Annotated in this window: 85 protein-coding genes and 1 pseudogene (1 of these 86 only partly in view); 45 read left to right on the forward strand and 41 right to left on the reverse strand. The window is 42.1% G+C overall.

Annotation, left to right across the window (positions count from 1 at the left end; translation table 11 throughout):
- Positions 1 to 1023: the 3' portion of an iron-containing alcohol dehydrogenase gene (locus tag BCY91_RS01775; protein WP_120180286.1), read on the forward strand. Its footprint begins 138 nt before the window's first position; the window shows 1023 of its 1161 coding nt (coding positions 139-1161); its start codon lies off the left edge, out of view; its stop codon occupies positions 1021 to 1023.
- A 141-nt stretch (positions 1024 to 1164) separates the two neighbouring features.
- Here the strand turns inward: BCY91_RS01775 and BCY91_RS01780 are convergent, their stop codons facing one another.
- Positions 1165 to 2157: a fasciclin domain-containing protein gene (locus BCY91_RS01780; protein ID WP_120180287.1), complete on the reverse strand. Its 993-nt coding sequence runs from the start codon at positions 2155 to 2157 to the stop codon at positions 1165 to 1167.
- 221 nt (positions 2158 to 2378) lie between these two features.
- Between BCY91_RS01780 and BCY91_RS01785 the strand changes: the two genes are divergently transcribed.
- The gene (locus BCY91_RS01785; protein WP_120180288.1) at positions 2379 to 3275 is read left to right on the forward strand and encodes a hypothetical protein; all 897 of its coding nucleotides are present in this window, start codon (positions 2379 to 2381) and stop codon (positions 3273 to 3275) included.
- Positions 3276 to 3443: 168 nt separating this feature from the next.
- On the opposite strand, the gene BCY91_RS01790 is transcribed toward BCY91_RS01785, so the two are convergent.
- Genes BCY91_RS01790 through BCY91_RS01800 form a run of 3 tightly spaced genes read right to left on the reverse strand, consistent with a single transcriptional unit; the run spans position 3444 to position 7428 of the window.
- On the reverse strand, positions 3444 to 3830 hold the full coding sequence (locus tag BCY91_RS01790) for a hypothetical protein (protein ID WP_147387885.1): 387 nt from the start codon (positions 3828 to 3830) through the stop codon (positions 3444 to 3446).
- Between the two features lie 13 nt (positions 3831 to 3843).
- The gene (locus BCY91_RS01795) at positions 3844 to 4506 is read right to left on the reverse strand and encodes an energy transducer TonB (protein ID WP_182995278.1); all 663 of its coding nucleotides are present in this window, start codon (positions 4504 to 4506) and stop codon (positions 3844 to 3846) included.
- A 51-nt stretch (positions 4507 to 4557) separates the two neighbouring features.
- A complete protein-coding gene (locus BCY91_RS01800) occupies positions 4558 to 7428 on the reverse strand; it encodes a triple tyrosine motif-containing protein (protein ID WP_245988974.1) in 2871 nt (956 codons plus the stop codon).
- Positions 7429 to 7790: 362 nt separating this feature from the next.
- Here BCY91_RS01800 and BCY91_RS01805 point away from each other — a divergent pair, with 362 nt between their 5' ends.
- The 6 genes from BCY91_RS01805 (at position 7791) to BCY91_RS01830 (ending at position 18808) form a co-directional block, all read left to right on the forward strand.
- Positions 7791 to 10886 carry a SusC/RagA family TonB-linked outer membrane protein gene (locus tag BCY91_RS01805; RefSeq protein ID WP_120180292.1) on the forward strand — a complete coding sequence of 1032 codons (3096 nt, stop codon included), beginning with the start codon at positions 7791 to 7793 and terminating at the stop codon, positions 10884 to 10886.
- A 10-nt stretch (positions 10887 to 10896) separates the two neighbouring features.
- The gene (locus BCY91_RS01810) at positions 10897 to 12375 is read left to right on the forward strand and encodes a RagB/SusD family nutrient uptake outer membrane protein (RefSeq protein WP_120180293.1); all 1479 of its coding nucleotides are present in this window, start codon (positions 10897 to 10899) and stop codon (positions 12373 to 12375) included.
- Between the two features lie 10 nt (positions 12376 to 12385).
- A complete protein-coding gene (locus BCY91_RS01815; protein ID WP_147387886.1) occupies positions 12386 to 14461 on the forward strand; it encodes a hypothetical protein in 2076 nt (691 codons plus the stop codon).
- A gap of 8 nt (positions 14462 to 14469) precedes the next feature.
- Complete coding sequence (locus BCY91_RS01820) at positions 14470 to 15360, forward strand: PKD domain-containing protein (protein ID WP_120180295.1); 891 nt, start codon at positions 14470 to 14472, stop codon at positions 15358 to 15360.
- A 2-nt stretch (positions 15361 to 15362) separates the two neighbouring features.
- On the forward strand, positions 15363 to 16412 hold the full coding sequence (locus BCY91_RS01825; protein WP_245988975.1) for a family 16 glycosylhydrolase: 1050 nt from the start codon (positions 15363 to 15365) through the stop codon (positions 16410 to 16412).
- A gap of 80 nt (positions 16413 to 16492) precedes the next feature.
- Positions 16493 to 18808: a glycoside hydrolase family 3 N-terminal domain-containing protein gene (locus BCY91_RS01830; RefSeq protein WP_120180296.1), complete on the forward strand. Its 2316-nt coding sequence runs from the start codon at positions 16493 to 16495 to the stop codon at positions 18806 to 18808.
- A gap of 585 nt (positions 18809 to 19393) precedes the next feature.
- On the opposite strand, the gene sov is transcribed toward BCY91_RS01830, so the two are convergent.
- The 5 genes from sov to BCY91_RS01855 form a co-directional block, all read right to left on the reverse strand.
- Positions 19394 to 26431 carry a T9SS outer membrane translocon Sov/SprA gene (sov, locus tag BCY91_RS01835; protein ID WP_245988976.1) on the reverse strand — a complete coding sequence of 2346 codons (7038 nt, stop codon included), beginning with the start codon at positions 26429 to 26431 and terminating at the stop codon, positions 19394 to 19396.
- Between the two features lie 25 nt (positions 26432 to 26456).
- Positions 26457 to 27041: a Holliday junction branch migration protein RuvA gene (gene ruvA, locus BCY91_RS01840; protein ID WP_120180297.1), complete on the reverse strand. Its 585-nt coding sequence runs from the start codon at positions 27039 to 27041 to the stop codon at positions 26457 to 26459.
- Positions 27042 to 27061: 20 nt separating this feature from the next.
- The gene (locus BCY91_RS01845; RefSeq protein WP_120180298.1) at positions 27062 to 29332 is read right to left on the reverse strand and encodes an NADP-dependent malic enzyme; all 2271 of its coding nucleotides are present in this window, start codon (positions 29330 to 29332) and stop codon (positions 27062 to 27064) included.
- Positions 29333 to 29683: 351 nt separating this feature from the next.
- Entirely contained in the window at positions 29684 to 30799 is a 1116-nt protein-coding gene (locus tag BCY91_RS01850) for a TlpA disulfide reductase family protein (protein ID WP_120180299.1), read from the reverse strand.
- 38 nt (positions 30800 to 30837) lie between these two features.
- Entirely contained in the window at positions 30838 to 32019 is a 1182-nt protein-coding gene (locus BCY91_RS01855; protein WP_120180300.1) for a formimidoylglutamase, read from the reverse strand.
- A gap of 151 nt (positions 32020 to 32170) precedes the next feature.
- Between BCY91_RS01855 and BCY91_RS01860 the strand changes: the two genes are divergently transcribed.
- The 13 genes from BCY91_RS01860 (at position 32171) to BCY91_RS01925 (ending at position 55281) form a co-directional block, all read left to right on the forward strand.
- Entirely contained in the window at positions 32171 to 33145 is a 975-nt protein-coding gene (locus BCY91_RS01860) for an SDR family NAD(P)-dependent oxidoreductase (RefSeq protein WP_120180301.1), read from the forward strand.
- Between the two features lie 62 nt (positions 33146 to 33207).
- Positions 33208 to 34497, forward strand: a complete 1290-nt coding sequence (locus BCY91_RS01865; protein ID WP_120180302.1) for an HAD-IB family phosphatase — start codon at positions 33208 to 33210, stop codon at positions 34495 to 34497.
- A gap of 199 nt (positions 34498 to 34696) precedes the next feature.
- A complete protein-coding gene (gene miaE / locus BCY91_RS01870; protein ID WP_182995279.1) occupies positions 34697 to 35305 on the forward strand; it encodes a tRNA-(ms[2]io[6]A)-hydroxylase in 609 nt (202 codons plus the stop codon).
- Positions 35306 to 35703: 398 nt separating this feature from the next.
- Positions 35704 to 36921: a T9SS type A sorting domain-containing protein gene (locus BCY91_RS01880; protein WP_120180304.1), complete on the forward strand. Its 1218-nt coding sequence runs from the start codon at positions 35704 to 35706 to the stop codon at positions 36919 to 36921.
- 72 nt (positions 36922 to 36993) lie between these two features.
- The gene (locus tag BCY91_RS01885) at positions 36994 to 39726 is read left to right on the forward strand and encodes a pectate lyase family protein (RefSeq protein WP_120180305.1); all 2733 of its coding nucleotides are present in this window, start codon (positions 36994 to 36996) and stop codon (positions 39724 to 39726) included.
- Positions 39727 to 39766: 40 nt separating this feature from the next.
- A complete protein-coding gene (locus tag BCY91_RS01890) occupies positions 39767 to 41494 on the forward strand; it encodes a right-handed parallel beta-helix repeat-containing protein (RefSeq protein WP_182995280.1) in 1728 nt (575 codons plus the stop codon).
- A gap of 28 nt (positions 41495 to 41522) precedes the next feature.
- Positions 41523 to 45950, forward strand: a complete 4428-nt coding sequence (locus BCY91_RS01895) for a pectinesterase family protein (RefSeq protein WP_120180307.1) — start codon at positions 41523 to 41525, stop codon at positions 45948 to 45950.
- Positions 45951 to 46155: 205 nt separating this feature from the next.
- Entirely contained in the window at positions 46156 to 47307 is a 1152-nt protein-coding gene (locus BCY91_RS01900) for a right-handed parallel beta-helix repeat-containing protein (protein ID WP_120180308.1), read from the forward strand.
- An 8-nt stretch (positions 47308 to 47315) separates the two neighbouring features.
- Positions 47316 to 48305 carry a pectinesterase family protein gene (locus tag BCY91_RS01905; protein WP_120180309.1) on the forward strand — a complete coding sequence of 330 codons (990 nt, stop codon included), beginning with the start codon at positions 47316 to 47318 and terminating at the stop codon, positions 48303 to 48305.
- Between the two features lie 173 nt (positions 48306 to 48478).
- Positions 48479 to 50170, forward strand: a complete 1692-nt coding sequence (locus tag BCY91_RS01910; RefSeq protein WP_245988977.1) for a glycoside hydrolase family 28 protein — start codon at positions 48479 to 48481, stop codon at positions 50168 to 50170.
- 1 nt (position 50171) lies between these two features.
- The gene (locus tag BCY91_RS01915) at positions 50172 to 52109 is read left to right on the forward strand and encodes a glycoside hydrolase family 88/105 protein (RefSeq protein WP_120180311.1); all 1938 of its coding nucleotides are present in this window, start codon (positions 50172 to 50174) and stop codon (positions 52107 to 52109) included.
- Positions 52110 to 52113: 4 nt separating this feature from the next.
- Complete coding sequence (locus BCY91_RS01920; protein ID WP_120180312.1) at positions 52114 to 53628, forward strand: tagaturonate reductase; 1515 nt, start codon at positions 52114 to 52116, stop codon at positions 53626 to 53628.
- Positions 53629 to 53631: 3 nt separating this feature from the next.
- Positions 53632 to 55281, forward strand: coding sequence for a UxaA family hydrolase (locus BCY91_RS01925; protein WP_120180313.1), 1650 nt, complete (start codon positions 53632 to 53634; stop codon positions 55279 to 55281).
- Between the two features lie 655 nt (positions 55282 to 55936).
- On the opposite strand, the gene BCY91_RS01930 is transcribed toward BCY91_RS01925, so the two are convergent.
- Positions 55937 to 56941, reverse strand: coding sequence for a DUF3078 domain-containing protein (locus BCY91_RS01930; RefSeq protein ID WP_120180314.1), 1005 nt, complete (start codon positions 56939 to 56941; stop codon positions 55937 to 55939).
- Positions 56942 to 57138: 197 nt separating this feature from the next.
- On the opposite strand from BCY91_RS01930, the gene dcp reads away from it, so the two are divergent.
- A complete protein-coding gene (gene dcp / locus BCY91_RS01935) occupies positions 57139 to 59268 on the forward strand; it encodes a peptidyl-dipeptidase Dcp (protein ID WP_120180315.1) in 2130 nt (709 codons plus the stop codon).
- 126 nt (positions 59269 to 59394) lie between these two features.
- Here the strand turns inward: dcp and BCY91_RS01940 are convergent, their stop codons facing one another.
- From BCY91_RS01940 to polA, 4 genes are all read right to left on the reverse strand, one after another.
- On the reverse strand, positions 59395 to 61041 hold the full coding sequence (locus BCY91_RS01940) for a PspC domain-containing protein (RefSeq protein ID WP_120180316.1): 1647 nt from the start codon (positions 61039 to 61041) through the stop codon (positions 59395 to 59397).
- A gap of 6 nt (positions 61042 to 61047) precedes the next feature.
- Positions 61048 to 61389: a PadR family transcriptional regulator gene (locus BCY91_RS01945; protein WP_120180317.1), complete on the reverse strand. Its 342-nt coding sequence runs from the start codon at positions 61387 to 61389 to the stop codon at positions 61048 to 61050.
- A gap of 300 nt (positions 61390 to 61689) precedes the next feature.
- Entirely contained in the window at positions 61690 to 61884 is a 195-nt protein-coding gene (locus BCY91_RS01950; protein WP_220699412.1) for a hypothetical protein, read from the reverse strand.
- 73 nt (positions 61885 to 61957) lie between these two features.
- On the reverse strand, positions 61958 to 64768 hold the full coding sequence (gene polA / locus BCY91_RS01955; RefSeq protein WP_120180318.1) for a DNA polymerase I: 2811 nt from the start codon (positions 64766 to 64768) through the stop codon (positions 61958 to 61960).
- 178 nt (positions 64769 to 64946) lie between these two features.
- On the opposite strand from polA, the gene BCY91_RS01960 reads away from it, so the two are divergent.
- The 23 genes from BCY91_RS01960 to dxs all read left to right on the forward strand — a co-directional run bounded on the left by BCY91_RS01960 (position 64947) and on the right by dxs (position 86207).
- Entirely contained in the window at positions 64947 to 65321 is a 375-nt protein-coding gene (locus BCY91_RS01960) for an NADH-quinone oxidoreductase subunit A (RefSeq protein ID WP_120180319.1), read from the forward strand.
- A 109-nt stretch (positions 65322 to 65430) separates the two neighbouring features.
- Complete coding sequence (locus BCY91_RS01965; RefSeq protein ID WP_120180320.1) at positions 65431 to 65973, forward strand: NADH-quinone oxidoreductase subunit B; 543 nt, start codon at positions 65431 to 65433, stop codon at positions 65971 to 65973.
- Positions 65973 to 66476, forward strand: a complete 504-nt coding sequence (locus BCY91_RS01970) for an NADH-quinone oxidoreductase subunit C (protein WP_120180321.1) — start codon at positions 65973 to 65975, stop codon at positions 66474 to 66476. The genes BCY91_RS01965 and BCY91_RS01970 overlap by 1 nt, the downstream gene beginning before the upstream one ends.
- A 9-nt stretch (positions 66477 to 66485) precedes the next feature.
- Positions 66486 to 67721 carry an NADH-quinone oxidoreductase subunit D gene (locus BCY91_RS01975; protein ID WP_182995281.1) on the forward strand — a complete coding sequence of 412 codons (1236 nt, stop codon included), beginning with the start codon at positions 66486 to 66488 and terminating at the stop codon, positions 67719 to 67721.
- Positions 67714 to 68229, forward strand: coding sequence for an NADH-quinone oxidoreductase subunit NuoE family protein (locus BCY91_RS01980; RefSeq protein ID WP_120180322.1), 516 nt, complete (start codon positions 67714 to 67716; stop codon positions 68227 to 68229). The genes BCY91_RS01975 and BCY91_RS01980 overlap by 8 nt, the downstream gene beginning before the upstream one ends.
- 148 nt (positions 68230 to 68377) lie before the next feature.
- Positions 68378 to 69742 carry an NADH-quinone oxidoreductase subunit NuoF gene (gene nuoF, locus BCY91_RS01985; RefSeq protein WP_120180323.1) on the forward strand — a complete coding sequence of 455 codons (1365 nt, stop codon included), beginning with the start codon at positions 68378 to 68380 and terminating at the stop codon, positions 69740 to 69742.
- Between the two features lie 401 nt (positions 69743 to 70143).
- Entirely contained in the window at positions 70144 to 71148 is a 1005-nt protein-coding gene (locus BCY91_RS01990; RefSeq protein ID WP_120180324.1) for a 2Fe-2S iron-sulfur cluster-binding protein, read from the forward strand.
- Positions 71149 to 72186, forward strand: coding sequence for an NADH-quinone oxidoreductase subunit NuoH (gene nuoH, locus BCY91_RS01995; RefSeq protein WP_120180325.1), 1038 nt, complete (start codon positions 71149 to 71151; stop codon positions 72184 to 72186).
- A gap of 40 nt (positions 72187 to 72226) precedes the next feature.
- Positions 72227 to 72751, forward strand: a complete 525-nt coding sequence (locus tag BCY91_RS02000) for a NuoI/complex I 23 kDa subunit family protein (RefSeq protein ID WP_120180326.1) — start codon at positions 72227 to 72229, stop codon at positions 72749 to 72751.
- An 82-nt stretch (positions 72752 to 72833) separates the two neighbouring features.
- Positions 72834 to 73337, forward strand: a complete 504-nt coding sequence (locus BCY91_RS02005; protein WP_120180327.1) for an NADH-quinone oxidoreductase subunit J family protein — start codon at positions 72834 to 72836, stop codon at positions 73335 to 73337.
- The gene (nuoK, locus tag BCY91_RS02010; RefSeq protein ID WP_120180328.1) at positions 73330 to 73659 is read left to right on the forward strand and encodes an NADH-quinone oxidoreductase subunit NuoK; all 330 of its coding nucleotides are present in this window, start codon (positions 73330 to 73332) and stop codon (positions 73657 to 73659) included. The genes BCY91_RS02005 and nuoK overlap by 8 nt, the downstream gene beginning before the upstream one ends.
- Positions 73660 to 73675: 16 nt before the next feature.
- Complete coding sequence (nuoL, locus tag BCY91_RS02015) at positions 73676 to 75577, forward strand: NADH-quinone oxidoreductase subunit L (protein ID WP_120180329.1); 1902 nt, start codon at positions 73676 to 73678, stop codon at positions 75575 to 75577.
- 20 nt (positions 75578 to 75597) lie between these two features.
- Positions 75598 to 77052 (forward strand): complex I subunit 4 family protein, encoded by a 1455-nt coding sequence (locus tag BCY91_RS02020; RefSeq protein ID WP_120180330.1) that lies wholly within the window; start codon positions 75598 to 75600, stop codon positions 77050 to 77052.
- Between the two features lie 8 nt (positions 77053 to 77060).
- A complete protein-coding gene (locus BCY91_RS02025) occupies positions 77061 to 78440 on the forward strand; it encodes an NADH-quinone oxidoreductase subunit N (protein WP_120180331.1) in 1380 nt (459 codons plus the stop codon).
- Between the two features lie 52 nt (positions 78441 to 78492).
- Positions 78493 to 79158 carry a DedA family protein gene (locus BCY91_RS02030; protein WP_120180332.1) on the forward strand — a complete coding sequence of 222 codons (666 nt, stop codon included), beginning with the start codon at positions 78493 to 78495 and terminating at the stop codon, positions 79156 to 79158.
- Positions 79148 to 79693 carry an inorganic diphosphatase gene (locus BCY91_RS02035; protein ID WP_120180333.1) on the forward strand — a complete coding sequence of 182 codons (546 nt, stop codon included), beginning with the start codon at positions 79148 to 79150 and terminating at the stop codon, positions 79691 to 79693. Before BCY91_RS02030 ends, BCY91_RS02035 begins: the two co-directional genes overlap by 11 nt.
- 3 nt (positions 79694 to 79696) lie before the next feature.
- On the forward strand, positions 79697 to 81037 hold the full coding sequence (locus BCY91_RS02040) for a hemolysin family protein (protein ID WP_120180334.1): 1341 nt from the start codon (positions 79697 to 79699) through the stop codon (positions 81035 to 81037).
- Between the two features lie 2 nt (positions 81038 to 81039).
- Positions 81040 to 81741: a 16S rRNA (uracil(1498)-N(3))-methyltransferase gene (locus tag BCY91_RS02045; RefSeq protein ID WP_120180335.1), complete on the forward strand. Its 702-nt coding sequence runs from the start codon at positions 81040 to 81042 to the stop codon at positions 81739 to 81741.
- 7 nt (positions 81742 to 81748) lie between these two features.
- Positions 81749 to 82453 carry a DUF4159 domain-containing protein gene (locus BCY91_RS02050; RefSeq protein WP_120180336.1) on the forward strand — a complete coding sequence of 235 codons (705 nt, stop codon included), beginning with the start codon at positions 81749 to 81751 and terminating at the stop codon, positions 82451 to 82453.
- A gap of 177 nt (positions 82454 to 82630) precedes the next feature.
- On the forward strand, positions 82631 to 83335 hold the full coding sequence (gene pyrH, locus BCY91_RS02055) for a UMP kinase (RefSeq protein ID WP_120180337.1): 705 nt from the start codon (positions 82631 to 82633) through the stop codon (positions 83333 to 83335).
- Between the two features lie 15 nt (positions 83336 to 83350).
- Positions 83351 to 83914 (forward strand): ribosome recycling factor, encoded by a 564-nt coding sequence (gene frr / locus BCY91_RS02060; protein WP_120180338.1) that lies wholly within the window; start codon positions 83351 to 83353, stop codon positions 83912 to 83914.
- A gap of 80 nt (positions 83915 to 83994) precedes the next feature.
- A complete protein-coding gene (locus BCY91_RS02065; protein ID WP_120180339.1) occupies positions 83995 to 84183 on the forward strand; it encodes a PLDc N-terminal domain-containing protein in 189 nt (62 codons plus the stop codon).
- Positions 84184 to 84275: 92 nt separating this feature from the next.
- The gene (gene dxs, locus BCY91_RS02070) at positions 84276 to 86207 is read left to right on the forward strand and encodes a 1-deoxy-D-xylulose-5-phosphate synthase (RefSeq protein WP_120180340.1); all 1932 of its coding nucleotides are present in this window, start codon (positions 84276 to 84278) and stop codon (positions 86205 to 86207) included.
- Here the strand turns inward: dxs and BCY91_RS02075 are convergent.
- From BCY91_RS02075 to BCY91_RS02200, 27 genes and pseudogenes are all read right to left on the reverse strand, one after another.
- Positions 86204 to 87484: a glycosyltransferase family protein gene (locus BCY91_RS02075; protein ID WP_147387887.1), complete on the reverse strand. Its 1281-nt coding sequence runs from the start codon at positions 87482 to 87484 to the stop codon at positions 86204 to 86206. The genes dxs and BCY91_RS02075 overlap by 4 nt on opposite strands.
- A complete protein-coding gene (locus BCY91_RS02080; RefSeq protein WP_120180342.1) occupies positions 87441 to 89042 on the reverse strand; it encodes a gliding motility protein RemB in 1602 nt (533 codons plus the stop codon). Before BCY91_RS02080 ends, BCY91_RS02075 begins: the two co-directional genes overlap by 44 nt.
- A 73-nt stretch (positions 89043 to 89115) precedes the next feature.
- A complete protein-coding gene (locus BCY91_RS02085; RefSeq protein ID WP_120180343.1) occupies positions 89116 to 91038 on the reverse strand; it encodes a polysaccharide biosynthesis protein in 1923 nt (640 codons plus the stop codon).
- A gap of 519 nt (positions 91039 to 91557) precedes the next feature.
- Positions 91558 to 91863, reverse strand: a complete 306-nt coding sequence (locus tag BCY91_RS02090; RefSeq protein WP_120180344.1) for a nucleotidyltransferase family protein — start codon at positions 91861 to 91863, stop codon at positions 91558 to 91560.
- Entirely contained in the window at positions 91860 to 92258 is a 399-nt protein-coding gene (locus tag BCY91_RS02095) for a nucleotidyltransferase substrate binding protein (protein ID WP_317124672.1), read from the reverse strand. The genes BCY91_RS02090 and BCY91_RS02095 overlap by 4 nt, the downstream gene beginning before the upstream one ends.
- 241 nt (positions 92259 to 92499) lie before the next feature.
- Positions 92500 to 93480 (reverse strand): MraY family glycosyltransferase, encoded by a 981-nt coding sequence (locus BCY91_RS02100; protein WP_120180346.1) that lies wholly within the window; start codon positions 93478 to 93480, stop codon positions 92500 to 92502.
- Between the two features lie 135 nt (positions 93481 to 93615).
- Positions 93616 to 94188 (reverse strand): Fic family protein, encoded by a 573-nt coding sequence (locus tag BCY91_RS02105; protein WP_245988978.1) that lies wholly within the window; start codon positions 94186 to 94188, stop codon positions 93616 to 93618.
- A 705-nt stretch (positions 94189 to 94893) separates the two neighbouring features.
- Entirely contained in the window at positions 94894 to 95787 is an 894-nt protein-coding gene (locus tag BCY91_RS02110; RefSeq protein ID WP_182995282.1) for an NAD-dependent epimerase/dehydratase family protein, read from the reverse strand.
- Positions 95787 to 97046: a glycosyltransferase family 4 protein gene (locus BCY91_RS02115; protein WP_120180347.1), complete on the reverse strand. Its 1260-nt coding sequence runs from the start codon at positions 97044 to 97046 to the stop codon at positions 95787 to 95789. The genes BCY91_RS02110 and BCY91_RS02115 overlap by 1 nt, the downstream gene beginning before the upstream one ends.
- The gene (gene wecB / locus BCY91_RS02120; protein WP_120180348.1) at positions 97047 to 98189 is read right to left on the reverse strand and encodes a non-hydrolyzing UDP-N-acetylglucosamine 2-epimerase; all 1143 of its coding nucleotides are present in this window, start codon (positions 98187 to 98189) and stop codon (positions 97047 to 97049) included.
- Between the two features lie 81 nt (positions 98190 to 98270).
- Positions 98271 to 99392, reverse strand: coding sequence for a polysaccharide biosynthesis C-terminal domain-containing protein (locus BCY91_RS02125; protein WP_120180349.1), 1122 nt, complete (start codon positions 99390 to 99392; stop codon positions 98271 to 98273).
- Positions 99389 to 99820: a WxcM-like domain-containing protein gene (locus tag BCY91_RS02130; protein WP_120180350.1), complete on the reverse strand. Its 432-nt coding sequence runs from the start codon at positions 99818 to 99820 to the stop codon at positions 99389 to 99391. Before BCY91_RS02130 ends, BCY91_RS02125 begins: the two co-directional genes overlap by 4 nt.
- Entirely contained in the window at positions 99820 to 100857 is a 1038-nt protein-coding gene (locus BCY91_RS02135) for a polysaccharide biosynthesis protein (RefSeq protein WP_120180351.1), read from the reverse strand. Before BCY91_RS02135 ends, BCY91_RS02130 begins: the two co-directional genes overlap by 1 nt.
- Before the next feature lie 23 nt (positions 100858 to 100880).
- Positions 100881 to 101651, reverse strand: coding sequence for an AglZ/HisF2 family acetamidino modification protein (locus BCY91_RS02140; RefSeq protein WP_120180352.1), 771 nt, complete (start codon positions 101649 to 101651; stop codon positions 100881 to 100883).
- The gene (hisH, locus tag BCY91_RS02145; protein ID WP_120180353.1) at positions 101651 to 102265 is read right to left on the reverse strand and encodes an imidazole glycerol phosphate synthase subunit HisH; all 615 of its coding nucleotides are present in this window, start codon (positions 102263 to 102265) and stop codon (positions 101651 to 101653) included. The genes BCY91_RS02140 and hisH overlap by 1 nt, the downstream gene beginning before the upstream one ends.
- The gene (locus BCY91_RS02150) at positions 102262 to 103392 is read right to left on the reverse strand and encodes an N-acetyl sugar amidotransferase (RefSeq protein ID WP_120180354.1); all 1131 of its coding nucleotides are present in this window, start codon (positions 103390 to 103392) and stop codon (positions 102262 to 102264) included. Before BCY91_RS02150 ends, hisH begins: the two co-directional genes overlap by 4 nt.
- A 3-nt stretch (positions 103393 to 103395) precedes the next feature.
- A complete protein-coding gene (locus tag BCY91_RS02155; RefSeq protein ID WP_120180355.1) occupies positions 103396 to 104511 on the reverse strand; it encodes a glycosyltransferase family 4 protein in 1116 nt (371 codons plus the stop codon).
- A 38-nt stretch (positions 104512 to 104549) separates the two neighbouring features.
- Positions 104550 to 105698: a glycosyltransferase gene (locus BCY91_RS02160; RefSeq protein ID WP_120180356.1), complete on the reverse strand. Its 1149-nt coding sequence runs from the start codon at positions 105696 to 105698 to the stop codon at positions 104550 to 104552.
- A complete protein-coding gene (locus BCY91_RS02165; protein ID WP_182995283.1) occupies positions 105691 to 106401 on the reverse strand; it encodes a hypothetical protein in 711 nt (236 codons plus the stop codon). Before BCY91_RS02165 ends, BCY91_RS02160 begins: the two co-directional genes overlap by 8 nt.
- A gap of 524 nt (positions 106402 to 106925) precedes the next feature.
- Positions 106926 to 107357 carry a hypothetical protein gene (locus BCY91_RS17815; RefSeq protein WP_245988979.1) on the reverse strand — a complete coding sequence of 144 codons (432 nt, stop codon included), beginning with the start codon at positions 107355 to 107357 and terminating at the stop codon, positions 106926 to 106928.
- A 30-nt stretch (positions 107358 to 107387) separates the two neighbouring features.
- A pseudogene (locus tag BCY91_RS18025) lies at positions 107388 to 108164 on the reverse strand (oligosaccharide flippase family protein); the annotation flags it as partial.
- Positions 108133 to 108834, reverse strand: coding sequence for a CatB-related O-acetyltransferase (locus BCY91_RS02175; protein WP_120180359.1), 702 nt, complete (start codon positions 108832 to 108834; stop codon positions 108133 to 108135). The pseudogene BCY91_RS18025 and the gene BCY91_RS02175, both read right to left, overlap by 32 nt.
- Before the next feature lie 3 nt (positions 108835 to 108837).
- Positions 108838 to 110112, reverse strand: a complete 1275-nt coding sequence (locus BCY91_RS02180; protein ID WP_120180360.1) for a nucleotide sugar dehydrogenase — start codon at positions 110110 to 110112, stop codon at positions 108838 to 108840.
- A complete protein-coding gene (locus BCY91_RS02185) occupies positions 110102 to 111217 on the reverse strand; it encodes a Wzz/FepE/Etk N-terminal domain-containing protein (RefSeq protein WP_245988980.1) in 1116 nt (371 codons plus the stop codon). Before BCY91_RS02185 ends, BCY91_RS02180 begins: the two co-directional genes overlap by 11 nt.
- 604 nt (positions 111218 to 111821) lie before the next feature.
- On the reverse strand, positions 111822 to 114323 hold the full coding sequence (locus tag BCY91_RS02190) for an SLBB domain-containing protein (protein WP_120180361.1): 2502 nt from the start codon (positions 114321 to 114323) through the stop codon (positions 111822 to 111824).
- Positions 114324 to 114352: 29 nt separating this feature from the next.
- Positions 114353 to 114769: an HI0074 family nucleotidyltransferase substrate-binding subunit gene (locus BCY91_RS02195; protein ID WP_120180362.1), complete on the reverse strand. Its 417-nt coding sequence runs from the start codon at positions 114767 to 114769 to the stop codon at positions 114353 to 114355.
- On the reverse strand, positions 114715 to 115047 hold the full coding sequence (locus BCY91_RS02200; protein ID WP_120180363.1) for a nucleotidyltransferase family protein: 333 nt from the start codon (positions 115045 to 115047) through the stop codon (positions 114715 to 114717). The genes BCY91_RS02195 and BCY91_RS02200 overlap by 55 nt, the downstream gene beginning before the upstream one ends.
- Positions 115048 to 115343 lie beyond the last annotated feature (296 nt).

The raw sequence follows: 115343 nt of genomic DNA on the forward strand, positions 1-115343 counted from the left end.
TACGAGCAGGTGCAAAACGCACTGAAAAATTTTGAGGTGTTGGAATTTGGTGGTATCCCAGCAAATCCGGAGTATGAGGTGCTGATGGAGGCTTTAAAGGTAATTAAAGCCGAAAACATTACCTTTTTACTGGCCGTTGGCGGAGGTTCTGTGATAGATGGCACTAAATTTTTAGCTGCAGCAGCGCGTTACAAAGGAGAGGATCCTTGGGATATTTTGAAAAACGCGGTGCGCACCACAGATGCGATGCCCTTTGGCACCGTTTTAACTTTGCCTGCTACGGGATCGGAAATGAACTCGAGTTCGGTAATTACCCGTAAATCAACCCAAGAGAAATTGGGTATGGGCGGTACAGGCTTGTTCCCTGTGTTTTCTATTTTGGACCCGCAGGTGGTGCAATCGGTACCGCAGCGGCAGTTGGCAAATGGCATAACAGATGCTTTTATGCATGTTTTGGAGCAGTACATGACGTATCCCATCGGCGCCGCTTTGCAGGATCGTTTTGCCGAAAGCATTTTACAAACTTTGGTAGAAGTGGCACCTAAGATAATGGCCAACCCGGCCGATTATGAAGCGGCGGCCAACTTTATGTGGTGCTGCACCATGGCGCTAAACGGGCTTATCCAAAAAGGTGTGCCTGGCGATTGGGCAGTGCACCAAATGGGCCACGAGCTTACCGCGCAGTATGGTATTGACCATGCCCGCACCTTGGCTATCATCGCGCCAAGCCACTACCGCTATAATTTTGAAAGCAAAAGAGAGAAATTAGCGCAGTACGGAAAACGTGTTTGGGGAATAAATGAAGGAGATACGGATGCTATCGCGAAAGCGGCCATTTATAAAACAGAAGAATTTTTCCATTCTTTGGGTATCGATACCAAACTATCCGACTATACCCCAGATTACAATGGCACGGCACAAAAAATATCTGAACGTTTTGCGGAAAGAGGATGGCGAGGCTTAGGCGAACATAAAAGGCTTTCGCCGGATGACGTAGAGAAAATTGTAGCAATGAGCTATTAGGAAGGAGCAAAGATTAAAGAGCAAAGAACAAGGAGCAAAGATGGAGATTTGAGACAGGAGAGCTGGAGTGGCTTTCCTGTTTTATTTTATCGTGCTGGCATTGTCCATTCTTTAGCTCATTCACTCCTTCTTGCATCAAAATTACCTTAAAACAGCATCTGTGATATGGATAATTCCGTTAAGCGTTTGAATATCAGAGATAAGCATATTTGCGGTAGCTTGGTTTGATTTTATGGTGAAATAGCCGTTTCCTAAATCTGTTAAGCTTAGTGGCGTACTGCTATTTGCCGTAACACCGCCGGTCTTTAGTACAGAAGTGAGAGCAGGTTGGCCTAAAAAGTTGCTGCGCAAAATCTGTGTTAAGGTGTTTTTGTCAATTTTATGGATGTCTGCCGGTTTGCCAACGCTGATGCCAAGTTGCCGGCCAAGGTTTTCGAAAGCTAAGTCTGTTGGTGCAAAAATGGTAAAGTTGTTTTTAGCGTCGGCTAATTCTGCATCCAAACCGGTGTAAGCTAAAGCCTCGGTAAAAATCTGCAGCTCGGGTTTTACAAATACTTTAGCGCTGGCAAATTCCTTTATCGCACCATACAAATTCGCGTTTATGGCCATCATCACCCGGTTTACCACGTGCACCGTTCCGTTATCTGCTTTTATGTTGGCCGAAATTATTTTAGATCCGTTGATATACAGAGAGTCGTTTTTAACGATGATACGTTTCTTTAAATTTTGGCTAAGTAAGGAAGAAACCTCTGCGCCGCCTATTAATAGGTCTTTGCTTACATTTCCGTTGTTGATATGGTACAGAAATAGCTGCTGTATAAAAGCCGGTTGCAAAAGATTTACATCACCGGCTTGTTTAATTCCTATTTTTGCAAAAGCTTCATTAGTAGGCACAAACACGGTAAAATCACCATTAGAACCGCTTGCGGTGTTTCTGTTTGATAAAGTTACCACATAGTTGTTTTTGATGGTTAACAGTTCAAACTGGCTTAAAGCCTGATAGCCCATAATGGTTTGCGCTACGGTAGGCGTTGTGCCATGATCTTTGTTGTTGCAGGCTACAACAGATAAAGATGCTATTAAGCCTAACAGCCCCAGTTTAAAATTAGAAAGCTTTCTGTAAAAAATATTCATCCGTGAGTTTTTGTATAGCGTAATTTAATATTTATGAAGGGTAACATTTACGTTTATAAATGCGGTTAAAGCTAGTTTTTATCCCTTGTTGTTTTGTTTTTTGTTGTTAATTTGCGCTTACGTTTCGGCAAAAATATTATCGCAAAGCGCTATATTATTACAAACATACGTCTAAACAAAAAATCTTAGCTAAAAATTTTAAACTTAACCTAACGCCACAAATGAAAATTTTCTACTCGAAGGTTCTTCTTACCCTTGTTATTTCGCTGGCAAGCATCAGCGCAAGCTTTGCCCAAACTTTACTTACGGGATTTATGCAAGGAAAAAAAGGAGGATATGTTACCTTTTCTGGAAACCATGAACATTATAGCAGTGCTTTTTACTATCCAGAAAAAATTGACGAGATACCGGTTTTTAAAGAGATATCGGTAAACACGTTCAATATTTTAGGCACTTACGGTTTTACCGATCGTTTTGAGATGCTGGTTAACATCCCTTTTGTGCAAACGGTGGGTTCGCCAGATGCGGGCGTGTTAGAAGGTTTGGGTTATACTAACCAGCAAGATGGCGCGCAAGACATTAGTGTTTACGGTAAATATCAGTTTGCCAAAGTAGGGAAAGTGGCTTTCCAAGGCGCGGCAGGTTTTTCTACACCTTTAAGTAAATACTATATCGAACCTAATTTCCAGTCTTTACTTTCTATAGGTGACCGCGCCACAACCTATAATGGAATATTGCTAGGGCATTTTAAAGATGAGCGTGGTTTTTTTATTACCGGCCAGCTCGGTTACAGCTTTAGAACTACGGCTGTACCAGATGCGGTATTGAGCGAATTGAAAATCGGGATCAGTCGCCCGCGCTTTTACTTAAGCGGACAGGTGGGCAACCAAACCTCTACCAGCGGAACCGATATTTTGAGACCGGGTTTTACAGGTTCTTTTGTGGAAACACGTGTAAACTACACCAAGGTAGGCGGAACAATTTATACGCCTTTAGACGGTAACTTAGGCCTAAGCATTGGTGGCGGAGGCATAGTTGGCGGAAGAAACGTGGGCCAATCTTACTACGGCATGGCAGGCTTAACCTATAACTTTTTATACCATCCATTGGTTAAATAGTCAGGAACGGACTGAAGTCCGTTTTTTTTAAGTCAATAAAGGCTTTAGCAAACCTAAGCTCCGCAATTTCGGCTAAAAGCCGTATTAAATAGCTCTTGTACATCGGGCTTTAACCCGATGCAATTGGAGCAATATTAAAAAGATTGGGGTAGAAAAAGCAAACGCTAATTATAGCCTTCTTTGCAGTTTGTAGCTCCAAAAAATCCTGAGCATCTCCGCAAAAATAATGAGCGGTAGCAATAATGACTCGGGGTTGTTGATAGGAATAACGTAGCTGATAAAAGACAAAAATCCGAAGCTGAAGGCTAAAAAGATGAAGCGTGGCACAAGCTGGCAATAATAAATAATGATGCCGGCTTTTTTGGGGATGCTGAGCAAAATAGCGCTAGCCAATAAGCTAAACCACAGCAGGATAAATAGCGCCCGCGAAAAAACCTCGTTCAGCGTAAAAGATTCTGCTGTAAACAAAGATTGCAATTGCAACAAGCCCTGCTCCAGCATAAAAAAGAAGGATAGTAAATCTAAAAAAGCAAAAGCGCGGAGCCACCATTTCATGGTGCTAAGATAATTATTTACAGTTTGCGGCAATTAAAGCATCTGCATCTGCAAAGCCAATATTTTTGATGAAGTGCAAAATTTTGCAAGCTTCTTCTGTTTTACCGTTTTTGAGCAGGCCATTAGCCTGCGCCAATTGCGCGTTTACAAATTCTTGATCGAAGCCTAGCTCGGCCTTTAAGTTTAAAATTTCTGCTTCCTTTGTCGGGTCGGCTTTACCCAAATTTTTATCGGCATAATAGGCCAACACCAAATTTTCCAAACCTTGGCGTGCCTGGTACTGCATTATAGCCTGCTGTTTTGTGGCTTGTGGCACTAACTGGCAACCGTAGTTTTGCAATTCAAATTTTATGGGCACAATTAATTCTTGCGTGGAGTCGTAGTTTTTGTCAAGCTCCCATTTACCCTTGGTAAGTTGAATTAGACGGATGGCTTCATCATCTAAATCAATTCCTAAACCTTTTTTTACTTTCACATCGCGCAAAGTACCTTCGGCATCTAGCTTAAAAGATATAGACACCGTGCCTTCTATACAATGCTGTTTAGCGTATGCTGGATAGCGCATTTCGGAGCTTAGAAACGATTGCAGGTCGCCTTTGGTAAAATGGGGCTGGGCAAAGGCGGTACTTCCTATTAAGAAACTGATAAATAAAATAAAAATGAGGGTTTTGCTCATGACCATAAAACGTTTTTATCCGCTTTTTATTGGCAGGCTGTTCCTCTACAGCTAGCTGGTGATCTCTATCAGATAATCAAATAAATTAGTATCCGAAGAAACGTTTAGTTTTTTGCGCAAGCGGTAACGGCTTACTTCCACGGCTTTATTGCTAACGCTCATCAGTTGGGCAATTTCCTTGGAGCTCAGGTTCATTTTTAGGTAAGCGCAAAGTTTTAAATCGTTGCCACTTAAGGCGGGGACGCGTTCCTTTAGCTTAGTTAGAAAATTAGAATGCACATGGTCAAAATGGATAGCAAAGCTGTCCCAGTCGGCATCTGCGCGCTCCGAATCATTAATCAGGCTTAAAATCTTTTTAAACTCTTCGGGGCTTTCATCCAAATTTTCGGTTTTTACTATGGGCACCAGCTCTTCCTTAATGCGCGATATCAGTTTGCCACGCTGCATTAAATGCATGGTTGCCGTGGCCAGCTCCTTATTCTTAAAGTTTACTTCATTCTCCAGCTTTTCGTTTTGCAGCTTCACAATCTCTTTCTCATTGTGCTCAATCTCTAGCTGATAGGTTTTTTTGAGGTAGTCTTGCTGTTTTAGATGTTTGCGTTTTTGGCGTTGGATTAAAAGATAGATTAATACCAGAAAAAGGATAAAACATGCCGAGTAAAACCACCAGGTTTGGTACCAAGGCGGTAAAATGGTAAACGCGTACACTACCGGAGCCGACTCGTTACCTAAATTGTTGCGGGCTTTTACTTTAAAGGTATAGTTGCCGGCAGGAAGATTAGTGTAGTCTTTCTCGCTTTTGCTGCCCCAGTCGGACCAAGTTTCATCAAATCCTGTTAGTTGATAGCTAAATTCGATGTTGTTCAGTTGCTCGTACAGAGTGGAGGAAAACTCGAAATGCAATGAGTTAAAAGCGTAGGCCAGTTTAGGTTTTTGGTTTTTATGTTGCTGATCCGCAATCCTGTTTTCTTTAAGAAAATAACCACCGAAAATAGTGCTGTCTTTTAGTCCAATGGTTTTTATTTGGGTGAGGATGACGTTTAGCGGTTTAATATTTTTTAGGTAACGCTGGTAGTTAATGTGGATGAGTCCGTTGGTAGAGCCAATAAAGATATTTTGTTGGTTTAAAGGGTAAATGTTTTCGAAGCCCGGCACCACTTTTCCGTTCAGCTCTGGAAAATAAACCAGGGTGTAATTTTTGCCGGCAGTTTTGCGGGTAAAATCAACCACACCCACTTTTTTGTTGGTTACAAACCAGATGTTGCCTTTAGGATCTTCGTTTAGATATTGGTAAACTTCCTCTCCTAAAATGGCTATCAGCTCTTTTGACGGCGAAAAGCGCTGATTTTTTTCATCAAACTCAAATATCCCTTTTTCGGTAGCTACTACTACACGGTTTTTTATGCGCGTAACATAATTGTAAAGCAGAGAAGGCAAGCCGTCCTTATTGGTGAACAAACGGCTTTCTTTGATTTCTTTTTTATCCGCCGTAAGCGTAAAACGATAAATGCCGCGGTAAGGGTGAGAGGCCCAAATGGTGTTGCTAGTGGTATCGTACACTAAAAAGCGCATAGATTCATCAAAGCCTTTTATGCTGCCCGCATCTATAAAACTGTGTTGGTTAAACACAATCCGGCGCAAGCCGTTATAAGTGCCGGCAATAATTTCTGTTGCGGGTTGTTTGCGTGTTAAGGGTTCAAAAACCCAGGTGCCGGGGTAGTGGAAAAGCTGTTGGACGGCGTTGTTGTTTAAAACGTAAGCGCCTTCCTCGTGACCTATTAATAGCTTGTTGTTAATAACGTTTAAGTTCCAAACCTGCCCTTGAGTATTGTTAATTTCAGAAAACGTTTGATGGCTATAGCTTAAATCTGCGTAACCGCTTTCGAGTTTTGACTGGTACAGGCCATTAGATGTACCAACGTAAAGTGTTCCGTTTAACACGCGCGTGGCGTAACTGCTGGTTTGCTTTGCCGCATCCGGATAAATGTATTTGATGGCGTTATTGAAAGCGATAAAGCCAATGCCGTCATCAAAGCCTAGCCATAAATTTTGGTTTCTGTCAGAGAAGATGCTGCGGACGTTGTTTTTTTGCAAGCCTTCTTTATCTGCAAAGCTTTGGATGGTTTTGCCTGATGCATCAACTATATAACAACCTGCGGCATTGCTGGCAAATGCGAATAAACTGCTGCCTATTTTTTTAGCGTCAGAAATTCTGTTTTTAACAAACAAGTCAGCGTCTGCGGTTTTCCAAGGTGTGATTTCGTTATTGTGCAATAAAAAGAGTCCATTTTTTTGCGTAGTTAACAGTATGGTGTTTTGATTGTAAGATAGTGCGGCGGTAATAAAGATGTTCTTGAAATCCAACTGGTTGTTTAGTGGAATCCATTCGCCTTGTTTAAAAAGCATTAAGCCTCTTTCGGTATCTTGTGCAATTAAGTGCTGGTTTGCCAAGCCCAAAAATTCCCAAGCACTTTTAGGTTTAAACACTTTAAAAATGTTGTTTTTAAGCCATAAAATTTTTGAGGTAGTGCGGAAAAAAATTTGTTCTCCATCAATCACAATGTCCCAAACATCTGCTAAAGATTGCTCATTTGCAGGTAATAAGGCTTTTAAAGAATGGTAACGTAACACTCCTTGCGCATCCGGAAAAAAGTAACCCAGTTCATCTTGTCCGCCAACGTATATTTTCCCGTCGGTATCTATAGCTAAAGATCGCAATACCGTTTTATGCGGCAGGGGCGCAATTTTCCAAAACTTACCGTTGTAAGAAAGCAAGCCCTCATTATTGGCAAAGTACATAATGCCGTTTTTGTCTTGCGCAATTTCCCAGTTCTGGGTGCCCCCTTTATACAGGTTGCTGCTGTAATTGTTAATTTGTGGGATACCAATTTGAGCCTTTACAATGGTTATTGCTAGGATCAAAATTAAAGTTAAGGCCCACTTTTTATCTGAGCGACGGTTAAACATATAAAGCTAAGGCAGGTTTGCTTGGTTTTAATTATAAATTTAAGGTACATAATAATTTAAAATACTTCCTAAATTTTTGCGTGGCTATTTTTTTAAAACAATGGCGGTGCTTATTTAAACAAATAATTTTCGCTTTGTAGTAGTGTTGTTGTAGGGTTAAAAAAATGCGCTAAAACTTCATAAAAGCAGATATGTATGGTTTATGTAGGGGCAAAATTTTCTTTGTAAGTTTAATTTCCGTTTATGTTTGTGTTGATGCTTGTTGCTAAATCCGAATAAACAGCAAGCTTTTAAACCAATTAAAAAAAACCAATTTTATGAACAGAAGAATTACTTTCTTTTTTCTGGTTTTTTACTTTTTGTGCAGCCAGTTTTTGCTTGCACAAGATTTAAAAGTTACTGGAAAAGTTTTAGACGAACAGGGAAGTCCGCTTCCCGGTGTTAGTGTTACCCTTAAAGGCAGTAATACCGGCACACAAACCAATGCTGGCGGAGACTTCATTTTAAATGTGCCCTCTAACAAAGCCGTTTTAGTATTTTCTTTTATCGGCTTTGCACAGCAAGAAGTGCCGGTTAACGGAAAAAAACACTTAGACGTTACGCTACAGCCCGATTCAAAAGCTTTAAGCGAAGTGGTGGTGCTGGGTTACGGCACGCAAAAAATTACTAAAGTTTCCGGAGCCATCTCAACGGTAAAAGCCGCGGACATTGCAAAGCTTAATCCCGTTAGGGCCGAGGACGCTATCCAAGGTCGGGCTTCCGGTGTTACGGTAATATCGCCGGGCTCGCCGGGTGCTAAACCAACGGTGTTGATACGCGGTATCCCTTCTTATACCGGTACCGACCCGATTGTAGTGGTGGATGGCGCCATCCAAACTTTAGACGATTTAAACTCCATCAATCCAATGGATATTGAATCGGTAAACATTTTGAAAGATGCCGCTACCACAGCCATTTATGGTGTTAAAGGCGGTAACGGTGTTATCGTGATTACCACAAAATCTGGCAAAGCCAACCAAAAAACCGAATATGCTTACAGCGGTAATTACGGCGTGCAACAAGTAGCCAATACCATTGGCGTATTAAACGCTAGCGAGTACGCAGCGATAATTAATGAAGGAAGCGTTGCATCGGGCGGGCCTATCATTTTTCCAAATCTTTCTACCTTGGGCGTAGGAACTAACTGGCAAGATCAGATTTTCAACAATGCCAACATCCAATCGCACAATATATCTGCGCGTGGCGGTTCAGATAAAGTAGGATATTTTGTTTCTGGCGGATATCTAGGGCAGGAAGGGATTGTTGCCGGAGGAAAGAAATCATTTTTTGACCGCACTAACGGAACAGTAAATCTTGATTTTCACTTTACGCCAAAGTTAAGGTTTACCGCCAACACCAGCTTTGTTAACATTAAAGGCAGCGGTGTAAAAGAAAATGCCATTAACGGCGTAATTTCCAATGCCCTAAATTTCGACCCTACCGTGCCTGTTTACAACAATATCCCAAATACCTACGGGAGGTTTTCGGTAAGTCCCAATATTTTATCGGAGATTTTTAATCCGCTTACGCAGATTGAAGACACTTACAACAAATCAAACACCAATAAATTGTACGGGAAGCTAGAGCTGAGCTACAATATTTTGGATAACTTAAGCTTAACCGCGCGTTACGGCTATACTAATGTTGATATTACCGGCAAAGGTTTTACACCACTGTCTTACTATGGTGCAGGCCACATCAACTCTACCTTAAATGCAGATGGAACGGCTAAGGCAGGTTCGCACAACAGCGTAGAAGAAAATAAAACCACCTATTACAATTTCACGTTTGAGCAGTTTGGAAACTACAATTTCAAGATTCAAGAAGACCATAGTTTTGATGTGGTATTAGGTTTTTCTTTGGCCAAAGTTACCGGCAACGGCGTTAATGGGTCGCGCCAAGATGTTCCTTTCAACTCTTGGGATTTTGCAGATATTTCTTCCGCTACCGGAACCGCTCCTTTGTCTGGTATCAGCTTAGGCTCGTTCCAATACGAAAGAAGAAACCTGTCTTACTTCAGTCGTATCAATTACGATTACAAATCCAGATATTTAGCCTCTTTCTCTGCCCGCAGAGACGGTTCTTACGCTTTTGGAGCTAATAACAAGTTCGCTAATTTTTATGCAGGATCTTTGGGTTGGGTGGTATCTAGCGAAAGCTTTTTCAACTCAGATTTTTTCAATTTCTTAAAAATAAGAGGAAGCTACGGCATCACCGGAAACGAAAACGTATCGCCGCAGTTCCAAAAAATATCCACGGATATATACGTTTATAATCTAGGCCAAAACGCAGGTTATTCTTTTGGCGATGATCCAACATCTATTGGCGCAACCATCGCTTCTTTCAGAAACGATGCGCTGGCTTGGGAGAAACAAAAGCAATGGAACGCGGGTTTTGATTTGGAGTTTTACAAGAGCAAGTTCTCTTTATCGGCAGATTATTTCCAGAAAAACATTAGCGGGTTATTGTTTACGCCATCCCTATCTCTTTACCTAGGAACAGCGGCAGCACCAACTTCTAACATCGGTACAACCGAAACCAAAGGGGTAGATTTAAGCTTTGGCTTTAACGATAACATCACCAAAGATTTGCGTTTGGGCACAAGCTTAACCTTTACTACGGCCAAAAACTTGGTAACCGAAACCAACAATGGTTTAATTACCGGCGGTAATTATGGTATCCCCAACCAAACTGTAACCCGGTTCGAGAAAGGTTTTACCCCCGGCTACTTCTACGGTTTTAAAACGGATGGGCTGTTCCAAAATGTGGCAGAAATTGCGGCCAGCCCTACGCAAGCTAACGCGCAACCGGGCGATATCAAATTTGTGGATGTAAGTGGCGACGGGAAAATAAATGACGAAGACAAAACCAAAATAGGCGACCCTTTCCCAGATTTTACTATGGGTTATAACCTCAATTTAAGCTATAAAGGTTTTGATTTTAACACATTCCTTTACGCTTCTGTTGGTAACGATATTTACCGCGCCTACGAGCGTAACCTGGCCATGACCAATAAGTTTAGAGGTGTACTGGCACGTTGGACCGGCGAAGGCAGCACAAACGATGCACGCAATCCGAGATATTCTTTTGTGGATGCCAATACCAACACCCGCGCATCTGACCGCTATGTGGAAGATGGAACTTTTGTGAAAATAAAAGATTTGCAATTGGGTTATACTTTGCCAAAATCTTTAATCAACAGCAAAACCATTAACCGCATTAGGATTTACGCACAGGTGAAAAACTTGTACACCTTTACCAAATACTCGGGCTACGATCCAGAGATCGCTGGTGGCATTTTTGAGTCGGGGATTGACCGTGGCGCGTACCCACAAGCCAGAACTTACTCAGTTGGTCTAGATATCAAACTTTAATTAAACAGCAATGAAAACTAAACATATACTTGCAATTGGGTTGGTTTCTATATTGGCCAGCGCTTGCGAAAAATTTGTGGATTACAGTCCCAAAGAGGATTACCAGATAACGGCAGATGACTACTTAAAGACGCCCGAAGATTACCAAAAAATGGTGGTTGGTTGCTATACGCCGCTGCAATGGTTGTGGGCCAGTCCGGTAATTGGCGATATCGCATCAGACAACTCTGTTACCGGTGGCGAAAATGCTACGGACCAACTTGCTTTACAGGATATTGACGATTACACTACAAAACCCAACAATTCTAATTTATTAGAAACTTGGAAAGCCTGTTATGAGGGCATTAACCGCGTAAACTATCTGGAAGAAAATAAAAATAAGCTGGAGTTTACGGGTAAAGACGCGCTATATGGCGAAATCTATTTTTTAAGAGCTTACTATTATTTTGAGCTGGTGAAGTTCTTTGGCGATGTGCCCTTGTTTACAGAAAAACGTTTGGGCGTTACCGATTCAAAAACCCAAAAACGTGCGCCAAAAGCGGAGGTGTACAAACAAATTGAGCTCGATTTGAATAACGCCATAGCCGTTTTACCGCCAAGCAACTCGCAAAAAGGCCGTATTACCAAATATGCTGCTTATGCTTTGTTGGGCAAAGCGCAGCTGTACCAAAACAAATTTGACGAAGCTGCAAAAAGTTTAGAGAACGTAATTGCAGGCCCGTTTGATTTGGTGCAAGATTTCGGAAGCATCTTTTTACATTCCGGCGAAAACGGGATAGAATCAGTTTTTGAAATACAGTACTCTAACGTTAGTCCGTATTATGATTGGAGCAACCCCGGACGCGGACAAGGAAATTTAGCTGTGCAGATAGCCGGCATCCGCAACCTAACCGGCAGCAGCCCTTACGCACAAGGTTGGAGCACCAATTTGCCAACAGCAAATTTAGCCAACGCTTACAGTGCGGGAGATAAACGCAAAGATGTTACCGTTTTAGATATCGAGGCTTATAAAGCGGCCAATCCGCAGTTTAACATTACTTATTTGGTGGCGCCTTATAAAAACACGGGTTTATACAATCAAAAATACCTGCCTAGGGTAGGCGAAACATCTGGCCAGGTAGAGCTTAACTACCTCAACAACTTTAGAGCAATTAGGTTTGCCGATGTATTGTTAATGGCCGCAGAAGCCAACAATCGGGCTACTACACCAAATGACACCAAAGCCCAAACCTACCTTAACCGCGTTAGGGAAAGAGCCTTTGGCGACCAAGCGCATAACATTAGCGCTACCGGCACCGCATTAAAAGAGGCCATTTGGAAAGAGCGTCGTTTAGAGCTGGCTATGGAAGGCGATCGTTTCTTCGACTTGGTGCGCACCGGACAGGCCGCAAGCAAAATTACAGGCTTCGAAACCGGAAAAAACGAAGTATTTCCCATCCCGGCAGAGGAAGTGGAGATTTCAAAGTTAGATCAAAATCCAAATTATTAAACCTAACAGCATGAAAGCAATAAAATATTTGTACGGAGCGGCCTGCGTGGCCATCCTTTTATCAAGCTGTAGTAAAGACAGTTTTGATGATATATCTTTTGTAAACACAGCCCAAGCGCCCGATAAAATATCGGCCATGTTTGATATTACCCAAGACAATACGGGCTTGGTTACCATCATTCCCAATGGCGAGGGCGTAGTAGCTTATGATGTTTATTTTGGCGATACCAATACGGCGCCTGCAAGAGTTGCAGCCGGCGCAAGCATCCAGCATACTTATGCAGAGGGGCTTTATGATGTAAAGTTGGTAGGTTATAATGCTACCGGCAAAACTACCGAAGCCACACAAAAGCTAACGGTATCTTTTAAGGCGCCAGAAGATGTAGAAGTAACGGCTGCGATAGATGCCGGTAACAATTTTAAAGTCAACGTATCGGCGAAAGCCAATTATGAAACTTTGTTTAAAGTTTATTTTGGCGATGTTGCTGACGAAGTGCCACAGTCTTTTTTAGAGGGTGAAACCGTTAGCCATGTTTATGCCTCGGTAGGTACTTATACGGTTAAGGTAGTGGCTTTAAGCGGCGGAGTGGCAACTACGGAAAGCACCACCACGGTAACAATAGTTGACCCGGTATTGTTGCCCTTGACTTTTGAATCCACCACGTTGGTTTACAATATTTCCAATTTTGACGGTGGCGCAACCACTATTGTTGCCAATCCAAAATCGGGAGGCATAAATACCAGCACCAAAGTAGGCAAAATGGTAAAAGGTGCTGGCCAACCTTGGGGAGGCAGTGTGCTTAAGCTTTCAGAAAACATCGATTTTTCGGTGAATAAAATTTTTAGGATGAAAGTTTACTCGCCGCGCGTAGGAGCTAAAGTGTTGCTAAAGGTAGAAAATGCGGCGGACGGTAGCATTAGTCACGAAAAAGAGGTGGCAACCACTAAAGCAAACGAATGGGAAGATTTAGCGTTTGATTATAGTGGGGTTGCTACAGATAAGGTTTACAACAATGTGGTACTCATTTTTGACAATGGCACCATGGGCGATGGTTCTGCTAACTTCACTTGGTTATTTGATGATATCCGATTAACCAACAATTTGCCGTCCACCGCTTTAACTTTGCCTGTAACGTTTGACGACCCTGCGTTTAGCTACCAAACCATAGATTTTGGCAACAACGCTACGGAAGATGCTGACGACCCAACAAATGCAGGCAATAAAGTTAAAAAAACAACTAAAGCTAACGGGGCAGAAACCTGGGCAGGCACAACAATAGGCACCGCGAACGGCTTTGCCAGTGCCATTCCGTTTACGGCATCGGCCACCAAAATGTCGATACGTGTGTATTCGCCGGCGGCAGGTATTCCCATCCGTCTTAAAGTGGAAAGCCATAGCGATGGTACCAAATCGGTAGAAACTGAAACTAATACTACCCTTGCAAACGCGTGGGAAACCTTAGTGTTTGATTTTAGCAATAACGTTAGTGGAACGCCCGCTTTAAACTTATCCACCGCTTACGATAAGGCATCCATTTTCTTTGATTTTGGCCAAAGTGGCAACGGTAAAGTTTTTTATTGGGACGATGTGAAATTTGTGAGCGGCGCTGCTAGCAGTGTTAACCCGCCTTTAGATTTTGAAAGCGGAACCTTAAACTATGCCTTTACAGATTTTGACGGAGGCGCGGTAAGTATTATCGCCAATCCGCAAGCTAACGGTATAAATACCAGCGGTAAGGTTGGCAAAATGGTGAAAGGTACTGGCCAGCCTTGGGGCGGCAGCTACCTTACTTTAGATAATGTGTTGGATTTTAGCACCAAGAAAACGTTTAAGATGAAAGTTTTTTCGCCACGCGTTGGCGCTAAGGTTTTGTTGAAGGTAGAGAATAAAACAGATGGCAGCATCAGTTTTGAGAAAGAGGTAAGCACCACCAAAGCCAATGAGTGGGAAATCCTGACTTTTGACTACAGCGCTATCGACGCCTCTAAATCTTACCAAAAAATCATCTTAATTTTTGATTTGGGTACTGTTGGCGATGGTTCCGCCAACTATACCTGGTTGTTTGATGATATCACCCCTAACTAAACATAATCATGAAAAATCATTTTAAAATATGGAGTGTAGCAGTAGCGCTAATAGCGATGCTGGCCAGCTCGTGCCAAAAAACAGAATACAGTTTTGGCGAATTAAAAACCCCCTCGGATTTTACCTTAACAACGGCCGTTACGGGCGCAAGCACGGCATTGCCAGATGGTAACGGAAGCGGCGAAGTGGAGATTAACCTGTCTTCGGCAAACGCCATCACCTATAAAGTAGATTTTGGAGATGGCAATACGCAGCTAGTCCCATCCGGCAATATTAAATATAAATACAGCTCTCCGGGCACCTTTGAGTACACAATTACCGCAAGCGCGGTGGGCACGGGCGGTATAACCTCTGTATTAAGCAAAAAAATAAAGGTATTTGTAGCCTTTGAAATCCCCGATTTTATTGTGGATGCATTAACAGGCGGCACCAGCAAAATTTGGGTAACCGATAAAGAAAGCGGAGGTCACGTGGGCGTAGGCCCGGCGGATGGCTTCACAGATTCTTATTACTCTGCGCCGCCAAATGTGCGTGATGCCTGTTTGTACGATGATGAAGTCACTTTTTCTAAAGAAGGTAATGATATTTTTATCAGCGTAGATAACAAAGGCGAGTCTTCTTTAATAGCGGCGGCCACGGCATTTTACGGCTTCAGTGGTCCAGATGGGTGCTACCCGGTAACAACCGCTAAGCAAAAGCTGTCTTTTATGGACGCGAATACGGGTTCTAGCGCATCTAACTCTACGCAAATCCAGTTTAAAGTGCCGGGCAACGGTATCGTTAACTTTGGTACCGGCGGCAGCACTTATGAAATTTTAAAAATCACAGAAAATACCATCCACTTACGTAATATAGGTGCAGACGGCTTGGCCTGGTATCAAAAACTAAAAGTTAAATAATTATGATGCTTTATCTAAAAAATTCACTCCTTATTTTTTTGCTGATCCTGAATACCAGTTGCAAAAAATCTGACAGTGGCGAACAAAATAATGTAGCGCCCAGCAATTTGGTAATTGCCGCCAATGTAAGCGATGACGGTAGCGGAAAAGTTGTTTTTAATGCATCGGCAGAAAATGCCGTGACATACGATTTTGAGTTTGGCGACGGCAATGTTAAAAGTAACACCAACGGTGTGCTCAGCCATCAATACAGCCAAAACGGTACGATGACCTACACCGTAAAAGTTACCGCCAAAAACGCAAAAGGCCTAGCTACAAATAAATCCGTAAATATTGTAGTGTATGTAAAGGGCAGTAATAATGGTTTAGTATGGAGTGATGAGTTTGATAAAGACGGTGCGCCCGACCCTAAAAAGTGGGGCTACAATATCGGTACAGGCGATAATGGCTGGGGTAATCAAGAGCTGGAATATTATACAGACCGGCCAGAGAACGTAGTTATAGAGAATGGTATTTTAAAAATAAAAGCCATCAAAGAAAACTACAAAGGCAGCGCTTACACATCGGCCAGATTGCTTACTAAGGGCAAGTTTGATTTTACCTACGGCACAGTAGAAGTGCGTGCTAAAGTACCTACTGGCGTTGGCACATGGCCGGCAATTTGGATGTTAGGCAGTAATATCGACAGCACTCCGTGGCCGGCTTGTGGCGAAATAGATATTATGGAGCATTTGGGTCGCGATTTGAACAATATTTACGGCACATTCCATTATCCTGGCCATTTTGGCGGCTCGGCAAACGGGGCAACCAAAAAAATTGCCGATGCAACCACAGCTTTCCATGTGTATAAGTTGGTTTGGTCCGCTACATCTCTACAGGTTTTTGTGGACGATCAGCTGGTGCATAGTATGGCAAACTCCAGCTCGGTGCCTTTTAACCATAACTTTTTCATTATACTAAATTTGGCAATGGGCGGTAATTTTGCCGGTCCGGTGGACCCTGCAGTTACCGGCGCCACTTTAGAAGTGGACTATGTGAGGGTTTATAAATAATTGCGCATTGTAATTTTAAATAACAGAAGAGGGCAAAGCAGCCCCTGTTGTAAGCCCTCTTCATTTCTAAATTTCTAATTATGACTTACTTCGCTAAACAAAAACTTAGCGCTATTGCCCTAGGTTTTGTTTTTTTCCTTTCGGGAGATGTAGCTTTTGCTCAGCAAAACAAAAATAAAATTGACCAAAACGTCCAATCTCTACTCTCCAAAATGACCCTCGAAGAAAAAGTGGGTCAAATGGCGCAGGTAACTTTAGATGTGATTACCAAAGGCAAGGACCGCTTTAGCAGTTATGAGCCCGTGGTTTTGGACGATAAAATGATGGCGGATGTTTTTGGCAAATATAAAGTGGGCTCCATTTTAAATACAGCCAATAACCGCGCCCGCACACCACAAGAGTGGTACGGCATTATTTCGGGCATCCAAAAGGTGGGTAAAGGGCGTTTAAAAATCCCGGTTATTTATGGCGTAGATGCCATTCACGGTGTTACTTACACCGCAGGAGCCACATTTTTCCCACAACAGATTGGTCAGGCGGCCACACGCAACTTAGAGCTGTTAAAAAAAGGCGCTCAAATTACCGCTTATGAAACGCGCGCCAGCAGCATCCCTTGGAACTTTTCGCCGGTGTTGGACTTAGGGCCCGACCCTCGCTTTCCGCGTATTTGGGAAACTTATGGCGAAGACCCGTTTTTAACGGCGGAGATTGGCAAAGTAGTGGTAAAAGGCTACGAGGGCGATGATAATAACGTTTCATCGCCTTTTCATGTGGCATCCTGCTTAAAGCACTTTTTGGGATATCAGGTTTCGGTATCCGGCAAAGACCGTACGCCGGTTTACCTATCAGAGCAAGCTTTACGCGAGTACCATCTACCAGCCTTTAAAGCGGCTATAGATGCCGGTGCACACAGCATCATGATCAATTCGGGTTTAATTAACGGAGTGCCCGTGCATGCGGATTATTCCATTTTGACCAAGCTTTTGCGTGACGAGCTGGGCTTTAAAGGTGTGGTGGTAACAGATTGGGGCGATATTGAAAATTTGTACCAGCGCGACCGTGTGGCTAAAGACAATAAAGAAGCGGTGATGATGGCAATTAATGCCGGTATTGATATGTCGATGATTGCTTACAAATACGAACCTTTTTGCGATGACTTGGTAGCGCTAGTAAAAGAAGGTAAAGTAAAAATGAGCCGCATTGACGAAGCGGTAAGCCGCATATTAACTTTAAAATACCAATTGGGTTTGTTTGATAAGCCGCTTACCAATTATAAAGATTATCCGAAATTTGGCAGCAAAGAGTTTGAACAGGCGGCTTATCAAACTGCGGCAGAATCTATCACGCTGTTAAAAAATCACAACAGCGTTTTACCTTTGAGCAAAGGTGCGAAAGTGTTAGTAACAGGGCCAAACGCAAACTCTATGCGTACGCTAAACGGTGGCTGGTCTTACTCTTGGCAAGGCGAAAAAGTGGAGGATTTTGCTGCTAAATACAACACCATTTTAGAGGCGGTACAAAACAAAATTGGTAAAATGCAGGTAAACTTTGTGCCGGGTGTAAGCTATAAAATGGACGGCAAATATTTTGAAGAATATGCCGACCGTATGGAAGAGGCTTTGCAGGCCGCCAAAAATGCCGACGCCGTTATTTTATGTCTAGGCGAAAACACCTATACCGAAACCCCGGGTAATTTAAGTGATTTATACTTGTCTGAATTGCAGACCAGCTACGCGCAGCAACTGGCTCAAACTGGTAAGCCTATAATTTTGGTTTTAAATGAAGGCCGGCCACGGGTGATAAGTAAGTTTGAGCCTGCCATGCAAGGGATTTTGATGGCTTACCTACCCGGCAATTTTGGTGGCGATGCTTTGGCAGATGTTATCTTTGGCGATGTAAATCCATCCGGGAAATTGCCTTTTAACTACCCAAAATTTCCAAACTCGTTGGCCAATTATTACCACAAGCCATCCGAAAGCAGAAGCGTGGTAGAAGGTGTTTACAATTACGATGCAGATTATAACCCACAATGGGAATTTGGCTTCGGTTTAAGCTACACCACTTTCGCTTACAGCAATTTGAAATTAAGCAGCAACAGCCTTTCGGCGGATGATGAACTAAGTGTAAGCGTAGAAATAAAAAATGCCGGTAACCGCACAGGCAAAGAAGCGGTAGAGCTTTATGTTTCCGATTTGTATGCCAGCATCACACCTGATGTAAAAAGACTGCGGGCTTTTGAAAAAATAGAATTAAAGCCGGGCGAAAGCCGAACGCTCACCTTCAAACTGGATAAAAGTGCTTTTGCATTTGTAAACCGCGAAAACCAAACCGTGGTAGAACCGGGCGAGTTTGAAGTAAGTATTGGAGGCTTAAAAGAAAAGTTTAATATAAAGTAGTGTTTAGGTTGGGTTAACGGGGAGCTTCTTTTTTGGGGCTTCCCGTTTTTTTTGTTTAACCCATATTCTTAATATCCCTCCAGATTTATTGCCCTTTCTGTTAAAACGCAGGATAAGCTGTTTTCCAATACTTAAAGTGCTTATTGTGGGATTTCTCCCCGCAACTCGTTTGAGTGTTCCTTTTAAAGGATCACTTAAATGCCTTTAAAAAACCGAGGACTTCCGTCCGGCGCTAGCACTCGCCCGGTCGTTAAGTTAAGAAAATACCGCGTCACGTTGAGGAACGAAACGTCTCTCAACTAGGAACCGACCCAAAGCGTGTTTTGCTTATTTGTGTGATTTTTCACTACGTTCAAAATGACGCCCGTTTAACTTCTAAACTCAATAGATTGAAACATTGAGCCTGTTCTGAGTTAGAAACTCTTCTCCATTCTTAGACACTAAGTGAACTTTCGAAAACTTTAAGACAAGCAGCTTTAAATGACCCCTTATACTCCAAAAGTTCCAACCTCTCACTATTCCGCCCTTCCTCAATCTCCAGCACTCCAACCTTCCTCCATTCCATTATTCCACCTTCTTTCTCTACTACTGAATCGTAAACCTTAAGTTGATACCAAAATTGGTAAAAGCGGTGGTAAACGATTGCGAGGTGTAAGGTTTAGTCACGTTCGAGTCGTAAAACAACCTTAAATTGAAGCGCTGGTTTAGCACATAATCTATACTTGGCCTAAAGGTGATGTTTTTTGCACCTCCGGATATTTCTGGCTCGTCAACATCAGCGCGGTAAATAACGGTCTTGTTATCGCGCAAAGCGATATCCAATTTAAAATTCAAATCGTTTTTAAGGTTTACGCTTTTAAACAAACCAAACGGGAACCTAAAATCAGAAGTGCGATAACCAAAGCCAATGACAAAAGCCTGATCTTTTTGCGAGGCTAGCTGACTGTTGGCCAAACTTAAACTCATAGAGCGCGATTTGCGGTATTCTACATTCGCCGTCATGTTGTTTTTCATGCGCATATCTATACCTAACAAAGGCACAAACTGCTCAAAAAGCGTCACTTGCGAGAATTGGTAAAACGGCAAAAAGTTGCCTTGCGCATCGCGCACGCTTACTGCGCCATTGGTTTCGCCGTACCTGATTAAAGAGGTAAAACCGTTAACGTTATAGGTTGAGCTGTAGCCGTGCGATAAATCAAATGCCGAAAAAAGATTGTTAATCGCTTCTATTTTTACCAAGCCGTTGTAGGTTAATCGCCAGTTTGGTAAAGGGATTTTTGGCGTTTTGCTCAGGCTTACTCCCGAGGCATCTTTACCGCGATAGGCGGCCAAAAATGCTGGGATTACTACATCTTCCGATGCGCGTCCGTAACCATCGGCAAAACCGTCAGCACCAGTTCCGCTGCTGTTAGGGTTTCCGGCACCCAAGCGTTGCGAGATAACACCGCGATTGGCCATAAATTGCTGGAATACCACAGAAGCTTTGTCCGAATTTTTGTCTTTAAAAGCACTTCCCAAAGCAATCATAGTAATGCTGTAATCGCCGGTGGTGATAGGATTTAAGCTTTCGAAACTCTGCGTGTCGTTATTGTACCTAAAGTTAGTGGTAAAGTTTTTACTGCTGTTTTTAAACGCGGTAAGCTCTAACCTAAAATCTCTGAAAGGCTCAATAGTGCCCCGCAAATTCAGTTTTTCGTTTAAGCTGTTTACGTACAACTGGTTTTGTAAGGTGTCCCGAGTAAGCCAACCGTTAGCCAGTGCGCGGTACCTGATGTCTTCTTGCGAGCCCAAGATAAAACCTAAGCCTGGCGCGTTTGCGTCAAAATCGTATCCAAAGGCATCTGTTTTCGGTAAATAGCCCGGTAAAAAAGTACCATCATTACGGATGTAAGAACCGCTTAAATTTTTGATGCTGGTTAGTGCGTTCAGCAATATTTTGCCCACCCCGCCGGTACTATCTGCGGCGTTGTTTAGCCTGCGGAACACGCCAAATTTATTGTACAGCAAATTCATATTTAGCGTTGGGTTTACCTGTATGGTGCGCGAGTTTTGGATGTTGTTTCCAAAGTCGATGCTCGGGTCGTTTAGCGTAAGCAAAGGCTCGGTAATCCAGTTAAACTGCGTTTGGTAGCGGGTTACTAGATTCACAAAATCCAATCCCGGGATTTTTTGCAAAGGTACCGTGTAAGATAGGCTGATGGTGTGGTTATAATTGGTGGTACGGCCCAATTTCTTCAGGTTGTTCCACAGCGTATCGCGTTTTAAACCTGTAATACGACCCTCGGGCTCGTCTACCACAGAAAGGTTGGTGGCGTTAAAATCCAGTTTCAACGATTTTGTTAAATCCCAACTTACACCATACAACCGGTTAATTTGGAAGTTTTTGTTAAAGGTTGTCCTTATCGGGATAAAGTTGTTCGGGTCGTTATCGCGCAAAGTGTTCTCAGAATATAGGCGGTTTAGCTCTATCCTAAAGTTTAACACCGATGGCAACAGGCTAAAATTAAAGTCCTTAATTAAGTTAAGATATTTTGATTTGATGGCTTTGTTAAACGGACTGATAAATTTAGCCGGGTTGTTAAAGTCATAAGCCAAAGCACCGCGGTAAGTGCGTTGTTGGGTGTTTTTGTTGATGAAATCTCGATGGCCATACTCGGTGTAGGCGTAGGTTAAACTCCAATTTTCTACATCCCACAAATGGTTTTTAGCGTTGGGGTCGGTTTTAATTTTACGCACATTGGTAAAGTTGATGCTGCGGCGTTGCGTAAAATCTTGCGCGTAATTTAAAATAGAATCTTTGGTAGCGCCAGAAACTCTGTCTAACACATTTTTAAGCTCAATATCCGGATTACGCGGATCGTACTGTGGCGTGCTTAACTGGCTAGAGTAGTTGATGAACATCGGAATTTTAAGCCCGAATTTATCGGGAAAAAATTTGCCCAGCTCCAAGCTTGATGAAACATCAAAAAATTGGTCGTCGGAACGGTTAATTTCGCTAATTCTTTGCTCTAAAGAACCAAAACCGATGGTGCTTTTATTGGCTGCCAAAGTAACGTCGCCAAAATCTGCCAGCTTCGCGTTTACGCGCGCTGTGGCTGCCCAACCGCCACGCTCGTCAAAATCTGTTAAGCGCAACTCATTAAACCACACTTCGGCGCTTTTGTCTAAACCGTCGTCATTAACAGAGGCATTGGTTTTCAAGGGATTCCTTACGCCAAGCATCATTACGCGCAGCTTGCTCAAATCGGGCTGACCTTTTACCGTAATGGTGTTAACCCCGTCTGTATAAGTGTAAGGTACGTTGATTGGCCAAGGCTGGCCGGTGCTCATATCGTTATTACGCGCAGTTTTTGCCAGTTGAAACAAACGGAACTCCACATTAATACGGTTTTCTTGTGGCCAAATCAGCTCCGGATCTTTTGAACCCGGATTGGTCACTTTCGTTGGGATTTCGTATTCGTAATAATTGTCCTGATAATCGGTTCCAATCCTAATAATAGCATTTACATCCCCGTCTTTCAGTTGGTCGCCCTCGGTGTGGATATACATTTGTAAACGCTTGTACGAGCGCACATCGTTCAACGTGGTTTTATAAGCGGCGCGTGCGTAGCCGTCTCTCAGGTTTTTTACCACCACAGACAAAGATTGCTCATTTTGGCGGGTATCTCCGCGGAAGTTAGAAATGTCTTTTTCTGTAGGGATGCCCGGCGGAATTACGTATGGAATTGGTGTGCGTGTTCCGTTCTCGTCCAAATTTACGGTGGTAACATCTAAGGTAGAATTGTCTAAACCCGGGTTGTTCAATGAAGGGTCTGCCAATACTTTTGCAGGCGTATTTTCGGCGTTAAACCTTCTCCACTCGCCACGTACCAGTTGCAAACGCGCAAAACGTAGCACGGTGGTATCGGCAAAATCGGTCATAAACATGCGCATAAAGCGGATAGATTTAAAATCTTGGATATTGCCCACCTTGCTTTGGTACTGAGCAATAGGGATTTTAATCTGATACCAGTTTACGGTCTGTTTTTCGCCGTTGGCCAAAGTAACGTTGGCACTTACTTTATCGGTTACAAAGCCTTTGCCCACCACCAAATCTTGCGGGCGCATGCTAATTTTATATTGGAAATACTCATCCGCTTTTGACGAATTATTATCACGGTTAATGTCTTCACCGTCAGGGTATGATGTTGCTGCAGAGTTTTCTATCCCGGTAGCATCTAAAGATTGTTGCGATGTTTTGGAGTTGCCCTCGCTACCGTTGTAATTCTCGTAACGCTTTAAAATTCCGGCATTTAGCTGGTCCAGCTCGTTGCCACGGTAATAAACATAATCATCCGAAGAAGGGTCGTTACGGAAACGGTTTGCCGCCTGTGGATCCAACATTGACGTAACTTGGTTTACAATAGCTTGGTATTTCACCTGCTCGGCCTCGCTGTTTAAACCATCCAAACCCACATCTTGCATTTTACGCGCCGCCGGGTCGTTATCAAAAGCCTGAATTACGGGTTGCAATTTTGGTACACGCCCCCAAACGGTCTCATCGGTTTTGTCTGGGTCGCCATCTGCCGGTAAGCCGTTCTCTAAACTTTTTCGTCCGTCTTTTAAAATATCTTCGGATATGTTGCCAATGTTGAAATATAAATCGCCACCGGCAGAATTTGGTTTATAAATGTAAGGGTCTAGCACCCAAAACTCGATAAACTCGATGTTGAGGGCTTCAAAATCATTGGTTTCTATTTTACGGAATATCCCGCCCCAGCGGCTTCGCGGGTTGCCTAGCGTACCATTCGTATTTAAGCCCGTAGTAGTGAAGTTATAAGGGCCGCGCAACATAGGGTAATAGGCCAAGTTGAGCGTGGAGAGGCTCAGTAACGTTCCGGTTGCCACCTGTTTGTAAGGGAAAACCTCGGTTTCTAACACCTCGCGCACGTAATGGTTGGATAGCTCTGTTTTGTTATTGCGGATATTTGAAGGCGTAAACTGGCTGCTTCGGCTGTAAAAAATAGGGTCGATATTGTAAAAAGCCAGCTTAGCGCGATTAAAGCCGTAAGCCAAATCGTTGCTTAGCGCCGATTCTGGAAAAAGCTGCGGCGTGCCCGAGATTTGCCAAACCTGAGAACTCTTTAAATCGATAACAGAACGGCTGCCTTCAAAATCGTCTAAATAACTGGTTCCGCCACTGTTGCCGGCAAAGTCCAAAGCTTTAGGGTGGCCCGGATTAAATTTGGCAAACTCGCCGTTGAAGGTGATGGAAGAGGTCTCTTTGGTGGATAGGAAAGGCAACTTATCTACCATGCGCGTTAAAAAGCGCGAGTTGGTGCTGTAATTTAAATCGAAGCCGTAAATGCTGTTAGAGATAGACTCTTCGCCGAAATTGATTTTTTGCGTTAACGGTGTTTCTTTCAAATTCATGAAAGTAGCGCCTACGTTGAAGTTATCATTTACGCGGTAATCCAAGCGGGTACCAAATAACGATTTCTGTTGGATGCCGAATAGCTCGTTACTTTCTAACTTGATTTTTATGGGCTGGCCCGAGTTTAAAAGCGCGTCGTTCAAAATTTTAACCCGGCCAATGTTGTAATCAACGGTATAATCTGCGCCTTCGGTAAGTTTTAGGGTTCCGGCGGTTACCACCACAGAGCCCTCGGGCACGTTAATGGCGTTAAGCTGAAATTCTGAACTTACTTGCGATTGGTAAGTTCCTTTGATCACGTAGCGGTTTAAGCCCGGATAAAGCTGTTGCGCAATGGTTTTGGTAGAATCGTAAAGCGGTTGGTAAACGTATTTATCTACTAAAGCCTGTTCTGTTGTAGCATTAAACTGCGACGCTAAATCTTTACCAAATGGCTCAATAGTGGGGAAAATAATACGGCCGTTTTGCGAATCAATGGTTAAACCTTCTAAAAAATCGAAGTAACCGTCGGGTTCTTTAGCGCCCTGTTGGTTCAAGCGGTCCAGGTTGGTTACCTGCAACCATAATTTACCGTTTAGGTTTTCGCCTTCGGTAATCAGCGGTTTTTCTATCCCCGCTTTATCATCCAACCTAAAAATATTCAGCTTAAAATCTGTCGGGCTAATTTGGTAAGCGCCTAAAGAATAGATGTTTTTCATCATCAAATCCCAAATAGGCAGGTTGGTTTTGGTGGTTTCGTTTTTTAGCAATTTGGTGTACAGCACCTGCGGGTTTTCTGGCTGTACCTGCACATCGGTAGAAAACTCGCCTACTTGGTACTCCACACCGTTTACGCTATAGCGATAGGCCACAGCCAAAATTTCATCGGCGTTAAGCGCATTGTTTAAAGATATGTAACCCAGTTGCGGGTTTAAGGCGTACTCGCGGTCGGTAAGTTTGCGCGCATAAGTGAGTTTGTTGTAATTGTCTAAAGCGCCGTTTCCTTGAAAATAATTGTCTATATCATTTGCGTTGGTTTGCCTTGCCGTTGCCGGAATTTGTTGTAATAAATTGTTGGATTGTTGCGTAAAACCGGGCCCGCTAAAGCCTGCCGGCAAAGCAGAAAAACCCGCGCCACCTTGGAAAAGCGTAGTGTTGTAGGGCTGGTTTTCGCCCAAATCCATAAAAGCCAAAACATCGCGCGAGTCTGTAGTGCTGTTGCTTTTGTTGGTTACCCAAACCTCAATTTTGGTGATGTTGATGTTAGAGGAGATGATGGGCAAATTGGCCAGCGCACGGTTGTAATTATTGCGGAAGTACTGCGCCAAAAAGTAATGTTTGTTAGCCTCGTAATTGTCTGTGCTTAGCCTAAATTCGTTTTGTTGCGCCCCGTTGGTGATGTTGATTTCTTTTGATTGCGATTTTTGTTGCGAGAACATGGTGGTAACCCCTAAGCGGCCAAACTGCAACTGCGTTTTTACCCCAAACAAGGCTTGGCTCCCGCTAATTAAAGTGGTATTAAGCGGAAAGTTTACAATACCGGCCTCAATTTTTTGGATAATTTCATCTTTATCTCCGGTGTATTCCAACTTAATCTGGTTTTCAAAATCAAACTGGGCTTCTGTATTGTAATTGGTGTTAATTTTTAGCTTTTCGCCGATGTTGCCCACCAAGTTCATTTGTATCCGCTGGTCAAAATCAAAGTTGCCTTGGCGACGTTGGCGCTCGTTAAAAAGTGGGTTTTCGTTGCGGTTTAATCGCCCGCTAAAAGTTAAATCTGCCGATCCGCGCGGCTGGATGTTGATGGTGTTGCCTCCAAAAATCCGTTCAAAAGCTTTGCTTTGCACCTTAACTTCGGGTATAAAACCTTCTTTTTCTGGCGCTTTGCTGGTACTTACCAAAGTTTTCCAGTAAGCATTAATGATGTTTTGTTCTTCTAAAGCTTGGTATTCTTTAAAAGTGAGGTATTGTGGCGCTTTAATGAGCTTACCGCCTAAAGTTTCTTTTACAATATACTTTTGTGTTTTTGGGTCATACTCTACCGTTTTTTTGACGGCTTGCGGATGTTGTAAAAACAGGCCGCTTTTGCCAGAGAAAGGTGTAACGTAATCATCTTTAACCGGGTAGCGCAACCTTAAAGAGTCGGCAGGCAGGTTTTGAGCCTGCGCAACAACACCTGTGGTTAAGCACAACCCAGCTATAATAAATAGCTTAGTAAAATTAATTTTCAAGCTGGTAAGGTTTTGGCGTATATGATTATAATGTTTTCAGAGCAATTTTAATAATGCTTTCAACAGAAAGCACTTCGGCTGATGATTTTACGGCGCCGTCCACTGCTTTTTCTGCAGCATTTTTGGCAAAGCCCAACATCACCAAAGCACTTAACGCTTCATCTTTAGAAGTATTATTTTGAGGCACAGAAATTAATGTTCCCGAGCCGTTTTTCTTCAATTTATCTTGCAGCTCCACAATTAAACGCTGGGCAGATTTTGGCCCAATACCTTTTATCCGCTTAATTTGGTTAATGTCACCTTGGATAATTGCTTGCTCTATCTCTGTTGGCGATATAGACGAAAGCATCATGCGCCCGGTATTTGGCCCTATCCCGTTTACAGAAATCAGGTGCAAAAACAAACGGCGTTCGCCTTCATCGGCAAAGCCAAAAAGCGTGTGCGAGTCTTCTTTTACCGAAAGCCAAACATATAGTTTACAGCGCTCTTGGTCTTTAAGCGCGCTGTAGGTGTTTAACGAGATATGGATATGGTAACCAATTCCGCCGGCCTCAATAACCACATAAGTAGGGCATTTAAAGGCCAGTTTACCGTCAATGTATTCGTACATCTAAATAAATCTAAGAGGTGTTAGCTGTTTTGTTTAGCTTGCGCATCTACCACTGCAATGGTTATCATGTTTACAATCTCGCGCACCGAGCTATCCAGTTGCAATACATGTACAGATTTGTTCATGCCCAATAATATAGGGCCAACTGCTTCTGCGCCACCAATTTCCTGCAGTAGTTTATAGGCAATATTTCCGGCCTCTAAGGTAGGAAAAACTAAAGTATTAGCCGGCGCCGATTTTAACTTCGAAAAAGGGAAGTTATCATTCAGCAATGATTGGTTCAAGGCAAAGTTGGCTTGCATCTCGCCGTCCACAGTCACTTTTGGATGTTTTTGGTGCAAAATTTTAACCGCTTCGCGCGTTTTTTCGGGTATTTCGCCTTTGTTTGAGCCAAAGTTGGAATAAGATAAAAGTGCAATGCGCGGGTTAATGTTAAAACGTTTTACAGATTCGTTCACCAGCAAAGTAATATCTACCAACTCGCTAACAGTTGGGTTAACGTTGATGGTGGTATCAGCGCAAAAAATTGGGCCTTTTTTGGTGAGCATGAGGTACATGCCTGCAACCCGGTTAACACCTTCCTCTGTGCCTATAATTTGTAAAGCCGGTTTTACGGTGCTTGCGTAATTTTTGGTTAGGCCAGATATTAATGCATCACCGTCGCCAAACTCCACCATTGACGCCCCAAAATAATTTCTATCACGCATGGCTTTTCGCGCTTCATAAAGGCTGATGCCTCTGCGTTGGCGTTTTTTATACAGGTTTTGCGCAAATTTCTCCAGCATTTCAGGTTCTTCCATCGGATCAATAATGGTAACCCCGTCTAAACCCAGCTCATGCTCGGCAATAATGGTGTTGATGGCTTTTTTATTGCCCAGCAGAATAGGAATTGCGATGCCATCGTCTTTTACAATCTGCGCGGCTTTTAATATTTTGTAATTATCGGCCTCCGCAAAAATCACCCTTTTAGGTGCCGATGTTGCTTTCTCTGCAATGCCGCGCATGAGTGCGTCATCCATACCTAAACGTTTTTTCAAAGCTTGCGCATAGGCATCCCAATCTTTAATCTCGGCACGTGCCACGCCAGAGTTTATAGCTGCTTTTGCCACCGCCGGCGCTACTGTTGTAATCAGTCGGCTATCCATTGGTTTTGGGATGATGTAATCTCTGCCGTATCTGAGGTTTTTAGCATTATAGGCCACATTTATGGCTTCGGGCACAGTTTCTTTGGCCAAAGCGGCAATAGCGCGCACTGCTGCCAGTTTCATTTCTTCGTTGATGGTAGTGGCGCGTACATCTAGCGCTCCCCTAAAAATATAAGGAAAACCCAGCACGTTGTTCACTTGGTTAGGATAATCAGAACGGCCGGTGGCCATAATTACATCTTTACGGGTTTTAACGGCCAGCTCATAGTCTATTTCGGGGTTGGGGTTAGCCATGGCAAATACAATCGGATTTTTCGCCATAGACTTTAGTGCTTTCGCAGATAAAATATCGGCAGAAGATAAACCGATAAAAACATCGGCATCTTTAACTGCCTCTTCTAAAGTATTAATGGGCCTGTCGGTAGCAAACTCCGCCTTTATTTCGTCCAGTTTTTCCCGGTTTTTGCGGATAACACCGCTACGGTCCAGCATAACCACCTTTTCTTTTTTTGCACCTAAGGCAATGTATAAGCGGGTGCAAGAAATAGCGGCCGCGCCGGCACCACTTACTACAATTTGCAGGTCTTCAATCTTTTTGTTTTGTAGTTCACAGGCGTTTAACAAAGCAGCGGCAGATATGATAGCTGTACCGTGCTGATCATCGTGCATTACCGGAATTTTCATTTCGGCTTTTAAACGCCGCTCAATCTCAAAACATTCCGGCGCTTTAATATCCTCCAGGTTTACACCGCCAAAAGTGGGTTCGAGGGCTTTAACGGTGCGCACAAAATCGTCTACATTGGTTACGTCCAATTCTAAATCAAACACATCTATATCCGCAAAAATTTTAAACAGTAAACCTTTGCCTTCCATTACGGGCTTTCCGGCCTCGGGGCCAATGTTCCCTAACCCTAAAACCGCCGTTCCGTTACTAATTACAGCCACCAAATTGCCTTTTGCCGTGTATTTATAAACGTCTTCGGTATTCTCGGCTATTTTTAAACAGGGCTCTGCCACGCCCGGCGAGTAGGCCAAGGTTAAATCGCCTTGCGAGGCAGTTGGTTTTGTAGGGATAACTTCTATTTTACCGGGACGGCCGTCAGCATGGTAGTCCAACGCATCTTGCTTTCTTCTTGCTTTACTCATGGCTTTAATTTAGGAGGTGTTAGGTAAAAATACAATTCTTTAGGTCTTTTTTGACGGGAAATGCCGTTGATAAAATGAAAGAAGGTGTTTTAGCTTGACAACTATTTTTTACTTAGGGCTAAGGCATAAGAGAACAAGGGATAGGAAGTAAGTATAAAGACGTAGCTTAGATATGAGATTTGAGACGTGAGATTTGAGACAAGGGTGCTACTATCTTAGATAAAACTAGCGCGCGCTGTCGTACTCACTCATTCAAAACCATTAATGATAGAAGGAGTGAATGAATGAAGGTGTGAATAAGGTATTCAATCATTCAAAATTCAGTCATTCAAAATTTACTTCTCAAAAGTATCACTTCAACACCTCTTTCAATTTTTCTAAAAGCGCCGGGCCGCGCAGGTTTTTAGCGATAATTTTTCCTTGGGGATCTATCAAAAAGTTTTTTGGGATGGCGTTAATGCCATAATCCATTGCAATCTTTTGTGTGCGGTCCAAAAGGTTTGTCCATACCAAACCATCGTGTTTTACAGCAGCGGTCCATTTATCTGCATTAGAATCTATGGAAACGCCTAAAACCGTAAAATTTTTGTCTTTATATTTTTCGTAAGCCTCTACCACGTTCGGGTTTTCTTGTCGGCAGGGACCGCACCATGAAGCCCAAAAATCCAGCAACACATACTGCCCTCTAAAGCTCGAAAGTTTAACCTTTATATTTTCTGCGGTAGCTTCTTCAAAATCTGCCGCGCTGGCACCTAAGCCGGTTTTGCGCCCAAGCTCTAACTTTTGCGATACCACTTTCGCCAAAGGCAATTCTTTTAAAGACGCATCCAAAGCATCGTAAGCTTTTTCCACCTGCGGAACGTCCATTTCCTCCGTTGCCAAATCATTGTTTAGCACAAACAAGCTGACGTAACTCTTCGGATTTTTAGTTATAAAATCAGCAATCTGCGTTCTGCGTTTTTCTAGCAAAGCCTCGTAACGGTCTTGAAATTTTTGAACCACCGCCTCTTTAGCGCGTTCGGTATCAGATAAATTGCCAAACTCTTGGTTCAGCGCAATCAGCTCATCCTCGGTGGTTTTTGTAATTTTGTTTAAAGTAGCGTAATCATCGGCCACATCCAAACCTTTAACATTTGCTTTTGCGATAGAATCTTTTGCGGTTAAAGTGGCATTGCCCGGCTCAATAAAAAAGCGGTAAATATCCTTTGCCGTTCCGCGGGTATTTAAATCGTTGCCGCTATGGTCCAGCAATAAAATGGCTATGGACGGCGCGTTTAAATCGATATTAAACTCGAATTTACCTTTTGCCGTTGTTGCCGAGTCGAGCTTTTCGCTACGGCCTTCCACATGGACCAGATATATCTTTTTATCGTTCTTTAAACCGCTGATTTCGCCTTTTAAAGTGAATTTATTTTGCGCAGTAGATAAGAGAGGCAACAAAAGCAGGCCTAATAAAATTTTTTGCATTATTGTTTGTTTTTGGGATGCAAATCCCGTTTTTAAAATTAATTCAGTTTATGGTAGGTACGCCACCAAAGATCGGGCATTTCGCCCGATATGGCCAGCTGATAATCTTCATATAAGCACGGCACCATATGGTAACGCTCATTTTTAGATCCCATTGTAGGGTAAGGCACCTGCATCCACCATCTATCGGTTTTTTTACTTTTCACAAATATAAGCTCGTGCGCATCCTCTTTTAGGCTGGTGCGGTAAATCACATAATCGGATTTTGGGTTCAGCGGAAAATCCTTTTTACGGCTGTAATAACCGTCTATAAAGCACCAGATCATTTGCGCCACCAACATGGCCGTTTGACCGTTTTGGTCGTATGCCGGGTTCATTTCAAAGAAACCTATCGAGCTTAATTTATCGCTGTAGCCGGCATAACGACACATTTGGCAGGCTTCTTCGCCATAAAAACCGTTAGGGCCGGCATTGGCATTCCCCATAGCGTCTGATGCGCGGATGCTGGAAACATCAAAACTGATCATATCCGCACTGCGGATGGCCGGCTCGGCAACGTAAACCGCACCGCTAATTTCGCCCAAACGCTGTGCATCAAAAAACAGCTTATCCATTACGCGCAAAGTATCTTGGCTTACAAAATAGGTTTGGTAGCCCAAATTGCTAAAGTTGAAAAGGTAATTAGGCTGGTGCAAAAAAATCTTGTTCAGGTACGATACCGAATTGGTGCCGATGGTATCTTCCGCCGTTTCATCCAAATCAAAATGCGAATCTATCACCAACAAATCCACCTTTTGTTCCAGCTCTTCATAGGCCATATATTGCGCGTAGGTGAGGTCTTGGCTTCCGCCGATAACAATGGGGCAGATATTTTTCTTCACCAGCTCGGCTACCACCATTTTTAGCGCAATGTAAGTGTCAGAAAGTTTTTCGCCTGCCTTGATATTGCCCAAATCGGCAATTTTGCTTTTAAAAGTGCCTTCGTTTAAGCTATACAGTTTTTCGCGGATATAATCTGGCGCCAAAGCGCAGCCCTCGTTGTTCACCGCTCCACGCTCTTCTTGCACGCCTATCAAAGCCAAATTAAAATCGCCGTTATCTATATCCGGAAAATCATCCTCAAAAACAGAAATATGCGTACCCAGTTGCGAGCTGATGTAACCGTTTTTAGGCGTAAAATTTGATGTTTGGACAGGCGAAAAGAAATCGGCTAAAGACATATTTGAACTGAATGATTTCAAATATCTTGTTTTTATGCCAATTGCTCTAATTTTTTTGGGAAAGTAGCTGTTTTAACATTTATGGCGCGGGGCATAAATAAATTTTAACTTTGCTTGCGCGATGCTTTAGTGGCATCGGGCGGTTTAGCAGATGATTTTAGTTACAGGAGCAAGCGGATTTTTAGGCGCCGAGCTGGTGAAGCAGCTTTTGGCAACAGAAAGCCATGTGCGTTGCTTAAAACGGAAAACATCCGCAATTCCTAAAAAACTGCAAGCTTTTTCCGAGCGTATTGAGTGGGTGGAAGCTGATATTTTAGATTTCTCTGATTTAGAAGATGCTTTTGATGGCGTTAACCAAGTGTACCATTGCGCCGCTTTGGTTTCTTTTGATGAGAAACTAAAAGCCCAGATGCTGGCCGTAAACGCCGAAGGCACAGCAAACGTAGTAAACCTCTGTTTGCAGTTTGGCGTACAAAAACTGGTTCACGTAAGCTCTATTGCGGCTTTAGGCAACGGAGAAAACGGCGCAGCCATTACCGAGAAAAGTTTTTGGGAAGGTTTTGAAATTAAAGACGCCTACGCGGTATCTAAATATCGGGCAGAGATGGAAGTTTGGCGCGGTATGCACGAAGGCTTAAACGCCGTAATTGTAAACCCCTCTGTAATTATAGGTGCAGATGCGGGTACACAAGGTAGTGGCGCACTGTTCCAAACGGTAAAAAACGGCATCAGCTTTTATACCGCGGGCGCTACCGGTTTGGTAGATGTAGAAGACGTTGCCCGTTGTATGATTTTGTTGATGCACAGCAGCGCCAGCCGTGAACGTTACATCCTTAATGCCGAAAATATATCGTACCAGAAGCTTTTTGCCAGCATTGCTAAAGCCTATAACTTGCCGGCGCCGTCCCGCTTAATAAAACCTTGGATGTTACATTTAGCGTGGCGCTTTTCTGCTTTTGCCAAGCTGTTTTTAGGTAAAGATTTGGGCTTAAACAAAACTGTTGTTAAAGCATCGCAAACGCAAAGTTTGTATGATAACAGCAAAATAAAAGCCGAATTGAACTACCGCTTTATCCCGCTAAACGAAAGCATTACCAAAACGGCAAACGGTATAAAATCTGCTTAAAATCAGAAATTTTAGCATTTTAAAAATCATTTTTGCACTTTCGCAATCTAAAAACTATTGCTTTGAAACCATATTTTATCATAGATTTTGATAGCACTTTTACGCAGGTAGAAGCGCTGGACGAGCTAGCCCGTATATCTTTAAAAAACCATCCGGATAGAGAGCTGATTTATCAGCAAATTGAAGATTTAACAAATATGGCCATGGAAGGCAAGCTCTCTTTTACAGAAAGTTTGGCCGGCCGGGTAAAACTACTGAATGCCAATAAAACCCATCTGGATTTGTTGGTGAAACACCTTAAAAAGAAAGTTTCTTCATCGTTTCAACGCAATAGAAACTTTTTTAAAAAACACGCGGATCAGGTACTAATTGTCTCTGGCGGTTTCAAAGAATTTATTACACCGGTTGTTAGTCCGTTCCACATCAAGAAAAAGAACATTTATGCCAACACCTTTGTGTTTGATGTAGATGGAAATATCATCGGTTACGATACCGAAAACCCACTGTCGCAAGAAAACGGTAAGGTAAAGCTGTTAAAGCAAATGCCTCTGAAAGGCGAAATTTACGGTATTGGCGATGGCCATTCCGATTTTCAGCTGAAAGAATCGGGCATGATCAAGAAATTTTTTGCGTACACAGAAAACATTGAGCGTAAAACGGTGGCCGCCAAAGCGGATCATGTGGCGCCAAGTTTTGACGAGTTTTTGTACGTAAGCAATTTGCCGCAGAGCATATCGTACCCTAAAAACCGCATTTTATGTTTACTGGTGGGCGATATTCCGCAAGAAAGCATCGACTATCTGAAAAAAGATGGATTTTCTATCCGCCATAAAACCACTTTTGAAGAAAAGTATGTGAAAGACGTGGGTATGTTGCTGTTGGCTGATGGAGAAACTATCCCAGATGAAAAGCTGAGCCGTGCGGTAAAGCTGAAAACCTTAGGTTACTTGGGCAATGCAAAAGATAAAATCAATTTAGATATTTGCACCCAAATGGGCATGGTAGTTTTTGATAGCTTAAAGGCACCAAGCAACAAAACTTTAATTGCCAAACGCATGGCCGATTTTATTAATACCGGAACCACGTTTAGAAGCACCAACTTTCCTAATTTGCAGTTGCCAAAAATTGCCGGTTCGTACCGTTTAATCCACATCCACAAGAACGTGCCGGGCATTATGTCTAAAATAACAAAAGTGCTGGCCAAGCATCAGATTAATATTTTAGGACAGTTTTTGATGACCAACAACCAAATTGGCTATGTGATTACAGATACCGATACCAGTTACGATAAAGCTTTGCTTAAAGAGCTGAAGAAGATTGAGGACACCATTAAATTTAGGGTGCTGTATTAATAAAATTATTACTTATCTTTGCATTAACAGTACACGCCACGCTACCCATAAGAACAGCGTCCCAGGGCGTGTCTTTTGTTTTATAAGCTCCCCAAACAATTGCGATGTACCTTAAAGAAGCGTTAACAATGGTTTTAAGGAAGACTGGCAAAACGAACCACTTTGGTTAGACTAGCTTAACCATTTCAAATAGATTACCATGAGCGAGAAAACCATGTTTAAGCTACAACTGCCTACCGACCCGTTCTGGGTGAAAAACGTTGTAGAGAGCAATATTGAAGAAATACTGACAGACCATGCTTATTGCGAGCAAAAAGCGGCCAGCAACGCCATCACATTAATTATCCAAAATCCGCAGATACCAGAACTGGTTTCGGAAATGGCCGAACTGGTGAAAGAAGAAATGGACCACTTTAAGCGCGTGCACGATATTATTATCGCCCGCGGGTATAAATTAGGTTTAGAGCGCAAAGACAACTACGTGAACGAACTGATTAAATTTCTAAAAAAAGGCGGCGGCGAAGCCAAACGTACCGAAAACATGGTGGACAGGCTTTTGCTTGCCGCGATGATTGAAGCCCGTAGCTGCGAACGCTTTAAAGTGCTTTCTGAGCACGTAGAGGATAAGGAACTGGCTGCTTTTTACAACGAATTGATGATTTCTGAAGCCACACATTACACCCTTTTTATTGGCTTGGCGCGCAAATATGGTGTAGGCATTGAGGTAGACAAACGCTGGGAGCAGTGGTTGGCTTACGAAGGCGAAGTGATTAAAAACTACGGAAAAAGCGAAACCATACATGGCTAAGCCGAATCAAAAGCCGAAAGGTTTTTTCTGTTTTGATAGCGAGCAGGAAGCACTTTGGATACCCAATCCGCATTTACGCTGTGGGCGAAGCCTAAACTTTGCCAACCCGCTATCTTACATCTTGGTGATTCTGTTGCTATTAATTGCCGTGCTAATTACAAGACTGTTCTAACCAAGCCACATCCCTTCCTAACATTTCCGCACAATAGACCAAGCGTTTATAAGGCTCTGAAAAAGAAATAAATAGTTCCGGCATCGTTCCCGACAACGATTGCACAGTTTTATCGCACGAAAAGCTTTTTTGTTGGCATTTAAAAGGCTATCATTGATTAACCAATTTATTGTTTAACCTGAATTAGCGCAGTGTTGGAATTGCTAATTCTCAAATCAGAAATTTTATGAAAAAAAGTTTACTTAGTTTATTTGGAGTGACTGTTGGCGTGCTATCCGTGTTTAGCACAGCTATGGCTCAAACACCAGCTTCCGGACAATGGTTATTAAACTCGACTACTACTAACACGGGTAACGGGTCAGGAGAGATAATTGTGTCCGATCAAACGATGTCTGGATTAAATTTAAAGGGCTATAATGATATTACAGCAGCTACTCCATCAACAACTGGAATTAATGAAAATATCACAGTCAATGCTCAGCGGTTAAATACCACAGATACCGACAACAAGTGGCCTGCAAATGAAACAGCGCCGGTTAGTACAAGATATACTGAATATCAGATTGCACCAGCAGCGGGGAAGGACTTAAAGGTTCAAACTGTTTCAATAGATTTTGGAGACGCAGGATCGACATCTATGATGAGAGTTCATATCTATTACTCTATTGATGATTTTGCTACTCAAGTAAGACTGAACCCGGTTACAGATCCAGATGATGGCTTAATACTCCCAAAATACGATGCTAACACGAAATGGATGCGTGCTTCCTACACGACTTCTGTATTAGTTCCAAACACTAAGACATTCAAACTAAGGGTATATCCATGGTGGCCAAGCTCTAGTAGCAACACAAAGTATCTAGTGCAATCTAACGTAAATATAACGGGTGTTACAGGGGCTCCCGGAACCCTTCCCCTCAACTTCCTATCGTTCACTGCCAAGCCAGATGCTTTTGGTAAAACTGTAGCTTTAAACTGGTCTACCACAAACGAGGTGAATACTGCGAGTTTTGCAATCCAAAAAAGAACAGACAACGGAGATTTTGCGACTATCGGGAACATCCCATCAAAAAACACCGCTGGTGTACACCACTACAGCTTCGTAGATAACAATGCTAGCGCAGGCAACAGCTATTATAGAATTGTGCAATACGATAATGACCATTCATCTAGCAACAGCGAAGTACAAGCGGTAAGCATTAAAGCTAGTGCAGGTGCGGTAAATATTTATCCAAACCCGGTTGCCGACGTTTTAAACGCAAACCATAGTGCGCTACAAGCGGGCGCTACCGCAAAAATCAGCAACAGCAACGGAAGCACCGTTTTGCAACAAGCTTTAACGGCAGGTGCTACCCAAAGTTCCATTGATGTATCGTCACTTAAACCGGGCGTTTACATCTTATCTATCAGCGGACTAGCAGCGCAAAAATTCGTTAAGCGCTAATATCAAAACTTAACAAGGGAGGCGACCCTTCGCCTCCCTTCTTTACACCCATTACACCTTTTTAGATTAGTGATGAAAGCTTTTCTTAATGGCCTGGGCACGCTATGCCTGTTTTTTTGCATTTCCTATAACGTAAAAGCGCAAACAACTTTAATTAATACGCAGTTTACAGAGAGTGCTTTACCCGCATTTGTAAGTAGCGACGGCACAATAAACACTACTAAAGCAGCCGACGGTATATGCAGCAAGGGAATGATACAGGTCAACAAAGGACAGTTTATTGAGTTAGATGTAGCCAGTTGCTCTTCATTAATTATGAATATGAAGTCAACGTCCGAAAATTCTGCCAGAACAGTAAACGTAAAATACAAAATCGGGACGGTAACCGACTATAATAATGTTGCAATGCCTTTAACGGTACAATTAGCAGCATCTTTTAACCTTACGGATATTTATCCAGAGCTAATCAGCAGCGAAAATATCAGCATCCGCCTAGAACCTGCAAACGGCAACATCCAAGTGCATGATCTTGTTTTGCTTTCAAAAGGCTTAAGTTCTGGTAATGCCATTACGTCTTTCAAAATGAATGGACAAGTTGGCGACGAGCTTGTAGACGCAAACAATCATACCGTATCCATAAACGTATTGGCAGGCACGCCTCTGGCAAATGTTGCTCCGCATAGCATTGGCATTTCGCCTTTTGCAAGTGTTAGCCCGCAAGCCACCGCCCCACAAAATTTTGCGCTGGGCAATCCGGTGGTATATAAGGTTACCGGAGAAAATGGCGATTTCCTGAACTGGACGGTGATTGTGAGCGAGGTAAGCTCGGCGCAAAAGGAAATTACCGATTTTAAACTTAAAAAATCTCAGCTTGGTAAATCCATTATTGACGCTTCCTCTGGCGCAATTACGGTAAATGTACCCGATACGGCAAAGCTGGACGACATTGTTCCATATTACATTTATACCTCTGACCTAACCAGCGTATCTCCAGCTATCACAGCTACACAAGATTTCAACAATCCGGTTGTTTATACCGTTACTGCGGCGGACAACTCGACGAAAACGTGGACAATTACCGTAAACAAAATAGACATTAACGGTTTCCCGGGATTAGATTTGAGCCAAGTTGTGGGCTTCGCCTCTGTAAGCGCAGATGGTTTTACGGGGCCAACAACTGGGGGCGCGGCACAAATTACCGGACGCACAAATGACACGGTTTATATCAACGGGCCTGATGAATTTGCAAAATTCTGCACCATCCTAAAAGAAAGAATTAAATATAAAACATACAGCAACAATCCCTTAACCATTGTACTAGAACCAGGCACTTATACGGGCGCCGGCGGTACAGAGAGTGTTTGGGCTAATCAAATGCTCACTATCCAAGAGCAAGAAAACCTAACCATTATCGGTCGCCGAAACGTGGTGCTCAATTTCGGCATCAACGTAAAGCGTTCTTCAAACATTGTGATCCGCAACTTAAACATCAGAGATTATTATGACGACGGCATCAACATTGGCGAGCCCGAAACGCACCACGTTTGGGTTGACCATTGCACCGTGGGCCACCCGCTCAATATGCCGGCAGACCCAGAACATCCGGACGGTGGGATTGACGTAAAAAACGGTGCCAGCTACGTTACCATTTCGTGGACAAAATATCAGAACAGTTATAAAACCGGACTAGTAGGGCATTCTGATTCTAACGGCGCAACAGACAACGGCAGATTAAAAGTTACGTATTACGCCAACCATTTTTTCCATACCAATTCGCGCAATCCTCGCGTACGCTTTGGTGAGGTGCATGTATTAAACAATTTAGAAGAACAGGTGCAGCTTTATGGTATTGCGGCGGCCAATGGTTCGTCTGTTTACGCGGAGAACAATTTCTTTTTAAACACGCGTTGGCCAATGTATGCCGATAGAACTACGACAGATTTCAAAGCCCTTTACGGATATGGATCTGATGCCACATTTTCATCAAAAACCGGCAACTATCCTGCTTTAGGTTTAAAGCAAGTTGGGAATGCTTATGATGATGGCGGCTTGCCAGCCATCACCGCGCAGATAAATGCGGCCATGTTAAATCCGGGAGGCCGTTCGGTAAAGTTTGACGAATTAAATCCGGAGGCGGTATTTAACCCGTCATCTTACTACACTTATACCGCAATGGACGCCAACGTGGTGCGCAAAATAGTGCCTTTGCTGGCTGGTGCCGATGTAATTGACTTTTTTCCGAAGGCATCTACCGCAACAACGCTTCCGCTCACCTTATTAGCATTTGATGCAATTGTACAAGACCGCCTAAACCCAAAAGTACGCTTAACTTGGACCACCACCAATGAATACAATACGCAGGATTTTGAGGTATTAAGAAAATCTGACGAAGGCAACTTTGAAAAAATTGCCATTGTGCCCGCTAAAAATACTGCTGGTGAGTTCACTTACTCAGCTATTGACGATAAGCCGTTTTTAGGAAGCAATTATTATCAGCTAAAACAAAACGATAAAAACGGCAAATACAGTCTAAGTAAAACGGTAGCGGTTTCTTTTAAGCCAAAAACTAATTTGAAATTATACCCAAATCCGGCTACAAGTGTAGTAAAGGTAACACATCCTGCTGCCCTAACAAGCGGTACCATCACATTGGTTAGCGCCGACGGGAAAGTTGTTGCCGTGCATAAAATTGCGACAAATAGCAATGAAACTTCTATAAGTCTGGACGGATTAACGCCCGGATTTTACACCCTTCTTTTTAATCAGGGCGCAGAGCATGTCGCATCCAAATTCATTGTACAATAAATTATCACAATTTCAATTAACCCCTGTCCGCAAACATCAGATGAAAAAAATAATCGCCTTACTTTTATTTACAGCAGGCGTATCACCGTCGCTACAAGCTACAACTTATCCTGTAAACAATGTGACTGCCCTAAAAACCGCTATTGCCAGCGCTGTCGCGGGCGATGTTATTGTAGTTGATGGTGGCGAATACCTCTTTACCGCCCGTTTAGACATCAAAAACAAGAACGGAACGGCGGCAAAAAACATCCAGTTAATTGCCAACCCATCGTCAGCCACACGGCCACGCTTTAATTTTTCGGCGCAAGCAGAAGCAAGCGCTAACCAAGGTATTTTACTGGAAAATTGCAGCTACTGGCTAATTAAAGGGATTGATGTTTATAAAGCCGGCGATAATGGAATGCAGATTAAAAACTCGAGCAATAACATTGTGGAGTTCTGCACATTCTCTGAGTGTAGCGACACAGGCCTGCAACTGGATAACGGCTCGGCAAATAACCTCATTTTAAACTGCGATTCTTATTACAATGCCGACTCTAGCCTGGAAAACGCCGACGGCTTTGCATCAAAATTAAATGTTGGCTCTGGCAACACCTTCAAAGGCTGCCGCGCCTGGCAAAATTTAGATGACGGCTGGGACGGTTACTTAAAAGAAACCGATAACGTAAATACCTTTTACGAGAACTGCTGGGCCTTTAACAACGGGAAACTAAAAACAGGAGCAACCAGCGGTGGCGATGGAAACGGCTTTAAATCTGGCGGAAGCGACGGTAAAGACCTTAAACACAACGCTAGCTACAAAAATTGCATTGCCGCCGGAAATGTTAAAAAAGGCTTTGACCATAACAGCAACCGCGGAGAAGTTACGCTTTTAAACTGTGCGGCTTACGCCAATACACAAAGTAATATGGGCTTTGGCAATACCAATCCGCTAGCTAAGCTCACCATTAAAAACACCTTGGTTTTAGGTGCCACGGGAGATACCAACGCCGGCACAAAAGACATCAGCAACAACAGCTGGAACAGCACGCCGGCCATTACAGTTAGCAACGCCGATTTTGGAAGTGTTGATATTTCGGAACTGGGACAGCCACGGAAAGCTGATGGAAGTTTACCTGATGTGAATTTTTTGCGCCCGAAGGCGGGAAGCGCCCTCATAGACCGGGGTGTTAATGTAGGTTTAACCTACTATGGAACGGCACCGGATATTGGCGCATTTGAGTACAACCCTGCCTTGCCTTTGAACTTGTTAAGCTTTACCCTAAGTAGCCCAAACCAAAACGCAGTAAAGCTAACTTGGCTTACTGCTAATGAAGTAAATACCGGAAAATTTGAGATTTATAGAAGGCAAGAAAGCGGAAGCTTTAAGCTGATTTACACGGTGGCGGCCACTAACAAAACCGGCATCCAAGAATATAGCTTCACAGATTACAATTACGAGAACGGCACTAGTTATTATTTGCTGAAACAAATTGATTTAGACGGAACAGTCACCTTAACCGAAACCAGGGCGATTAAACTGGGCTTAAATCGCGGGCAACAACTTTTGCTGTACCCAAACCCGGCCCAAAACTTTATAGCTATTGATTTTGGCACCTATGCCATCCGCGAGCTTCAAATTTTTGATACAGAAGGGCGCTTGCTTTCAAAAGATATTTCAAAAGATCAGCTATTTAAAAAAGATGTATCTGCTTTACCTAGCGGACTGTACATCTTAAAAATAAAAACAGAAGCAACAACAAGCCAGCACAGGTTTGTTAAAGAATAAGAAACCAGTTAACCAAATAATAATCAATATGAAACAGTTTATCAAAAACTACCAGTGGCAGCACTTTGTGTTTGTCTTACTCATCTTTTTTACTCACAGTGCTTTTGCCGTCAGTTACGATAAAACCGTGGCGAAAGACGGCAGCGGAGATTATACCACGGTACAAGCCGCAGTAGATGCGGCACCCTTAGGACTTACGGCGCCTTACCGTATTTTTATTAAAAAAGGCAAATATGTTGAGCAAGTGACTATACCCAGTAACAAGCCATTTATTCAATTTATTGGCGAAGATGTAGGCCAAACCGCTATCAGCTTTAACAATTATAATGGCAAAGCTATGTCTGGCGGTGGCTCTTTTGGTACGGCCAATAGCGCAACCGTAATTGTAAATGCTAATGATTTCAGCGCTGCGAATATAACCTTTGAAAACACCACCGGAGATTCGCCCCAAGCCCTGGCCATGAATGCTAGTGGCGACCGTGCCTCTTTCAAAAATTGCAGATTTTTAGGTGGCCAGGACACATTTTTAGGTTATAATTCCAAATACCCCCAATCTTTATACAAATGCTATATTGAAGGGGTCGTGGATTTTATCTTCGGAAACTCCAAAACAGTTTTTGACGAATGCACCATTTACGCCAGAGATCGTGCAGACAATAACGGCAGCTACATTACTGCCTCTAACACACGCGAAAGCAAAGGACTGCTGTTCAGGAACTGCGAGATTATCCCAAACAGAGGAAATACCAAATATGTTTTAGGCAGGCCGTGGCAAAATGATGCCGCTACAACTACAGATAAGTCAACCGCGGCAACGGTGTTCATCAACACTAAAATGAGCAACGTGGTAAAACCCGAGGGCTGGGCGGTTTGGGATGCGGGAACAGACGTAAGCAAAATTATTTATGCCGAGTACAATTCCATGAACATGGACGGAACGCCTTTGGATGTTTCTTCGCGCGTTTCTTGGTCCAAACAACTGACAGCCACAGAGGTGGCGGAATACTTGGATAACAACATTGTTTTTAAAGACAGAAACAACGTAGTTTGGGATCCTTATGCGGTGTTTTTGGATGGCAACAATGTACCTTCTAACCGTTTGGCCATTTCAAATTTCAAATACAAAAAGACCGGGGTTGATTTAGATTTTTACTGGAACCTTAACTGGCCAGAAAGCAATGTCACCTATAATTTATACAGGATAGCGGATGGTGGCACGCCAGTTTTAGTAAATACGCAAACCATCAGCAGCAACGATGTAAACCTCTCTTATGCCCCAGCAACAGGCAAAGAAACTGTTCCGCCGTCCATGTCAACCTACGAGTATTATGTAGAAGCTACATCCGCCAGCGGAACGGTGCGTTCGGAAAGTGCAATTATCGCAGCGATACCTGTTTTAGATTTAACCGGCGCACTTCAAGATTTTAAGCAAGGGAATGATAAAGCGTCGGCTCCACAAATTCTTACGCTAAAAGGCGAGTACCTTCTTGAAAATGTAACTGTTACACCGCCAGCTAATTTTGAAGTTAGCGCCGATAATGGCGCAACATGGGCAACAGCAAGTAGCCCCCTAGTTTTGCCCGTAACAAGCGGTTTATTAACACAAAAAACTTTACTGCTACGCTTAAACGCCGCAGCGCCAGGTACATATAGCGGAAATTTAACCATTGTTTCGGGTACCGGAAGCCACAATAAAACCATTGCTGTAAGTGGCGAAACCTACGACCATCCTATTTTTAACAGCAAAGTAATTGCGAACATCGCATTAACTGATCCTGCAAAAAACACAGGCAGCACTTATCTTAAAAACGGCTTAAGCTCGGCCTCTTTAAGCTTGGGAAGCTACGTGTTATCTAACAAAACGTCGGGCACAAATGCCCCTTACACCGCAGATTACGGGATACAGTTTGGCCCTAATGCAGACGGCGGAGGCTGGGGAGCAAGCGATATTAAAAACATGAACGACAAAACCAAGTATATCGAGGTTGCGGTAAAAACAGCATCAACCCACGAGGCAAGGGTTGATTCGTTATTGTTTAACCTGGCCGTTTTCCAAACTTCGGGAAACTTTGCCGTGGAATACTCAACAGATGATTTTGCAAGCAGCACCCTGTTAAAAAGCGGCTTGTTAAACGGCAGTCCGTTAACTGTTGCAGGTTCTTATGCAACCTTTGCCGGTGGCACTTGGGAATTACTTAAACAAGGCGCCGGAACAAACGTAAACAGATATGCTTTTGCGCTAAACGCAAGTAACGGTGTACGGTTAGATCCCGGGAAAACACTAAAGGTGAGACTTTACTTCCGCACCGGAAGCTCATCCAACGATAGATATGTGACTTTAAAAAATATTGACTTTAAAGGGACTGTTGGTTTACCTGCAGCAGAGGGAGATTTTAAAACCATAAGTAGCGGTTCTTGGATGGATAATAGCATTTGGCAACAGCTACAAGGTGGCGCCTGGGTTAGTACAGCCACTCCGCCGCATTTCGGTACTGGCCATACCTCTTTTATAGAGAATGGGCACATCGTTACCGCACCAAATTTTTCCGATTTGCAAACTGCCCAAGCAAGCTCTTATGGCTATGTAAATTCTTTTGTGGTGCGTGAAGGAGGAAAGCTGATTGTTGAAGCAGGCAAAACTTTAGCGATACACAGAGAGCAACTTTATGTAATAGATGGCGAGTTTGAAAACAACGGAACCGTTAATAATGATGGTAAATTTGATTTTACAATAACGGGTGTCGTAACCAACAACGGAACCTTGAAAATAGACCAAACTGGAAGTAATGTTTATGTGTACGGACAGCTTATCAATAAAGCATCTGTAAACTATAATTTTGTTACGGTTAAAGATCGTGGCGTGTACGAACATGCTGCAAACTCCAGCAATATGCCGGCTAACATTACCTTTGAAACAGGCTCAACCTTCTTAGTTTCGGGCATCACTACATCGCAAACCGACATTTTTAAAAGCTCAACCAATTATTATAACATTATTTGGGACAATAATCAGGCTAGCGGCAAATATTATGCATTCAGAGGTAACATAGGAGCCTCCAATGTTTTAGGAAAGTTTACGGTTAAAAATACCGGCGCAACTTATATCGCATTTAACAACGCCGACATTACCATTGGTTTCCCTGGAGGGTATGAGCAAACCGGAGGCAGCGTAAGGGTTAGGGAAGGCGGAACCGTAAACGGAACTTTTAATATAGGGAAAGATTTTGTAGTGAGCGGAGGAACCTTTGAATCTAACGGAGCAAACGTTACTATCAATTTAACAGGTGTTAACGGCGTTTATAATTATAACGACGTAACCAATAGCCTGTCTAATCTTAATGTTGGCCTTAGTGGAAGCTACACCCTACAATCCCCTTTAAAAGCAAGCACTTTAGCCTTATCCGGAAACGGAAAAATAGCTTTAGGCAACAATAACCTAAATGTGGCTGCTGTAACAGGAGGCTCTGCTACTGCATTTGTAATAACCGATGGTTTGGGTAAATTAAGCATTAGCAATGTTGGGGCAACGGCAGTAAACTTTCCGGTAGGGGCAAATAGCAACAGCTATTCACCGGTGAGCATTAGCAACAGTGGCGTAGCAGATGCCTTTTCGGTATCCGTAAAAAATACTTTCACAAATGCTTTGCCTAGCCCTTCAAAAGCTGTTAATAAAGAGTGGTCCATTAGCGAAGCAACGGCAGGGGACAGTAATGCAACTTTAGCTTTTTCTTGGAACACTACAGATCAAGGCGCAGGTTTTTCAACTTCACAGCTTAGAGTCTTAAATTACGACGGCACCGCTTGGACACAAACCAATGCAAGCTTGAGTGGCGACGGTTCCACAACACCTTACACCGCTACGGCATCTGGCTTTACTACTTTTGGCGCTTTTGCCATTGGAACAGATGGCGTATTGCCGCTGGATTTTACCGGCTTTAGCGCCAAGTTGCTTAAAAATTTAAGTCAAACCGTGCAGCTAAACTGGACAACTGCCAACGAGGTAAACACTTCCCATTTTGTTATTGAAAGAAGTGCAGACGGCAAAACTTTTGAAACATTGGGCACTTTGGCTTCAAAAAACATTGCTGGTGAAAATCGCTATCAGTTTATAGACGAAAAGCCTTTGGCAGGCTTTGCATATTACCGCATAAAACAGGTAGATCAAAACGCTGCTTTTAAGTACAGCACTGTACAAGCCATAAACAATGCAGGCCAAAGTACGTTTGCAGTGTACCCTAACCCAGCTCAAAACGTGGTTTATGTAAGCCATGTGGCAGCAGGTAAATCGGCAAAAATCAGCGTGGTATCCACCTTAGGCAAAAACATATTGCAGGCAAACGTAGCTGCCGGATCTGTAAAATCAACGTTAAATTTAAGCGGTTTGGCAAGTGGCGTTTACCTGCTTTATTACCAAGACGGCGCTAATTCTAGCGTAACCAAACTGGTAAAACCTTAACGCTACAATCAAATACAAAGAGGCTGTTCACCACAACAGCCTCTTTTTTGTTTAAAACCGAGGTATACTACCCGTTTCCGGCAACGATTGCGCAGAAATATCAACCTTAAAGCTTCCTATTCCATGGGCTTTTGGCTAAAATTGTATCATCAACAGGTAATGTACACCTTCAAAAACTTCTGTTTTCAGCATAAAACAACCATTTATGAAATCAAAAATTTGCATCCTAAGCAGTTTTCTGTTAATATTTTCGGCTTACAGCTGTTCGGCCACCAGCCAAAAAAGTTTAAATACTAAACCTACTTCTAAAACTGGCCAAGGCTTAACTAGCGAGATTAAAGTGGCTAACGCTGCCGAGGTTTTGGCCGCGGTAAAAAACGCTAAACCGGGCGATGTTATTTTGGTAAAAGGCGGGACTTATAACTTTGACCAACGCATAGATATTAAAGTAAGCGGTACAGAAGATGCCCCAATTGTATTAAAAAGCGATCCATCAGACAAGCAAAGAGCAACTTTTAACTTTGCGGCTTTGGCCGAGGGCGACTCGAACCAAGGCATTATCTTGCGCAGCAGCTACTGGCATATCAAAGCTATTGATATTGTAAAAGCTGGCGATAATGGCATTTTAATTACCGGCGGGCACGATAATACCATCGAGTTTTGCACTTTTTCGCAATGTGCGGATAGTGGCCTGCAAATATCCGGCGGCGCCAGCAACAACCTCATATTAAACTGCGACTCGTACTTTAACGCCGATTCGAAAATTGAAAATGCCGACGGTTTTGCTTGTAAGCTGGATGTGGGTTCGGGCAATAAATTTAAAGGTTGCCGGGCTTGGCAAAACTTAGATGACGGCTGGGACGGCTACCTTAAGCAAACCGACAATGTAAGCACCACTTACGAAGATTGCTGGGCGTTTAACAATGGCATTTTAAAAAATGGAGAGCCTAGCGGCGGCGACGGTAATGGCTTTAAATCTGGCGGAAGCGATGATAAAACGCTAAAACATAATGCAACTTACGTTAACTGCATCTCGGCCAATAACATGAAAAACGGGTTCGACCATAATAGCAACCGCGGCGCAATTGCCTTATTAAACTGCGCGGCTTTCTTCAACAAAAACAAAAACCTCAGTTTCGGCAGTAAAAACCCGGTGTCTAAACTTGTAATCCAAAAAACAGTGGTTTATGGCAATGTGGGTTCTTTAGTTGCCGATGCTACTAAAATTGAAAACAATAGCTGGCAAAACGAAATGCCTTTGCAAATGGCAGATTTTATTTCTTTAGATGTTAAAGAGCTATCCAAGCCGCGCAAGGCCGATGGAAGTTTGCCAGATATCAAATTGCCAAAAATCTAAACCCAAAAATGAAGCATCTTTTTAAAAATATTTTCTTTTGTTTATTTGTGGTTTTTGCGCCAATTATGGCTTTTGCACAGGCGCAACAATTTAGCTTTACTGTTGCCAAAGACGGCAGTGGCGATTTTAAAACCATCCAAGAGGCCGTAAATAAAGTACGCGACCACTCGCAACAGACCGTAACCATCCACATCAAAAACGGCGTGTACCACGAAAAACTCGTTATCCCTTCCTGGAAAAAAAACATTGCCCTCATCGGCGAAAGCAAAGAAAAAACCATCATCACCAATGATGATTACTCGGGCAAAGACTTCCCAACTAAAGACTTTACCGGCAACCCCAAATACAGCACATATACCTCTTATACGGTATTAATACAAGCAACAGATTGCAGCGCGGAAAATTTAACCATTGCTAACACCGCCGGACGCGTGGGGCAAGCCGTAGCGCTAATGATAGAAGCCGACCGCGTGAGCATCAAAAACTGCAACATTTTGGGCAACCAAGACACGCTTTATACCGCAAAAGACGGGCGCAACTATTTTAAAAACTGCTTTATTGAGGGTACTACAGATTTTATATTCGGCGAGGCAACAGCAGTTTTTGAGGATTGTACCATTAAAAGTTTATCCAACTCGTACATCACGGCGGCATCTACCACACCAAACCAAAAGTTTGGCTATGTATTTTTAAACTGCAAGCTTATTGCGGCAGAAGGTGTTGGTAAAGTTTACCTGGGCCGGCCTTGGCGCCCTTATGCCAAAACGGTATTTATCAACTGCCAGCTAGGCAAGCATATCGTACCTCAAGGTTGGGATCCATGGAAAGGCGATGCCATGTTTCCGGATAAAGAAAAGACCGTATTTTATGCCGAATACAGCAACAGTGGCGAAGGCGCCGCAACAAATGAACGTGTAGCCTGGGCGCATCAGCTAAAAAAATCGGAAGCTAAAAACTATACCGTACAAAACATTTTTTGCGGATGGCAACCCAATTAGTGGCTGTTTTTGGTAACAAAAACATGCAAGCAACTTATGCAATCGTTGCCGGTAACGGTTGCACAAATAAAAACAGCGTTTCGGACTGTTTCGCTATATAAAATCGTTAAAATTGTGATTGATCGCGTAAAAACAAATTCAAAAGACTTTATAAACCAAATGTCCTCTTTAAGATGAAGAACCTAAAGCACGTGCTATTAACTGCACTACTTAGTCCGCTTGTTGCGATGACAGCCGCAAATGCCCAACAGGCAAATAACGACGCGATAGCGTTTGAAAAAGCGTTTAACGTTAAGTTGCCTAGCATTAAAAGCCCTGTATTTAAAAAAGATACTTTTGATGTGGCATCTTATGGCGCCAAAGCTGATGGCATTACTTTAAATACAAAAGCCATTAACGATGCCATTTTAGCTTGTAGCAAAAACGGTGGAGGCGTAGTGCTTTTAGGCAATGGCTTATGGCTAAGCGGCCCAATTATCTTGCAAAACAACGTAAACCTGCATTTAAAAGAAAATGCCGTGCTGCTTTTTACGGCAGATAAATCGCAATACAAACTGATTGAAGCCAACTGGGAAGGCAAAAAAGCTATCCGGAACGAGTCGCCCATTTCTGGCACCAACCTTCAAAACATAGCCATCACGGGCAAAGGTATCATTGATGGCAACGGCGATGTTTGGCGTGCTGTTAAAAAAGAAAAGTTAACCGAATCGCAGTGGAAAAAATTGGTGGCATCTGGCGGTGTGGTAAAAGACGGCCGTTATTGGATGCCTTCTGCCGGTTTCCTAAAGGGCGATACCAGCAAAAACGCATCGGCCATTGTACCTGGCAAAAGCTTAGCAGATTATGAAGAAATAAAAGATTTCTTCCGCCCTAATTTATTGGTTTTAACCAACTGCAAAACCATTTTGCTAGAGGATGTAACCTTCCAAAACTCGCCGGCCTGGTGCTTGCACCCTTTAATGTGCGAGGACTTAACGCTCCGCAATTTAATGGTGAAAAATCCTTGGTACGCACAAAACGGGGATGGGGTTGATGTAGAATCGTGCAAAAACGTGCTGATAGAAGGTTCTTCTTTTGATGTTGGCGACGATGGCATCTGTATCAAATCTGGACGTGATGAAGACGGACGTAAACGCGGTATGCCCACAGAAAATGTAATTGTACGCAATAACGTGGTTTACCATGCACACGGCGGTTTTGTAATCGGTAGCGAGATGAGCGGCGGTGCTAAAAACTTGTATGTGTACAACAACTCTTTCATGGGTACCGATATTGGTCTGCGTTTTAAAACTACCCGTGGCCGCGGTGGCGTGGTAGAGAATATCTACATTTCGCACACCAACATGAAAGATATTGCCGGCGAAGCCATCTTGTTTGATATGTATTATATGGCCAAAGATCCAATTTTACTGGCCGGCGAAAAACGCGAAGATCCAAAATCGGAAATGATGCCGGTTACGGAAGCTACGCCACAGTTTAAAAACTTTTTTATCAAAAACACTTACGTAAACGGTGCCGAGAAAGCTTTATTTATTCGCGGTTTACCCGAGATGAATATCAAAAACATCAACATCGAAAACTCGGTAATACAAGCTGATGCCGGCATAGAGCTGGTAGAAGCGCAAGGCATAAGCATCAAAAACATGTCTTTGCTAACCCGTAAATCCAGCAACTTAATCAGCATCCGCAACAGCTCCGCAGTAAATTTCGACGGCTTTAAAGCGCTTAGCAACTATCAGAGCTTCGCAGAAATTGCTGGCGCAAAAACAGCTAACATTAATTTCATCAATACGCCAATTAAAGATGCAAAACAAAAAAGCACCTTCACCTTTGGCGCAAAACCTAGTGTATTAAACATCAAGTAACATGATCAGATTAAAAAAAATCGCGTTAGCGGCCTTGCCATTATTGGTATTATTGGGCGCCTGCTCTTCCGCGAAACGCCAAAATGTTAACAAAGACGGCAAAAGCTTATCAGAAGCGATGGCTAAAACCATTATGGAGAGGTTCCCCTTCCCGATTGAGAACAACAGCCGCAACTTAAAATGGACTTACGAAACGGGGGTTTACCTTACCGGCATTAGCCAAGTTTGGAAACGTACCGGCAACGGCGAATATTTTGCTTATGTGCAGCGTTGTATGGACGATTTTATTGAGGAAGACGGCAGCATCAAAACCTACAAATTTGCCGATTACAACCTGGACAACGTACGCAACGGCTACAACCTTTTGATGCTGTACAAGGTTACCGGTAAAAAGAAATATTATACCGCCGCACAAACCTTAAGAAAACAGCTGCAAGAGCAACCGCGCACAAAAGGTGGCAGCTATTGGCATAAAAAAATATATCCATGGCAGGTTTGGCTAGATGGCTTGTACATGGCTATGCCTTTTTACACCGAGTGGGCAGCAGATTTTGACGATTACGAAGCCTTTAATGATATTGCAGACCAATTTACGGATATCGAAAAACACGCACGCGACGAAAAAACAGGCTTAATTTACCACGGCTGGGACGAGTCTAAAGAACAGCTTTGGGCAGATAAAGTGACCGGTAACTCGCCTAATTTTTGGGGACGTGCCATGGGCTGGTACGGCATGGCCATGGTTGATGTGTTAGATTATTTCCCTAAAGATCATCCAAAACGCCAAGAAATTTTGGACGTTTTAAATCGCTTTGCGGCAGGCATTAAAAATGCGCAAGACAAAAAATCGGGCTTGTGGTACCAAGTAATGGACAAGCCGGACGGCAAAGGCAACTATCTAGAAGCATCGGGATCCAGCATGTTTGTGTACACTTTGGCCAAAGCAGTACGTATGGGCTACATTGATGCTTCTTACGATAAGGTAGCGCAAAAAGGATACGATGGCATCAAAAAAGAATTTTTAGTGTGGGATGAGCAAGGCAATTTGCACCTAAACGGAACGGTAAGCGTAGCCGGTTTGGGGGGCAAACCTTACCGTGATGGCAGTTATGATTACTACCTGAGCGAAAAAGTGGTACAAGACGACCCAAAAGGTGCAGGTGCATTTATGATGGCCGCCAATGAAATGGAATTGCGCGACATTCCGCAAACCGGTAAAGGCAAAACGGTTGTGTTAGACAACTTTTTCAACAACGAGTTCCGCAACAATATTTTAGGCAAAAAAGAAAGCTTTCATTATGTGTGGAACGAGTGGGACAACAATGGCTTCGGCCTTTTTGGCGAGCATTTCCGTTATGCAGGTGCCAAAACCGAAACCTTAAAAGAAGGCCCCACTGCACAAAACTTAGCTAGTGCTAATGTATATATCATTGTAGATCCGGATACAAAAAAAGAAACCGAGTATCCAAACTACATGCAGGCGCCCTACATACAAAACATTGTAGAGTGGGTTAAAAACGGCGGAGTGCTGTTATTAATGGCCAACGACTCTAGCAATGCAGAGCTGCCACACTTTAATGATTTGGCGCGCCAGTTTGGCATCCAATTTAAAAGCGAATTAAAAAACCCGGTTACAGGCAAACAGTTTGATATGGGCTTAATTGAAATTGCAGCGGGCAACCCTGTTTTTCCTTTAGGCGCCACCACCTATTTAAAAGAAATTAGCACATTAGACGTTAAAGAACCAGCCAAAGCTGTGGTAAACCACAATGGCGACGTGGTAATGGCGACTGCCAAATTGGGCAAAGGGAGTGTTTTTGCCGTGGGCGATCCTTGGTTATATAACGAGTATGTTGATGGCAGGAAGTTGCCGGCCAAATTCCAAAATCTTAAAGCCGCACAACAATTAATACAGTGGCTTTTAAAACAATCTAAATAACACAATGAACTTAAACAAAGAGAAGATTAGTGCGTTAGCGCAAAGCAAAGTGACTTTGCCACAGTCGAACATATTTGAGTTGCCAGAGAAGGTTTTGCAGTTTGGCACCGGCGTTTTACTAAGAGGGCTTCCAAATTATTTTATTGATAAAGCTAACCGCGAAGGCATTTTTAACGGCCGCGTGGTGGTGGTAAAATCAACCGACCATGGCAGCACCAAAGATTTTGACGAGCAAGACAGCCTTTACACGTTAAGCATTAAAGGTATTGAGAACGGCCAGGCCGTAGATGAAACTATTGTGTCTTCGGCCATTAGTCGCGTACTTACCGCCGGTAGCCAATGGGCAGAAATATTAAAAGTAGCCGAAAACCCAGCACTGTCCGTAGTTATTAGCAACACCACAGAAGTGGGCATCACTTTAACAGATGATGATATCAACGCAAATCCGCCGGCATCTTTTCCCGGCAAATTACTAGCCGTTTTGCACCACCGTTTTAAAACATTTAACGGCGCTGCGGATAAAGGTTTAGTGATAGTGCCAACAGAATTAATTGTAGACAACGGCACCAAGCTTACCGAAGTTTTGTTGGCATTAGCTAAACAGAATAATTTATCGGCCGAGTTTGTAAACTGGTTTAAGGCTAACTGCCAAGTGTGCAACTCTTTGGTAGATTGCATTGTACCGGGCAAACCTGCTAAAGAAGAGTTAGAGGAACTGCAAAACGAACTGGGTTATAAAGACGGTTTGCTAATCATGTCCGAGGTTTACCGCCTGTGGGCTATCCAAGGTGACGAAAAAACCAAAGAAGCTTTATCTTTTGCACAGTGCAATAAAGGCGTGGTAATTACTCCGGATATTGATTTGCACCGCGAGTTAAAATTACGCTTGTTGAACGGGACGCACACTTTAAGCTGTGGCTTAGCTTATTTAGCCGGATGCGATACGGTAAAATCTGCCATGGATGATAAAGCGGTGGAGGCCTATATTGATAATTTAATGCGCGATGAAATTGCGCCGGCCATCCCTTACAATGTGACACAAGAGCAAACAAACGAGTTCGCCAACAACGTGCTGGACCGTTTCCGCAATCCTTACATCTTCCATCAATGGTTAAGTATTACGGCAAATTATAGCTCAAAGCTTAAAATGCGCGTATTGCCGGTATTGCTAAACTACGCCGAGAAGTTTAACGAAGTGCCAGAACTAATTGCTTTAGGCTTTGCGGCTTACATCCGCTTTATGAAGCCTGCATCGCGCGAAGGCGAAAAAGTGTACGGCGAAGCTAATGGCCAAAAATATTTGATTAACGATACCCTAGCGGCTTACGTTGCCGATATTTGGGATGCGGAAGCAGATAATATTGTTGAAGCTATCCTAGCCGACGAAAAATTATGGGGCACATCACTTGTAAAAATTCCTAACTTTGCAACAAGCGTAGCTTCGTATTTGCCGGCGATGGAGAACCCAAAATCAATCAAAGAGGCAATTGCCAAACAAGCGCGCTCCTTAGTTTCATAACATATGCAAAGAGTATTAAAAGTACACCCACAAGACAATGTTTTAGTGGCATTAACAGATCTTTTTGAAGGCGAAATTATCATCTATAATGATGAAAAAATCACCTTGTTAGATAATGTTAAAGCAAAACACAAGTTTTTAACCGCAGACTTAAAACAAGGCGACGAGATTTTAATGTATGGGGTGCTGGTGGGCAAAGCACAAACAGATTTAAAGGCAGGCAATGTAATTACCACTGCCAACATTAAACACGCCGCAAACAGCTTCGAAATTGGCGAACGCAAAACTGCTTGGGAAAAACCGGATGTAAGCAAGTGGGAAAACGCCACGTTTAACGGCTTCCACCGGCCAGACGGGAGCGTAGGTACCGCAAACTATTGGTTGGTTATCCCGATGGTTTTTTGCGAAAACCGCAACTTGGAGGTTTTACAAGAAGCTTTGGTTGGGCCCTTAGGCTACGGCCGTAAAAAAGCTTATCAAAACCAAGCGTTAAAACTGGTAGAAATGTACAAGGCTGGTGCCGATGTAGAAGACTTTTTAAATGTTGATTTATTTGTAGAGGGCGAAGACCAAAAATCGGAAAGACTTTTCCCTAACGTAGATGGCATTAAGTTTTTGACGCACCAAGGCGGTTGTGGCGGTATCCGTCAGGATTCGGAGACTTTATGTGCGCTTTTAGCAGGATATATTACGCATCCTAACGTGGCCGGTGCTACCGTATTAAGCTTAGGTTGCCAAAATGCGCAGGTAAATATCCTGCAAACAGAAATAGAAAAAAGAGACCCTAACTTCGCCAAACCTTTATATGTTTTGGATCAGCAGAAAGTAGGTAAAGAGTCGGAATTATTGCCTTTGGCTTTAAAACAGACTTTTGCGGGCTTGGTAGAAGCCAATAAGCAAACCCGTAAACCGGCGCCTTTAAGCAAAATCACCATCGGTTTAGAGTGCGGCGGTTCTGATGGCTTCTCGGGAATTTCGGCAAACCCGGCCATTGGTTATACCTCAGATTTGTTGGTGGCACTGGGCGGACAGGTTATTTTAGCCGAGTTTCCAGAGCTTTGCGGCGTAGAGCAAAACATTAGCGACCGTTGTGTTACGGTTGAAGAAGCAGAACGTTTCTCGCACCTGATGAAAACCTATGCGGCACGTGCAGAAGCGGCAGGCTCGGGCTTTGACATGAACCCTTCTCCGGGCAACATCAAAGACGGTTTAATTACAGATGCGATAAAATCTGCCGGAGCAGCTAAAAAAGGCGGAACATCACCTGTGGTAGCTATTTTAGACTATCCGGAAAAGGTGACTAAGCCAGGCTTAAACTTGCTGTGTACGCCAGGTAATGATGTGGAATCTACCACCGCCGAAGTAGCTTCTGGCGCAAACATCGTATTGTTTACCACGGGCTTGGGTACACCAACGGGCAACCCCGTTACTCCGGTTGTTAAAATCGCGAGCAATACCACGCTGTTTAACCGGATGAACGACATCATGGACATCAATACCGGAACCATTATAGATGGCGAAGAAACTATTTATGACGCCGGCGCACGCATTTTAGACTATGTAATAAAAGTTGCCAGCGGCGAGGTTGAAGTTGCCGCCGTACGCAACGGACAAGATGATTTTATTCCTTGGAAACGAGGGGTATCGCTTTAAGTTTCTGTATACCAGACTTACGAAGTTAAAACTTCGTAAGTCTTCTTGTCCGCGCAAGTCTTCTTGTCCGCGCAGGGTCTTTCGCAGAAGACCCTGCGATTAGAAGATTGCTGTGCTAAACCTAACTTTGTACCGAAGTTCATCGCCGATTTTTAAAAATTCCCCAATTAAAGTCCTCGGTTTTTAAAGGCAATCAAGTGATCCTACTTCCGATTTTTTTTGTCCGCGCAGGGTCTTTCGCAGAAGACCCTGCGATTAGAAGGCCTTCGCTATTGGTTGAGCACTCACTTTTCAGGACGAGACACGACGTGAAATTTGGAGCGGGAGACCCCATTCTCACTACTCACTATTGACCACTTGTCCTCGCAGGGTCTTTCGCAGAAGACCCTGCGATTAGAAGATTGCTGTGCTAAACCTAACTTTGTACCGAAGTTCATCGCCGATTTTTAAAAATTCCCCAATTAGAGTCCTCGGTTTTTAAAGGCAATCAAGTGATCCTACTTCCGATTTTCTGAACTTTGTAAGGCCTTCGCTATTGGTTGAGCACTCACCTTTCAGGACGAGACACGAAGTGAAATTTGAAGCGGGAGACCCCATTCTTACTACTCACTATTGACCACTCACTCCCACAAAACCCACTTCTTCAAAATTCCTTCTACCTCGGCATTTTAAACACCAGCCCCAGGGCCAGGTTTTGGCTGTACTGTATTTTACCGCTGTAATTATCGTCGTATAAAGCCGTTGCGCCCAAGGTCACATTCACAACCCGGTTAACCTTTGCAGTTAGTGTCGCATCTAACCTTTGATCAATATTATTAATGGTTTCGTAAGCCGCAAACAATAGGTAACGCGCCTTTAAGTTCAGGTTAGGCGCAATGTCTTTGTCAAAATTGGCCACCCCTTGGAAAGCCAGTTCGTTTTTAAAACGTTTGCCTACTTCTACGCCAAAGTTTTTAGGGTTATTGCGATAAAGCGTGGTATCCAGCAAAAAGGTTTGGCGGGCAGTACCGGTACCTAAGCGCACGCTAAAATATTTTTCGGGCTTGTACTCAAAACCTATAGACTCTGTAAGGTATCCCGGCGACATAAATTTGGAGATGATTTTGCGGGTTTCGTTACCTTCTTTATCTTTTCCGTAAGAATATCCGGCATCAAACTGGGATTCAAAGCTGATGGAACCAAAGAAGTTCCAGTTTTTGGATAATGGCAAGGCCGCTTTGTTATCCCAAAAAATACGGTCGTTGGTTTTACGCTCTAGCTGGCCTTTGTTTTTTAATTTACCGTACTGCAAAAGCACCTCTGTGGTAAAGTTACGCCCGTTTTTGTTGTACTCGGCTTTGTAGTTTAGTAAAGATCCCAAGGCAATAGAGTTTACACCGCCCCCGCTCCAGTTATCGCTAAAGGCCGCTTGGTTTAGGTTAATACCAAAGTTGGCTTTGGTTTTCCAATAGTTTACTTTAATGTGTGCCAAGCTTTGGCTTAACTGCTGTTTGTAAATAAAAAAGATAGGCCTGCGTACCGGAAAAGGGTTTTTCTTTACCTGAATTTCCTGAACTTCAATGGGTTCAATTCTATCATCGTTTTGCGCAAAAGCACTAAAAGTGAATGTAATTAAAAAAAGCACCGGCAGAAAGGTACCGAAATTTTTAAACGGATTCATCCGGCAAAAATGCCAATTTATAAAGGTTTTAAAAAATCCATTTTCTTAACACGGCGCAAAAACATCGGCGCAAAGCCTAAAAATCGGACTTATTTGGTAATATGTCTATTACTTTAAGCGCTTTTGCCGGCTAATGCGTGTAAGGTTTTGTAAATTCAAACTTTGGAAAAAATGGCGTTCGCCATAAAATCATGATTATGAATATCTCAAAAACTTCTTTCGCAATTGTAATTGCCAGCGTAGTATTGGCATCTTGCAACAATAACAAAAACGCAAAATCAGACCACAGTAACAACCCCTTTTTTAGCGAAAGCCATTTGCCCTACCAAGCACCCGCTTTTGACAAAATTAAAAACAGCGACTTTTTGCCTGCTTTTAATGAAGGCATGAAACAGCAACTGGCAGAAGTTGACTCGATTGTAAATAACACCGAAGCGCCAACTTTTGAAAATACATTTGTTCCTTTAGAAAAAAGCGGACAGCTTTTAGCGCGCGTAAATAACGTTTTTGGTTTGTTAACCAGCGCCAACACGAACGACGAATTGCAGAAAATTGAAGAAGAGGTTTCGCCGAAACTGGCGGCTCACCATGATGCCATCTTTTTAAACCCAAAACTTTTTAGCCGCGTTGAAGCGATTTACAATAGCGCGGAAAAAAAGGAGCTCGACGCAGAGTCTCAGCGCTTGGTTGATGTTTATTACGAGAACTTTGTGCTGGCCGGTGCCAAGCTAAATGATGAAGCCAAGGCCGAAATGAAGAAACTGAACGAAGAAAAAGCGAGCCTTAGCACTAAATTCACCAATTTGCTTTTAGCGGCAACAAAAGAAGCTGCTTTACAGGTAGACTCGGCCGAAGCATTAAACGGTTTAAGTGAAGCAGAAATTAAAGCTACCGAAAAAGACGCCAAAGACGCCAAGGTAAAAAGTAAATATCTTATTGTGCTGCAAAACACTACGCAACAGCCCTATTTATCACAACTAACGGATAGGAAAACGCGTGAACAATTGTTTAACGCCAGTTACAACCGGGCCGAGAAAGCAGATGCTAACGATACCCGCGGCACGCTCATCCGCCTGGCCGAAATCCGCGCCAAGCAAGCGCAACTGCTAGGTTTTAAAAACTATGCGGCCTGGAACCTAAAAAACCAGATGGCACAAAGCCCGGAGGCAGTAAGCCTGTTTTTAAAACAAATTGTACCGGCCGCAACTGCTAAGGCTCGCACAGAAGCTAAAGAACTGCAAACCCTGATAGACCAGCAAAAAGGCGGTTTTAAACTGGAGCCTTGGGACTGGAATTTTTACGCCGAGCAGTTGCGTAAGCAGAAATATGACTTAAACGACAGCGAGATTAAACCTTATTTTGAGCTAAACAGAGTACTGCAAAACGGTGTGTTTTATGCCGCTACGCAACTGTACGGCATCACTTTTAAAGAACGCACAGACTTACCCGTTTACCAAGAAGATGTAAAAGTTTACGAGGTTTTTGATAAAGACGGTAGCGAGCTGGGGCTTTTTTACGCCGACCTTTTTAAACGTGATAACAAATCTGGCGGTGCATGGATGTCGAACATCGTAAACCAATCCACTTTGTTGGGTACCAAGCCGGTAATTTATAATGTGTGCAATTTCACCAAACCCGCAGAAGGCCAGCCAGCTTTAATTAGTTTTGACGACGTTACCACGATGTTCCACGAGTTTGGACATGCTTTGCACGGCTTTTTTGCCAGCCAAAAATATGTAACGCTTTCGGGTACAGATGTTGCACGCGATTTTGTAGAGTTCCCTTCCCAATTTAACGAGCACTGGGCAATGGAGCCTAGCGTGTTTAAAAACTACGCTGTGCACTATAAAACCGGCGAAGCCATGCCCGCTACCTTGGTAGCGAAAATTAAAAAGTCCGCTGCCTTTAACCAAGGTTACATGCTTACAGAATTGCTAGCGGCCGCATCATTAGATATGCAATGGCATAGCATTAGCGCCGGCACCAAAATTAACGACGCCAATAAATTTGAGCATGATGCGCTACAACGCACGGGTTTGTTAATGGACGAGGTTCCGCCGCGCTACCGCTCAAGCTATTTTAAACATATTTGGGGCGGAGGCTACGCTGCCGGTTATTACGCCTATTTGTGGACAGAGATGCTGGACCACGATGCATTTTCATGGTTTGAAGAAAACGGCGGTTTAAACCGCGAAAATGGCCAGCGTTTTAGAGATATGATTTTATCTAAAGGGAATACCGAAGATTACAACAAGATGTTCAAAGACTTTAGAGGCCACGCGCCAGATATTAAACCGATGTTACGCAACAGAGGTTTGGTGAATTAGAACAAGCCTATTTGAAAAACATCTTTAAAGCTTCCGATTTTTTAAAAATCGGAAGCCCTTTTTTATTCCACAGCTCTTAGCCTAACGCTAATAATTCTTTAAAACACTTGGGCATCATCGAAATATTTAAAACAGCACCGTTTCTGATACCTCTTCATCTTTATTCTCCTCTAAATTGCGCTCTTTTTCCTTAGCAATAGCGCGCGCTGTTTTACGGCAAAGGAAACCGTTTTTTGTTGCTGTTACGGCTATCAAGGTTTCGTCATTGGCATCGTCCTCAGTGCAGTCGTCTAGCTGGTAATAAAAAAACCTATCTGCAAGTTTTTTCTCGATGTACAAAGTGGCGTTTACAGGAATCTGCAGCTTTAAATTCACTTCTTGGCTGCGCCATGCATCAGCATTGCTAAGCTCAAAGCGTTTGTCAAAAGTTAGTACAGAGTCGCTTTGGTGATAATAATAAACTATCAAGTGCGCATTTTTTAACGCGTTTCTAAAATTGCTTCCGCGCGCAGTATAGGTTTTGCTCAAAATAGGCGCATCGGCACCACCAATACTTAAATCAAAATGCAAGTTCCGCGGCGAATCAAAATCGCGGTCGCTTCCCGAAATTCTAATGATCCGGTTCTCTACCTCATCATTATTAACGTCTTCCTGTACGGTACGTTCATCGCCCAAGCGTAAAACATAGCTTTGCTTGTTATTTGGTTTTAGGTTGATTGTTTCGGTATAGCTGGCCTGTTCTTTAAATTCGGTTGCGTTTTTGGCGACGCAAAAAGTAGCGGTTGCCAAAGCTAAGATCCATAAAGCGGTTAAGCTAAAGCTGATGTTTCTATTTAAAATTTTTGTATTAAAAAGAACGCGCAATAATAAGATAAACAGCGCGAACAGCGGAATAATCACCAGCAAAAACCCGCATACAAAAATCAATGGGCGTAGGCTATCAGTAATCATATTCAACGGAAATATGGTAGCCATATCTGTATTGCTGATATAGCCCATAAACACCGTAAAGCAGATAAAAGCAGCACACAAAAGCAAGCCGATAAATATCATAGCCAACACACCAAAAATGCGGACTATAAACTTTAAGAGCTTCGCGATGCTTGCCATAAGCCTATCTACCAAATTGCGGATAAATAAACCAGTTTTCCCAAACGCCGGAGTGTTTGCTTTTAATTGGCTAAGGTTGCTGGCAACTGCGTTTAGTTCTTCTTCAAAACTTTGCGCAAATGATTGCAGGTTTATCTTTTTCCCCATCATCTGTAGCCTTTCGCTGCGGGTTTGGGCTTTCGGCATCACAATCCACAATAAAACATAAGGCAAAACACCAAAACCAAAAAAGGCAAACAGTGCGATAAAGAAAATGCGGATCCACTTTGGCGCTACGTTAAAATAATGGGCTATGCCGGCGCAAACTCCCCCTATAAAACGGTCTTCGGTATCGCGGTAAAGCTTTTTTGGCTGATTTATGGCATTTAGGTTTTCGTTCTCGAAGAGTTCGTTTTCGTCGGTTTCAAAATCGGTTGGCTTGCCCATCCTTGTAATCATTAAGCTAACGTCTTCTTGCAACAAAACCTGGCGGCTGGCCTGACTTAGCTGTTCGGCAAACATTTCTGCGATGCGGTCTTCAATATCGCGCACAATCTCGGCCTTGTCCGCATAGTTTGAAAAATGTGCCTTAACGCTGTCAATGTAAGTTTTTAATGCCTGGTAGGCGTCCTCTTCGATATGGAAAACCCGACCGGAGATATTAATAATTATCGTTTTATTCATGGTTTTTTACTTATTCTTCTCTCTTTGATTTACTGTTCTTTCTACCGCGTAGGCTAAATCCTGCCAAGTCTCGTCAAGTTTTTTAAGAAGTTCTTCACCCTCCGCAGAAAGCTGATAATATTTTCGGGGCGGTCCTGATGTGGATTCTTTCCAGTTGTATGATAGAATCCCGTTGTTTTTTAAGCGAGTGAGCAAGGGGTACAGCGTACCTTCCACCACCAATAGGCGCCCAGCTTTTAGTTCCTCAATAATATCAGAGGCGTAAATTTCGCCCCGCGCTATGATAGAAAGGATACAGTACTCTAAAATCCCTTTCCGCATTTGGGTCTGCGTGTTTTCTGCTAACATATTACAAAGATATAGGTATTAATTAGTAATATGCAATACATAGTACTGTATAAAGGGTGTAAATAGTTGTAAAGTATTGGAAATCAACAGTATTATTTTTTTGAAGAAATGAGGTGAAACGGTCTGATGAGTGATAGCACCGTTTTGCAAACGTGATAGACTTAGACTTCCGAAGTTTTTAAAACTTCGGAAGTCTTTCCCTAAGAATATAATTCGAAATTCCTTTCAGATACTCTAGCTTTTAACCAATACGGTGATTTTGGAATCCCGTACGGGCAACAATCCCGCGGTGGTATCCGCTTAATCATCCTCTCCTTTTTCGTATCCTTCGTAATAATAGGATTGTTCTATCCCTTTAAAAATGATTTCTCGGCTATGTATCTCGGTAGTCAAGTTGGCGGAAAGTAAGGTCCGTAATTCTAAATCGTTGATAGGGCTTCTTTCTATTGCTGTAAATAAAGCGTTTTTTAAACTATTTTTATCTATACTTTTCATATAAATTGATAAAAACCTTATCAGACCGGTTTAATCTACATATCAGGGGTATCTAAGATAAGACAAATCCGCTTTAATGCGCTTCCAACCAGTTTAGACCTTCGCCTACCTCAACCACCAAAGGCACTTTAGTTTTTATTGCATTTTGCATACGGTCTTTAATCAGCGCCTTCATTTGTTCTTTTTCTGATAGCAGCACATCAAAAACAAGCTCATCATGCACCTGCATGGTCATACGGGATTGCAGACCTTGCGCCATAATGTCGCGGTGAATCTGGATCATCGCAATCTTGATCATATCTGCTGCAGAACCTTGTATGGGCGCGTTAATGGCGTTACGTTCCGCAAAACCACGCACCGTTTGGTTGGCCGAGTTAATATCTCGCAAATAACGTCTGCGGCCCATAATGGTTTCTACATAGCCGTTTTCGCGCGCAAAATTCATGGTATTCGCCATGTACTTTTTAATGCCTTGGTACTGCTCAAAATAATTGGCAATAATATCTCCGGCCTCTTTGCGCGGGATGCCCAATGTTTGCGACAAGCCAAATGCCGACTGCCCATAAATAATTCCAAAATTCACGGCTTTGGCGTTCCGGCGTTGGTCGGCGGTAACTTCTTCCAAAGAAACGCCATACACTTTAGCCGCCGTTGCCGTGTGGATATCCAAACCTTGCATAAAGGCATCCATCATGTTAGGGTCTTCACTAATTTCGGCAATAATGCGCAGCTCAATCTGGGAGTAATCTGCAGAAAGCAAAATATGGTTTTCATCTCTCGGGATAAAAGCCTTGCGCACCTCGCGCCCGCGAGCGGTTTTTATTGGGATATTTTGTAGGTTAGGATTGTTTGAGCTTAAACGGCCCGTAGCAGCCACAGCTTGGTTGTAAGAAGTATGTACGCGGCCGGTTTTAGGATTAACCAACAAAGGCAAGGCATCCACATAAGTGGATTTTAGTTTACACATCTGCCTAAAATCCAAAATGTCTTGCACAATGTCCGATTTTGGCGCTAAAGCCAAAAGCACATCTTCACCGGTTTGGTACTGCCCAGTTTTTGTCTTCTTCGCTTTTTCATCCAATTTTAGTTTATCAAAAAGCACTTCGCCCAACTGTTTGGGCGACGCCAAATTAAATTTAACGCCGGCCTTATCATACACCACCGCTTCTAAACGGTTAATATCTGTTTCCAACTCTGCCGAATAGTTTTTCAGTTGCTCCATGTCTATGCGCACCCCTTCAATCTCCATATCCGCCAGCACATAAACCAAAGGATTTTCTACCTCCGAAAACAGCTTATCCGCTTTAACCTCCGTTAGCATGGGCTCAAAGACTTGTTGCAATTGCAAAGTGATGTCCGCATCTTCAGATGCGTAATCTTTCACGCTTTCTACATCCACCTCGCGCAAGCTGCCTTGGTTTTTTCCTTTTTTGCCGATAAGTTCTGTGATGGCTATGGGTTTATAACCCAGATAATTTTCGGAAAGTACATCCATGTTGTGGCGCGTATCCGGATCTAAAAGATAATGCGCCAACATCGTGTCAAACAGCTCTCCTGCCACATTTACACCATACCATTTTAAAATGAGCACGTCGAACTTGATGTTTTGGCCAATTTTTTTGATGCTGGTGGTTTGGAATACATCCGCAAATTCTTGCACAATGGCTTTGGCCTCTTCTTGGTCAAAAGGGATGGGCACATAAAATGCTTCGGCCGGTTTCACGCTGAAAGAAAGCCCCACCAGCTCGGTATTGTTAGCGTCAACGCCGGTAGTTTCGGTATCAAAACAAAAAGCTTGTTGCCTGCTTAAAAGCTGTATCAGCTCTGCGCGGGCCTCTTCTGTATCTATCAAATGGTAGGTGTGTGGCGTATTTTCGATGTTTTTGCCGCCCTCTACCACCATGGCGGCCTGCGCCGGGCTAATGGTGATATTGGTAATGCCGGGCGCTTCTACAGGGTTCCCAAATAAATCCATTTGCCCGCCCTGCGGTTTTGCATCGGCAATGTTAAACTCTTCGCCAAAAACCCTGCGACCCAAGGTGCGGAACTCCAGCTCGGCAAAAAGCGGTTCTAGCTTCTCACGATCTGGCGGCCCAATACGGAAACTTTCTTCATGGAACTCTACCGGCGCATCCAATAAAATGGTCGCCAATTTTTTAGAGAGCAAACCTTGTTCGGCAAAGGTCTCTACATTTTCGCGTTGTTTCCCTTTTAATTCGTGACTATTGGCAATAATGCCTTCCATAGAGCCATATTGCTTAATTAAGGCTTTGGCGGTTTTTTCGCCAATGCCAGGTATGCCTGGGATGTTATCTACGGCATCGCCCCAAAGCCCCAGAATGTCTATCACTTGGTGCACGTGTTCAACCTCCCACTTTTCTAACACTTCTTTAACGCCTAAAATCTCCATCCCGTTACCCATACGGGCGGGTTTATAAATAAAAATATTGTCGGAAACCAGTTGCGCAAAATCCTTATCGGGCGTCATGCAGTAAACGGTATAACCTTCTTTCTCTGCTTTTTTTGCCAAGGTTCCGATAATGTCATCCGCCTCAAAACCGTCTGATGTTAACACCGGAATGTTAAAGCCTTCTATCAATTTCACCACGTAAGGTAAAGCTGCCGATAAATCTTCTGGCATGGCTTGCCGATGGCCTTTGTAAGCTTCGTAATCGCTATGGCGTTCGGTGGGCGCGTCGGTATCAAAAACCACGGCGATATGGCTGGGGTTTTCTTTCTTTAAAACCTCTAACAAAGTATTGGTGAAACCCATTACCGCCGAAGTATTTATTCCGTTTGATGTAAATCTGGGGTTTTTGCTAAGCGCAAAATGCGCGCGGTAAACCAGCGCCATACCGTCTAGCAGAAAAAGTTTTTTTGACATGTGAATTCCTTATTGCTTAATAGCGAATTTTTCAAATTTAATATTTTGAAGACGGTTTTTGCGGATGATAAATTATTAGGGCCTTATTTTCCTTCAAATCTTCTTTTGATGTGGCACATTTCGCCAAAATTTTACTTATTGTACTGATAACACTATATTTGCAGCATTATTGAATAACATGGAAAACGTTAGCACTCCTATAAATTTTTTACCCATTATTATACAGCTGGCAGTAGCATTGGGCTTTGTGGCTTTAACAATGGTTTTAACCCACTTAATTGGCCCTAAACGCAAAACTACCGACGTTAAATTAACCGCTTTTGAGTCGGGTATTGAGGTAGTAGGTAATGCGCGACAGCCGTTTTCTGTAAAGTACTTCTTGGTAGCTATCATTTTCGTGATATTCGATATCGAGGTGATTTTCATGTACCCTTGGGCCGTTAACTTTAGGTGGCTGGGCTTAAGCGGTTTAATAGAGATGTTCATCTTCATGGGCACGCTTTTATTAGGCTTTATCTACGTAATTAAAAAAGACGCTTTGCGTTGGGATTAAGTAGAATTGTTCTAAATAGAAAACACCAACAATTAACAGCCATAAAACTTGGTAAATTTGGGGCTTATTCCACACGAGCCTTTTTTGACTTTTTGGGAGATTACACATTATGAGTGATATTAAGCTAGTAGAAGCGCCGGCGGGTATTCAAGGAGAAGGTTTTTTTGCTACCTCCTTGGACAAGGTAATTGGGATGGCAAGGGCAAACTCTTTATGGCCTTTACCTTTTGCAACATCATGTTGCGGGATAGAGTTTATGGCGACCATGGGTGCGCATTATGATTTTTCGCGTTTCGGGTCCGAGCGTCCTTCCTTTTCACCGCGCCAAGCAGATTTATTAATGGTAATGGGTACCATCGCTAAAAAAATGGCGCCGGTACTTAAACAAGTTTATATACAAATGGCCGAGCCTCGTTGGGTATTGGCGGTTGGTGCCTGCGCAAGCAGCGGCGGTATATTTGACACCTACTCGGTACTGCAAGGTATTGATGAGATTATCCCGGTAGATGTTTACGTGCCCGGATGCCCACCACGCCCAGAAGCTATTATCAACGGCTTCAACAAAATCCAAGATATCGTCCGTAACGAATCGTTACGCCGACGCGACTCGCCAGAATACACAGAATTGTTGGCCAAATACGGAATCCAATAATGGCTAAAATCACTAATCAACAAGTTTTAGATAAACTAAGCGCCAAATTTGGCGATAAGCTAAGTGCGCCTACCGAGCCTTTCAACTTTTTAACGGTAGATATGGAAGCGGCTATAGTTAACGAAGCTTTAGCTTTCTTAAAAAACGATGCCGAGCTTAGGTTTAACTACCTTACAGATATTACTGCGGTACATTATCCGGGTTTAGAAAAAGAGCTTTGCGTGGTTTATCACTTGCACAGCCTTTACAATAACATACGTATCCGCATTAAAGCATACGTGCCACTTGCTAACCCTGCTATTGCTACGGCAACTAACCTTTGGGAAGGTGCCAACTGGATGGAGCGCGAAACCTACGACTACTTTGGGATACAGTTTGTGGGCCACCCTAACTTGGTGAGGATTTTAAATGTGGACGATATGACGGTTTTCCCGATGAGAAGAGAATACCAGCTGGAAGACCCGAACAGAGTAGATAAAAAAGATTTTTTCTTTGGACGCTAAGGAGTACAAATGAGCAATTTTATTACAGAGATAACGCCTAACAGACCGGTTTATGTAGATAACGATCCGCAAAACGAGTTAACTACATTAAACTTAGGGCCTACCCACCCAGCAACGCACGGAGTTTTCCAAAACGTGTTGCAAATGGATGGCGAGCGTATTGTGAGCGGGGTGTCTACCATCGGCTACATCCACAGAGCGTTTGAAAAAATCGCAGAACACCGCCCGTTTTACCAAATTACTACCCTTACAGACCGCATGAATTATTGCTCGTCGCCCATCAACAACATGGGCTGGCACATGACGGTAGAGAAGCTTTTGGGTATCGAAACTCCAAAACGTGTAGATTACCTGCGCGTGATTGTAATGGAGCTAAGCCGTATTACAGACCATTTAATTTGTAACGGTATTTTAGGTGTAGATACCGGTGCATTCTCGGGTTTCCTTTACCTGATGGAAGAGCGCGAACATGTTTACGAAATTTTTGAAGAGATATGTGGCGCCCGCCTAACCACCAACATTGGCAGGATCGGCGGCTTTGAACGCGATTTTAACGACATCGCTTTTGCCAAGCTGAATAAATTTTTAGAAAAATTCCCACCGGTTTTAAAAGAGTTTGAACAACTGTTTAACCGTAACCGTATTTTTATAGAGCGTACTTCGGGCGTGGCAGCGGTTGACCCCGAAACAGCTTTAAACTACAGCTGGAGCGGCCCTATTTTAAGAGCTACTGGCGTTGATTATGACGTACGCGTAAACGAGCCTTACTCTTCTTACCAAGATTTTGATTTTGAAATCCCGGTAGGTACCGCAGGCGATGTTTACGACCGCTTTATTGTACGCAACGAAGAAATGTGGCAAAGCCTTAGGATTATTGAGCAAGCGCTAGAAAAGCTAAAAAAAGAACCTAAAGGCGTATTCCACGCAGATGTACCCGAATTTTACTTGCCTCCAAAAGAGCAAGTTTACAACAACATGGAAGCCTTAATTTATCATTTCAAGATAGTGATGGGCGAAATTGATACACCAAAAACAGAGGTTTATCACGCTGTTGAGGGCGGAAACGGCGAGCTTGGTTTTTACTTGATTAACGACGGCGGACGTACGCCTTACCGTTTGCATTTCCGCAGGCCAAGTTTCATCAACTACCAAATGTATGCACCAATGAGCAGCGGCATGTTATTGTCTGATGCGATTATCAATATGTCTAGTTTGAACATTATAGCCGGAGAATTAGATGCTTAGAGTAGAAGACACCACAGCGGTAGAATTTCCTGCTGCACTTATCAGTAAATGCCAAGAAATCATCGGCCGTTATCCAGAAGGTCGCCAAAAATCTGCGTTGTTACCGATATTACACGAGGTGCAGGCAGTTTTCGGTTGGTTAAGCAGCAATGCCATGGACCAAGTTGCCGAAATGTTAAACATTAAAGCGATAGAGGTTTACGAAGTAGCCACTTTTTATACCATGTACTTTTTACAGCCAAAAGGCAAGTATGTGTTAGAAGTGTGCCGCACAGGCCCTTGCTGTTTGGTAGGTGCCGAAAAAATTATGGACTACATAGGTGAAAAGCTGGGCGTAAAAGAAGGCGAAGTTACGCCAGACGGTTTGTTTAGCTACCGCGGAGTAGAGTGTTTGGCCGCCTGCGGTTACGCTCCGGTATTGCAAATAGGACCAGAATATACTTTTTACGAAAACTTAACACCAGAGTCGGTAGATAAGCTGATAGCGGAACTAAAAGGAAAGATGTGAGACAATAGATTTGAGAAAGGAGATCCTTTTAGGTCGGCTTAGCTCAGATCAAAAAACGAAATTTAAAGAATATGAGAAAATAGAAGGTGTGAAAATAGACAAGCAAATGTCTCCAATCTCACATCTCCAATCTCAAATCTAATAAACAATGGGTCGCAAATTATTATTAGAACATATTAACGTACCGGGTATTAACACTTTTCAGGTTTACCGTGAAAAGGGTGGCTACCGAGCGGTTGAAAAGGCCTTAAAAACCATGTCTACAGACGATGTGGTAGAAGAGGTTAAAAAATCGGGCTTGCGCGGGCGTGGCGGTGCTGGTTTCCCTACCGGGATGAAGTGGAGCTTTTTGGCCAAGCCAGATGGTGTTCCGCGTTACTTGGTTTGCAACGCCGACGAGTCTGAACCGGGAACTTTCAAAGACCGCTATTTGATGACCCACATCCCTCATGCTTTAATTGAAGGGATGATTGTAGCCAGCTATGCCTTGGGTGCCAACACCAGCTATATTTATGTGCGTGGCGAAATGATGCCACAGGTACGCATTTTAGAAAAAGCCATTGCCGAAGCCAAGCAAGCCGGATTTTTAGGCAAAAACATATTAGGTAGCGGTTTTGATTTAGAGCTGTACGTACAGCCAGGCGGCGGTGCTTACATTTGTGGAGAAGAAACTGCACTGTTAGAATCTCTAGAAGGTAAACGCGGTAACCCGCGCATTAAACCCCCATTTCCGGCTATCGCTGGTTTGTACGGTTGCCCAACGGTAGTCAACAACGTTGAATCTATTGCGGCGGTTGTTCCGGTAATTAATGAGGGTGGCGAAGAGTATGCTAAAATCGGCATCGGCCGTTCAACAGGCACCAAGCTAATTTCGGCATCTGGAAACTTGAGAAAGCCGGGCGTTTACGAGATTGAATTAGGTATTTCTGTAGAAGATTTCATTTATTCTGACGAGTACTGCGGCGGTATCGCCAACGGCAAAAAGCTGAAAGCGGTAGTAGCAGGCGGTTCATCAGTGCCAATTTTGCCGGCAAACTTAATATTGAATTTAGCAAACGGCGAAAAGCGCTTAATGTCTTACGAATCTTTATCCGAAGGTGGTTTCGCTACCGGAACCATGTTGGGTTCGGGCGGTTTCATTGCTTTTGATGAAGACCAGTGTATTGTAAGAAACACTTGGAACTTCGCCCGTTTTTACGCGCACGAATCATGCGGACAATGTTCGCCCTGCCGTGAGGGTACCGGCTGGATGGAAAAAGTATTGCACCGTTTAGAGTTGGGCCAAGGAAAATCTAGCGATATGGATTTATTGGTGAGTGTTTCTAAGCAGATAGAGGGAAACACCATTTGTCCGCTAGGTGATGCGGCAGCTTGGCCGGTAGCCAGTGCCATCCGCCATTTTAGGGATGAGTTTGAGTGGCACGTGAGCAATCCGCAATTGGCCGTAAAACAAAACTATGGCTTGGCACATTATGCAGATCCGTTGCCTCCGGTAGTTGCCGCGGAAGCTTAACTGATTTTAAGTCTTGGCTTTGCCGAGCGCATTATACAAATTGCTGCGCGATGTGGCAATAGAAAATGATAGTTAAAGATTGATGCAGACATGGTGCGTGAGACCTCTCGTTCCTTGAGGTGAGGACACCGAAGGAGGATCTGGAACGAGCCGTCATGTCGAGCATAGCGAGACATCACACTTGTATTTAAACGCTCTGAACCCACCTCTCGAAGGTGACGGGAGTAAAAAGAAAGCAGGTTTGCGTTAGGGATTGAAGCGGCATCCTTTTTTGCGTAGAGCAAGTCAAAGTGTTTAAAGACAAAACGCAAAAAAGATATAGCGGAAAGCCCGCCCGAACGCCCAAAATTCGGAAAAGGGCATTTTAGAAAAGAAGAATCGAACAATTTAAATTAATAAAATTGGCTGATAAAATAAAAGTTGTAATAGACGGCATCCCGACTGAGGTAGAACCGGGAACAACTATTTTAAATGCTGCGCGTCAGATAGGTGGGGATATTGTGCCTCCGGCAATGTGCTACTACTCCAAATTGGAGGGCAGCGGCGGTAAATGCCGTACCTGCTTAGTAAAGGTAACTAAAGGCTCTGAGAAAGATCCTCGGCCGATGCCGAAGTTGGTGGCCAGTTGCCGTACCAATGTCATGGACGGAATGGAGGTGCTAAATATCACCTCGCCTGAAGTTGTTGAAGCGCGTAAAGGCGTAGTTGAAATGTTGTTGATTAACCACCCGCTAGATTGCCCTATTTGCGACCAGGCCGGTGAGTGCCATTTGCAAGATTTAAGCTACGAGCACGGCTTGGCAACTACACGTTACGAATTTGACCGTCGTACTTTCGATAAAATAGACATTGGCGATAAAATTCAGTTGCACATGACGCGCTGCATTTTATGCTACCGTTGCGTTTATGTTGCCGACCAAATTACCGAAGGCCGCGTGCACGGCGTGTTAAACCGTGGAGACCACGCCGAGATTTCTACCTACATCCAAAAGGCGGTAGATAACGATTTCTCTGGAAACATGGTTGACGTTTGCCCGGTGGGTGCTTTAACAGATAAAACTTTCCGCTTTAAAAACCGGGTATGGTTTACCAAACCGGTAGAAGCGCACAGAGATTGCCCAACCTGCTCGGGTAAGGTGACGCTGTGGTACAAAGGCGAGGAAGTTTTGCGCGTAACCGCACGTAAAGACCAATGGGGCGAGGCAGAAGAATTTATTTGCAATACCTGCCGTTTTGATAAAAAAGAAACTAAAGACTGGGTAATTGAGGGGCCGCGCAACGTATCGCGCCACTCGGTAATTAACGCCAACCATTATTACGAGCTAAACCCGGCACAGGTGGTTAAAAAGAACCCAGAGCTGATGGAAGCAAATAAAAACCAGTTTGAAAGGGCTAAGAAGTTTTAAATGGAGACTGCATTTTTAATAGAGAAAACCGCATTGGTGTTGGTGTTATTTATCCTCACCTTAACTATTGCCGCTTACAGCACCTGGGCCGAGCGTAAAGTGGCCGCTTGGTTGCAAGACCGTGTAGGTCCAAACCGCGCAGGTATTTTTGGTTTGCTACAACCTTTGGCAGATGGCGGTAAAATGTTTTTTAAAGAAGAAATTATTCCAAGCGGCGCCAACAAATATCTTTTTGTTGCAGGCCCGTCTTTGGCTTTATTGGTTTCTTTTTTAGGATCGGCCGTTTTGCCTTTTGGCGATACCATCGAAATTTTTGGCCGTACCGTGCCTTTGCAGGTAACGGATATTAATGTGGGTGTGCTATACATTTTTGGCGTGGTATCTTTAGGCGTTTACGGCATTATGATTGGCGGTTGGGCATCCAACAATAAATATTCTTTAATGGGTGCTATCCGCGGTGCTTCTCAAAACATCAGTTACGAGATTGCCATGGGTTTATCCATCATTGCACTTTTATTGGTAACCAACAGTCTAAGTTTTAAAGAAATTGCTGCACAACAGCACGGCTGGCATTGGAATGTACTGGTACAGCCGTTGGGTTTTTTAATCTTTTTAGTATGTGCTTTTGCCGAAACCAACCGCGTTCCTTTTGACTTGCCCGAGTGTGAAACGGAGTTAATTGGCGGTTACCAAACAGAATATTCGGCTTTTAAAATGGGTGCTTACATGTTTGCCGAATACATTAACATGTTTGTTTCTTCGGCAGTAATGGCAGTGCTTTATTTTGGAGGTTATAACTATCCCGGTATGGATGCGGTAAATGCTATGCTGGGGCCAACTTGGGGTCCGCTGGTTGGTGTTGCCGTCATGTTTATTAAAATTATCGCCTTCATCTTCTTTTTTATGTGGGTAAGGTGGACGGTACCGCGTTTCCGTTACGACCAGCTGATGGATTTAGGTTGGAAGGTGTTAATTCCGTTGGCTATTGCCAACATTGTAATTACCGCAATTGTAATTACTGTAGTAGATAAATTATAAGGCTCCGACTTTGCTGAGCCCGACAAAATAATAGATGATAATGGAATCATTAAGTGGTAGAAAAAAAGTATTAGAACAAAAACCCATGAATTTTTGGGAGCGCATGTATTTGCCTGCCATATTTAAAGGGATGGCCATTACTTTTATGCACATGTTTAAAAAGAAAGAGACGATCCATTACCCAGAACAGGAGAGAGAGTTTTCTGAAAACTGGAGGGGGATGCACTCTTTAAAACGTGATGAGCAAGGCCGCGAACGTTGCACTGCCTGTGGTTTGTGCGCGCTATCATGCCCGGCAGAAGCCATCACCATGATTGCTGCTGAGCGCGAAAAAGGCGAAGAGCATTTATACCGCGAAGAGAAATACGCTGCCGTGTACGAGATTAACATGTTGCGCTGTATTTTTTGCGGTTTGTGCGAGGAAGCTTGCCCTAAAGAAGCCATTTATTTAGATGGCCCAATTGTGCCGGCAGACTATTTACGTAAAGATTTTATTTACGGCAAAGACAAGTTGGTAGAAATGCCGATAACAGAATTAGAAGCCTTAAAAGGCGCTACGGTGTAGCAAAGGGCTATTGTTGATATCATAATTAATAAAAAATTTTACCTTTGCCCATCAAAAATTGGCAATAGAAAGTCATACTTAAATGAGTTTATTTTACTTAGTTGCATTTTTGTCGATTCTATTTTCTTTGTTGGTAATCTTCACAAAGAACCCGGTGCATAGTGTTTTATACCTTATTGCCACCTTTTTCACCTTCACTATACATTACATTTTGCTAAACGCGCAGTTTTTGGCGGTGGTAAACTTTATTGTTTACATGGGTGCCATTATGGTGCTTTTCCTCTTTGTTTTGATGTTGATGAACCTGAATAAGGATACCGAGCCGGTAAAATCTAACCTGATTAAAATCATTGGCGTTATTGCCGGCGGTGCATTGTTGGTCACCCTAGTAGGCGCATCTAAAGCTTTGCAAACATCAGCAGTAAGCGCAGGTCCAAATTCTGAGATTGGTTTGGTAGAAAACTTGGGCAAGGTGCTTTTCAACGAGTTTTTATTGCCGTTTGAACTGTCGTCACTGTTGTTGCTTTCTGCTTTGGTAGGTGCAATTTTGTTGGCCCGTAAAGATAAAAAGACTCAAAATGGATAATATAACAGCAACCATTCAGGTGGTTCCACTTAACCATTACATCCTGTTAAGTGCCATCATTTTTACAATCGGAGTTATCGGCGTGCTTATCCGCAGAAACGCAATCATCATTTTTATGTCGGTAGAGCTGATGTTAAACGCCGTGAACTTGTTGCTTACCGCATTTTCGGCGTATAGTGGCGATGCGTCTGGACAAGTGTTTGTGTTTTTTATTATGGCGCTGGCTGCGGCCGAGGTGGCAGTGGGCCTGGCTATAATTGTGATGGTTTACCGTAACACAAACTCCATCGATATTAATGTGTTGAACAGGTTAAAGTGGTAATTTTTTATACAGCTAAATGATAGACTTAGTTTGGTTAATTCCGTTATTCCCTTTTATAGGCTTCCTCATCTGCGGGCTTGGCAGAAACGTATTGCCTAAAGCGCTGTTAGGCGGTATTGCTAGCTTAGCGGTTATCGTATCTTTTGCGGTAAGCTTGGGCATTTTTTTACAGTTCGACGCAAAAACAGCTGCCGTTGTCAATCTCTTTGATTGGATTAACGTGGGCACCATCAATATTCCTTTTGCTTTCCAGATAGATCAGCTCAGCATTTTAATGTTGCTGATTATTACTGGTATCGGATCTTTAATCCACATTTATTCTACCGCGTACATGAGTCACGATGCTGGCTTCGGCAAGTTTTTCTCGTACCTAAACCTCTTTGTGTTTTTTATGCTGTTGTTGGTGCTGGGCGAAAACTACATCATCATGTTCATCGGTTGGGAAGGTGTAGGCTTATGCTCGTACCTGCTTATCGGCTTTTGGTACACCAACGGCGAATATGCCGACGCGGCCAAAAAAGCTTTTATCATGAACCGTATCGGTGATTTGGGCTTTTTAATAGGTGTCTTTGTAATTATAGCAACTTTTGGCAGCAGCTCTTTTTCGGCAGTGTTCCCTCAAGCGCAGGCTTTGGTTTCTGGCGATACTACGCTAACCTTAATTACTATTCTGTTGTTTATTGGTGCCACGGGTAAATCGGCGCAGTTGCCTTTATTTACCTGGTTGCCAGATGCGATGGCGGGTCCAACTCCGGTTTCGGCCTTAATACACGCCGCAACAATGGTTACCGCCGGTATTTATATGATTGCGCGCTCTAACATTTTGTTTAGCCTTTCGCCGGTAACTATGAGCATTATTGCGGTAGTTGGCTTGGCGACTGCAATTATTGCGGCCATCATCGCGCTAACGCAAACAGATATTAAAAAGGTTTTAGCCTACTCTACGGTATCGCAACTGGGTTATATGTTTTTAGGCTTGGGCGTAGGTGCTTATACCGGCGCTTTCTTCCACGTGTTAACTCATGCTTTCTTTAAAGCCTTGCTATTCTTGGGTGCCGGTTCGGTAATCCATGCGATGAGTAATGAGCAGGATATGCGTAACATGGGCGGTTTACGTAAAAAATTACCGACCACTTTTATCACCATGTTGGCGGGTACCATTGCCATCTCGGGCTTGCCGCCTTTTGCAGGTTTCTTCTCTAAAGATGAGATTTTAGCCCACGTATTTGAACATAATGTAGTGCTTTGGGTAATTGGCGTTTTAGGCGCTTTGTTAACCGCGTTTTATATGTTTAGGATGATGTTTTTAACTTTCTGGGGTTCTTTTAGAGGCACCGAAGAGCAGAAACACCATTTACACGAGTCGCCGGCAGCCATGACTGTTCCATTAATTGTATTGGCTATCCTATCTGTTGTAGGAGGTTTCATTGGCGTTCCGGAAGCTTTACACGGTTCGCATTGGTTGGCAAACTATCTTTCTCCAATCTTTGAAGCTTCTAACAGCCGTTTGGGCGAGCTTTCTCTTTCGCATGCTACTGAATATGCTTTAATGGCCGTTTCTGTGGTGGGTGTGATTATCGCCATTGCAATAGCTTATGTAAAATATGTTAAAAACGGCCATGTGCCGTTGGCAGATAGCGAAGCACGTCCGGCGTTGGCAAAGCTATCTTACCATAAATTTTATTTTGATGAGTTTTATGCGGCCTTAATTACCAAGCCTCTAGATGCGCTTTCAGGTTTCTTTTACAAAACGGTTGATAAATCAGGTATAGATGGCATTGTAAATGGCGTTTCTAAAGCACCTGTAGAAGCCAGCAAAGGCTTCCGTTTATTGCAAACCGGTAACGTAGGCTTTTACATTTTTGCAATGGTGATAGGTATAGTTGCTGTTTTAGCATATAGTTTTTTCAAGTTTTAGGCTTCCGAATTAAAGAATAAATGAATCTCTTAATCTTATTATTTTTTCCTTTAGTGGGTTCAATAGCGGTGCTACTGAACAGAAATTATGCAAAGCAAACCGCTTTGATCAGTTCTATCATCACTTTAGGGTTTGCCGTATCTATGCTTTGCAATTTTGAAGCAGATGCCAGCAAACAATTCGTTGTAGATTTAGCTTGGATGCCACAGTTCGGCATCAGCTTTAAAGCAGGTATCGATGGGATCAGCATGTTAATGGTGCTGTTAACTACCGTGCTTACGCCGTTAATTATCTTATCGGGTTTTAACCGCACTTTTAAACACACTTCGGCGCTGTTTGCTTTGATTTTGTTTATGCAGTCGGCACTGTTAGTAGTGTTTACCGCTTTAGATGCCTTTTTGTTTTATGTTGGCTGGGAAGCAGCTTTAATCCCGATTTATTTTATCTGCGCCATTTGGGGCGGAGCAGACCGTATTAAAGTTACCTACAAATTTTTTATTTACACTTTTGCCGGCTCGCTGTTTATGTTGTTAGGTATCATTTACCTGCACCTACAAACGCCCGGAAACACTTATGATTTGCAAGCATTTTACGCTTTAAATTTAGATAGCAGTACGCAAGCTTGGTTGTTCTGGTGTTTCTTTGCGGCTTTTGCTGTGAAGATTCCTATTTTCCCGTTCCACACCTGGCAACCGGACACTTATACCGAATCACCCACAATTGGCACTATGCTTTTGGGCGGTATTATGCTTAAAATGGGTATTTATGGATTGGTGCGCTGGTTAATTCCGGTTTTACCCTTAGGTTTTGCCGAGTGGAAAGAACTAGCTTTAATCCTGTGCATTATTGGCGTTGTTTACGGCTCTATTATCGCGTTTACGCAAAAAGATATTAAGCGTTTAATTGCTTACTCTTCTATTGCGCACGTAGGCTTAATTGCTGCAGGCGTTTTTACTTGGAATTTGCAAGGCTTACAAGGCGCTATGATACAGATGCTAAACCACGGTATTAATGTGATCGGGTTGTTTTTTGTTGCCGATATCATCATTAACCGTTTAAACACACGCGAAATTGCGCTGATGGGTGGCATTGCTAAAATAGCCCCTAAACTGTCCATCACTTTTTTAATTGTGGTTTTAGGTGCGGTAGCCTTGCCATTGACCAACGGTTTTATTGGCGAGTTTTTATTGCTGAACGGTGTATTCCAATTTAACATTTGGGCGGCGGCTATTGCGGGCTTAACCATCATCTTTAGTGCCGTTTACCTATTGCGCATGTACAAAAACGTAATGCAAGGCACTTTAAACGAACTTACCGGATCATTTAAAGATATCCACGGATCAGAGTTGGTGGTGTTAGGCGTGGTTTGCGCCCTCATAATTGTAATTGGCGTTTACCCGCAACCTATTTTGCATATTTCCGAAGCCGCTGTAAACGGCTTAATTGGCGAGGTAAACAGTAAATTAGCATTTTAATTGTAAGAATGAATTCTTTAATAGTTGTATCGATATTAGCGCTTGTAGTTCTTTATTTAGGATTATTTAAAGCAAAAAATGCTTTATTGCCGGTAAGCGTTTTAGGTTTAGTAGCCGCTTTGGTTTTGGCGGTATGCGAATGGAACAGTGGCGCCGCACCTATTTTTAGCGGAATGATGCATTTTGACAATTTCGCTGTGGCTTTTACCAGCCTTACCGTGGTTTCTACCATTCTTATCCTGTTGCTGTCTAAACAATATTTTGAAAAAATAAGCGAGAACGTCGCCGAATACTATACCATTATCCTTTTTGCTTTAGCGGGGATCATCATCATGGTATCTTACCATAACCTGTCTATGCTGTTTGTGGGCTTAGAGATCATGTCCGTAAGTTTGTACATATTGGCAGGCATTAAAAAACGCGATTTTGCTTCAAACGAAGCTTCATTGAAATACTTTTTAATGGGCGCTTTTTCTACCGGCTTTCTATTGTTCGGCATCGCGCTATTGTACGGCGCCAGCCATTCATTTGATTTGTCTGTGATTGCAAAATACGTTACCGACCATCCGGAAGGCTTAAACCCAATTTTTTACGCCGGTATCGTATTAATTATGGTGGGTATGTGTTTTAAAGTGGGAGCAGCACCTTTCCATTTTTGGGTGCCGGATGTTTATGAAGGTTCGCCGACTTTGATTACCACATTTATGGCTACGGTAGTTAAAACCGCAGGCTTTGCGGCCTTTTTGAGGTTGTTCTCTATCTGTTTTGCGCCACTGTCTGATTTTTGGATGCCTACTTTGTTGGCTATTACCATTATCACCTTGTTTATCGGTAACATCACCGCTTTGTTTCAAGACAATTTTAAGCGTATGCTTACCTATTCTAGCGTATCGCACGCCGGGTATATGCTTTTCGCGATAGTTGCCTTGGGCGCTACTTCATCAAACGCTATTTTTGTTTACACCGCTGCTTATTCTTTGGCTTCTATCATCGCTTTTGCTGTTTTAATTTTAGTAAAAGAACAAACCGGAAGCGAGAACTTCGATAGCTTTAACGGCTTGGGCAAAAAGAATCCGTTTTTGGCTTTGGTGGTTACCGTGTCTATGCTATCTTTTGCGGGCATACCGCTAACGGCAGGCTTCATCGGCAAATTTTTCATGTTCTCATCGGCTTTGCAAGAGTACCACATTTGGTTAGTTGTGTTGGCCATCATTAACGCCATCATCTCTATCTTTTACTATTTCCGCGTTATTGTGGCTATGTATTTTAAAGATGCCGAGCGTAAAGAACTTGTTTCTAACGGCTACTTTAAATTGGTATTAGGCGCATCGGCTATTATAACAGTTGTTTTGGGCGTGTATCCATCGCTAATCACAGATTTGTTTTAATTTTCCGATGATTATAAAATTGCAAGAATATTTGTAGTTTTATGAGATAGCTATGCATGATCTTTGGGAGCACCTCACTAAACTTATCAACGCAGAGGAGATTATTCGCCAAGGCGGGTTTTATTTAATCCTTTTTGTTGTATTTGCCGAGACCGGACTATTCTTCGGTTTTTTTCTTCCGGGCGATTACCTTTTGTTTTTAGCCGGTATGTTTGTAGCCACCGGGAAACTGGACGTGGGCATTGTTGCCATGGTACTTGGTTTGATATTTGCGGCTGCCGCAGGAAACTTTGTGGGCTACTGGTTTGGGTACCGCACCGGCCCCATGTTATATAAAAGGAACGATAGCTTTTTCTTTAAGAAGAAGTATTTAAAAGCTGCAGAAGCCTACTATAAAAAGCAAGGTGCATTTGCGCTAATCATGGGCCGCTTTGTACCGATAGTACGCACCTTTGCCCCGATAGTTGCAGGTGTGGTAAAACTAGATTTAAAAAGATTTGCCTTTTTAAACGTGGTAGGCGCGGTTTTTTGGATTACGTCTTTAACGCTTTTGGGCTACTTTTTAGGTAAAGAGTTTGAAAAAGAGATAGAAAATTATCTGGGATACATTATTTTTGGTTTTATATTTTTAACAACTTTACCGTTAGCAATAGCATATTTTAAGAAGAAACTGAGCAAAGAACCTCAGGATATAGAAGATACAACAGATGACAGATAAACACCCGTGGCACTCGGTTACGCCAGGCAAAAATGCGCCAGAATTCGTAAATGCAATCATCGAAATCCCGAAAGGCTCCAAAGCCAAGTACGAAATTGATAAAGATTCTGGCCTGCTATTGCTAGACAGGATGTTGTTTTCTTCAGTAATGTACCCAGCAAATTACGGTTTTATCCCACAAACTTATTGTGATGATAGGGACCCTTTGGATATTTTGGTGCTGTGCTCGGCAGATGTGTACCCTATGTCTATTGTGGAAGCGAAAGTAATTGGGGTAATGCACATGGTGGATAATGGAGAGCAGGACGATAAAATCATCGCGGTAGCAAAAAATGACATGTCTGTAAATTATATTAAAGATTTAACAGAATTACCTCCCCATACCATGAAAGAAGTGGTACGTTTTTTCCAAGATTATAAAGCTTTGGAAGGCAAAAACGTAACTATTGAAACTTTGCACGGTAAAGATTACGCCTTTAAAGTAATCGAAGAAAGCATAGAATTGTATAATTCTACGTTTAGAAATAAAGTATAACCTATGGACCCCCAGAACGACATTAGCGGATTTCACATTTTTTTAACCATATTTTTGGTTCTTTTAAATGGTTTTTTCGTTGCCGCAGAATTTGCAATTGTAAAGGTTAGAGGGTCGCAGATAGAAATAAAAGCTAAGAGCGGTAGCCGGGTTGCCAATGTTGCCAAGCACATGACGCAGCATCTTGACGGTTATCTTGCCGCTACGCAATTAGGTATTACGTTAGCTTCCTTGGGATTGGGTTGGGTTGGCGAAGGCGTAATGTCGCGCTTTGTGCTTAACATATTCACTTGGATTTCTATCCCCATTTCAGAAGGCTTGGCTACTAGCTTGGGCCACGTTTTAGCATTCTCCATCATCACAGTATTGCACATTGTATTTGGCGAGCTAGCTCCAAAAAGTTTAGCCATCCAACGCCCCGTGGGCACTACTATGGCTGTCGCGTTGCCTTTGCAAGTATTTTACGTTGTTTTCAAGCCTTTCATTTATGTGTTAAACGGCTTTGCCAACATCATCCTTAAACTGTTTGGTATTGATGCCGCAAACGCACATGAGAGTCTGCATTCTTCGGAAGAGCTACAGTATTTATTAGATCAAGGGAAAGAATCGGGCGCTATTGACAAAGCTGAGCATGAGCTGATTAAGAACGTTTTTGATTTTAACGAGCGCGTGGTGAAAAACATCATGGTGCCGCGTACCAAAATATCGGCCATTGAGCTTACTGCATCGCCCGAGGAGTTGATGCAAACCATCATTACCGAAGGCTACTCCCGCATACCAGTTTATGATGATACGATAGACCGGATTGTGGGCATCGTACATGCCAAAGACGTGCTTTCTCTTTTGGTAAAAAACAATAAGTTTACCCTTAAAGATATTTTGCGCAAGCCGCTTTTTGTGCCCGAATCTAAAAAGATTAACGATCTGATGGCCGAATTTAAGCTGAAGCGGATACAGATTGCGGTAGTTTTAGATGAATTTGGCGGCACTGCCGGTATTGTGACCTTAGAAGATATTGTGGAAGAACTGGTGGGCGACATTCAAGATGAGTACGATGAAGAGAAACCATTGGTAGAAAAAGTTTCTGATAATGAGTTTATCGTGACGGCATCTGCCACGGTACATGATGTAAATGAATTTTTACCGCACGACTTACCCGAAGACGAGGATTATATGACCGTTGCAGGGATGATTAGCGAAATTTTCAGTAAAATACCAGAGGTGGGCGAAACCATCGACTTCAACGGCTATACCATCACCATCTTAAAAAAGGTAGACCAAAACATAGAATCTGTAAAATTACAACTGTTTTTAGATAGAGATGAGCAGGTAGATATCCGTTAAACATGCATTTGTTTTATACACCAGATATTGCCGCAGACTATTACCAGCTGAGCGAAGAAGAAAGCAAGCATTGCATCCGTGTTTTACGTTTAAAGCTAGGCGATAGGGTTCAGTTGGTTGATGGCAAGGGCGGTTTTTACGAAGCCGAAATTGTAGATGAACATCCCAAACGGACACTGCTGAAAATCACCAGCACACAAAAAGAGTACGGCAAAAGAAACCATTACCTGCACATTGCCATAGCGCCCACGAAAAACATGGACAGGTTTGAGTGGTTTTTAGAGAAAGCGACCGAAATTGGGATTGATGAAATTACGCCCATCATCTGCGACCGCTCGGAACGTAAGGAACTAAAGACCGACCGCGCCAATAAAATTATTACTTCGGCAATTAAGCAATCGCTAAAAGCTTACCATCCTTTATTAAACAAGGCGCGGTCTTTTAAAGAGCTTATCCAAAACGCACAAGCTAGCCATAAATACATTGCCCATTGTGAGGATCAGCAGAAACAAGAGCTAAAGACGGATTTTGTGGAGCGCGATAATTATTTGGTACTGATAGGCCCTGAAGGCGATTTTTCTGAGGCAGAAATCAGCCTTGCTCTGGAAAACGGCTTTGCGCCCATAACTTTAGGCAACAGTAGGCTACGCACAGAAACCGCTGCTTTACAGGCCTGCTTTGAGATAAATTATTTGAATAGATAGGACTACTATGGTAAAAGGATTGAGGTTTAAGGCTAAAGGACGTTCAAAGCTCTGGCAGACATCTTGGTTCTTATGCCTTACGTCTTGCGTCTTCATCGTTTCTTCGTTCACAAACCCTAGCTATAAAATTGCCAAACTTAAATACAGTGGCGGTGGCGATTGGTATGCTAACCGCACGGCTTTGCCCAACCTCATTGCCTTTTGTAACCAAAACTTGGGCACAAACATTTCTCCGCAAGAAGCAACGGTTGAGGTAGGTAGCGATGAATTGTTTAATTACCCTTTTGTTTATTTAACCGGCCACGGAAACGTGGTTTTTAATGCGCAAGAAACGGCCAATTTGCGCAAATACTTACTTGCGGGCGGTTTTCTGCACATTGATGACAATTATGGCCTCGATCAATTCATCCGCCCGCAAATGAAAAAAGTATTTCCCGAGCTCGATTTTGTGGAATTGCCACCAAATCATGCCATCTACCAACAAAAGTTTAGCTTCCCGAAAGGGATACCAAAGATACACGAGCATGATGGTAAACGACCACAAGGATTTGCCCTTATTTATAAAGGCCGGGTGCTTTGCTATTACTCGTACGAAACAGATTTGGGCAATGGCTGGGAAGATTTTGGAACCTATCCCGAAGACACGCAAGCCACACGCGAAAAAGCTTTAAAGATGGGCGCAAACCTCATCCAGTTTGCCTTAACGCAATAGCTGCTCTTGGGGCCATAAGGTTTGATTGTTAAGCAAACAAAAATGATGTGGGCTACAATTAATAATTTTCCTATTTTTGACAAACTTTCCCCAAATGATTGTAAAAGCATCCACATCCTTAAAACAATTGCGGAACAGCCTTAGCTTTCATTAATCCAAAAATATTTAGCTGAAGAAATGAAATACAAGAGAATACTTTTAAAGTTAAGCGGCGAATCCTTAATGGGCGAACAATCTTATGGGATAGACAATGCCCGCGTATTGCAGTATGCCGAAGAGATTAAAGCCATACAAACTTTAGGGGTTGAAGTGGCAATTGTTGTTGGTGGCGGAAACATTTTTAGAGGTTTGAGTGCAGAAAAATCTGGGATGGACCGTGCGCAGGCAGATTATATGGGCATGTTAGCTACGGTAATCAATTCCATGGCCTTACAAAATGCCTTAGAAACTTTGGGCGTTTATACCAGATTGTTATCGGCCATTAAAATGGAGCAAATTTGCGAGCCTTATGTTCGCCGAAGAGCCATGCGCCACCTGGAAAAAGGCCGTGTGGTTATTTTTGGTGCTGGCACCGGCAACCCTTATTTTACTACCGACTCGGCCGCAGCGTTACGCGCCATAGAAATTAAAGCCGATGTGGTTTTAAAAGGCACCCGCGTTGACGGCATTTACACTGCCGACCCTGAAAAGGATTTAAACGCTACCAAATTTGATAATTTGAGTTTTGACGAGGTGTACGATAGGGAGCTGAACGTGATGGACATGACGGCTTTTACTTTATGCGACGAAAACAACCTGCCCATTATTGTTTTTGACATGAACAAGCCTGGCAATTTGATGAAATTAATGCAAGGCGACGCCATTGGCACTTTGGTTAAATAAGATAAATACAAGCACATGAACGAGTTTATTAAAATGGAGCTAGACGAAGCTAAATCTTTAATGGAGAAAGCTGTCGCACATACCGATGCCGAATTTTTAAAAATCCGCGCAGGCAAAGCTAGCCCTGCCATGTTAGATGGCATTGCGGTTGATTACTATGGCGCAACAACGCCATTAACGCAAGTGGCAAACGTAAATACGCCCGATGCCCGCACCATTGTGGTACAACCTTGGGAGAAAGCGATGATCAGCCCTATTGAAAAAGCAATTATGGAGGCAAACATCGGCTTAAACCCCCAAAATGATGGGCAGGTAATACGTTTAAACGTGCCACCTTTGACAGAAGAACGTCGCCGTGACTTGGTGAAACGGGTAAAAGAAGAGGCAGAATCTGGACGTGTAGCCATCCGCAACATCCGTAAAAACACCAATGAAGGCATCAAAAAGTTGAAAAATGATGGTGCCTCTGAAGATGAGATCAAAACCGGCGAAGCCGAAGTTCAGAAATTAACAGACGCCTTTATCGTAAAGATAGATCAGCTGGCAGAACAGAAAGAAAAAGACGTAATGACCGTGTAAAACAGCCACGGCAAAGCAAAGGGAATAGGTATTTCGCTTATTCCCTTTTTGTTTTTGATGATACCTAAAAACCTAAAATCATGAGTAAGCTGGCTTTAATGGGGATATTTTTCTTCCCTTTGATTGTAAGCATTTTAACCGTAAAAGACATTTTCGAAAACGAGAAACTGCATGCCAGCGAAAAGCTGATGTGGATTGCGGTCGTGATTTTGTTGCCACTTTTAGGAGCTATCATCTATTTTTTCTTTAGCAAAAGTAAGCGGGCTTAATAGGCTGGGCGGGGGCAAACAATATCCGGTTAACATTGTTCTCATATTTGATAAAGAATTTATTACTTTGTATATCAAAAACATCCTAACAAATGGAAGTACAGGCGGGTGAGCTTTTATCAAAAATAAACTATCCTTCAGATTTAAGAGCGCTGGACGAGAAGCAGTTAGAGGAGGTTTGTAAAGAGCTTAGGGCATATATTATAGATGTGGTTTCTGTTAACGGAGGCCACTTTGCCGCAAGCTTGGGCGTAGTAGAGCTTACCGTAGCCCTTCATTATGTTTTAAACACCCCTTACGATAAACTGGTTTGGGATGTTGGCCACCAAGCCTATGGGCATAAAATCTTGACCGGCCGACGAGGCATCTTCCACACCAACAGGCTGTATCATGGGATCAGCGGTTTTCCAAAACGTAGCGAAAGCGAATTTGATACCTTCGGCGTAGGCCATTCATCCACCTCCATTTCTGCCGCTTTGGGCATGGCCGTAGCCTCGCACTATAAAGGTGAAGATGACCGTCAGCATGTAGCCGTTATTGGCGACGGCTCGATGACCGGCGGAATGGCGTTTGAAGCCTTAAACCATGCAGGCATAGAAAACAGCAACTTGTTGGTTATCCTTAACGATAACTGCATGTCTATTGACCCCAATGTGGGCGCGCTAAAAGAATACCTTACAGATATTAGCACCAGTAAATCTTATAACCGTTTTAGGGATGATGTTTCTGCCGTGCTGATGAAGATTTCTGAGCTGGGACCCAATGCGCACGAGATTGTTAAAAAAATTGAAAAAGGCATTAAAGGCACACTGTTAAAACGCAGTAATTTTTTTGAAGCCTTAAAGTTCCGCTATTTTGGTCCGGTTGATGGGCACGACATCCACCATTTAGTAAAAGTGCTGGAAGATTTAAAACATATCCCAGGACCTAAATTATTGCACTGTGTTACCTTAAAAGGAAAAGGGTATGCCCTTGCAGAAAAAGACCAAACCAAATGGCATGCGCCAGGCTTGTTTGATAAGATTACCGGAGAAATTAAAAAAGTAGTTTCTGAGAAGCCACAGCCCCCAAAATATCAGGATGTATTTGGACATACCATTGTAGAACTTGCCGAGCAGAACGACAAGATTATGGGTATTACGCCGGCTATGCCGTCGGGATGTTCTTTAAACATTATGATGAAGGCCATGCCTAACCGCGCTTTTGACGTGGGCATTGCCGAGCAACATGCCGTAACATTCTCCGCCGGTTTAGCTACGCAAGGCTTAATCCCTTTTTGCAACATCTACTCGAGCTTTATGCAACGAGGCTACGATCAAGTAATCCACGATGCGGCCATACAGAAGTTACCTGTTGTTTTTTGCTTGGACAGGGCGGGCATTGCCGGTGCAGACGGGCCTACGCACCACGGTGCGTACGATATTGCCTTCTTTAGGTGTATCCCCAACATGATTGTTTCGGCGCCTATGAATGAGGAAGAGTTGCGAAATTTAATGTACACCGCACAGCTGAAAAACCATGGCGGGCCTTTTTCTATCCGCTATCCGCGCGGCAAGGGTGTGATGGTAGATTGGCAACGTCCGTTTAAAGAGATTGAAGTGGGCAAGGGTCGCAAAGTGAGCGATGGAGAAGATATCGCTATACTGACTATTGGTCATATCGGCAACGAGGCTGTTAAAGCAATTATCGACTTAAACGCAGAAGGTTATCATCCGGCACATTACGATATGCGCTTTGCAAAGCCTTTAGACCAAGCATTGCTTTCGGATATCTTCAAAAAGTTTGATAAAATTATCACTGTTGAAGATGGTTGCATCTTGGGCGGTTTTGGCAGTGCAGTGGTAGAGTTTGCAGCAGACGAAATTTATAAAGGGCAAATCTGCCGTTTAGGCATCCCTGATTTGGTGGTGGAGCATGGCGAACAGCATGAGCTTTGGGCCGAGTGCGGTTATGACAGCAAAGCGATTATAGAACAGGTGAAAGCGATGACGGTAGCCAGGGTGACTAAAGGGATGGTGGGTTAGGAGATCATATCTAACAGCTTTTTTGAAATCACTTTTCGCGACAACTCCTCCCGTGGAGTAGATGCCTTCAGTAATTTCTGATCGTCCAGAAACCTGTGATACTCCCTGTCTAAAACTTCTTCAATAACCTCGATACGTCCGTTACATACATAACCAGCTTTGTAACTATTGATGCTGTCTGCAATGTCACCATGATCGGAGTTAGGCAGTAGAATCGGCTTATTGAAATACAGATAATCTGCTTGCTTAGAAGTAATAATTCCAGAGCGCTTTCCATACCTTAGATGTAAAAACAGGCTGGCTTCTAATAAATAATATAACAATTCACTCGTTCCTTTACGTGCTGCAATTTCAGTAAAATCAGTTAAACCATGTTTCTCAATCACGCTTCCTAACTTCTGGTTTTGAGTTGAACCCACAAAACAGAGCTTTATTTTCTGAGCAGATAAATTATTTTTGTTAACAAATTGCTTCAAAGCAAAAAAAAAGCTTTCATCAATCAACTGATCGTTATAGAGTGTGCCAATGTATACTATGGAGAAAACAGATCGCTCTTTTTTTGTTTCTTTAACCTCCGAAAAATTACTGCCATTCTCGATGATGTTTATTTTTTCTTTATAGGGTGAAGGAAAAAAGGATTTTAGCGTTTCCGAAACTGTTATCACTTTTTCGGCGAATTTTAGATAACGTTTTTCTTGATTTCGGGTGAAGATTTTTTTGAAGTAACTGATTTTTTGGCTGGTTTCGAGCAGGTTATAGCCATATGTCCAAGGATCTCTATAGTCTAAAAAAAGCTTAGCATTCGTTTTTTTTGCCCAACTAAAAGCACTTTTAATAATGCCCCCGCTACCGCCAGAAATAATTAGGTCAGGTTTGAAGCTCCGGTTCTCAAATTCTCTCCTTGATATGGTCCATTGGTCAACCCGATAAAAGATAATGTGCGCCGCAAGAAGGATTTTTTTTATTTGATAGGGAAAATGATGAGCATCCGCATAAATCAACAACTTTTGAATAAAGTTAAGATATGAAGGTTTTAAAGTTTTAACATAAGGGCGCAAATGTTCTATAATTTCTTCTTTTTTGACGTTGTTAATTGGATTGGGGAGAAATGGAAAATCTACACCTATTAATTCAACTTCGTAACCAGCCTCGATAAGCGTTTCTAAAAACGATAGATAGCGATGGGTGGAGGTTTGTTGGATATGCAGGTCGTATGTTAAAATAGCTATCTTTTTAAAAATCCTCATATAAATTCCGGAACGAGCTTCGTAACCCAAATGTAATGAAGTTGTTTTTCTGACTAAAATTCACATTTTCTTCTATGCGAGATGTAAATCCAGTTTCTAAACGCAAGTTATATTTCGGGTTAATCAGATAGCCGATTTTACCTTGGATAAAACTAAAATCAGTTTTAATACCTCCGCCTGTTTTGTAACCGTAATTCCCATTACGGGTATCATAAGGCTTATAAATATCTTTACCAAAATTTTCGCCAGTGCCATCTAAACCGTATTGCGCAAAATTAACCTGACCTTTCAATTCAAAACGCTTAAAACTATAATTCCAAATACTCACAAACTCTCTAAAATTAGCCCCCATAGGATGCGCCAACGCTTGGTTATAATGACCATAGTTTAGCAAAGAATTCCGCTGTGAATAAGTGAAAGGTCGCGCGGTATTAAACTCCAATAAATAATTTAAATTTTTTACGGTAAAAGCATCAAATCCTTTTATTCCCAATTGGTAAGCAAATTTATTTGCCCAATACCCTTTGTTAGAAAACACTTCTTTTGCCGTAAACTCGTCTGCGGCAAATTGTCCGTATACCGCCAAATTTTTAAATAGCTCGTATTTGCCCGTAAAGCCTATTAATGCGTTGTCTGGGGAGCCGTTTTGCCCTTCAATTGGGCGTAAAAAGATGAAAGGGTTAGCGTACATAAAATCGAAACCCCTCTTTCCGTCTTCGTCAGCATCTTGCCAAATTACCGAATCAAAGAAGCCTAAGCTTAGTTTATTGGTCACGTTCCAGTCTAAATAATGAAATACGCCCCACTTTTTACGGTAGCCATTATCGTAAGAAAACTCTGGCGCACGTAAATCCTGGAACTGTGCCCACATGGCCATATATTTTACCCGCCCTAAATTGGCTGTTAATTTAAAAAATGGATAAGTAGCAGCAACATCAGAAAGTAGCATTGAGCGGTAGCCATCGCCAATAAAATTCTTGTCTTGCCCTAAAGTAAGGTTCAGATACTTAACTGGAGTATAAGACAAGATCGCTGTGGCATAAGCCCAATCTTTGGTGCTTTTAGTTGGACCAAATTTGTCGTTCACCTGCCCGGGGATAATGCCATTTGCGTTAATATATTCTAGGTAATAACCAGGAAAAACAGCTTGGTTTTCGAACCCGCTAGTGTAAAAAGAAAACTTCTTGCCTATGGTTCCACCCACTTGGTATCCGCGGGTGTTTAACCAGGTATTGCCCGCTTGCGAGTCATAGCCGATTTGGAAATCGGGTAAAAAGTCGGCGTAAACCGTGTAATCGGGGGTTTTAATATCGATTAAATGTTCATTAAACAGTTTGCGGTGCACCCAAGTTCTTTTAACCGCGGTATCTAAACCAAAATTATAAACGCTATCTACGGCCTGGCTTAGCAAAGAGTCGTCGCCGAAATAAGGTTTTATGGAACTGTGGAAACGGCTATTTTGATCGTACGCTTGCTTGTTGAACTTTTGATAATGATCAAACGAATAAGGCAGGTACTGGTTGGGTGTTTGTGCAAAAAGGCTGCTGGTGCTAAACAGCGCCAGCAACAGAAAGATATTTTTTTTCATTTATTAGGTTTGATTCTGGTGTTGAAGAGGAAACTCATCGTTTCAAGGTTTGAGTAGCAAAGCAGATTTAACGTTAGGCCTCCACTGCAACTTTTTGGTCTAGCGCTTCATATATCGAATTATTGCTGATAAAATCTGGAACCAGTTTCTTCATCAAACGCACTACATCCTTGTCTTGGTAGCGACAAGCTGTAGCCATTAGATTTTTAACCTGCTCGCTCACGTGCGCATAATCGTAAACCATTACCTTGGCCACCATAATTTTGTGATGATGCGTAGGCAATGTATTTTCTAAATCGTTCAACAGCTCTTCGTATAGCTTTTCGCCCGGACGCAAACCTGTAAATTCTATTTTGATATCTTGATTAGGGATGAATCCCGATAAGCGGATCATCTTTTTGGCCAGTTCCACAATTTTTACAGATTTGCCCATATCAAAGATGAAAATCTCGCCACCATTGCCTAAAGTACCCGCCTCTAATACTAGCCTACAAGCTTCGGGAATGGTCATAAAGTAACGCGTAATATCCGGATGCGTAACGGTAACCGGTCCTCCTTTTTGGATCTGCGCTTTAAACCTCGGGATTACCGAGCCGTTAGAACCCAACACATTTCCGAAACGGGTAGTAATAAACTTGGTTTTTAAAACTGCACCGTTAACAGCAAGCGTATTGTGCTTTTCAATCTGGTTAGCGTAAGATTGCACATACATTTCGGCAATGCGTTTAGATGCGCCCATCACATTTGTGGGCCTTACGGCTTTATCGGTGGAAACCATGACAAATTTCTCTACCTGATGTTTTACGGCTAAATCGGCCAGTATTTTGGTGCCTCCCACGTTGGTACATATTGCTTCTGAAGGGTTGTTCTCCATCATGGGTACATGCTTGTAGGCCGCGGCGTGGTAAACAAAATGAGGCTTAAAGGTTTCGAACAAAGATTCCATGCGCTCGGGATTCCGTACGTCGCCAATAAAAGCAATAAAATTATGGAACAGGTTATTGTCTTGCAGCTCTAGCTGGATTTCGTGCAGAGCACTTTCGGCAATATCATTTAAGATAATCAGCTGAGGCTCAAATTTGGTGAGTTGGCGCACAATTTCGCTCCCGATAGAGCCTGCCGCGCCACTTACCAATATCCGCTTTCCTTTTAGCTCGCGCACCAGCACATCATCTCCCAAATCAATGGTATCGCGTTCAAGCAAATCTTCAATTTTTATGTTTTTGATCTGGTTAACTTTAAAAGCACCGTTTACCCAAGTTTTAATAGGCGGTACATTCAGCACTTTAACGTTATTGTCCAAGCATAAATCCACAATCCGGTTTTTTTCTTCGGTACTGATGCTGTTTGGCGTTAAAATCAAATCATCAATTTTCTCTACCTTTATGAGGTTCGCCAGCTCATCAGTATGGTAAATTTTGATGTTATCCACCACTTTATCTTTCTTCCGCGGGTCTTTATCAACAAAAGCTACCACGCTCATGTTTACGCTAGGGTCGGTATCTAAGCTCCGTTTAGTCGCTACGCCGGTTTCGCCCACTCCGTAAATAATAGCACGTCTTTTGTCAAGCTTTAGGTTTTTGATGTACATAAAAAAGTACTTGACCAATACGCGGTAGGTAATTAGTAAAACAAAGCTACAGAGGCCCGTGATCACGATAATCACGTTAGAGATAACAGGTTCGTGGTTGAAAGAAAGCAGGATAAGGTTACAAAAAATAAAAAAAGCGTTGCTTACCGAAATGCTGAATAGGATGCGAAAGGAGTCTTGCGCACTGGTATAGCGGACGATGCCCGCATAGGTTTTTACATTGAAAAAAACGATGGTATTGATGGCCAAAAAAATCAAGATATTACGCGCCAGCTCGTTAATATCAATATGAGAAATGTCGAAATTGTATTTTAAGAAATAACCCAGTACCAAGGCAAAGCCACAGAAGAGCAAGTCGAGGCAGAAAATGAGCCATCTAGGAACGATGTTAATCTTCCTGAACATAGTGTAATTTTTAGATTTACAAATATAAGATATAGTTTGGCTCTTGAGGATTTTTTTAGCGAAGTAAGGACTTGGTCGGGAGTAAAGAATAAGGAGCAAGGAGCAAAGATGGGAGACGTGAGATTTGAGACGCCTTTACCATCACAATTGACCTTTTTCTCTCAGTGGCTTTGTGCCTGAACTTGAAAGGAACAAGGAATAAGGAGCAAAGAATAAAGATATGAGACGTTAGAGTTGAGATATGAGAAAATCATTATCTTCTAACAATTAGCACTTTCCTCTCTGTGCCTTTGTGTCTTTGTGGCTGAACTTGAAAGGAACAAGGAATAAGGAGCAAAGAATAAAGATATGAGACGTGAGATATGAGAAAATCATTATCTTCTAACAATTAGCACTTTCCTCTCTGTGCCTTTGTGTCTTTGTGGCTGAACTTGAAAAGAACAACGGATAAAGAGCAAAGAAAGGACAGCGCGGGTACTCCTTTATCCAAAAAACGCTTCAATAGTTGATAGTTTTCGCTTAAGCTTGTTGATAAAGCAATTGCCCTAGGCGTTCAATATGTTCCAATATATCCGGATTATGGAGATGATGCTTAACGTTCAAATCGATTTTATAGGGCAACATCAAATCTTCCAGCTCGTTCTCGATTTTAAAAAGCAAGGTTAAATCTATGGCTTCGCCAACTAAAAGGAGATCAATATCAGAACCGTTGCGATAATTTCCTTTTGCGCGGGAACCGTACAATATAGCTTGCTGGACCTCTCTATAATTAACAAAAACGCCAATGATGGCCCTCAAGCTTTCTTCTTTGATGCCGTATCTCATTTTTCCGTTCTGAGAAATAGATCCATGCGTTCCTTGAAAAGAAGAAACTGTGGCATATATTGGTTTATTATTTTAAAGAAAATTTCATCGGCAGTTTGCTCGTTATAGGTGTGCGAAGCCCTGTTTCTGCTATTAATCATGTCCATCCACAACTCTCCATCTGCAATCAGCTCTGCCGAAAAAGCCTCTTTTGTAGCATCTTTAGATCCATACAACTTAACGGCGCCCCTAAACTCTAAAAAATCTTTCATCACTTTCCACGCCAGTTCGTGCGTATACTCGAAACGCTGTATGCCCCCCTCTTTTATAATATCATCCAAAAAACCATCTTTGTTGATTTCCCCGTTTTCATCCATAGGAAAATCAGATTCTATTTTAAGGGACGCTTCCTCCAGCTTTTTAAGCGCTTTTTATAACTGCTATAACGTTGTTGCCAACGAAATATCTTCTTGTGTCATTGCTGAATGAATTCTAGACCCTAAAATAGGTACAATTTAGGAGAATAAGGAGCAAGGAGTAAAGATATTATAATGGAGATGTGAGATTTGACCCTGCTAGACTTACGATTTTTCTAGACAACGTTTCAGAAAAATCGTAAGTCTGCCTGTCTTTGCGGTCCTTCAAAACTCACTCCCTTTAGTAAACCTTAAAAAGCCGGTTCTTTCCCTCCCAAATCAATCTGATACCCGCGTAAGCTAAAATTAGCATAACAAAAAAAGTGTAAGCCAACTCATCTGCTGCGTAAATCAAGCATACGTTTAATACAATTTGTGCCGTTGCATAAATGGCAGAGATGAATACGTGTGGCCATTTACGCTCATTAGCCAGGTACTGATAAAAATGCGAGCGGTGGGCATCAAATATATTTTCTCTCCTAAATATGCGGCAAATGATGGTGGCCACAGCATCTAAGCCATATATGCCTAAAAGCAAAATCCATTTTAGGTTTTCGGTAGCAACAATCAGTTTCAATATTAAAAAGCTCAATATCAAAGCCATAGCTATACTGCCCACATCGCCGGCAAAAGCTTTAGCGCGCTTGCGCAGATTAAAAAATCCAAAAACTGCTAAAGCAGCAAGCAAAAAGCAGAAGATATCCTCGTTTAATAGCTGCACGCTTTGCCGGATTTGGATAAGCCAAATGCTAGCAATTGCCACCGCCGAATATAAAACCGTAATGCCATTGATGCCGTCCATAAAGTTATAGGCGTTAATGATACCGATGATGACGATGAGGGCAGGGATTAAGAGGAGCAAGGAAAAAGGAGTAAGGAATAAAGATGTATCGGTGGACAAATAAACCTGATAAAGAATTGCTAAAACAGCGACAAGGTGTACAGCAATGCGAAGTTTATTGTTTAAGGTTAAAACATCGTCCAGAAAGCTGATGGCAGCGATAGCAAAGACGCCGAATGCTAAATATATCAAACCGGGCTCAAAAGCGGCCACTCCGATTATCAGCGCAAGCGGAAACAGGATACCGCCCCCGCGCAGGGTAATTTGGCTATGGGAACTTCGCTGGTTGGGCTTATCTATGATGTTAAACCGGTCCGCTATACGGAAATATATGATTTCTAAAATAAAGAAACAGAAGACTGCGGTAAAGAATAGGAGCATTAGGGTTTAGATGTTGGATGTTCGGAATAATGGGATGGAAGATTGGACTAATGGTATGATGGAATGGAGCATTGTTGAAATATGAGGATATATAGATGTTTAGACGTTATATTGAAAGCTTTACTTATCGATGCCTCACAAATTCAAAAATTTTTTACCTCTTTCGGTAAGCCGATATTTTTGTAGCCTGCTGTTAGGTTTATCGGGCATGGTTTGCATAATTAGGCCCATTTGCAAGGCCGGGTGGATGTAGTTCTCTCTAAAGGTTTGGCGGTGCTTAATGCCTAATCTTGAGCGCATTTCACCGGCCGAAAGTGCGTCTGCCTTTAAAAGATTCAATAGTTGAGCGACTGGGTCGGTGACTGGGTCGGTGAGTGGGTCGATGTAAGATAAATAATGCTTTGAAATAGGCACTATCACGTCAAAAACGGTGATTTTAGAAAAGTCGAACTTGGCGGCGCCGTTCCCATTTTCTTGCAACGTCTCCTTCACGCGCGTTACCCCTCTACTGAAACGGTTTACATAGCCCAGTACTTTCATCGCTTCTGCGATAACCGGGTTGCGATAATCATTCACATTAGGAAAATTCTCTGGCCGGGGATTGCCGTATAAGCCTCCGGCATTCATTATTTCTATACGATTGCTAAATTCATAAAAACGGATCGGTGTATTAGACTCGTAATCGCGATGCATAACCGCATTCATCATCAATTCTCTAATAGCCCACTGCGCATAATTTTTCGCGCTTTCTTCCCGTAAAATGCTAATAGGTACAGGTTGCTTTTTGATGACTGCCGTTTCTATAAAAGTATCAGACCAATCAGTCTATTTTCCCAATTAATATCATGATAACTATATCTAAAAAATCCGGTATCCGTTTCTTTTATCAATTTATTGGAGTGTTCAAATAGCTGATCCATATCCGTTTTATTTAAGCGAATATATAAAAAGCACTTAAGCAGTGCAATTTTTCACAATATTTGCACTGTCTAAAAGCATGAAAAGAAGTGGCTTCCGTCGGTCTCAAACTCATTTCTCAAGAAAGAGGGGAGTAATGAGCAGTCATTAGGAAGTCGCGCTGGTAATAATTTTGAAGGAGCGAGTTTTGAAGGAACGAACGGCCGTCTCGCGTGAAGTCTCACGTCTCATATCTTTTGTTCCTTGCTCCTTATTCCTTACTCAACTAAACCGCTACAAAGACCCAAAGGCACGAAGAGTAAAAATCAATTGTGAATAGGATAGGCAGTGCTTTCTCAAATCTCACGTCTCATATCTTTACTCTTTGCTCCTTACTCCTTGCTCTATCAAACAGCCACAAAGACACAGAGGCACGAAGAAAAGGGTCAATTGTGAAATAGGCAATGGCTTTCTCAAATCTAATGTCTCACATCTTTACTCTTTGTTCTTTACTGCTTAACTCTCCTCAAAAGACCTTATCGTTCTCCTCAAGCCATCTCGCGCGGTGATTGGCAAATCTTTTCCCAGCGCTTCTTTAATTTTTTGGTTGCTTACGCAATAGTTCTCGGTTAGCTTTTGAAGTTTTTCTGAATTGAGCGGAAGCTTGAGGTAATCGCCTGCTTTAGCGAGGGTATTGATAAGCGGGGCGGGAATGTTCCACAGCCTCGGTTTCTGTTGTAGGGTCTCGGCAATAAGCATAACCAGCTCGGTAGTGGATAAAGAATCATCATCTGCGATGTTATAGGTACCGCTAGGGATATCTTGCTCTAACAACTCTTTAATCACAAAACACAAGTTTTCTACACTTAAAAAAGAGCGACGGTTGTCAAATGCGGCTAAAGGATAAGGTATGCCTTTTTTAACCAACTGGTAAAGCAGGTTAAGGTTGCCTTTGTTGCCAGGCCCGTGGATCATGCAGGGGCGCAGAATGTAATATTTTTTGCCCTCGGACAGATGTTGAGCCTGTATATACTCCTCGGCCATCCGCTTAGATTTGCCGTAGTGGGTTTGCGGGTTAGGCTTTTCATCTTCTGTTAAAGTCCCCGATACACCATCGGCCACTGCCTTTACCGAGCTTATGAAAATAAATTTTGTAGCGTCCGATTTCAGAAAAGCATCATATAGCTGTTTGGTAAGCTCAAAATTGGCTTGGTAATAATCCTCCGGTTGCGATACGTTTTTTAAATCATGTGCTTTACCGGCTAAATGAACGATAGCCTCTGTGTGCGCCAGTTGTATCTTTTGGTTGGGTTGATAACGTAGCGATAATGTTTGGATATCAAATCCCTTTAGATAGTTGGAGAGGTTGGTTCCGGCGAAGCCGGAGGAGCCGGTGAGGGTAATATTCATTATTTTAAAAGCTGTTGAATCAACTGGACATACTTGAAAGTGACCTTTTCTTTTGAATATTCTTTTTGGATATACTCGTAGCCCTCTAAGCCCATCAATCTTAAGCTTTCTTTCTCTACTAAAAGCTTTTCCATTAAACTTCCCAATGCTTCGCATTTCTCATCTAACGAATTTTCTGTAATTAAATGAGCACATGCTAAGGGCTGCAAGAAATTATAAATTGGCGTACAATTTCCAGATGATACCAACAATGGTTTAGCACAGGCCATGATAGTATAAACTTTTGATGGAAAACCTTGACCGTCCATTTTGGGAGACATGAAAATAAAATGTAAATCAGCGTAAGCAATCAAAGAAGGCATCTTATTTCTTTGTTGATAAGGAACAACGTGGATGTTTGCCAAATCATGCAGCTTTACTTGCTCCTGCAAATATGTTTTCATAACACCTTCACCTATAACCCAGAACTCCACCTTTTTATCCTTAAATCGCTTCGCCAAATATAATAGCGGTTCCCAATCTTGTGCATGACCAATATTACCGGCATACATCAACTTTAAAACATCAGGCTTTGGAGGAAAATTTTCGTCAAAAAACTCTTTCTCAATTATGACTGGAGAATAAATTTTGGTATCAACAAAATTCGGAATTAGATGAAGTTTACGTCTATCTTCAAACCTGTTTACTATAGTCGAATAAAAAACCTTATCAATAGTAGTCACTGCATCCGAATGGTTATACACAAACCGCTCTAAATGCTCTAGGAGTTTGATTGCTGGCTTAAAGGTCAGTTTTCCTTGGTTAGTTAAAAAATCAGGATAAATTTCCTGAACGTTGTAAATAACCTTCGCACCCTTTAAGCGTCCAACAGCTATATTAATAAAACCAATTGTTAAAGGCGGTGAAGGGGAGATGATCAAACTAACCCTGCTCATCGACAGTCCTAGAAAAAAGGAGAGAATGTGCCAATAAACAAACCCAACCATCCTCAACATAGCGCTTTTAAATTTTTTTTGAGGGACATGTATCACGTTGATTCCGTTGTAATCGCTCAAATAAAAAAAACCAAAAAATTTTGGTCGGAGTGGCTGCTTTTCTATCTCGGATTCGACGCGATTATAGTGGGGAGTTGTTGTAAGAACAACCACCTCAAAACCCTCTTCTTTAAAGCGCAACGCTAAGTCATTGTAAAGGTAAGCGGTAGAAACCCCATCCGGACTAAATGCAATACTATGAATTAAGATTTTCTTTTTCTCCATTTAATACGCTTCATTCCAAACCACCCTTTTCACATAATCAACATAACTAATGATAACCCGCACCACTTTATCAGACACATTCGGCATCGAATAATCCGCTACTTTTCTAAAATTCCGGTTCCCTCCGCGCTCTTGATATTGTAGCTGGGTTAAAGCCTGCATAATTCGTTCGGTATTCATGCCTACCATCATTACTGAAGCTTCTTCCATGGCTTCAGGACGCTCGTGGGCGTCTCTTAAATTTAAAGCAGGAAAATTTAAGGTTGATGATTCCTCCGAAATTGTTCCGCTATCTGATAGTACAGCATAAGCATGAAGTTGTAAAGCATTATAATCGTTAAAGCCCAAAGGTTTTAAAAACTGGACCTCGGGACGCATCTCTATCTTTTTACTTTCAATCATTTTACGGGTGCGCGGATGCGTACTTACAATAATAGGATAACCGTATTTTTCGGCGATCCTATTCAAGCTTTCCATTAAGCCAGAAAAGTTTTTCTCGCTGTTGATGTTCTCTTCTCTGTGAGAAGAAACAACAAAGTATTGATGCTTCTGTAGGTTTAGTCTCGTTAAAATGTCCGAGTTTTCGATATCGGGCAAGTAATGAGTCAATACCTCTAACATCGGGGAGCCAGTTTTAATAATACGGTCTGCTGGCAAACCCTCTCGCAACAAGTATTCGCGAGCAATATCAGAATAAGTTAAATTGATGTCAGAAATATGATCGACAATTTTGCGGTTCGTTTCTTCAGGTACGCGCTGGTCGAAACAACGATTCCCGGCTTCCATATGAAATATTGGAATATGCCGCTTTTTTGCAGGTATGGCACACAGGCAACTATTTGTATCACCTAAAACCAGAAAAGCATCGGGCTTTAAGTCTTCCAATAGTGGATCTATTTTTATCAATATTTGTCCGACTGTTTCCGTAGCTGTGGAACCCGCAGCGTTCAAGAAATAATCAGGCTTACGGATTTTCAGATCGTCAAAAAATATCTGATTGAGCTCGTAGTCGTAATTTTGCCCGGTATGAACAATGAGATGTTCAATTGCGTCGGAAGAATCCAAAGCAGCCATCACACGCGCCAAGCGGATAATCTCAGGTCGGGTGCCAACCACTGTCATCACTTTTAGTTTTTTTCCCATATTAATATTGATCAGCGAATCGTATATCTTCCTACTCGTATAAATTAAAAATTATTCTGAATTTCTAAGCTGTTTGGACCATTAAACTTTTTCAAAAAACGTATCTGGATCAGCAGGGTCATAGAATTCGTTTATCCAAAAATTAGTGTACAAATCTTCATCACCCACATTTTTGATATTATGCGTGTACCAAATTGGCATGTCCACATAGGCAGGTTCGTCACCATCCAAATAAAAATCTAACACTTCATCACTATTAACTTTCCTTAACTGAATCAGCGCCTTTCCTTTGATCACAGCAAAACGCTCTATTTTTCTGGTATGGTAATGATTGCCACGAGTGACGCCGGGACGCGTGGTTGAAAATGAAACCTGCCCGCCAACGTTCAAACGAATAATCTCTACAAAAGCCCCTCTATCGTCTGCATGCTCTACCAATTTAACAGGGTTACGATGCTTAATATCGATATAACTTCTAAATGTGTTAAAAAGATTTAGTTCGAACTTAGAATTCAAATCTGGGATAATTCCTTTCTCAAAATAATCTGTCTTATATTTTTGAAGTAGCTTTAAAACTACAGAAACCTTTTCTTCGTGCGTATGCCCAACGCTTGTTAAAGTCTTTTTTGTATAATTCCTAATTTCATCTAAAAAAGTATTTATCAGCTCTCCTACATAAATTAATTTCACATTTCCATCAACCTCTATTTTAGGCTGCTCCTTATGTGTAAGCTGATGCGAAAATGTAGCGATAAAGGAATTGTAATAGGGATGACCGAAGGGACCAAAAACATTAGGTATAATAAATCCCGAGAATCGAGCATCATTTCTCTTGGCCCATTCTGCCAGCAATTGTCTGCCTTCCTTTTTGCTTTTGCCGTACAAATTGTCTTTTTCTTCTTGCGATGAGGATGAAAACAAAATATGCGGCTTGCTATTAGTTGCTTCAAGTGCCTTTATCAGTTTTTTAACCAATCGCAAATTGGTGTTATAGATCACTTCCGGGTCGTTATGGCGGTTCATTGCTGCTAAATGAACCACTACATCACACTTGCTCACAAAAGCGCCTAACTTTTCCACTGAATCAAAAAAATCTTTTTCAAAGTTTATACGCTCAAATTCTTCGGGAAAGAGACCCAGCGTATTGTATAGATGTTGACCTATAAAACCTGCCTGACCGGTTATACCTATTTTGATTTTCATTTCAATTCGATAAAATAATCGGTTGCAAAAAGGTAATCATCTTTAACAACCTCGTCTATCTTGCTATCCGCAAATATCAATAATGTTGAGTTCGGTTCCAGTGCCCGCAAACTGCTCGCATATCCCTTTGGCACATGCAATACGGTGTTTTCTTTCGCAGAGAGATCAAAATGATGTTGCTTAAGATGAGGGTTTGGATTATCCCAATTATCAATTTCAACTAATTTTATTTCAAAAGCGCCTTGCGTTGCATGAAACCAGCGTTGCTCAATTTTATGAGCTCTCCAAGCTCTTACAACTGTGGTGTCCGGATGCGATATTTTGTAAAATCGTTTGACCTCTGCCATGTCAAAATCATTAACGAAACCGAGTGTTCCTCTTACATCGGTATGGCTACCGCCATTTATAACTTTCGGACGGTTAAGCATTAGCCTGGATATTGAACTACGCTTAAATCCCCAAAAACTTCTTTCTTGATTAAAGGAAGATTCGAAAGCAATTTTTTCATTCCTGCTACACCTTGTTGTTCGGTATTATGCGAATGGTAGTCTTCTATGGTTGCAATGTCCGTTTCTCCTTCAGAGAAATATTGTGCATAATTTAGGTTACGATTATCCGCAGGAATTCTGTAAAACTCACCCATATCTTGTGCTTTCACCATTTCTTCGCGTGTACAGAGTGTTTCATAAAGCTTTTCTCCATGGCGTGTTCCGATAATTTTCACTTCGCTTTTCACCCCGCAAAGTTCTTGAAGTGCTTGTGCTAAATCTCCAATAGTACCAGCAGGAGCTTTATTTACAAACAGATCACCAGGGTTGCCATGTTCAAAAGCAAAAAGCACTAAATCAACGGCATCTTCTAAAGACATTAAAAAGCGCGTCATGTTGGGATCTGTAATGGTTAAAGGCTGCTTACTTTTTATTTGCTTTAAAAACAAAGGAATTACGGAGCCTCTTGAGGCCATTACGTTGCCATAGCGCGTTAAGCAGACGGTGGTTTCTGTCGAATTTCTGGATGCCGCGATGGCTACTTTTTCCATCAAGGCTTTAGAAATTCCCATGGCATTAATAGGGTAGGCGGCTTTATCTGTACTTAGGCAAATAACCTTGTTTACTTTATTTGCCATTGCCGAATCAATGACGTTTTGTGTACCAAACACATTGGTTTTTGTAGCTTCTATCGGAAAAAATTCGCAAGAAGGAACTTGCTTTAATGCAGCGGCATGAAACACGTAATCTACTCCCTGCATCGCCCGGTTAACGCTATTGATATCTCTAACATCCCCAATATAAAATTTCAGCTTCTCGTTTTTCAAGGCGTTACGCATATCATCTTGTTTTTTCTCGTCTCTAGAAAATATGCGTATTTCTTTAAAATGATCGGTATGTAAAAAGCGGTGTAACACTGCCGAACCGAATGATCCGGTACCGCCTGTTATAAGTAGAGTTTTGTTTTTGATTAACATGATTTTTATTTATAAAAATTACTCTAGACGTTGTTTTTGATTAGCGTGTCTTTTTCTGCCCTAGTCGGATAGTTGATTAACACTGCTTTATAAACACCTTTAAATACGAAGAGGCTTCCGGCTGCTACGCCTATAACACCGTGTTTATTTATCACTTTTGCTATATCGTCCAAAGAGCCTGCGCCACCCAGAACGGTGATAGGCACCGTAATTTTTTCTCGAATTTTATCAATTAACGGCATATCGTAGCCTTTCATTGCGCCGTCTTGGTCTATCGAATTGATGACTATTTCTCCGGCACCAAGGTTTTGGGCCTCTTCTACAAATTTTAATGGATTTAAACCTGTACTTTTTTTACCGTTATGCGTGTATATTTCGTAGCCTCCAAACAGCTTTTTCTTTACGTCTAAAACTATGATCACGCTTTGGTTACCTACACGCTGGGCTATTTCGGAAATCAATTGAGGTTGTTCAATAACGGCACTGCTTACCGCAATTTTCTCAATCCCTAGGCCGAATATACGTTGCGCCTGTTCAACTGTCTTTACTCCACCACCATAACAAAGTGGCATTCTTGATTGATTTGCTAATTTCTCAATCAATGAATAATCAGGTTCTTTATTTAAAACAGTGGCATCAATGTCGAATACAGCTAATTCATCAACCTCCTTTTCATTAAAAATTTTCACTGCATTAATAGGATCGCCCACGTACTTGCCGTTTTTGAAGTTAACGGTTTTCACTAAACCACCATCGTGCACTAAAAGACTAGGGATAATTCTCGGTCGCAACATTATATCTTGGCAAAATTGTGTAAAAGCCTTTCTCCATATGAGTGGCTTTTTTCTGGGTGAAACTGAATGCCATAAATATTTTCCCGGTTTATGGCAGCGGTAAACCGGATTCCATAGTCAGATTCGGCAATGCTGTTTTCGGCAAGATGGCAATGGAAATAATAGCTATGCAAAAAATAAAAAATTGCATCTTGCTCCAAACCTTCAAATAAAGGGTGCGAAGTTGTAGGTTTAACATCATTCCAACCCATATGAGGAAGTTTAGTGATCTGCTGTATCGTTGATTCGTCGAATCTTTTGACTTGCCCATCAATCCATCGTAAGCCATTTAATTTTCCTTCTTCGCTCCCATTGCTCATCATCTGCATGCCTACGCAGATGCCAATTACCGGCTTTTTCTCGTTTAAAACCAAATCATCTAAACGTTCTCGCATGCCCGACTCATTTAAGCGCGTCATTGCATAATCAAAAGAACCCACCCCTGGCAGTATTAACTTCTCAACGCTTGTTAAGTCTTCGATGCCTTTGGCGATACGCGTAGGAATACTAAGGCGCTTATAAACATTTTGAAATGCAAAGATATTGCCTACCCCGTAGTCAATTATGGTGATCATCTGAACAATCTTTTTTCTAAACCCAATATGGTCATTGCTTTAGAGCCAGCTTTTATAATGCCCATTTTGTTTTTATAATCTTTATAAGTTCTATTCTTTCCTTCAAAAATAGCTTGTAGCTCTTCCTTTCTCAAATCTAATTTGTCTGCCACATACTCAAATTCTTTCTGTAAAAAATCTTCTGAAAGTTCTGGTCTGGATATCCGTTCCAAAGCTTCCTCGCGGGTCATTTGACCTGTTAAAATCAAGCTGGAGAAGTGAGCCCTTCGCTTTTCAAATCCAAACTTCCTGGGCAACCAATAGTCTTCATAGAAACGGGTAAAGCGCGATTCGTGATGTTTGTGTTGGAAGCTTTCCCAGCCGTATTTTTCAAATAGAAATTTCTCTACATCTTTTTTAATATATGGAACCAGATTTAAAGGTTTAAAAACCTTCATCCCCAAAACATATCTGTAATAAATTTTGTAGCTCAAAATATCAACCAAGGGAAACGTTTTTAGTGGCCTTTGTCCAAATTTGGCATGGATATCCTTCACAAGAAGTGTATCTATGCCGGGAAAGCCCCCCCACTCTTCGGGTTCTCGGCAACACTCTGTAGAGTAGTTGCCGCCAGTTAACACATATTTTATCTTATGTTTTTTTGCGAATTTGTATAAAGCGGAGAAAAAGGCATAATCTTGTGGCAAATCTTGGTCTGCAATTTGAGATTTTAGAAAAGCAAGTTGTAAATCTTTCATCTCTTGCCAGTTGATCACTTCGGTGTACAAATCTAAATTTAGGCCATTGACTAATTTCTCAATGTTTCCTACCGCCTTATCTGTATTCCAACCTGCATCAACATGAAAAATTAATGGTCGTAAACCCATCACTTCTTTGGCTACATAAGCAGCATAAGAGCTATCTAATCCTCCACTAAGTCCAATGATGCAGTCAAAATCGCGCCCCTTGCCGTCAGCTTTAATCTTTTCTGCCTCCGCCATTAAAGCCGAAAAACCTCTTTCATCGGTATGCCAATTCGGCACTATGTTTTCAATATAGTTTGTATAATAGTCACTTTCTCCTTTATCGTTGAAAACGATATTGGGGTCTGTAGTATCCATTATTGTTTTTGTGCAGATTTGGTACATATGTTATAACTTTGTTCTAGATTCGATAATTGAACCGAAAATTGTTCTCATAGCACCTACAAACCTTTCGGAACGATAATGCTTACACGCATACTCGTAGTTTGAATTTGCTATTTCGAAGAGATTTTTTGAGTTACTGATAATCTCGAAAATATTTTTCAAAGATTCGACATCCATCTTCCTTGCTTCAAACCCATTTTTTTTATCTTGAAACACATCTTTTATTCCGCTGTGATTTGTTGTGACAAGAACGCAGCCCGACGCATAAGCTTCTAAAATGCAAAATGGCTGGCCTTCATAAGGGTAATAGGTAGGCAGACAAAATACGTGAGCTTTATGATAGAGCTGCTGCTTTTCATTGCCACTAACCAAGCCATGATAGTGAAGATTTTCAAAATTCTTAATACTATTTAAAAATATTTTTTTGCTTTCGATACTGCCAAACCCCCCAGCAAAGTCAATTGCAGTTTTTCTCTGTTGCTCCTTATCAAGTAAAGCATAAGCTTCAACAATCTCTTTATACCCCTTACCGTAAATGAAATTGCTAATAAACAAAACACGAATTGGACAATCTTCTTGAAATTTCGCAGATATGGCGGATTTCGTGTTGAATAAATAATTCTCTGCGAAGTTATTCACTACATGTATTTTTCTTGGATCGACTACTTTTGCGAAAAAATCTGCTTGAGTTTGCCCTTCTACAATTATGGCTCGCAACCTGTTTAAGAAGAAACTATTTAAATAGAACTGCAATCCACTTTTCTTATCTAAAATCCTTTTCATTCCTGCGCCGCCAAACATATGAATAACTGTAACCTTCAGTTTGCGTTTTAACAAAAGATAAAGCAGGATATCCTTTAGATTGCCTGCAAAAGACTCAGATATCGTAAAATATATAAGATCTTTATTCCTTCCTTTGCGATAAACTTGCCCGAAGATTTTAAAGATCTGGATAATACGAGATAGAGAGTTTATACCTGCACTATAGCTGCTTTTACTTAAGTTTATTACTTCGACGTCATTTTCTTGCTTTAAATTATCGTATAAAATTTTGACCGGTAAAGAATTCCCAGTCATAGGTGGTGGTAAAGGGGCAATAATTAAAATTCGGTTTTTCATTTATCTGTTTTATAGTGTAAGGCTTCACAAAAATTTTTTCACTGCATCGTTATAGTGACCATTCTCAAAAAATTATCTGCCATTATACCTGTGTTAAATTTATGCTGTGCTGAGAATTTTGCAGCTAATCGCATATTTGCTTCAACACTTTCATTGCTAAAAAAGGATACGACTTTTTCTTTAAGATGCGTGGCATCTCCTTCGCGAAACAAGAGTCCATTTTTGCCATCTTCTAACGCGACAATTTCGGGTCCGTGCCTTTTAAAATCATCATTAGTTAAAACTGGTACTCCATATGCAAAGGCGTGAAGTAATGAAAGCCCAATTGAAGCGGGATGTATCATCAATCTTGAGCTTAAAAACCAGGGAGCTAGGGCTTGCTCATCATATAAATCGCCAATTAGACGCACGTGATTGTTCATTCCCAAGGTCTTTACCATATTTTCCAAATGTTGATGTTCCTCCCCAGAGCCAATAATGCACCAAATAATGCTGGGAATTTGAGTAACGATGTCAGGAAGTGAGTTCAAGAACAAGTCTAACTGGTTTTTTTTTGTCAGCCTTGCACAGCTTAGTACAACCAGCTTGGCCTCTAAACCATTTTTAATCTGCCAATAAGACAATTTACCCTTATTCCAACGAGAAATGATGCTATCGATTTCTTCTTGATCTAAACCATTATTCATTCCTATAATATTATGTTTGGGCCACTGCTTTTTTAAAACACGCGCCTCAAAATCATTATATACAAATACGTTATTAAAGCATCTTGTCCAGGCTAACCTTATTTTTTCAAACAGAGGTTTTGCATTGAATGAGTGAGCCATCGTCCATAATACAACCTTTTTATTTAACAGCCTCAACAAAGTAGCCAATATAAAATGAGAGGCATATCTTGGGTTGCCATCTACGAACACTAAATCGTACTTTTTGAAAATTTTTAGAAATGGCAAAAACTGCCATACGAAAACTTCTTTACTTATACCCCAAAAAGAAACAGTCTTTATCTGTTCATATCCCTTTATTGTACGAAGCCCAGTTCTCGGTATTTCCGATTGGCAGTATACATCAATTTTCAGATTTTTTTCATTGAACAAACGTTTATAAAATCCTTCTCGATATTTTGGGACTACGTTTGTCACAATTGCTATCTTCAATGGATGTTGCTCACGAGACATTTTACCCATTCGCTTCTTTTAAAAAAAAGTACATGTTTAAAAAACAAAAACCTCCACTGAGTAGCGAGGTAAAAAAACTGACATTTAACACGATAAAGCAGAACGGAACATACATAAGCCCAACAATGAGCTGATTTTTCATCGTAACTTGCGATCGCACAAATGCAAAATATAATCCCACAATTATGGATATAATGATGATGCCGACTGCTCCTAAACTTGCAATTCCATCCGTAGCTATAAAATTTGCATTTGCATTGTAATTTTCGTTTGTGCTATAATCGGCGCCTACCATATATCCTAAAGCGCGAGGATAGGGATAAGAATTTCCACTTAAAAAATTTATGATATTTATTTGTGTAAAAAATGTTTTTGCATTGGAACTGAAAAATTCGTTGTATTGATATGTTAATAAACCCGCGATGCCAAAAGTCCTCATCAATACAACCGATGCGATTGTACTGATGTAGTCAGAAAGCCAGAAAAGGCTGGTAATCAATATTGAAAACAGAAATGTGCAACTTGTTAAAATGTCTTTTCCCCACTTTTTTAAATAAAAAATCAAAATCATAAACATAGGAATAAAAAGAGAAATTTTGTTGGCGTTAATACCGTAAATAAAAATGACCGAGAAAAAACCGAATAGGACCCAATACTTATTTTTTCTCACGAGCCCTTTTACTATGATAAATGGGCCAAGTAAATATGTCATCCACAAAATCAAGTATCCGTCTAATAATGAGTTGTTCTGTGTTGAAAACCGCTGTTCATAAACCTGTTCGAAACTAACAATGCTATAAGTTTCTCTAAATTTAAAATATAGATATACTATAACCAGCGTAATAGACAACAGGTAATACTTAAAATCTAACAGCCTAAATTTTAAAAGTACTGGTTTAAATAATCTAACTTTCGGCAATAAAAATATTATTAAAAAGCCAAGCAAAAGTAGAAGTTGATTTACAACTACATCAAAACTTTTGTGATAGTGGTTTGCGAAGGTTATAATTACCGGAATATAAAATAGCAAATAAAATATTGTAAAGTTAATCTCCAGAAAAAATATTTTTTTTGGTTTAACCAGCATGGGAGCGACGAGTATAGAGACAGTAGAGATATAGGTAAATAAACTAATTGGATACGCATGATAACCCATATACCCAAAAGTCTTTACAAGGTATTCTACGTGGATAATCTGATACAGGAACGCGTACAGTAAAATGAAAATAAGATTTTTCATTTGCCAACTTGTAAAGTGATTAAATAAAATTTTCTACATGCAAATATGGTAAATAACGCGAAAGAACCTGATAACATCCCTAAAAATATCTTAAAGGAAAAATCAAAATAGTGGGCAATCCAATACATAAAAAGAGTCAGACAAAGTTGAATCAGGCTGAGGAATAGCAGAATTTTTTTCTTATCTAATACTAAGGCTACATTACTTAAGGGAAGATAAAACAGCTGACTTACTGCATACGGTGTTAAACAAATTGCGACACTTTCAACGCCGTTCCATTTCTGGAAACTTGTAAAATACTTTAGATTGAAGATACCAAAAACAATACACGGGAACAAGATAATGGTCGATAAACCCAAAATTTTAATAGTAGATAATGTTTTATGACGAATCGCAACCATGTCCGTCTGATAAAAGGATTTTGCCATTTCCGCGCGAAGTAAACCCGAGATAACGGAACCAATTATTATTGATGGTATCATTAATATACGAAGAGAAAATGAGAACAAGCCCACCTGATGCTCGCCATATAGGTAAGTCAAAAGAATTGGATGGCAATATGTCAATATTATGCTGGCCAAAGAACTTGGCAAAATGTATAACGGATAAGATATGTTATCATAGAAAACATTCTTGAAACTTCTGAATATATTGCGATCTCTAATTCTCGATTTAAAAATTACTATTAAGAGAAAAAGTAAACCTGTTAAGGTAAGCGAAGTCGTGTAGGCTACGATAAGTATGTTCGGTGTATTCAAAAAAGTCATTATTATCGCTAAATTGACAAGAGCACCAACGAATGGAAAAGCTCCCGAGAAAGTGTGATAACTTTTATACAAAAAGATTTGTTGTAAGCACGCATTAACTGATACAGTGACTGCTAATGAATAAACGAACAAAAGCAATCTCGAGTCTAAATTTGCAAAGAGATAGATTGGAATTAACGCCAATGAATTAAGGAAAATACTTAAAAAAATCGTGAAAAAGGCTTTTTGGTACATCTCAGATTTGGTTTCTGATACAGTGATGGAAAGCTCATATTTTAAGGTCGTGAACGACCCAACAAAAGACCCTATGGAGATAAAAAAATTGAAAGTTCCAAAGTCAGATGGAGAGAATAATTTTAGAATGTAGAAGCTCGTAAATATTGTTAGAGTCTGCGCAAGTGTAGTCCCAACGTAAAACCACGTCTTACTTTGATAACTAAAATCTAGCTCGCGTGAAAAAAATCTCATTTTGAATTATCTTTTCTGCGCTCCAAGTCCACCATTTAGACTCTTCTAGTTCCATAACAGTATTGCCTGAAAACCTAATCTTTACCTCCTTTGCTGGATTGCCCGCCACGATGGTATACTTTTTAACATCTTTGGTTACGATAGACCCCGCTCCAATTATCGCCCCTCGACCTATCGTCACACCGGAGAGAATGACCGCATTAGAGCCAATCCAAACATCATCCTCAATGAGGACTGAGCCTTTTGAAATCTTATCTGAATTTTTAGAGGTAGAATTTTTAAAAAATTTAGACAATATACTATAGCTTGTCGTTCTTTGGTAGGAATGATAAAACTCTTGAATAATTACGCCTGAAGCAATAGAACAGAAAGATCCTATTCTGACTTCGTTAATTTCAGCACAAATTCTTGTTGATGGGCCACTGATACTTGTATAGCGACCAATTCTAACATTCCCAAAAACTTCAGGCTTATTAAAAAAAGAACACCCTGAGTCGAGCTGTACACCGCTCCCTATTATGGCGTCACGCAGAAAGACATCTTTTTTCTTGGAAAACAATAGATAAAGAAATGTCTTCGGGTTCAATCTGACGCTGTAAAAACAACTTATTCTAGTGAAAAAGTTAAGAATTGCTGAAAAGACAATATTGGCTAATACCTTTTTTAACATCGTTTATAATCTGCCGTCAATAAAATCTCTTTTCAAAACGGCTTTAGTATCAAAAATAACCGTATTTTTCCCCCTCATCATTTTCTTGAGTTCTAAATCTAAAAATTCACTGTGCGAAACGGCAAGTATAATTGCATCATAACATTTATTATTACATTCCGTTAATGAAATACCATAGTCCTTTTTTACTTGCTCTGCATCTGCATGTGGATCACAAACGTCGACGCTTAATCCAAATTGTATCAATTCTTGGTATATATCGACAACGCGAGAGTTACGGATGTCAGGGCAATTTTCTTTAAAGGTTACACCCAAAATCAACGCTTTCGAACCCTGTATTTTATGGCCCTTATTAATCATCAATTTGATTACTTTGTTTGCCACAAACATGCCCATATTATCATTTACCCGTCTTCCCGAGAGGATAACTTGGGGATGGTAACCGAGCGATTGCGCTTTGTGCGCTAAATAATAGGGATCTACCCCGATGCAATGTCCACCAACAAGCCCGGGCTGATATTTCAAAAAATTCCATTTGGTAGCTGCCGCCTCTATTACATCGGTAGTGTCGATGCCTATTCGGTCAAAAATTAACGCAAGTTCGTTTACGAATGAAATATTTACGTCGCGCTGGGCATTCTCTATAGCTTTGCTTGCTTCGGCCACCTTCATGTTCGGAGCCTTATGTGTTCCCGCAGTAATAATACTTTTGTATAATTGATCGACGAGTTCTGCGACTTCCTTATTTGAACCCGATGTGACTTTTTTTATTTTAGTTAATGTATTGACCTTGTCCCCCGGATTAATCCGCTCTGGTGAATAACCGCAATAGAAATCAACATTGAATTTAAGCCCGGAGTAGCGCTCTAAAACAGGGACGCATTCCTCCTCGGTGCATCCCGGGTATACGGTCGATTCATAAACTACGATATCTCCTTTTTTGAGAATTTTACCGATCATTTGCGATGCGTTGACTAAAGGAGTCAGATCTGGAGCTTTGAACTGGTTGATGGGCGTAGGTACGGTTACGATAAATACATTGGCATGAACTAATTCCTCGGGTTTAGATGAAAACGTAAGACCATTTTCCTCTCCGCTAGCTAATACCTTTCTCAGCATTTCCGAGTCAGCCTCTTTTGTCCGATCTATTCCAGAACGGAGTTCTTCAACTCGTGTATCATCTATATCAAACCCGATTACGGAATATTTTTTAGCAAATTCTACTGCCAAGGGCAAGCCAACGTACCCAAGTCCGATTACAGCAATTTTATGTTTCACTCAATATTTGATTATAAGTTTTTTTGAGACTCAGAAAAGCAATCATCAGAAACCCCAATATCACCCCTCCCAAAACAATCCCTTTCGCCTTTCCTAAAGGTTCCTTCTTTAATGGCAGTCTAGGCTCATCGATCACTTGTATGAGCGGTTTATCATTCCTGAAATTGATCTTCGCCAATTCCAGATTTTTAATGATTTCTTGGTAAACCGCAGCGCTCGCCTGCACATCCACCTGCTTACGTTGCGAACCTACCCTCAACCTTTGAAACGCTGGGTTTAAATTGGGGTTGGCATCCACTGCCGCTGCCACGCCACCGATACTTGCATTCAATACCGCTTTTACGCTATCCGCTTGGTTTTGTAATACCGTTAGATTTTCTAGCGATTTCTTTGTTTTCGTAGATACGTAGAAAGCATTTACTTTGGCAACGATATTGTCTGCAAAAGACTTAGAGAACAACTCGTCTTTCGATTTCACTTTAACAGAAATAATCGAAAGCTTTTTATCAGGCTTTGTGACTTCTAAAATATTGTCGTTAATATCTTTTGTAAACTTATTGATGAGCGAATCCTGGATACGACTGAAGTTCTTAGGATTATCTGTAAAATGTATATTAACTAGTTCTGGTTTATCTTCCCAGCTCTCGCGCATTTTATTGAAGTCGATATAGCGTTCAATCAATTGCTGCTGTTTACCGTTAAAAGTATCTTTGGCTAACAAGGTCTTTTGGATCATCCGGCGCGATTTATAAAGCTCCAAAATATTATCTCCTTTGAAGATGCCTCCGCCGCCACCGCCTAAGTCTATACCGACCATAGAAGCTAAACCCGCATATTGGCCTAAGCCACCTCCGCTTTCGCCCTCTTCTAATACAAAAGTGGTTTCGGCGGTGTAGATGGGCTTTTTAATTAAAGAATAGCCTAAACCGAGCAAGCCCCCGATGATGCCGGCCAGTAGAATGACTTTCCATTTGCCCATCAGATAGCGCCACCACTCCTGTAGCTTTAGAATCAACTCTTTTAAAGAGATTTCATCATCTACATCCTCTCTGCGGTAGCTGTTGCCGATGTGGGCGTTTTCTGGGTTGTTATCTGTAGTGTTCAAATTAAAGGCAAAGGTAAATAATCAAAATTCAAAACTTTCAAATTCAAAAGGAAAAAGTTAAAAAGCTTTCGAATTCAAAAATCAAAACTCTACGCTCATCATTCCATTTCTTTATTCCGGAATTATTCTGTAGCATTAAGCCACCGCCTAAAACCCCAGCTCGTGTGACGTGACAAGTTAGAAATACTTGCGCTAATAATATTCCTTCATTCCGTTATTCCCTCCCTAATCCTGTCGCCTTATACCATAAGCCTTAAACCATCTACTCTAAACCGAGCGTGTGCGATGTCTCTCTGCAATCGACATGACGTGAGGGCTTAGTTTAAAGGGGACAAGTAAAAACTTAAACCGTTCTAATACCTCACTGTCTTCGAACCACCCCCTGCCCCAGCCACTGGGATAATCGCGATGGAAATTCAAAAGGGCAAAGTCAACGGTCAAAAATCCTAGTCCGCTATTCAAGAGTCACTACTCACTACTCTATACCCACTACTCTATACCACCTTTCAAAACCAAATTCAAACCCTCTTGATACTTGCTACTCAAGATTTACTCCTCTCTATTCACCACTCACTACCCAATACTCACTACTCTATACTCCCTACTACTTCAACAAATTCATTACTCCTAAAACAATTGCGCCGAAAGAGGCTAGGCCTGATATAATTCCCACAGTTTCGGTAGGCGTTAACCTTCGTCTTTCCTCCTGCTTAGGCACAAATATTTCTGCTCCGGACCTTACGATAGGGTAATTATTGAAAAATAGAAATTTCTTGGTGCTACGGACTGATCCATTGGCATAAATGATGTAAGATCGACGTTTTAAAGCGTTCTGCGAAAACCCTCCGGCATTTGCGATGTAAGATTTGAAACCTTTATTTTTATCAAATATAACGGTATTCGGCGACAGCACTTCCCCGCTTACTTTCACTGTTTGCAATTGGCGCGGTACGTTGATGATATCCCCGTTTTCTAAGAATAAATCTTTTTTAGTACCAGGTTTTTCTAGGATGCGCGTTAAATCAATCCCGACAAAGTTATTTCTAACCGCCAAATTTTCTACATCCAAAGCAGTACTGTCTTTCGCATTTTTTTGGATCCTGCGGAACTGCTGTACTTTTTGGTTTTCTTTTTCTTGCTCCAGCTGGCTGTCGAAATTACCTGCACGTTTTAGCGAGGCGCCATCTGTAAAAGACAAAGCGGTTAAGCCTCCGGCGCGTTTAATTAAATCCGAAATGCGTTCGTCCTTTTTGGTAATGGTGTAATAGCCAGGATACAGTACTTCGCCTTCTATTTTTACCTGCTTTTGGGTTTCGTAACCCGGCGAGCTGCGCACGGTAACAATATCAAAAGGCTCTAAAATAAACTTAGAGGCTTCTAAACTCAAATTACGGTCGGCATCTACTTGGAAAACTTCTGCAGTACGTGCAGAGGCCGAGGTGGCATCAGAATTTTTTACCCTGCGCGAAATTTCGATACGTTGTGGCGTAGCCGACTCGCTGAAACCTCCGGCCTTCAAAATCAGTTCGCCTAAGCTCATATTTTCCGAAAAGCCGAATTCGCCAGGTCTGCGTACTTCGCCGTTGATGGTCACTTTATATTCTTCGCGTAAGTCAAAAATGGAAGAAATAGAGATAACATCCTCGCGTTTTAGCGGAATATCCGCTACCGTGCCGTTCATGATTTTACGGGCGTCAAATGGAATTAGCTCGGTATTTAAATCATCCGTTAAACGGGTAATGTAAGCGCGGTTGGTAAAAGCATCCTCTTTTAAACCCTCGGCTTTCTGAATTAAGGTTTTTAGGCTCATGCCCGGCTCCAACTCGTACTGGCCTGGGCGGAATACCGCGCCCTCAATGGTCACACGGTTTTCAAAACGGTCTAAAATCTCGTTCACAAAATATTTATCGCCACTTTGAGGAACATAGCTGTCAAAGTCTTTAGCTAAGATGTCAGAGATTTTACGCTCGGTATCTGTATTGCCCAAAACTTTTACGCGTGCTTTGTAGGCGCGTTCGGTAAATCCTCCGGCGAAAGCCAATAAATCTTTAAAAGTTTCATTGCTCTTCATCTCAAAAATAGCCGGGCGTTTCACCTCGCCCACAATTTCTACGCGCTTTTGGTAAACCGGCACGCGTATTAAATCTTGGTCCTGCAGGCGGATGTTGTTTTTTAAATCGCCGCGTAACAGAAAATCGTACACGTCCAAAGTGCCCACCTTTTTACCATTTCGGATCACCTCGATGTTACGGAAAGAACCATTGTCGGTAGGACCCCCAGATGAATAGAGCGCATTAAAAAGTGTGGCTAAAGAGGGCAGGGTATAAGTGCCGGGCTTCATTACCTCACCCGTAAGGATCACTTTAATGCTGCGGATATTGCCGATGGTAACACTGAGTTTGGTGTTGCCAGAATTTAAGCCACTATAAATAGGGCTTAGCTTACTTCTGATGCGCGCGGTAGCGGCCTCAACCGTTAAGCCTCCAACGGTGATGATGCCGGCATAAGGGATGTTGATGGTTCCTTCGGGACTAACCGTAAGTTTGTAATTAGCTTCCGAATAGCCATAAATATCTATCAAAAGCTGGTCTGTGGTACCAATTACGTAATTTAAAGGTGTTGCTAAGCGCAGGTTAGGCTCAAAAGTGGTAGAGGCGTTGGCGAAAAGCTCTTTCCCGAATATTTTTGATTTTAAAGCCTGCAGCGCCGCATCTGCTTCGTTTTCTGTTTTCTTATCGTCAGAATTGGCAATTTCTTCCACTTCGCCTTCGAAGCTTCTGCTCCGGCTGCCGTCTTTTCCTTTCACCGTGGCATCTGTATCGCCGCTGGCGGAGTTTTTAGCTTTCACCGCCTCCACACGTGCGCGTAGCTTGGCAATTTCGGAAGGTTGCATCCCGCGTGCTGCCGCCATTTGCTCCAGTTGCGACTCGGGCAAACCCGAAGACTCTACCTGCTTGATGATCTGGCGAATCTGGTCGTCGGTAAGCTCGTCGACTCTTACATTGGAAAAATTTTGCTGGGTAATGCTTTGCGCTTTCGCAGATGGAAGATTTACGGCTAAACCGATGGCAAAAATTAGGAGATAGAATAATTTTTTATAGTTCATGTAAGATGCGGATCTTATATTTTAAATTTTTATGGCCGGTTGAATACGTTCACTAAATTTTGCAGGGCGGTAAGATGTGTTTTTAGGTTTTTATAAACGTCATCATACATTTCCTCTTTATAAATATGGCTCAATTTATTTCGATCTTCAACAGTGGCAAAAAGCAATTTATAATGGCCTTCATCAATTAAACCGTTTAAAAATAAACTTTTATAAACCGCTTTGGGCGACATGGCCATATTACCTGTTTTTATTTCGAGATAGATTTTTGCCGTTTTCCAAGCTAATTCCGCACAGTATTCAAACTTTTGGATTTTCCCGTTTTTAATGGCGTCCAACTCAACAGCCGAATAATTATGATCATGTAGCGCTAAGACCTTTTCAAACGTATTTAAAGCTTTGGTGAGGCTTCGCTGTTCAACTTCGAATCTTTGCTCAAACTCCATATCTCAATTTTTTGTAAAGCCTGCGCTTTAAATTCGTCGCTAGCTTTGTAAAAATCTATTACGTCAATCTTATACGGAACGATACTTTCGTCGAGTTCGTCTTGCAGGTCGGACTTTAAAAATTTGGATAAAGGTGCGTTTCCCCATACCCCAACATCAATATCCGACTTGTCATGATTTGTCGCCCTCGCCCTGCTCCCGAACAAGAAAACGGAATAATCCCGCAAAGGTACTCTTTTCAGTATTATTTCTTTTACAATTTTTAGATAGTCGGTCATTTGGTGGTTTAAGGGTCTCTAGGGTGTAAAAATAGGATTTTTTGTGGGCTTTTTTGAGAGCGAAAGTGGGTTTGACTTGCGGTCGGGATAATGTTGAGTGCTACGGTACCAGAAATGAATAAGGCAAAATGATTTACATAACAACGAAATACAATTTTTAAAATGCTTAAATACACTAAGTTATATAGATGTCTTTTAAATATATAATCCGGTTTTTATCCGAAATATTTTCAAGTATCTCCCTAGGAAGTCCCTAGAAAACCTCTATAAAGTCCCTATAAAACATTATTTAACTA

It is taken from the genome of Pelobium manganitolerans (assembly GCF_003609575.1).
GTDB classification, from domain to species: Bacteria; Bacteroidota; Bacteroidia; order Sphingobacteriales; family Sphingobacteriaceae; genus Pseudopedobacter; species Pseudopedobacter manganitolerans.

Excerpts from the sequence above, each read along its gene's own strand:
- BCY91_RS01780 (WP_120180287.1), bottom strand. The coding sequence starts at position 2,157 with ATGAATATTTTTTACAGAAAGCTTTCTAATTTTAAACTGGGGCTGTTA.
- BCY91_RS01785 (WP_120180288.1), top strand. The coding sequence starts at position 2,379 with ATGAAAATTTTCTACTCGAAGGTTCTTCTTACCCTTGTTATTTCGCTG.
- BCY91_RS01790 (WP_147387885.1), bottom strand. The coding sequence starts at position 3,830 with ATGAAATGGTGGCTCCGCGCTTTTGCTTTTTTAGATTTACTATCCTTC.
- BCY91_RS01795 (WP_182995278.1), bottom strand. The coding sequence starts at position 4,506 with ATGAGCAAAACCCTCATTTTTATTTTATTTATCAGTTTCTTAATAGGA.
- BCY91_RS01805 (WP_120180292.1), top strand. The coding sequence starts at position 7,791 with ATGAACAGAAGAATTACTTTCTTTTTTCTGGTTTTTTACTTTTTGTGC.
- BCY91_RS01810 (WP_120180293.1), top strand. The coding sequence starts at position 10,897 with ATGAAAACTAAACATATACTTGCAATTGGGTTGGTTTCTATATTGGCC.
- BCY91_RS01815 (WP_147387886.1), top strand. The coding sequence starts at position 12,386 with ATGAAAGCAATAAAATATTTGTACGGAGCGGCCTGCGTGGCCATCCTT.
- BCY91_RS01820 (WP_120180295.1), top strand. The coding sequence starts at position 14,470 with ATGAAAAATCATTTTAAAATATGGAGTGTAGCAGTAGCGCTAATAGCG.
- BCY91_RS01825 (WP_245988975.1), top strand. The coding sequence starts at position 15,363 with ATGATGCTTTATCTAAAAAATTCACTCCTTATTTTTTTGCTGATCCTG.
- BCY91_RS01830 (WP_120180296.1), top strand. The coding sequence starts at position 16,493 with ATGACTTACTTCGCTAAACAAAAACTTAGCGCTATTGCCCTAGGTTTT.
- ruvA (WP_120180297.1), bottom strand. The coding sequence starts at position 27,041 with ATGTACGAATACATTGACGGTAAACTGGCCTTTAAATGCCCTACTTAT.
- BCY91_RS01845 (WP_120180298.1), bottom strand. The coding sequence starts at position 29,332 with ATGAGTAAAGCAAGAAGAAAGCAAGATGCGTTGGACTACCATGCTGAC.
- BCY91_RS01850 (WP_120180299.1), bottom strand. The coding sequence starts at position 30,799 with ATGCAAAAAATTTTATTAGGCCTGCTTTTGTTGCCTCTCTTATCTACT.
- BCY91_RS01855 (WP_120180300.1), bottom strand. The coding sequence starts at position 32,019 with ATGTCTTTAGCCGATTTCTTTTCGCCTGTCCAAACATCAAATTTTACG.
- BCY91_RS01860 (WP_120180301.1), top strand. The coding sequence starts at position 32,171 with ATGATTTTAGTTACAGGAGCAAGCGGATTTTTAGGCGCCGAGCTGGTG.
- miaE (WP_182995279.1), top strand. The coding sequence starts at position 34,697 with ATGAGCGAGAAAACCATGTTTAAGCTACAACTGCCTACCGACCCGTTC.
- BCY91_RS01880 (WP_120180304.1), top strand. The coding sequence starts at position 35,704 with ATGAAAAAAAGTTTACTTAGTTTATTTGGAGTGACTGTTGGCGTGCTA.
- BCY91_RS01885 (WP_120180305.1), top strand. The coding sequence starts at position 36,994 with ATGAAAGCTTTTCTTAATGGCCTGGGCACGCTATGCCTGTTTTTTTGC.
- BCY91_RS01890 (WP_182995280.1), top strand. The coding sequence starts at position 39,767 with ATGAAAAAAATAATCGCCTTACTTTTATTTACAGCAGGCGTATCACCG.
- BCY91_RS01895 (WP_120180307.1), top strand. The coding sequence starts at position 41,523 with ATGAAACAGTTTATCAAAAACTACCAGTGGCAGCACTTTGTGTTTGTC.
- BCY91_RS01900 (WP_120180308.1), top strand. The coding sequence starts at position 46,156 with ATGAAATCAAAAATTTGCATCCTAAGCAGTTTTCTGTTAATATTTTCG.
- BCY91_RS01905 (WP_120180309.1), top strand. The coding sequence starts at position 47,316 with ATGAAGCATCTTTTTAAAAATATTTTCTTTTGTTTATTTGTGGTTTTT.
- BCY91_RS01910 (WP_245988977.1), top strand. The coding sequence starts at position 48,479 with ATGAAGAACCTAAAGCACGTGCTATTAACTGCACTACTTAGTCCGCTT.
- BCY91_RS01915 (WP_120180311.1), top strand. The coding sequence starts at position 50,172 with ATGATCAGATTAAAAAAAATCGCGTTAGCGGCCTTGCCATTATTGGTA.
- BCY91_RS01920 (WP_120180312.1), top strand. The coding sequence starts at position 52,114 with ATGAACTTAAACAAAGAGAAGATTAGTGCGTTAGCGCAAAGCAAAGTG.
- BCY91_RS01925 (WP_120180313.1), top strand. The coding sequence starts at position 53,632 with ATGCAAAGAGTATTAAAAGTACACCCACAAGACAATGTTTTAGTGGCA.
- BCY91_RS01930 (WP_120180314.1), bottom strand. The coding sequence starts at position 56,941 with ATGAATCCGTTTAAAAATTTCGGTACCTTTCTGCCGGTGCTTTTTTTA.
- dcp (WP_120180315.1), top strand. The coding sequence starts at position 57,139 with ATGAATATCTCAAAAACTTCTTTCGCAATTGTAATTGCCAGCGTAGTA.
- BCY91_RS01940 (WP_120180316.1), bottom strand. The coding sequence starts at position 61,041 with ATGAATAAAACGATAATTATTAATATCTCCGGTCGGGTTTTCCATATC.
- BCY91_RS01945 (WP_120180317.1), bottom strand. The coding sequence starts at position 61,389 with ATGTTAGCAGAAAACACGCAGACCCAAATGCGGAAAGGGATTTTAGAG.
- BCY91_RS01950 (WP_220699412.1), bottom strand. The coding sequence starts at position 61,884 with ATGAAAAGTATAGATAAAAATAGTTTAAAAAACGCTTTATTTACAGCA.
- polA (WP_120180318.1), bottom strand. The coding sequence starts at position 64,768 with ATGTCAAAAAAACTTTTTCTGCTAGACGGTATGGCGCTGGTTTACCGC.
- BCY91_RS01960 (WP_120180319.1), top strand. The coding sequence starts at position 64,947 with ATGGAAAACGTTAGCACTCCTATAAATTTTTTACCCATTATTATACAG.
- BCY91_RS01965 (WP_120180320.1), top strand. The coding sequence starts at position 65,431 with ATGAGTGATATTAAGCTAGTAGAAGCGCCGGCGGGTATTCAAGGAGAA.
- BCY91_RS01970 (WP_120180321.1), top strand. The coding sequence starts at position 65,973 with ATGGCTAAAATCACTAATCAACAAGTTTTAGATAAACTAAGCGCCAAA.
- BCY91_RS01975 (WP_182995281.1), top strand. The coding sequence starts at position 66,486 with ATGAGCAATTTTATTACAGAGATAACGCCTAACAGACCGGTTTATGTA.
- BCY91_RS01980 (WP_120180322.1), top strand. The coding sequence starts at position 67,714 with ATGCTTAGAGTAGAAGACACCACAGCGGTAGAATTTCCTGCTGCACTT.
- nuoF (WP_120180323.1), top strand. The coding sequence starts at position 68,378 with ATGGGTCGCAAATTATTATTAGAACATATTAACGTACCGGGTATTAAC.
- nuoH (WP_120180325.1), top strand. The coding sequence starts at position 71,149 with ATGGAGACTGCATTTTTAATAGAGAAAACCGCATTGGTGTTGGTGTTA.
- BCY91_RS02000 (WP_120180326.1), top strand. The coding sequence starts at position 72,227 with ATGGAATCATTAAGTGGTAGAAAAAAAGTATTAGAACAAAAACCCATG.
- BCY91_RS02005 (WP_120180327.1), top strand. The coding sequence starts at position 72,834 with ATGAGTTTATTTTACTTAGTTGCATTTTTGTCGATTCTATTTTCTTTG.
- nuoK (WP_120180328.1), top strand. The coding sequence starts at position 73,330 with ATGGATAATATAACAGCAACCATTCAGGTGGTTCCACTTAACCATTAC.
- nuoL (WP_120180329.1), top strand. The coding sequence starts at position 73,676 with ATGATAGACTTAGTTTGGTTAATTCCGTTATTCCCTTTTATAGGCTTC.
- BCY91_RS02020 (WP_120180330.1), top strand. The coding sequence starts at position 75,598 with ATGAATCTCTTAATCTTATTATTTTTTCCTTTAGTGGGTTCAATAGCG.
- BCY91_RS02025 (WP_120180331.1), top strand. The coding sequence starts at position 77,061 with ATGAATTCTTTAATAGTTGTATCGATATTAGCGCTTGTAGTTCTTTAT.
- BCY91_RS02030 (WP_120180332.1), top strand. The coding sequence starts at position 78,493 with ATGCATGATCTTTGGGAGCACCTCACTAAACTTATCAACGCAGAGGAG.
- BCY91_RS02035 (WP_120180333.1), top strand. The coding sequence starts at position 79,148 with ATGACAGATAAACACCCGTGGCACTCGGTTACGCCAGGCAAAAATGCG.
- BCY91_RS02040 (WP_120180334.1), top strand. The coding sequence starts at position 79,697 with ATGGACCCCCAGAACGACATTAGCGGATTTCACATTTTTTTAACCATA.
- BCY91_RS02045 (WP_120180335.1), top strand. The coding sequence starts at position 81,040 with ATGCATTTGTTTTATACACCAGATATTGCCGCAGACTATTACCAGCTG.
- BCY91_RS02050 (WP_120180336.1), top strand. The coding sequence starts at position 81,749 with ATGGTAAAAGGATTGAGGTTTAAGGCTAAAGGACGTTCAAAGCTCTGG.
- pyrH (WP_120180337.1), top strand. The coding sequence starts at position 82,631 with ATGAAATACAAGAGAATACTTTTAAAGTTAAGCGGCGAATCCTTAATG.
- frr (WP_120180338.1), top strand. The coding sequence starts at position 83,351 with ATGAACGAGTTTATTAAAATGGAGCTAGACGAAGCTAAATCTTTAATG.
- BCY91_RS02065 (WP_120180339.1), top strand. The coding sequence starts at position 83,995 with ATGAGTAAGCTGGCTTTAATGGGGATATTTTTCTTCCCTTTGATTGTA.
- dxs (WP_120180340.1), top strand. The coding sequence starts at position 84,276 with ATGGAAGTACAGGCGGGTGAGCTTTTATCAAAAATAAACTATCCTTCA.
- BCY91_RS02080 (WP_120180342.1), bottom strand. The coding sequence starts at position 89,042 with ATGAAAAAAAATATCTTTCTGTTGCTGGCGCTGTTTAGCACCAGCAGC.
- BCY91_RS02085 (WP_120180343.1), bottom strand. The coding sequence starts at position 91,038 with ATGTTCAGGAAGATTAACATCGTTCCTAGATGGCTCATTTTCTGCCTC.
- BCY91_RS02090 (WP_120180344.1), bottom strand. The coding sequence starts at position 91,863 with ATGAGATACGGCATCAAAGAAGAAAGCTTGAGGGCCATCATTGGCGTT.
- BCY91_RS02100 (WP_120180346.1), bottom strand. The coding sequence starts at position 93,480 with ATGCTCCTATTCTTTACCGCAGTCTTCTGTTTCTTTATTTTAGAAATC.
- BCY91_RS02105 (WP_245988978.1), bottom strand. The coding sequence starts at position 94,188 with ATGATGAATGCGGTTATGCATCGCGATTACGAGTCTAATACACCGATC.
- BCY91_RS02110 (WP_182995282.1), bottom strand. The coding sequence starts at position 95,787 with ATGAATATTACCCTCACCGGCTCCTCCGGCTTCGCCGGAACCAACCTC.
- BCY91_RS02115 (WP_120180347.1), bottom strand. The coding sequence starts at position 97,046 with ATGGAGAAAAAGAAAATCTTAATTCATAGTATTGCATTTAGTCCGGAT.
- wecB (WP_120180348.1), bottom strand. The coding sequence starts at position 98,189 with ATGGGAAAAAAACTAAAAGTGATGACAGTGGTTGGCACCCGACCTGAG.
- BCY91_RS02125 (WP_120180349.1), bottom strand. The coding sequence starts at position 99,392 with ATGAAAATCAAAATAGGTATAACCGGTCAGGCAGGTTTTATAGGTCAA.
- BCY91_RS02130 (WP_120180350.1), bottom strand. The coding sequence starts at position 99,820 with ATGCTTAACCGTCCGAAAGTTATAAATGGCGGTAGCCATACCGATGTA.
- BCY91_RS02135 (WP_120180351.1), bottom strand. The coding sequence starts at position 100,857 with ATGTTAATCAAAAACAAAACTCTACTTATAACAGGCGGTACCGGATCA.
- BCY91_RS02140 (WP_120180352.1), bottom strand. The coding sequence starts at position 101,651 with ATGTTGCGACCGAGAATTATCCCTAGTCTTTTAGTGCACGATGGTGGT.
- hisH (WP_120180353.1), bottom strand. The coding sequence starts at position 102,265 with ATGATCACCATAATTGACTACGGGGTAGGCAATATCTTTGCATTTCAA.
- BCY91_RS02150 (WP_120180354.1), bottom strand. The coding sequence starts at position 103,392 with ATGTACCAAATCTGCACAAAAACAATAATGGATACTACAGACCCCAAT.
- BCY91_RS02155 (WP_120180355.1), bottom strand. The coding sequence starts at position 104,511 with ATGAAAAACCGAATTTTAATTATTGCCCCTTTACCACCACCTATGACT.
- BCY91_RS02160 (WP_120180356.1), bottom strand. The coding sequence starts at position 105,698 with ATGGGTAAAATGTCTCGTGAGCAACATCCATTGAAGATAGCAATTGTG.
- BCY91_RS02165 (WP_182995283.1), bottom strand. The coding sequence starts at position 106,401 with ATGACATATTTACTTGGCCCATTTATCATAGTAAAAGGGCTCGTGAGA.
- BCY91_RS17815 (WP_245988979.1), bottom strand. The coding sequence starts at position 107,357 with ATGGCAAAATCCTTTTATCAGACGGACATGGTTGCGATTCGTCATAAA.
- BCY91_RS02175 (WP_120180359.1), bottom strand. The coding sequence starts at position 108,834 with ATGTTAAAAAAGGTATTAGCCAATATTGTCTTTTCAGCAATTCTTAAC.
- BCY91_RS02190 (WP_120180361.1), bottom strand. The coding sequence starts at position 114,323 with ATGAACTATAAAAAATTATTCTATCTCCTAATTTTTGCCATCGGTTTA.
- BCY91_RS02195 (WP_120180362.1), bottom strand. The coding sequence starts at position 114,769 with ATGGAGTTTGAGCAAAGATTCGAAGTTGAACAGCGAAGCCTCACCAAA.
- BCY91_RS02200 (WP_120180363.1), bottom strand. The coding sequence starts at position 115,047 with ATGACCGACTATCTAAAAATTGTAAAAGAAATAATACTGAAAAGAGTA.